At 73.3% G+C, this 88,656-nt stretch carries 64 protein-coding genes and 1 rRNA gene (1 of these 65 only partly in view); 49 read left to right on the top strand and 16 right to left on the bottom strand.

All coding sequences use genetic code 11. The features are described 5' to 3' along the window. Together rrf and ACZ52R_RS29235 are read left to right on the top strand one after the other, a co-directional pair. Positions 1-87, top strand: a 5S ribosomal RNA gene (gene rrf / locus ACZ52R_RS29240); the annotation flags it as partial. Positions 88-148: 61 nt separating this feature from the next. Next, positions 149-994, top strand: coding sequence for a phosphatase PAP2 family protein (locus ACZ52R_RS29235; RefSeq protein ID WP_465623236.1), 846 nt, complete (start codon positions 149-151; stop codon positions 992-994). Between the two features lie 12 nt (positions 995-1,006). Here the strand turns inward: ACZ52R_RS29235 and ACZ52R_RS29230 are convergent, their stop codons facing one another. Both ACZ52R_RS29230 and ACZ52R_RS29225 read right to left on the bottom strand, forming a co-directional pair. Next, positions 1,007-1,570, bottom strand: coding sequence for a GPR1/FUN34/YaaH family transporter (locus ACZ52R_RS29230; protein ID WP_360505145.1), 564 nt, complete (start codon positions 1,568-1,570; stop codon positions 1,007-1,009). A 256-nt stretch (positions 1,571-1,826) separates the two neighbouring features. Continuing rightward, positions 1,827-4,388, bottom strand: a complete 2,562-nt coding sequence (locus tag ACZ52R_RS29225) for a SpoIIE family protein phosphatase (RefSeq protein WP_465623233.1) — start codon at positions 4,386-4,388, stop codon at positions 1,827-1,829. A gap of 510 nt (positions 4,389-4,898) precedes the next feature. On the opposite strand from ACZ52R_RS29225, the gene ACZ52R_RS29220 reads away from it, so the two are divergent. From ACZ52R_RS29220 to ACZ52R_RS29185, 8 genes are all read left to right on the top strand, one after another. After that, positions 4,899-9,482: a HAMP domain-containing protein gene (locus tag ACZ52R_RS29220; RefSeq protein ID WP_465623254.1), complete on the top strand. Its 4,584-nt coding sequence runs from the start codon at positions 4,899-4,901 to the stop codon at positions 9,480-9,482. A 320-nt stretch (positions 9,483-9,802) separates the two neighbouring features. Further along, positions 9,803-10,441, top strand: coding sequence for a response regulator (locus ACZ52R_RS29215; RefSeq protein WP_360505238.1), 639 nt, complete (start codon positions 9,803-9,805; stop codon positions 10,439-10,441). A gap of 147 nt (positions 10,442-10,588) precedes the next feature. Then, entirely contained in the window at positions 10,589-13,264 is a 2,676-nt protein-coding gene (locus ACZ52R_RS29210; protein ID WP_465623232.1) for an FtsK/SpoIIIE family DNA translocase, read from the top strand. 358 nt (positions 13,265-13,622) lie between these two features. Beyond that, complete coding sequence (locus ACZ52R_RS29205) at positions 13,623-14,486, top strand: helix-turn-helix domain-containing protein (protein WP_360505151.1); 864 nt, start codon at positions 13,623-13,625, stop codon at positions 14,484-14,486. A gap of 97 nt (positions 14,487-14,583) precedes the next feature. Beyond that, a complete protein-coding gene (rimO, locus tag ACZ52R_RS29200) occupies positions 14,584-16,074 on the top strand; it encodes a 30S ribosomal protein S12 methylthiotransferase RimO (protein ID WP_360505153.1) in 1,491 nt (496 codons plus the stop codon). Further along, positions 15,978-16,709: a CDP-diacylglycerol--glycerol-3-phosphate 3-phosphatidyltransferase gene (gene pgsA / locus ACZ52R_RS29195; protein ID WP_396289673.1), complete on the top strand. Its 732-nt coding sequence runs from the start codon at positions 15,978-15,980 to the stop codon at positions 16,707-16,709. Before rimO ends, pgsA begins: the two co-directional genes overlap by 97 nt. Positions 16,710-16,725: 16 nt before the next feature. Further along, positions 16,726-17,208, top strand: coding sequence for a CinA family protein (locus tag ACZ52R_RS29190; protein ID WP_465623228.1), 483 nt, complete (start codon positions 16,726-16,728; stop codon positions 17,206-17,208). A 318-nt stretch (positions 17,209-17,526) separates the two neighbouring features. Then, positions 17,527-17,895: a helix-turn-helix domain-containing protein gene (locus tag ACZ52R_RS29185; protein WP_049660741.1), complete on the top strand. Its 369-nt coding sequence runs from the start codon at positions 17,527-17,529 to the stop codon at positions 17,893-17,895. A 441-nt stretch (positions 17,896-18,336) separates the two neighbouring features. Here the strand turns inward: ACZ52R_RS29185 and ACZ52R_RS29180 are convergent, their stop codons facing one another. Next, entirely contained in the window at positions 18,337-23,046 is a 4,710-nt protein-coding gene (locus ACZ52R_RS29180; RefSeq protein ID WP_465623226.1) for an ATP-dependent helicase, read from the bottom strand. A 234-nt stretch (positions 23,047-23,280) separates the two neighbouring features. Between ACZ52R_RS29180 and ACZ52R_RS29175 the strand changes: the two genes are divergently transcribed. The 6 genes from ACZ52R_RS29175 (at position 23,281) to rny (ending at position 30,407) form a co-directional block, all read left to right on the top strand. After that, positions 23,281-24,852: a S8 family serine peptidase gene (locus ACZ52R_RS29175; RefSeq protein WP_465623224.1), complete on the top strand. Its 1,572-nt coding sequence runs from the start codon at positions 23,281-23,283 to the stop codon at positions 24,850-24,852. Between the two features lie 73 nt (positions 24,853-24,925). Continuing rightward, entirely contained in the window at positions 24,926-25,120 is a 195-nt protein-coding gene (locus ACZ52R_RS29170) for a DUF3046 domain-containing protein (protein WP_360505164.1), read from the top strand. Between the two features lie 37 nt (positions 25,121-25,157). Then, positions 25,158-26,420 (top strand): AI-2E family transporter, encoded by a 1,263-nt coding sequence (locus ACZ52R_RS29165; protein ID WP_396289634.1) that lies wholly within the window; start codon positions 25,158-25,160, stop codon positions 26,418-26,420. Between the two features lie 197 nt (positions 26,421-26,617). Then, positions 26,618-27,745, top strand: a complete 1,128-nt coding sequence (gene recA / locus ACZ52R_RS29160) for a recombinase RecA (protein WP_465623222.1) — start codon at positions 26,618-26,620, stop codon at positions 27,743-27,745. A 4-nt stretch (positions 27,746-27,749) separates the two neighbouring features. After that, the gene (gene recX / locus ACZ52R_RS29155; protein ID WP_465623220.1) at positions 27,750-28,805 is read left to right on the top strand and encodes a recombination regulator RecX; all 1,056 of its coding nucleotides are present in this window, start codon (positions 27,750-27,752) and stop codon (positions 28,803-28,805) included. Positions 28,806-28,937: 132 nt separating this feature from the next. After that, positions 28,938-30,407: a ribonuclease Y gene (gene rny / locus ACZ52R_RS29150; RefSeq protein WP_465754434.1), complete on the top strand. Its 1,470-nt coding sequence runs from the start codon at positions 28,938-28,940 to the stop codon at positions 30,405-30,407. 44 nt (positions 30,408-30,451) lie between these two features. Here rny and ACZ52R_RS29145 read toward each other — a convergent pair whose 3' ends face one another. The 5 genes from ACZ52R_RS29145 to ACZ52R_RS29125 form a co-directional block, all read right to left on the bottom strand. Beyond that, positions 30,452-32,209 (bottom strand): FAD-dependent monooxygenase, encoded by a 1,758-nt coding sequence (locus ACZ52R_RS29145; RefSeq protein WP_465754433.1) that lies wholly within the window; start codon positions 32,207-32,209, stop codon positions 30,452-30,454. 122 nt (positions 32,210-32,331) lie between these two features. Then, the gene (locus ACZ52R_RS29140; RefSeq protein WP_360505172.1) at positions 32,332-33,180 is read right to left on the bottom strand and encodes an amino acid ABC transporter permease; all 849 of its coding nucleotides are present in this window, start codon (positions 33,178-33,180) and stop codon (positions 32,332-32,334) included. Then, entirely contained in the window at positions 33,177-33,827 is a 651-nt protein-coding gene (locus ACZ52R_RS29135; RefSeq protein ID WP_360505174.1) for an amino acid ABC transporter permease, read from the bottom strand. The genes ACZ52R_RS29140 and ACZ52R_RS29135 overlap by 4 nt, the downstream gene beginning before the upstream one ends. 47 nt (positions 33,828-33,874) lie before the next feature. After that, positions 33,875-34,774: a glutamate ABC transporter substrate-binding protein gene (locus ACZ52R_RS29130; protein ID WP_465623215.1), complete on the bottom strand. Its 900-nt coding sequence runs from the start codon at positions 34,772-34,774 to the stop codon at positions 33,875-33,877. A 130-nt stretch (positions 34,775-34,904) separates the two neighbouring features. Continuing rightward, positions 34,905-35,633 carry an amino acid ABC transporter ATP-binding protein gene (locus ACZ52R_RS29125; RefSeq protein WP_465623252.1) on the bottom strand — a complete coding sequence of 243 codons (729 nt, stop codon included), beginning with the start codon at positions 35,631-35,633 and terminating at the stop codon, positions 34,905-34,907. 436 nt (positions 35,634-36,069) lie between these two features. Here ACZ52R_RS29125 and ACZ52R_RS29120 point away from each other — a divergent pair, with 436 nt between their 5' ends. After that, on the top strand, positions 36,070-36,828 hold the full coding sequence (locus ACZ52R_RS29120) for a response regulator transcription factor (protein ID WP_360505180.1): 759 nt from the start codon (positions 36,070-36,072) through the stop codon (positions 36,826-36,828). Positions 36,829-36,834: 6 nt separating this feature from the next. After that, entirely contained in the window at positions 36,835-38,271 is a 1,437-nt protein-coding gene (locus tag ACZ52R_RS29115; protein ID WP_465623212.1) for a sensor histidine kinase, read from the top strand. An 86-nt stretch (positions 38,272-38,357) separates the two neighbouring features. Here the strand turns inward: ACZ52R_RS29115 and ACZ52R_RS29110 are convergent, their stop codons facing one another. After that, positions 38,358-39,377 (bottom strand): TAXI family TRAP transporter solute-binding subunit, encoded by a 1,020-nt coding sequence (locus ACZ52R_RS29110; protein ID WP_465623211.1) that lies wholly within the window; start codon positions 39,375-39,377, stop codon positions 38,358-38,360. Between the two features lie 95 nt (positions 39,378-39,472). Between ACZ52R_RS29110 and miaB the strand changes: the two genes are divergently transcribed. Further along, positions 39,473-40,972 (top strand): tRNA (N6-isopentenyl adenosine(37)-C2)-methylthiotransferase MiaB, encoded by a 1,500-nt coding sequence (gene miaB / locus ACZ52R_RS29105; protein ID WP_465623209.1) that lies wholly within the window; start codon positions 39,473-39,475, stop codon positions 40,970-40,972. An 87-nt stretch (positions 40,973-41,059) separates the two neighbouring features. Then, complete coding sequence (locus ACZ52R_RS29100; protein WP_465623207.1) at positions 41,060-41,758, top strand: class III extradiol dioxygenase subunit B-like domain-containing protein; 699 nt, start codon at positions 41,060-41,062, stop codon at positions 41,756-41,758. A 16-nt stretch (positions 41,759-41,774) separates the two neighbouring features. Here ACZ52R_RS29100 and ACZ52R_RS29095 read toward each other — a convergent pair whose 3' ends face one another. Further along, positions 41,775-42,083, bottom strand: a complete 309-nt coding sequence (locus tag ACZ52R_RS29095) for an antitoxin (protein WP_465754432.1) — start codon at positions 42,081-42,083, stop codon at positions 41,775-41,777. A gap of 210 nt (positions 42,084-42,293) precedes the next feature. Here ACZ52R_RS29095 and miaA point away from each other — a divergent pair, with 210 nt between their 5' ends. The 5 genes from miaA (at position 42,294) to hflX (ending at position 49,111) form a co-directional block, all read left to right on the top strand. Continuing rightward, positions 42,294-43,238, top strand: a complete 945-nt coding sequence (gene miaA / locus ACZ52R_RS29090; RefSeq protein WP_465623204.1) for a tRNA (adenosine(37)-N6)-dimethylallyltransferase MiaA — start codon at positions 42,294-42,296, stop codon at positions 43,236-43,238. A gap of 228 nt (positions 43,239-43,466) precedes the next feature. Then, positions 43,467-43,979, top strand: a complete 513-nt coding sequence (locus tag ACZ52R_RS29085; protein ID WP_360505194.1) for a hypothetical protein — start codon at positions 43,467-43,469, stop codon at positions 43,977-43,979. A 76-nt stretch (positions 43,980-44,055) separates the two neighbouring features. Beyond that, positions 44,056-44,967, top strand: coding sequence for a diaminopimelate epimerase (dapF, locus tag ACZ52R_RS29080; protein ID WP_465623202.1), 912 nt, complete (start codon positions 44,056-44,058; stop codon positions 44,965-44,967). 192 nt (positions 44,968-45,159) lie between these two features. Continuing rightward, entirely contained in the window at positions 45,160-47,340 is a 2,181-nt protein-coding gene (locus ACZ52R_RS29075) for a RelA/SpoT family protein (RefSeq protein WP_465754431.1), read from the top strand. Positions 47,341-47,608: 268 nt separating this feature from the next. Next, positions 47,609-49,111 (top strand): GTPase HflX, encoded by a 1,503-nt coding sequence (gene hflX, locus ACZ52R_RS29070; protein WP_360505198.1) that lies wholly within the window; start codon positions 47,609-47,611, stop codon positions 49,109-49,111. Between the two features lie 117 nt (positions 49,112-49,228). Here hflX and ACZ52R_RS29065 read toward each other — a convergent pair whose 3' ends face one another. Beyond that, positions 49,229-50,347 carry a trypsin-like serine peptidase gene (locus ACZ52R_RS29065; RefSeq protein ID WP_465623199.1) on the bottom strand — a complete coding sequence of 373 codons (1,119 nt, stop codon included), beginning with the start codon at positions 50,345-50,347 and terminating at the stop codon, positions 49,229-49,231. A 54-nt stretch (positions 50,348-50,401) separates the two neighbouring features. Then, entirely contained in the window at positions 50,402-51,604 is a 1,203-nt protein-coding gene (locus ACZ52R_RS29060) for a trypsin-like serine peptidase (protein WP_465623197.1), read from the bottom strand. A gap of 665 nt (positions 51,605-52,269) precedes the next feature. Here ACZ52R_RS29060 and ACZ52R_RS29055 point away from each other — a divergent pair. The 5 genes from ACZ52R_RS29055 (at position 52,270) to ACZ52R_RS29035 (ending at position 60,072) form a co-directional block, all read left to right on the top strand. Next, a complete protein-coding gene (locus ACZ52R_RS29055; RefSeq protein WP_465754430.1) occupies positions 52,270-54,066 on the top strand; it encodes an IucA/IucC family protein in 1,797 nt (598 codons plus the stop codon). Beyond that, positions 53,958-54,647, top strand: coding sequence for a GNAT family N-acetyltransferase (locus ACZ52R_RS29050; protein ID WP_396289675.1), 690 nt, complete (start codon positions 53,958-53,960; stop codon positions 54,645-54,647). The genes ACZ52R_RS29055 and ACZ52R_RS29050 overlap by 109 nt, the downstream gene beginning before the upstream one ends. A 75-nt stretch (positions 54,648-54,722) precedes the next feature. Next, positions 54,723-56,144: a lysine N(6)-hydroxylase/L-ornithine N(5)-oxygenase family protein gene (locus tag ACZ52R_RS29045; RefSeq protein WP_465754429.1), complete on the top strand. Its 1,422-nt coding sequence runs from the start codon at positions 54,723-54,725 to the stop codon at positions 56,142-56,144. Continuing rightward, positions 56,122-57,945, top strand: a complete 1,824-nt coding sequence (locus ACZ52R_RS29040) for an IucA/IucC family protein (protein ID WP_465754428.1) — start codon at positions 56,122-56,124, stop codon at positions 57,943-57,945. Before ACZ52R_RS29045 ends, ACZ52R_RS29040 begins: the two co-directional genes overlap by 23 nt. A gap of 12 nt (positions 57,946-57,957) precedes the next feature. Further along, entirely contained in the window at positions 57,958-60,072 is a 2,115-nt protein-coding gene (locus ACZ52R_RS29035) for an ATP-dependent DNA helicase (RefSeq protein ID WP_465754427.1), read from the top strand. A 162-nt stretch (positions 60,073-60,234) separates the two neighbouring features. Here ACZ52R_RS29035 and lexA read toward each other — a convergent pair whose 3' ends face one another. Continuing rightward, the gene (gene lexA, locus ACZ52R_RS29030) at positions 60,235-61,020 is read right to left on the bottom strand and encodes a transcriptional repressor LexA (RefSeq protein WP_465623249.1); all 786 of its coding nucleotides are present in this window, start codon (positions 61,018-61,020) and stop codon (positions 60,235-60,237) included. A 439-nt stretch (positions 61,021-61,459) separates the two neighbouring features. On the opposite strand from lexA, the gene nrdR reads away from it, so the two are divergent. The 15 genes from nrdR (at position 61,460) to ACZ52R_RS28955 (ending at position 79,106) form a co-directional block, all read left to right on the top strand. Then, positions 61,460-61,960: a transcriptional regulator NrdR gene (nrdR, locus tag ACZ52R_RS29025; protein ID WP_360505213.1), complete on the top strand. Its 501-nt coding sequence runs from the start codon at positions 61,460-61,462 to the stop codon at positions 61,958-61,960. A 210-nt stretch (positions 61,961-62,170) separates the two neighbouring features. After that, positions 62,171-65,041, top strand: coding sequence for a vitamin B12-dependent ribonucleotide reductase (locus tag ACZ52R_RS29020; protein WP_465623188.1), 2,871 nt, complete (start codon positions 62,171-62,173; stop codon positions 65,039-65,041). 206 nt (positions 65,042-65,247) lie between these two features. After that, on the top strand, positions 65,248-66,015 hold the full coding sequence (locus ACZ52R_RS29015) for an SDR family oxidoreductase (protein WP_465623186.1): 768 nt from the start codon (positions 65,248-65,250) through the stop codon (positions 66,013-66,015). A 58-nt stretch (positions 66,016-66,073) separates the two neighbouring features. After that, the gene (locus ACZ52R_RS29010; RefSeq protein ID WP_465623185.1) at positions 66,074-66,322 is read left to right on the top strand and encodes an RNA polymerase subunit sigma-70; all 249 of its coding nucleotides are present in this window, start codon (positions 66,074-66,076) and stop codon (positions 66,320-66,322) included. Between the two features lie 3 nt (positions 66,323-66,325). Continuing rightward, positions 66,326-66,901, top strand: a complete 576-nt coding sequence (locus tag ACZ52R_RS29005) for a Clp protease N-terminal domain-containing protein (RefSeq protein WP_465664768.1) — start codon at positions 66,326-66,328, stop codon at positions 66,899-66,901. Between the two features lie 346 nt (positions 66,902-67,247). Beyond that, on the top strand, positions 67,248-69,017 hold the full coding sequence (locus ACZ52R_RS29000) for a sensor histidine kinase (RefSeq protein WP_465754426.1): 1,770 nt from the start codon (positions 67,248-67,250) through the stop codon (positions 69,015-69,017). Further along, complete coding sequence (locus ACZ52R_RS28995) at positions 69,017-69,469, top strand: roadblock/LC7 domain-containing protein (RefSeq protein ID WP_360505225.1); 453 nt, start codon at positions 69,017-69,019, stop codon at positions 69,467-69,469. The genes ACZ52R_RS29000 and ACZ52R_RS28995 overlap by 1 nt, the downstream gene beginning before the upstream one ends. Beyond that, complete coding sequence (locus tag ACZ52R_RS28990; RefSeq protein ID WP_360505226.1) at positions 69,466-69,834, top strand: DUF742 domain-containing protein; 369 nt, start codon at positions 69,466-69,468, stop codon at positions 69,832-69,834. Before ACZ52R_RS28995 ends, ACZ52R_RS28990 begins: the two co-directional genes overlap by 4 nt. After that, positions 69,815-70,582 (top strand): GTP-binding protein, encoded by a 768-nt coding sequence (locus ACZ52R_RS28985; protein ID WP_465754425.1) that lies wholly within the window; start codon positions 69,815-69,817, stop codon positions 70,580-70,582. The genes ACZ52R_RS28990 and ACZ52R_RS28985 overlap by 20 nt, the downstream gene beginning before the upstream one ends. Further along, entirely contained in the window at positions 70,579-71,823 is a 1,245-nt protein-coding gene (locus ACZ52R_RS28980; RefSeq protein ID WP_465664765.1) for a cytochrome P450, read from the top strand. Before ACZ52R_RS28985 ends, ACZ52R_RS28980 begins: the two co-directional genes overlap by 4 nt. 129 nt (positions 71,824-71,952) lie before the next feature. Then, positions 71,953-73,167 (top strand): cytochrome P450 family protein, encoded by a 1,215-nt coding sequence (locus tag ACZ52R_RS28975; RefSeq protein ID WP_360505232.1) that lies wholly within the window; start codon positions 71,953-71,955, stop codon positions 73,165-73,167. Between the two features lie 268 nt (positions 73,168-73,435). Next, positions 73,436-74,827, top strand: a complete 1,392-nt coding sequence (locus ACZ52R_RS28970; protein ID WP_465664763.1) for an ABC transporter substrate-binding protein — start codon at positions 73,436-73,438, stop codon at positions 74,825-74,827. Between the two features lie 195 nt (positions 74,828-75,022). Continuing rightward, positions 75,023-76,084, top strand: a complete 1,062-nt coding sequence (locus ACZ52R_RS28965) for a carbohydrate ABC transporter permease (RefSeq protein WP_465754424.1) — start codon at positions 75,023-75,025, stop codon at positions 76,082-76,084. Between the two features lie 5 nt (positions 76,085-76,089). After that, positions 76,090-77,097 carry a carbohydrate ABC transporter permease gene (locus ACZ52R_RS28960; RefSeq protein ID WP_465623247.1) on the top strand — a complete coding sequence of 336 codons (1,008 nt, stop codon included), beginning with the start codon at positions 76,090-76,092 and terminating at the stop codon, positions 77,095-77,097. A gap of 245 nt (positions 77,098-77,342) precedes the next feature. Further along, positions 77,343-79,106: a DUF4153 domain-containing protein gene (locus ACZ52R_RS28955; RefSeq protein ID WP_465754423.1), complete on the top strand. Its 1,764-nt coding sequence runs from the start codon at positions 77,343-77,345 to the stop codon at positions 79,104-79,106. 168 nt (positions 79,107-79,274) lie between these two features. Here the strand turns inward: ACZ52R_RS28955 and ACZ52R_RS28950 are convergent, their stop codons facing one another. Then, a complete protein-coding gene (locus tag ACZ52R_RS28950) occupies positions 79,275-80,825 on the bottom strand; it encodes an MFS transporter (protein WP_360505953.1) in 1,551 nt (516 codons plus the stop codon). A 171-nt stretch (positions 80,826-80,996) separates the two neighbouring features. Here ACZ52R_RS28950 and ACZ52R_RS28945 point away from each other — a divergent pair, with 171 nt between their 5' ends. The 3 genes from ACZ52R_RS28945 (at position 80,997) to ACZ52R_RS28935 (ending at position 83,432) form a co-directional block, all read left to right on the top strand. Next, a complete protein-coding gene (locus tag ACZ52R_RS28945; RefSeq protein ID WP_465754422.1) occupies positions 80,997-81,812 on the top strand; it encodes a TetR/AcrR family transcriptional regulator in 816 nt (271 codons plus the stop codon). 140 nt (positions 81,813-81,952) lie between these two features. Continuing rightward, a complete protein-coding gene (locus ACZ52R_RS28940; RefSeq protein ID WP_465623170.1) occupies positions 81,953-82,651 on the top strand; it encodes a ribonuclease HII in 699 nt (232 codons plus the stop codon). A gap of 100 nt (positions 82,652-82,751) precedes the next feature. Beyond that, positions 82,752-83,432 carry a hypothetical protein gene (locus ACZ52R_RS28935; protein ID WP_465664878.1) on the top strand — a complete coding sequence of 227 codons (681 nt, stop codon included), beginning with the start codon at positions 82,752-82,754 and terminating at the stop codon, positions 83,430-83,432. A 254-nt stretch (positions 83,433-83,686) separates the two neighbouring features. On the opposite strand, the gene ACZ52R_RS28930 is transcribed toward ACZ52R_RS28935, so the two are convergent. Together ACZ52R_RS28930 and ACZ52R_RS28925 are read right to left on the bottom strand one after the other, a co-directional pair. Further along, positions 83,687-84,391 carry a hypothetical protein gene (locus ACZ52R_RS28930; protein ID WP_465754436.1) on the bottom strand — a complete coding sequence of 235 codons (705 nt, stop codon included), beginning with the start codon at positions 84,389-84,391 and terminating at the stop codon, positions 83,687-83,689. Positions 84,392-84,769: 378 nt separating this feature from the next. Further along, positions 84,770-86,965, bottom strand: a complete 2,196-nt coding sequence (locus ACZ52R_RS28925) for a RecQ family ATP-dependent DNA helicase (RefSeq protein ID WP_465754421.1) — start codon at positions 86,963-86,965, stop codon at positions 84,770-84,772. A gap of 227 nt (positions 86,966-87,192) precedes the next feature. Between ACZ52R_RS28925 and ACZ52R_RS28920 the strand changes: the two genes are divergently transcribed. Continuing rightward, positions 87,193-88,656: the 5' portion of a DUF4192 domain-containing protein gene (locus ACZ52R_RS28920; RefSeq protein WP_465754420.1), read on the top strand. It continues 60 nt past the right edge of the window; 1,464 of the gene's 1,524 nt are visible here — the first part of the coding sequence; the start codon lies at positions 87,193-87,195; its stop codon lies beyond the right edge, outside the window.

Here is an 88,656-nt window from a genome sequence, read left to right as displayed (position 1 = left end):
GGTTACATTCCGAACCCGGAAGCTAAGCCTTACAGCGCCGATGGTACTGCAGGGGGGACCCTGTGGGAGAGTAGGACGCCGCCGAACAATCATTCCAAAAAGCCCCCTTCCCATCCGGGAGGGGGGCTTTTTGCGTTACCCTCTGCCAATGCAGAACCTGACCCTGACCTGGCAGTCCGCCGGGGGCGCCGCCGCCGGTCTCTACGCCGGCGCGTACGTCGCGTCGAGGGTTCGGAAGCCGTCCCTGTCGGCGTTGCTGCGGGAGGCCGGCACGCTGCTGGCGTTGTTCGCGCTCTGGCAGTTGGTCGGGCACCTGTCGGTGATGAGCGCGGACCATGCGGTGGACCGGGCGAGCTGGATCCACCACACCGAGCAGGTGATCGGGTTGCCCGACGAGGCCTCCTGGCAGTCGGCGGTCACGCCGTACCCGGTGCTGGTGCGGCTGGCGAACTACTACTACGCGGTCATGCACTTCGCGGTGATGCTGGGTGTCCTGCTCTGGGTGTTCGTGCGGCACCGCGAGTGGTACGCGTGGGTGCGGAACACGGTGGTGATCACGACCGCGGTCTGTCTGCTGGTGCAGTTCATCCCGGTGGCGCCGCCGCGGATGCTGCCGGGGAGCGGTTTCGTCGACGTGGCCGCGGAGTACGGGCAGTCGGTGTACGGGGGCGCGGTCGGCGGGGTGGTGGTGGCCGACCAACTGTCGGCGATGCCCTCGGTGCACGTCGCCTGGTGTGTGCTGGCCGCGGTCGCGGTGGTCCGGGTGTCGCGCAGTTCGCTGCGGTGGGTCATGGTGCTGCACCCGGTGCTGACGATCGCGGTGGTCGTCGTGACGGCCAATCACTTCTGGGCGGACGGGATCGTCGCCGTCGTGATCCTCCTCCTCGCGTACGCCGTGCTGGCGTTGGCGGCACGCCGACGGGGTCGGGTCTCCGTCTCGACGGAGACCCGACCCCGCAGTACCGCCGAGGAGCGGTGGGAACAGGTCGGTTGAGCCGTCAGCGGCTCACTTGACCGGCAGGGCGAGCTTTCCCCAGGATCCGTTGCTCAGCGCCGAGGTGGCCCAGTACCAGGCGGCGAGCCCGGAGGCGGCCGCGATCCAGCCGGCGAGCTTGGCCAGGCCGCTGTGGCCACCGAAGGTGGCGATGGCGGTGAGCAGCAGGGAGAGCGTCATCAGGCCGTAGACGGTGCGGCTGAGCAGGCCCGCGCCCCAACTGGCCGCGGTGAGGGTGAGGGCGAGCAGGGCCCACAGGAGCAGGAAGAGACCGGCGGCGTTTTTGCCGGCCCCGCCGGCCGCCGACCAGGTCGCCCAGAAGGCGCCGAGGCTGGTGAACGCGGTGCCGGTGAAGCCCTCGCCGCCGCGGAGCTGCCAGAGGCCCGCGATGAAGAGGGTGACGCCGCCGAGCAGGTGGGCGAGGTGGGCGGCGTCCCCGATGCCGGCGCCGTGCAGGATGCCGGTGGAGAGCAGACCGTAGGCGAGTAGTGTCAGGCCGAGGGCGAGGTAGCCGAGGTTACCCGCGTCGGCTCCGGTGGAGCGGGCGTTCGTTGCCCCGGTAGCGTCGTTGCTCACCGGAGGCTCCTTTCACTCTGGGCGCGCGCAGGGCGCAGTGACGCTGTGGTGTCGTTCGATGGGTGGATGCGCGCGACCGCGCCGAGGGCGCACGGCTGTGAGCGTGCGCGGGCTGCGGTCAGAAGTGATGGGCCAGCGGAGAGCCCGCTGGTCACGTCCCCGCCGGGTGGATTCCCGGTGAGATCGGTTTACCCGACCTTGGACGCTTGTACCCTTGTGAATATAACAATTTGTGACTGCGTCAGCTGTGGAACGCTCACGGCTGGCGCTGGTTGGGCACCCGCAGGGTCAGGATCGCCATGTCGTCGGACGGCGGCTCGGGGGCGAAGCGTTCGACCGCGCGCTGGACGCGGGCCGCGACGGCGCCGGCGGTCAGACCGGTGCAGCCGGTGAGCACCTCGGCGAGGCCGTCGTCGCCCAGCATCCGCCGGCCCTCGCGGCGTTCGGTGACGCCGTCGGTGACGCACAGCAGGACCTCGCCGGGGGCGAGCACCAGGTGCTCGGCGGTCAGGTCGAGGTCGTCCATGACGCCGAGTAGCGGCTGCGGAGTGGCGGCGCGGTCGACCCGGCCGTCGGTGCGCAGCCGTAGCGGCAGCGGGTGGCCGGCGCAGACCAGGGAGAGCTCGGTGCTGCCGTCCGGGCGGGGCGTCAGCTCGCCGTAGAGCAGGGTGAGGAAGCGGCTGCGCGAACCCTCGTCCAGGATGGCCGCGTTGAGGCGGCGGAGCACCTGCGGGGCGTCCAGGCCCTCGCGGGCGAGCAGCCGCAGCGAGTGCCGGGCCAGGCCGGTGACCGAGGCGGCTTCGGGGCCGGTGCCGCAGACGTCGCCGATGGCGAAGCCGTAGGTGCCCTCGCGGATGGTGAACAGGTCGTAGAAGTCCCCGCCGACCTCGTTGCCCTCGCCGGCGGCCTGGTAGTAGACGTCCACCTCGACGCCCGGGATCTCGGGCAGGTCGGGCGGGAGGAGGCTGCGCTGCAGGGCCTGGCTGGTGGCGGTGCGCTCGGAGTAGAGCCGGGAGTTGTCGAGGGCGAGGGCGGCGCGGCGGGAGAGGTCCTCGGCGAGTTCGAGGATCTCCTGGCGGAACCGGACACCGGCCGGGACGCCGAGGGCCAGCAGGCCGATGACGCGGTTGCGGGCGGTCAGCGCGATGACGACGGTCTCGCCGAGCAGGCCGGCGAGTTCGGGGCTGTCGGTGAGGCCGCCGGCCTCGGCGGTCTTGGCGGGCGCCGTCCAGAAGCGGACGCCGTGGCTGGGGCCGGCCTCGGGGACGGGGGTCTTGTCGAGCAGGTCGCGCAGTGGGTCGATGCGGTCCTCGTCCTCGTGCAGGACGAAGGCGAGCCGGGCCGGGGAGGTGTGGTCGGCGGTGGTGTAGAGGGCGCACCAGGAGGCCAGGGTGGGGACGGCCATCTGGGCCATCAGCGCGAGGGTCTGTTCGTGTTCGAGGGTTCCGGCCAGCAGGTCGGAGGCCTCGACCAGGAAGGAGAGCGAACCGCGGCGCAGCCGTTCGAGCTCGGTCAGCCGGGTGCTCTCGACGGCCAGGGCGACCCGGTCGGCGGCGAACTGCAGGCGCAGCGCGTCCTCGTTGTCGTAGCGGCCGGGTGCGGTGGCGGCGATGCCGAGCGAGCCGATCAGGCGGCCCTCGACCTTGAGCGGGACGGTGAGCAGGGAGCGCATGCCGCTGTCGGAGAGCAGGGGCAGGCCGGTGGGACGGGCGGTGAGGTCCTCGTGGACGGAGGGCAGCCGGGCGGAGTCGTAGCGGTTGCCGGTCTCGATCGGGAAACGGTTGTGCCGGCGGTGTCCGGAGGTGAGGCCGGTGGCGGCGCGGACCTCGAACTCGGTCTCGTCGTCGGTGGTGAGCAGCAGGTACGCGGCGTCGCCGTCGAGCAGGTCGCGGGCGCGTTCGACGGTGCGCTGCAGCAGGGTGTCGAGGTCGTCGGTGGCGACCGGGCCTGCCATCAGGTCGAGGCGGGGGCCGGCCGGGTCGGGGCGCTCGCCGGGCAGGGCGCGGGCGGGGGAGCGCAGGACGGCGCGGTCGGGGTCGAGGACGAGCAGACAGAGGGTGGACGGGACGCCCTCGGTGTCGCGCACGCGCACCTGGACGCCGTACACCTCGACCTCGTGGCCGTCCTGGCGGCGGATCCCGTAGCCGCCCTCCCAGCGGGCCAGCCGCAGGGTGTCGGTCAGGGCGAGGCCGCGGCCGGGGGACTGCGGCCAGACGGCGAGGTCGGCCCAGGGGCGGCCGAGAGCGGTGGCGGCGGGGTACTGGAAGAGGGCTTCGGCGTCCGGGTTCCAGGCCAGGACGCGGCCGTCCTCGTCGAGCTGGACGACGGCGACGTGCACCGGGCCGGCACTGCTCGGCAGGTCGCTGCCGGGGGTGGCGGGAACGGCGTAGCGGGTGCCGAGCACGTGTGCGGGCAGCTGGAGGCGGAACCAGACGGTCTTCCGGCCGGCCGCGTACTCGACGCCCCACCGTTCGGCGAGGGCGGAGCACATCAGCAGACCGCGGCCGCCCTCGCCGTCGGGGTCGGCGTAGCGGTCGGAAGCGGTCACGGGCCCGTCGCCGAGGGAGGGCAGGCCGCGTTCCGGGTGGTGGTCGGTGACCTCGATCCGGACGGTCTCCTCCTCGCGCAGGCAGCAGACCTCGGCGGCGGTGCCGGCGTGCACGACGGCGTTCGTGACCAGTTCGCTGACCAGCACGATCGCGTCGTCGACGACCTCCGGCAGGCCCCAGCCGAGCAGCGCATCGCGGACGAAGCCCCGGGCGGCGGCCGCGGACCGGCCGTCGGGGTCGAAGGTGGCGGCTGCGCGCGCGGTGACCACGTTGCCACTTCTCCTCTGCTGCTCTTGCCCTGGCGCTGTCCGGGGTGCGGCGCCGACTTCCCCGCGCGCGCCGTCGGGGTGAGCGGCGTCGCTGGGTCGGGTCGTGGCCCGGTGCAGCGCTCCACCCTACTTTCCGCTTGGTTCCCCGTGGGGGCGGGGAGTCGAAACAGGCACCTGAGGGTGATTCTGCCCACCTGTTTCGGACGGTGCGGTACCAACCGTGCGCAACCGGCCGTACACCGGGCGCCAGTGCTGCCAGACTGGGGGGTCCGCGATGACCGGTACGAGCAGTACGGTCGTGTGGGTGCCGGTGCGCGCAGGCCGCCGGTACACAGCCCAGCCGGGCCGGTGCCCGGGCACGTGCCGCACCGGCACGGGCGGCCACCGGACAGTTCACGATGTGGGAGGGGCCCGTTGAGTTCGGCCACCAAGGACGCAACCGGTACGACGCCGCCCGCCCAGCGCGGCGGCCGCTCCGGGACCGCGCCGCGGAACGCGGCCGGCCGGCGAGTGAGTCACAACCGCGGCGCGGAACCCGCCGAGCTGCGCAAGCTGCTGTCCGCGCTGACGGCGATGCGGGACGGCAACTTCCGCCGCCGACTGACGGTTCCGGGTGACGGGCCGCTGGCGGAGATCGCCGCGGTGTTCAACGAGGTCGCCGAGCGCAACCAGCACCTGACCGGTGAACTGGCCCGGGTGCGGCGGGCGGTGGGCCGGGAGGGCCGGCTGAACGAGCGGCTGGAGACCGGCGCCGGCGAGGGCGCCTGGATGGCGGCGGTCGACAACTGCAACGCGCTGATCGACGACCTGGCCCGTCCGATGTCCGAGGTGGGCCGGGTGCTGACCTCGATCGCCGAGGGTGACCTGGACCAGAAGATGGAGCTGCGCTCGCTGCACAGCAACGGGGTGAGCCACCCGCTGCGCGGCGAGTACCTGAAGATCGGGCGGACCGTCAACGGACTGGTGGACCAGCTCTCGGAGTTCACCGACGAGGTGACCCGGGTGGCCCGCGAGGTCGGCACCGAGGGCAAGCTCGGCGGCCAGGCCAAGGTCCGTAGCGTGTCGGGCAGTTGGAAGGACCTGGCGGACTCGGTCAACACCATGGCCGGGCGGCTCACCGCGCAGGTGCGCAACATCGCCCAGGTGACCACGGCGGTGGCCAAGGGCGACCTGTCCCGCAAGGTCACCGTCGAGGTGGCCGGCGAGATGCTGGAGCTGAAGAACACCGTCAACACGATGGTGGACCAGCTGAACGGCTTCGCCGCGCAGGTCACCGGGGTGGCCCGGGACGTCGGCACCGAGGGGCGCCTCGGCGGTCAGGCGCAGGTGCCGGGGGTGGCCGGGGTCTGGCGGGACCTCACCGACTCGGTGAACTTCATGGCCGACAACCTGACCGGCCAGGTCCGCAACATCGCCCAGGTGACCACGGCGGTGGCGCGCGGCGACCTCTCGCAGAAGATCGAGGTGGACGCGCGCGGCGAGATGCTGGAGCTGAAGAACACCATCAACACGATGGTGGACCAGCTTTCCGGCTTCGCCGAGCAGGTGACCAGGGTGGCCCGCCAGGTGGGCACCGAGGGCCGGCTGGGCGGTCAGGCGCAGGTGCCCGGGGCGGCCGGGGTGTGGCGGGACCTGACCGACAACGTCAACTTCATGGCGAACAACCTCACCGATCAGGTGCGCAACATCGCCCAGGTCACGACCGCGGTGGCCAAGGGCGACCTGTCGCAGAAGATCCAGGTGGACGCGCGCGGGGAGATCCTGGAGCTGAAGAACACCATCAACACGATGGTGGACCAGCTGTCGTCCTTCGCGGACGAGGTGACCCGGGTGGCCCGGGACGTCGGCACCGAGGGCATCCTCGGCGGCCAGGCGAGCGTGCCCGGGGTGTCCGGGACGTGGAAGGACCTGACCAACTCCGTCAACCTGATGGCCAACAACCTGACCAGTCAGGTCCGCAACATCGCCGAGGTGACCACCGCGGTGGCGCGCGGCGACGTGTCGAAGAAGATCACCGTCGACGCCCGGGGCGAGATCCTGGAGCTGGTGACCACCGTCAACACCATGGTCGACCAGCTGTCGGCGTTCGCCGACGAGGTGACCCGGGTGGCCCGCGAGGTGGGCACCGAGGGGATCCTGGGCGGCCAGGCGCGGGTGCGCGGGGTGTCGGGCATCTGGAAGGACCTGACCGACAACGTCAACTTCATGGCGTCCAACCTGACCGGCCAGGTGCGCAACATCGCCGAGGTCGCCGGTGCGGTGGCCCGCGGCGACCTCTCCAAGAAGATCTCCATCGACGCGCAGGGCGAGGTGGCGGCGCTCGCCGCGACGCTCAACACCATGGTCGACCAGCTGTCCTCCTTCGCGGTGGAGGTCACCCGGGTGGCCCGCGAGGTGGGCACCGACGGCACTCTGGGCGGTCAGGCGAGCGTGCCGGGGGTGGCCGGCATCTGGAAGGACCTGACCGACAACGTCAACCTGATGGCCAACAACCTGACCGGCCAGGTGCGCAACATCGCGCTGGTGATCACCGCGGTCGCCCGCGGCGACCTCTCGCAGAAGATCGACGTCGACGCGCGCGGCGAGATCCTCCAGCTCAAGACCAGCATCAACACCATGGTCGACCAGCTCTCCGCGTTCGCCGACGAGGTGACCCGGGTCGCCCGCGAGGTGGGCACCGACGGACGGCTCGGCGGTCAGGCCCGGGTGCCCGGCGTGGACGGCACCTGGCAGGACCTGACCGAGTCGGTGAACGAACTGGCCAACAACCTGACCCGGCAGGTGCGCGCGATCGCCCAGGTCGCCACCGCGGTGACCAGGGGCGACCTGAGCCTGCGGATCGACGTGGACGCCGCGGGCGAGCTCGACGAGCTCAAGGACAACATCAACCAGATGATCGCCAACCTGCGCGAGACCACCCGCACCAACCAGGAGCAGGACTGGCTCAAGACCAACCTCGCCCGGATCTCCGGCCTGCTCCAGGGCCGCCGGGACCTGGAGGCGGTCGCCTCGCTGATCATGACCGAGCTGACCCCGGTGGTCTCCGCCCAGCACGGCGCCTTCTTCCTCGCCCAGCCGGCCGGCCGCACCGCCGAGCTGATCACCGAGGACGACGACGAGAACGACACCGTGCTGCGCCTGATCGGCAGCTACGGCTACCAGCGGCGGGCGATGCCGACCACCTTCCGCCCCGGCGAGTCGCTGATCGGCCAGGCCGCGGTGGAGAAGCGGGCGATCATCCTCAAGGAGGCGCCCCCCGGCTACCTCAAGATCGCCTCCGGCCTCGGCGAGGCCTCCCCGGCGCACATCGTGGTGCTGCCGGTGCTGTTCGAGGGCCGGCTGCTGGGCGTGATCGAGCTGGCCACCTTCAGCTCCTTCACCACCGTCGCACTGGACTTCCTGAACCAGATCGCCGACCTGATCGGCGTCACCGTCAACACCATCAGCGTCAACACCAAGACCGAGGGCCTGCTGTTGGAGTCCCAGCGCCTCACCGCCGAACTCTCCATGCGATCGGCCGAGTTGGAGGCGCGCCAGGAGGAACTGGAACGCACCAACGAGGAGTTGCAGGAGAAGGCCGAGCAACTCGCCCAGCAGAACCGCGACATCGAGATCAAGAACAGCGAGATCGAGGAGGCGCGGCAGGTCCTGGAGGAGCGCGCCGAACAGCTCGCCCTGGCCTCCCGGTACAAGAGCGAGTTCCTCGCCAACATGTCGCACGAGCTGCGCACCCCGCTCAACTCGCTGCTGATCCTGGCCAAGCTGCTCTCCGACAACAACGAGGGCAACCTCTCGCCCAAGCAGGTCGAGTTCGCCGACACCATCCACGGCGCCGGCTCCGACCTGCTCCAGCTGATCAACGACATCCTCGACCTGTCCAAGGTCGAGGCGGGCAAGATGGACGTCCGCCCGGCCCGGATCGCCCTGGTCCAGCTGGTCGACTACGTGGAGGCCACCTTCCAGCCGGTCGCGCTGGACAAGAACCTGGACTTCGCCGTCCGGGTCTCGTCCGCCCTGCCCGTCACCCTGCACACCGACGAGCAGCGGCTCCAGCAGGTGCTGCGCAACCTGATCTCCAACGCGGTGAAGTTCACCGACGCCGGGGCCGTGGACTTCTCGATCCGCCCGGCCGGCGCGGAGGTGCCGCAGCACGTGCGCGAGCGGCTGCTGGAGTCCGGCTCGATCCAGGGCCCGGACGACGAGCTGATCGCCTTCTCGGTCTCCGACACCGGCATCGGCATCCCCGACAACAAGCTGCGGGAGATCTTCGAGGCGTTCAAGCAGGCCGACGGCACCACCAGCCGCAAGTACGGCGGCACCGGCCTCGGCCTGTCGATCAGCCGCGAGATCGCCCGGCTGCTCGGCGGCGAGATCCACGCCGAGAGCGAGCTGGGCAAGGGCTCCACGTTCACGCTCTACCTGCCGCTGCGCACCGAGGCCCCGGACACCGCCGGGGAGCCGCGCCCGGGCGAGCGCCCGTCCGCGTCGAACACCCAGACACCGCGCGCCTCGGTCGGCGTGACCCCAGTGGGCCTGCCGGTGCCGGTCGGTGAGAACCCGGCCGACCACTGGGCCCAGGAGGTCCGCGAGCTGGCCGAGGAGCGCCGCCGGGGCGCCGTGGAGCGCCGACGCAGCGCAGCCCTGGAGAGCGCCGCCGGGCCGCGGGCGGTGGAGCCCGTGCAGCCCCGCCCGGTCAACGGCGACCGGCGCTTCGACGGCCAGCAGGTGCTGATCGTGGACGACGACGTCCGCAACGTGTTCGCCCTCACCAGCGTGCTGGAGCAGCACGGCCTGACCGTCCTGTACGCCGAGAACGGCCGCGAGGGCATCGAGATGCTGGAGCAGCACGAGAGCGTGGCGCTGGTCCTGATGGACATCATGATGCCGGAGATGGACGGCTACGCGACCACCGAGGCGATCCGCCGGATGCCCCAGTTCGCCGGCCTGCCGATCATCGCGCTGACCGCCAAGGCGATGATGGGCGACCGGGAGAAGTCGCTGGAGGCGGGTGCCACCGACCACATCACCAAGCCGGTGGAGACCGATCACCTGCTGTCGGTGATGCACGACTGGCTGAGCGGGGACCGTGCGTGAGCGAGCGAAACGAGCCGGGCGCAGGGCGGGCGGGGGAGGCGCGAACCCCGTCGCGGGCCCCGGGGTCCGCGCCTCCCGGGCGGCCGGTTTGCTGGCGGACGGGCCCGGGAACCCGGTAGGGTCACCGATCGTTGCGAACAGTGACCGGATGGCGACGCCCTGCTGAGCGTGCGCCGGGGTACTGGCTGCGCGCCGCTCCGGATCGGATCACGACGGAGCGATGTGCCGGGCGAGGGGGTGCGGCTAGCATGACCGGGGTAGCGGTGGGCAGTACGCGGGTGCCGGCACCGGGCGGCAGGCAGGCGACAGGAGGGCGGGCCCTGATGCAGAAGGCGAAGATCCTCCTGGTCGACGACCGACCGGAGAACCTTCTGGCACTGGAGGCGATCCTCTCGGCGCTGGACCAGACACTGGTGCGCGCCGCCTCCGGCGAGGAGGCGCTCAAGGCGCTGCTCACCGACGACTTCGCGGTGATCCTGCTGGACGTCCAGATGCCCGGGATGGACGGTTTCGAGACCGCCGCCCACATCAAACGCCGCGAGCGCACCCGGGACATCCCGATCATCTTCCTGACCGCGCTCAACCACGGCCCGCACCACACCTTCCGAGGCTACGCGGCCGGGGCCGTGGACTACATCTCCAAGCCCTTCGACCCGTGGGTGCTGCGCGCCAAGGTCTCCGTCTTCGTCGACCTGTACGTGAAGAACTGCCAGCTGAAGGAGCAGGCCGCGCTGTTGCGGCTGCAACTCGAGGCGGGCGGCGGCGAGCCGGCCCTCGGCGGGGCGCTGCTGGGCGAGCTGTCCGCGCGGCTGGCGGCGGTCGAGGAGCAGGCGGAGGCGCTCGGCAAGCAGCTGGACGAGGTCGAGGACGCCGGGGTGGCGGCGACCGCCGCGCACCTGGAGCGCAAGCTCGTGGCGCTGCGCCGGGCACTGGACGCGATGCGCCCCGGAAGCTCCTGATCCGCTGCCGTACGTTCACCCGTCCGGGTGGTTCCGTGCGGCGGTCGGGTGAATCCCGGTCAGTGTGACGGTGTGTCTGCGACACGTCCGGGCGGCCCGGCTCGGGCGCATGTGCACCGGTGGTCCACCCCGGTAGGCTGCTGAGCCATGGCCACTCGCACGCCCGGAAACGCAGCACGTAAGACGAGTCCGGGACCGTCCAAGAAGGCCGCGGCGAAAGCCCCGGGCAAGCCACCCGTGAAGAAGGCGGCGGCGAAGAAGGCGGCTCCCGCGAAGAAGGCGGCGGCCAAGTCGGCCCCGCCGCCACCCAAGCCGTCCCGGTCGGTGCTGATGGGCGCCCTGAACGCCCTGGCGAGTCCGATCGCCGCGATCTTCCGGGGCTTCGGCGACGGTGCCAAGAACCTCGACCCGGCCCACCGCAAGGACGGGGTGGGCCTGCTGCTGTTCGCGCTCGCGCTGGTGACCGCCGCCGGCACCTGGTTCAGCCCGCAGGGCTGGCTGGGCGAAGCGGCCACCGCCGTGGTGTCCGGAATGTTCGGCCGGCTCGACGTGCTGGTGCCGTTCCTGCTGGCCGCGATCGCGATCCGGCTCTGGCGCCACCCGGAGCTGCCCGAGGCCAACGGCCGGATCATGATCGGGCTGAGCACCCTGCTGATCGGCGTCCTCGGCCTGGTCCACATCGGCTGCGGCGCGCCCATGATGGGCAGCGGCGCCTCCCGGATAAGGGCGGCCGGCGGCATCATCGGCTGGGCCGCGTCCACCCCGATGATGGCCGCCGCCGGGCCGGCGCTCGCCGTGCCGCTGCTCCTGCTGCTGGCCTTCTTCGGCCTGCTGGTGGTCACCGCCACACCCGTCAACCGCATCGGCGAGCGGGTCCGGTGGGTCGGCATACGGCTCGGCGTGGTCGAGCCCGGGCCCGAGGACGAGCTGCGCAGGGGGCGTGCGCCGGAGCGCGAACTGTCCACCGAACCGCCGGAGGACGCCGACCCCGACGCGCTGCCGTTCACCGTGGACACCGATGGTGACGACCCGACGGACGAGGTGGGCGCCCGGCGGCGCCGCCGCGGGCGCAGGCGGAGCGATCCGGACGACCCGGCGGCCGTCCGGGTCTCCCTGGACAAGGAGCCGCTGGACCCGTACGCCACCCGCGACCTCGCCGCCGGCGCGGCCGCCGACCTGGACGGTGCGCTGGTCTACGGCGTGCCGGCCTCCTCCGCGGTGGCGGACATGATGCACCAGGTGCAGGACCACACCGCACCGCCGGAGGAGCCCGCCGTCCCGGCCGCCCGCAGTGGCCCGGACGCGCCCGAGGAGCACGGCCCGGCGCCGGTGCGGATGGAGCAGCTCCGGCTCGGCGAGGGCATCGGTTACGCGCTGCCCTCCCTCGACCTGCTGGAGCGCGGCGGCCCCGCGAAGGCCCGCAGCGCCCTCAACGACGAGGTGGTCGCCCAGCTCACCAGCACCTTCACCGAGTTCAAGGTGGACGCCCGGGTCACCGGTTTCACCCGCGGCCCGACGGTCACCCGCTACGAGGTCGAGCTCGGCCCGGCCGTCAAGGTGGAGCGGATCACCGCGCTCGCCAAGAACATCGCGTACGCGGTCGCCAGCCCGGACGTGCGGATCATCAGCCCGATCCCGGGCAAGTCCGCGGTCGGCATCGAGATCCCCAACCGGGACCGCGAGATGGTCAACCTCGGCGACCTGCTGCGCTCGCGCACGGCCGCCGAGGACACGCACCCGATGGTCGTCGGCATGGGCAAGGACGTCGAGGGCCACACCGTGATGGCCAACCTCGCCAAGATGCCGCACATCCTGGTGGCCGGCGCGACCGGCGCGGGCAAGTCGTCCTGCATCAACTGCCTGATCACCTCGATCCTCGCCCGGGCCACCCCGGACGAGGTGCGGATGGTGCTGGTCGACCCCAAGCGGGTCGAGCTGACCGCGTACGAGGGCATCCCGCACCTGATCACGCCGATCATCACCAACCCCAAGAAGGCCGCCGAGGCCCTCCAGTGGGTCGTCCGCGAGATGGACACGCGCTACGACGACCTCGCGGCGTTCGGCTTCCGGCACGTGGACGACTTCAACGCGGCGGTGCGGGCCGGCAAGGTCACCCCGCCGCTGGGCAGCGAGCGGGAGCTGCGGCCGTACCCGTACCTGCTGGTGATCGTCGACGAGCTGGCCGACCTGATGATGGTCGCGCCGCGCGACGTCGAGGACTCGGTGGTCCGGATCACCCAGCTGGCCCGCGCGGCCGGCATCCACCTGGTGCTCGCCACCCAGCGGCCCTCGGTGGACGTGGTCACCGGTCTGATCAAGGCCAACGTGCCCTCCCGACTGGCCTTCGCGACCTCCGCGATGGCCGACTCCCGGGTCATCCTGGACCAGCCCGGCGCGGAGAAGCTGATCGGCAAGGGCGACGCGCTCTTCCTGCCGATGGGCGCGAGCAAGCCGATCCGCATGCAGGGCGCATTCGTCACCGAGGCGGAGATCGCCAGGGTGGTGCAGCACTGCAAGGACCAGCTGGGCGCCGTCTACCGGGACGACGTGACGGTCGGCGGCGGGCCGAAGAAGGAGATCGACGAGGAGATCGGCGACGACCTGGACCTGCTCATCCAGGCGGCCGAGCTGGTGGTCTCCACCCAGTTCGGCTCGACCTCGATGCTCCAGCGCAAGCTCCGGGTCGGCTTCGCCAAGGCGGGCCGGCTGATGGACCTGATGGAGTCGCGCGGGATCGTCGGCCCCAGCGAGGGCTCCAAGGCCCGCGACGTCCTGGTGCAGCCGGACGAGCTGGACGGGGTGCTGGTGACCCTGCGGGGCTGACGCGCAGGGCCGTCCGCCGCCGTGCCGTCCGTCGCCCTCGGGCCGTCCGCTGCCGCCGTGCCGTCCGTCGCCCGGTGCGCCGGACGGCCCCGTGTCCCGGACGAGGTATCACTCGTTCGGAGGAGGGTAGGCGCGGTTCGGGGAGCCCCGCGGAACCGAACGTCCACACACCGCGTCACAGGCCGGAAAGCGATCCCGGGGTTCCCCGCGTGCGGCTCCGCTGACGGCCGGTCAACGGGGTGCCGGACCCCGGTCGGAGCGGGCGCGCACGTTCGGTCCTGCTCCGCTTGAGAAACGATCCGCCCACGCCCCTAGACTGTTCCCCAGCAGGTGGCCATCCGCTCGAAAGGCGTGCCCCGTGACCATCGGCAAGTCTCCCGACCGCGAGAACACTCCGTCGTCCGTCGAACCGACCGACGACGCGGTGCAGTCGGCCGATGCCCCGAGCATCGGCCGGGTGCTGTCCGCCGCCCGGATCGACGCGGGACTCACGGTGGACCAGGTGAGTACCGCCACCCGCGTCCGGGTGCCGATCGTCCATGCCATCGAGGAGGACGACTTCGGTCGCTGCGGAGGCGACTTCTACGCCCGCGGACACATCCGCCTGATCGCCCGTGCCGTCGGCGTGGACGGCGACGAGCTGGTCGCCCGCTACGACGCCGCGCACGGCGGCCCGCCCGCCGCCAAGCGCCCGGCGAGCGGGCTGATCGACAGCGGCCCGATCAAGGTGCCCAGCCGCGGCCGGCCGAACTGGGCGGCCGCCATGGTCGCCGCGATCGTCGCGGTGGTCGCCCTGATCGGCTTCAACCTGGTCAGCGGCAAGGGCGGGCACGGCACCACCGGCTCCGCCAGCGCGCCGCTGCCCAGCGGCTCCGGCACCGGCTCGGTCGCCCCCGCCGCGACGCCCGCCGTCCAGCCGCCGGCGCCCGCGCCGAGCGCCGCCGCGATCGCCGCCGTCCCGGCCGACAAGGTCACCGTGAAGCTGGTCGCCGAGGGCACCAGCTGGGTCTCGGCGATGAACAGCAGCGGCAAGTCGCTGTTCCAGAACAACATCAGCGACGGCCAGGACCAGACCTTCACCGACCCCAAGCAGATCCGGCTGGTGCTCGGCAACGGCGGGGCCGTGCACGCGTACGTCAACGGCAAGGACCTCGGCCTCCTCGGCAAGGACGGGCAGGTGGTGCACGTCACGTACACCCCCGGAGACCCGCAGGCGGGCTGACCACAGGGGCCGGCGAGGCCCCGTGATGATCAGCTGATTCGAGGCGCGCGGCCTCCGGGGCGAACGGCACCGGAGGCCGCGCGTTAATCTTGGCCCTATGCCTGAACGCCGTACTGTCGCCCTTGTCACGCTCGGATGCGCCCGCAACGAGGTGGACTCCGAGGAACTCGCCGGGCGACTGGAAGCCGACGGCTGGTTGCTCGTCGACGACGCCGCCGAAGCGGACGTCGCCGTCGTCAACACCTGCGGCTTCGTCGAGGCCGCCAAGAAGGACTCCGTGGACGCCCTGCTGGAGGCCAACGACCTCAAGGGGCACGGCCGCACCCAGGCCGTCGTCGCGGTCGGCTGCATGGCCGAGCGGTACGGCAAGGAGCTCGCCGACGCGCTGCCCGAGGCGGACGGCGTGCTCGGCTTCGACGACTACTCCGACATCTCCGACCGCCTGCAGACCATCCTCTCCGGCGGCCACCACGCCCCGCACATCCCGCGCGACCGCCGCAAGCTGCTGCCGATCAGCCCCGCCGAGCGGCAGTCCGCCGCCGAGGCCGTCGCACTGCCCGGCCACGGCGCCGAGGCCGCCGCCGAGCCGATCACCGACCTGCCCGAGGGCCTCGCCCCGGCCTCCGGCCCGCGCACCCTGCGCAAGCGGCTGGACGACAACCCGGTCGCCTCGGTCAAGCTCGCCTCCGGCTGCGACCGGCGCTGTTCCTTCTGCGCCATCCCGGCCTTCCGCGGGTCCTTCATCTCCCGCCGCCCCTCCGACGTGCTGCACGAGGCCCAGTGGCTGGCCGGGCAGGGCGTCCGCGAGATCGTCCTGGTCAGCGAGAACAACACCTCGTACGGCAAGGACCTCGGCGACATCCGGCTGCTGGAGACGCTGCTCGGCGAGATCGCCGCGATCGAGGGCGTCGAGCGGGTGCGGGTCTCCTACCTGCAGCCGGCCGAGATGCGCCCGGGCCTGATCGACGCGATGACCGGGACCGCCGACGTGGTGCCCTACTTCGACCTGTCCTTCCAGCACTCGGCGCCCGCCGTGCTGCGCCGGATGCGCCGCTTCGGCTCCACCGACCAGTTCCTGGAGCTGCTGGGGACCATCCGCGACAAGGCCCCGCAGGCCGGCGCCCGGTCCAACTTCATCGTCGGCTTCCCCGGTGAGACCGAGGAGGACTTCGCCGAGCTGGAGCGCTTCGTCACGCACGCCGGGCTGGACGCGATCGGCGTCTTCGGCTACTCGGACGAGGACGGCACCGAGGCCGCGACCTACGACGGCAAGCTCCCCGAGGACGTGATCGCCGAGCGGCTGGACCGGCTGAGCCGGCTGGCCGAGGAGATGACCGCCCAGCGGGCCGAGCAGCGGATCGGCACCGAGGTCGAGGTGCTGATCGAGTCGGTCGAGGACGGCGTGGTCGAGGGCCGGGCCCTCCACCAGGCACCGGAGACCGACGGCCTGACCACCCTCGAGGGCGTCGAGGCCCCCGAGGTCGGGCAGTTCTGGCGGGCCAAGGTCGTCGCCAGCGAGGGCGTCGACCTGATCGCCGAGGCGCTGGAGCAGGTGCGGGTCCGCTTGGTCCCGGGAGCCGGGGCATGACCAAGGGGCCCGGCGCCCCGGCCGCGGCCCACCCGGGGAGACCGGCGGCCGCGGTGCCGTCGACCCCGAGGATCTGGAACATCGCCAACGTGCTCACGATGGTCCGGGTGCTGCTGGTGCCGGTCTTCGTGCTGCTGCTGTTCGCCGACGGCGGGCACAACCCCAAGTGGCGCTCGGTCGCCTGGGCCTCCTTCGCCGTCGCGATGATCACCGACCTGTTCGACGGTGAACTGGCCCGCCGCAAGGGCCTGGTCACCGACTTCGGGAAGATCGCCGACCCGATCGCGGACAAGGCGATCATGGGCTCGGCGCTGATCGGCCTCTCGCTGCTCGGCGACCTGCCCTGGTGGGTCACCGTGGTGATCCTGGCCCGCGAGCTGGGCATCACGCTGATGCGGTTCTGGGTGATCCGCTACGGGGTCATCCCGGCCAGCCGCGGCGGCAAGCTCAAGACGCTGACCCAGGGCACCGCGGTCGGCATGTACGTGCTGGCCCTGACCGGGTGGCTGGCCACCGGGCGGGCCGTGCTGATGGGGCTGGCGGTGCTGCTGACCGTCGGCACCGCGCTGGACTACGTCGGCCAGGCGCTGCGACTGCGCCGCGAGGGACAGGCCGCGGAACGCGCGGGCCGTTGAGCGACGGGGGAGACGAGTGGCGGAGCACGACTACCGGCTGGCCGAGCGGGCGCACGCCGCGCTGCGGGCCGAGGGCGGCACGCTGGCCGTCGCCGAGTCGCTGACCGGCGGCCTGCTGGCCGCCGCCCTGGTGGACGTCCCCGGGGCGTCCGCGACCTTCCGGGGCTCGGTCACCGTGTACGCGACCGGGCTGAAGGCCTCCGTGCTCGGGGTGGACGAGGGCCTGCTGGACGTGTACGGGCCGGTCCACCCGGTGGTGGCCCGGCAGATGGCCGAGGGGGTGCGCGGGCTGCTGGGGGCGACGTACGGGCTCGCGACCACCGGGGTGGCCGGTCCCGACCCGCAGGACGGACAGCCGGTGGGCACCGTACACCTGGCGGTCGCCGGCCCGGGGGGAACTCTGGTCAGTTCGCCCCTGCTGTCGGGCGGGCGTGCCACAATCCGTCACGAGGCAGTGACTGCCGCACTGGAGCTGCTCGTCGGTCGGCTCGCACGGTAGGGCACCCGCTCCGGCGGATCTCCACCGAACCGAGATCCGCCGATCCGGTGCCCGGGTATGTCACAGCTGGAGGATCGTGTTACATCCAACGGCCTGGTTGGGCAGAAACCAGGTGGCGAACGAATTGCGTGACGGTGGCCGGGTGGCCCGCATCGGGTACCACGAGGGGCCCGCGAACCCCGGTACGACACCGGAACGAGGAGGGGGACAGCCTTGCAGCCCAGAGTGAACACGACCAGGGTCCCCGCACGCGATGCGGGCAAGGCGGTACGGTGGGGGCGTGACATCTCGATCCGCAGTCCGAGGAGGGAGGCACCGATGATCCTGCTCCGTCGCCTACTGGGCGATGTACTGCGTCGGCAGCGCCAGCGCCAGGGCCGCACACTCCGCGAGGTGTCGGCGGCAGCCAGGGTTTCGCTCGGATACCTCTCCGAGGTCGAGCGGGGACAGAAGGAGGCCTCCTCGGAGCTGCTCTCCGCCATCTGCGACGCACTCGACGTCCGGATGTCCGAGGTCATGCGCGAGGTCAGCGACGAACTGTCGCTCGCCGAACTTGCGGCGATGGCCACCCTCTCCGAAGGTGATCTGCTGAGGCCGGTACTCGAACCGGTTCCGCTGCCCGCCCCCGGCACCGACCGGGCGAACATGTCGCCCAAGGCCGCCGCGATGGACGTGGTCGCCGCCTGATCCCGGCCTCGACTCCCGGGCGTACCCGCCCGGGGCGAGCGAAGGGAGGGCGGTCGTGCGGAGAGACACGATGGTGCGCCCGATGGCCCGAATACGGGCACGGGCGCGGCTGTTGCTCCGGCTGTTGTTCCGGGTGCGGCGTCCGGTGCGGTGGGTCCTGGCGGCGGTGGCGGCCGGGCTCGCCTGGTGGCTCCTGGTCGTCCGGGGGCAGTCGGCCGACGGCGCGGTGCTCGGGCTACTCGCGGCCGGAGGCTGGGGCCTCGGTCTCATACCGGTCCATGCCGACCGGAACGCGACCGGACCCGCCCCCCGCCGACGCGGGGAACCGGTACGGCCGGTGGAGGCGCAGCCGCCACCGATCGGGTGATCAGACGTGGCCGGAGGCCGCGGGGTCCTGGACCCTGCGGCCTCCGGTGTGTTCGGGGCGCCCGCGGCGTTGGCCTACGGGCGCAGGCGCAGGCCGCGCGGGGTGGCGTGGAAACCGGCCTCCTCCAGGGCGCGGCCGAGGTCCGAGCCGAGGGCGGGCTCGCCGTTGGCCCGCTCCACCGTGACGCTGCCGAGGGCGCCCTCGCGGACGGCGGCGGCCAGCGCTCCCGCCGCGAGCGCCCGGGTGGCCCCGTCCTCCGGCCAGGCCAGCAGGGACTTGCCGCCGCGCTCCACGTACAGCGCCAGATCGCCGTCCACCAGGACCACCAGCGCGCCCGCCTTGCGGCCCGGGCGGTGGGCCGTGGACTCCTTGCCGCCGGGGGCGGTCGGCGGCTCCGGCCACGGCAGGGCGGCGCCGTAGGCGTTCGCCGGGTCGGCGGCGGCCAGCACCAGCGTCTGCGGCGGCTCGGTGGCCGGGGCGGCCGGCCACTCGGCGGCCCGGGCCCGCTCCAGCCGGCCGCTGACCGAGCGCAGCCGGTCGGCCGCGCCCTCCATGGCGAACTGGGCGCCGCCGAGGCCCTCGACGAAGTAGCCCCGGCGGGCCCGGCCGCGCTCCTCCATCGCGGCCAGCACCCGGTAGACCCCGGCGAAGCCACCGGGCACCCGTTCGGCCGCCACCGTGCCGCGGGTGAGCAGGCCGTGCCGGTCCAGCAGGTTCTGCGCCCGGGCGGTGGCCCGGACCGTCGGGTCGGCGGCGAAGGCGGGCAGCAGCGACCAGCGCCCGGCCACCGTCGGCGGGCCGCTGCGCAGGGCGCCGCCGGCCCGGCCGAAGGCGCGGCCCGCGCCGCCGTAGCGGCCGCGCGGGGTGGCCCGGGGCGCGCGGTGGGCGGTCGCGCCCGCCGTCCGCCCGGAGCCCAGCAGGGCGCGCAGCGGGGCGAGGGTGTCATTGGTGACGTAGCCGGCCCAGACCAGGTCCCAGAGGGCCGCGACGGCCTCGGGCTCCGGGGTCTCCTCCGGGAGCTGCTGGACGAGCTGGCGGAAGAACAGGCCGTAGCCGCCCGCCAGTGCGGACATCAGCGCGCTGTGCAGCGGAGTGAGCGCGGGCGGGACGGGCTCCGGGCGCAGCAGATGGGCGTTCTCGGCGAGGTGGAGGCTCAGCCAGCCGTCCTTGCCGGGCAGCGCGCCGGCCCCGCACCAGCCGATCTCGCCGGCCGCCGTCAACTCGTCCAGCAGGCCGGGGGAGTAGTCGGCGAGCCGGGCCGGGAGGACCAGCTTCTCCAGGGCGGAGGCGGGCAGCGCGGTGCCCTGGAGCTGCTCGACCACCCGGAGCAGGCCGTCCGGGCCGCGCAGCCGGTGGCCGGCCAGGTGCTGCCACTGCGGGAGGAAGGCGGCCAGGGCGCGCGGCGGCACCGGCTCGACCTCCTGGCGCAGCGCGGCCAGCGAGCGGCGGCGCAGCCGGCGCAGCACCTCGGCGTCGCACCACTCGGGGGCGATGTGGCTCTCCGCGGGCCGGAACTGGCCCTGGACCAGGCGGCCGGCGGCGGTGAGGCGGTGCAGAGTGCCGGTGACGACGGCGGTGCCGAGGCCGAAGCGGTCGGCGGCCTCGGCGGCGGTGAACGGGCCGTGGGTACGGGCGTGGCGGGCGATCAGATCGCCCAGCGGGTCCTTGACCGGCTCGGTGAAGGCCTCGGGGACGCCGACCGGCAGCGGGGTGCCGAGCGCGTCGCGCAGCCGTCCGGCGTCCTCGATCGCGGCCCAGCGCCGCTCGCCGGCGATCCGGACCTGGATCACCCGGCGGGCGGCCTCCAACTCCAGGGCCCAGAGCGGCTCGGCGCCGCGGACGGTCAACTCGGCCTCGGCGAGCGGGCCGAGCAGGCGCAGGGCGTCGGCGACGCCCTCGGCGTCCTTGATCCGGCGCTCGGGAGTGAGGCGCTGGAGTTCGGCCTCCAACTCGGCGAGCACTTCGGGGTCGAGCAGCTCGCTCAGCTCGGCCTGGCCGAGGAGTTCGGACAGCAGCCGGGAGTCGAGCGACAGGGCGGCGGCCCGGCGCTCGGCGAGCGGGGAGTCGCCCTCGTAGAGGAACTGGGCGACGTAGCCGAAGAGCAGCGAGCGGGCGAACGGCGAGGGTTCGGCGGTGGTGACCTCGACCAGGCGGACGGCACGGGACTCGAGGTCGCCCATCAGCTCGACCAGGCCGGGGACGTCGAAGACGTCCTGCAGGCACTCCCGGACGGCCTCCAGCACGATCGGGAACGAACCGTACTCGGAGGCGACCTCGAGGAGTTGGGCGGCGCGCTGGCGCTGCTGCCAGAGCGGGGTGCGGCGGCCGGGGTTGCGGCGCGGGAGCAGCAGGGCGCGGCCGGCGCACTCGCGGAAGCGGGAGGCGAACAGGGCGGAGCCGCCGACCTGGTCGGTGACCAGCTGCTCGATCTCGCCGGGGTCGAACAGGGCGGCGTCGGCGCCGACCGGGGCGTCGTCCGGGGCCGAACCCGCGGGTTCGGAAGGGCTGCTGAAATCGAAGTCGGGGGCCAGCAGATCGGCGTCCGGGAGGCGGAGCACGATGCCGTCGTCGGCGTGCATGACCTGGGGGTCCAGGCCGTGCTTCTCGCGCAGCCGGGCACCGAGGGCGAGGGCCCAGGGGGCGTGCACCTGCGCGCCGAAGGGGGAGTGGACGACGATCCGCCAGTCGCCGAGCTCGTCCCGGAAGCGCTCGACCACGATGGTGCGGTCGTCCGGGAGGTGGCCGCAGGCCTTGCGCTGTTCGGCGAGGTAGTCGAGCAGGTTGGCGGCGGCCCAGTCGTCCAGGCCGGCCCGCTTGAGGCGCTCGGTGGCGGCCTCGGGCTGCAGCGCGCCCAGCTCACGGGTGAACGCGCCGAGGGCGCGGCCGAGTTCGAGCGGGCGGCCGAGGGTGTCGCCCTTCCAGAAGGGGAGCCGGCCGGGGATCCCGGGGGCGGGGGTGACGAGCACCTTGTCGTGGGTGATCTCCTCGATCCGCCAGGAGGTGGTGCCCAGGGTGAACACGTCGCCGACGCGGGACTCGTAGACCATCTCCTCGTCGAGCTCTCCGACCCGGCCACCGCCCTTCTTGGGGTCGGTGCCCGCGATGAAGACGCCGAACAGGCCGCGGTCGGGGATGGTGCCGCCGGAGGTGACGGCCAGGCGCTGGGCGCCGGGGCGGCCGGTCACGGTGCCGGCCACCCGGTCCCACACCACGCGGGGGCGCAGCTCGGCGAAGGCGTCCGAGGGGTAACGGCCGGCCAGCATGTCGAGCACCGCGTCGAAGGCGGACTGCGGGAGGGTGGCGAAGGGCGCGGCGCGGCGGACCACGGCGAGCAGCTCGTCCACCGGCCAGGCGTCCAGGGCCGTCATCGCGACCAGCTGCTGGGCGAGCACGTCCAGCGGGTTGCGCGGGATGCGCAGCGCCTCGATCCGGCCGGCCCGCATCCGCTCGGTGACCACGGCGGACTGCACCAGGTCGCCCCGGTACTTGGGGAAGAAGACGCCGGTGGAGACGGCGCCGACCTGGTGGCCGGCCCGGCCGACCCGCTGCAGGCCGGAGGCGACCGAGGGCGGGGACTCGACCTGGACGACCAGGTCGACGGCGCCCATGTCGATGCCCAGCTCCAGGCTGGAGGTGGCGACCACGGCGGGCAGCCGGCCGGCCTTCAGCTCCTCCTCGACCAGTGAGCGCTGCTCCTTGGAGACGGAGCCGTGGTGGGCCCGGGCGATGACCGCGGGAGCGCCCTTGGCCGCGCCCGAGCCGCCCATCAGCTGGGCCGGGGCGTGCGCCTCGGGGACGACGGCGCCGGTGGCGCGCTCGTGGGCGATCTCGTTCAGCCGGTTGCACAGGCGCTCGGCCAGGCGGCGGGAGTTGGCGAAGACGATGGTCGAGCGGTGCGCCTCGACCAGGTCGACGATCCGCTCCTCGACGTGCGGCCAGATCGAGGCCTGCCGCTGCGGGTCGCTGTCGGCGGCGCCGCCGGTGGCGGGCGCGGCGGGCAGGTCGTCCAGGTCGGGGACGGGGACGACCACCGACAGGTCGAAGTCCTTGTCGGCGGGGGGCTGGACGACGACGGCGCCGCGCTGCGGGCTCAGGTAGCGGGCCACCTCCTCGACCGGGCGGACCGTCGCGGACAGGCCGATCCGGCGGGCCGGGCGCTCCAGCAGTTCGTCCAGCCGCTCCAGGGTGAGCGCGAGGTGGGCGCCGCGCTTGGTGCCGGCGACCGCGTGCACCTCGTCCAGGATCACCGTGTCCACGCCGCGCAGGGCCTCCCGGGCGGCCGAGGTGAGCAGCAGGAACAGCGACTCGGGGGTGGTGATCAGGATGTCGGGCGGGTGCGTCGCGAAGCGGCGGCGGTCGGCCGCCGGGGTGTCGCCGGAGCGGATGGCGACCTGGACCTCCGGCTCGGGCAGGCCGAGCCGGACGGCGGCCTGGCGCAGGCCGGTGAGCGGGGCGCGCAGGTTCCGTTCGACGTCCACCGCGAGGGCCTTGAGCGGTGAGACGTAGAGGACCCGGCAGCGGTGCTTGGGCTCGGCCGGGGGCGGGGTGCTGCTGAGCCGGTCGAGGGCGGAGAGGAAGGCGGCGAGCGTCTTGCCGGAGCCGGTGGGGGCGACCACCAGGACGTCCGTCTCCCGCCGGATGGCGCGCCAGGCCTCGGCCTGGGCGGTGGTGGGGGCGGAGAAGGCACCGGTGAACCAGGCCCGGGTGGCCGGGGCGAAGCCGGCCAGGGAGTCGTCGGCCGGCGGGGAGTCATCGCCGGGCGGGGTCGGGTGCTGGGGCGCCATGCCCCCATGGTGCCGGGTGGGACCGACAACCGTGCGCGTGGCGAGCTGGGCCCGGTGGGGCGACCGGGCGCGGGGCGAGGGCGGGGGCAGGCGAGGCGGCCGTGCGAGGGGTGCGGGCTGGAGGGGCCAGGGGGGTGCAAGCCGGGGAGCAGAAACGACAATCCGCTCATATGGTGATGATTTGGAAGCATGATCCATCCGTGACCCACCGGACCGACGAGCGGAGACCGTGCGATGGCGCAGGCGCACCCGTCGGACAGGCCCGCCCGCGCCGGCCGGCGCCGCCGGGTCCGCGGACCCGCCCGGGCCCTGCTCGCGATGCTCCTCACGGCGCTCGTGGTGGGCGGGGCCGTCCCGTACGTCTCCGGGCCGGGGCGCCCCTACCTCAGCTACCTGGTGCTGGCCGCGCGGGAGGACGCGTCCGGGGCGGCCCGGGCCGGGGCGGAGAGCCGGGCGGCGGGCGGACAGGTGGTGCAGGAGTACCCGCAGATCGGGGCCGTCCTGGCGTACGCGACCGGAGGGTTCGCGGACAAGGTGCGCACCCGGCCCGGGATCGCCGCCGTCGGTGCGACCCGGACCGCGCCGGTGGTGGCGCCGCCCCGGGCGGTGGACGGGGCCGGGGACTTCACGGCGGGCGCGGGCCGCGGCGAACGCGGGACCGCCGGTGCGGACCGCGCCGGCGCCGACCGGGCGGACAGCGGGACCGCCACCGTGCCCGACCCGGCCGAAGGCGGCGCCTGGAACCTCGCCCTGCTCGGCGCGACCGCGACGCGGGCCGGCGACGCGTCCCCGGCGCCGAACGCCTCCCCGGCGCCGAACGGCGCCCCCGCGAGCGGCGTGCCGGACCCCGGGACGCTGCACCGGGTGCTGGTCGCCGTCCTGGACTCCGGCGTGGACGACACCCACCCGGACCTGCGCGCCGCGGTCGACCCGAAGGCCTCCGCCTCCTGCGCCGACGGCCGGCCCGACGCCCGCACCGGCGCCTGGCGGCCCGACCCCGGGGTGGGCGAGAGCGGCCACGGCACGCACGTCGCCGGGATCGTCGGCGCCGCCCGGGACGGCCGCGGCGTCACCGGGGTCGCGCCCGGCGTGCGGATCGCCGCCGTCCGGCTGCTCGGACCGCTCGGGCAGTACTACGCCGAGAACATCGTCTGCGGGCTGCTCTGGGCCGCCGACCACGGCGCCAAGGCGATCAACAACAGCTACTTCGCCGACCCGTGGAAGTACAACTGCCCCGAGGACCGGGACCAGGCCGCGCTGATCGCCGCCGTCGACCGGGCCGCCGGGTACGCCCGGAGCAAGGGCGCGGTCGTGGTCGCCTCGGCGGGCAACGACGCGCAGGACCTCGGCGCCCCCCGGACCGACGAGCGCAGCCCCAACGACCGGGTCACCGGTCCGGCGCAGACCCGCTACCTGGGCACCGAGTGCGTCCGGCTGCCCGGCGAACTGCCCGGCGTCGTCACCGTCGCCGCCGTGAACCGGGACGGCCACCCGTCCGCCTACTCCAACTACGGGCGCGGCCGGATCTCGCTGGCCGCCCCCGGCGGCGACCCGGACGGTGGACCGCAGAACGCGATCGTCTCCGACTGGCCCGGCGGGCAGTACACGGCGCTGGCCGGCACCTCGATGGCGGCCGCGCACGTGACCGGCGCGATCGCGGTGGCGGCGGCGCTGCACCCCGACCTCGGCTCCGACGCGCTGGCGGCACTGCTCGCGAGCACGGCGGCGGCCGGCTGCCCGCCGGGGCCGTACGCCTGCGGCGATCGACAGTACTTCGGGGCGGGGCTGCTGGCGCTGCCGCGGTGACCCGTGCGGCGAGGCCGGGTCCGCGCCGGCGGCGGGCCCGGGTCGCCCGCCGCCGGGCAGGGATACTTGAGCCATGAGGCTGACGGAGTTCTGGCGACGGATGTACGCGCACTTCGGGGAGGCGTACGCGGAGTCGTTCGCGACCGACCACGTGATGACCGAGCTGGGCGGGCGGTCGGTGCGCCAGGCACTGGAGGCGGGCTGGGAGGCCAAGGACGTCTGGCGCGTGGTCTGCGAGACCCAGGGGGTCTCGACGCTGCTGCGCTGAGCGCGGCCCGCCGCCCGGTATGGGACAGACTGTCCGGGTGACAAGCAGCGCAGAGCAGAGGAAATCGGACAGTTCGGTGCGGCCGGCCGACGAGGTACGACCGGCTGACGAGGTACGGGCCGACGGTGAGCGTGCGGGTGGGGGCGGCGGTCTGTGGGGCGGCGGGATGCCGCGCTGGCTGCCCCGGGCGATGGTGCTGTTCCTCGTGCTGGTCGGGCTGTTCCAGCTCGCCGACTGGGCCTTCCGGCAGCTGATCGACCTCTTCGTGATGCTGCTGGTGGCCTTCTTCCTCTCGCTCGCGCTGGAGCCGGCCGTCGACCGGATGGCGGCGCGCGGGGTGCGCCGAGGGGTCGGCACCTTCCTGGTGTTCGTCACGGTCGGGGTCGCGGTGCTCGGCTTCCTCGCGGCGCTCGGCACGCTGCTGGTCGACCAGGTGGCGAAGATCGCCGGGGACCTGCCGCACCTGGTCGACAACCTGATCAACTGGATCAACCGGACCTTCCATCAGGACCTGTCCCTGGGCGAGTTGCAGAAGAAGCTGCTCAAGGACTCCGGCACCATCGAGAACTACGCCCAGCAGGCCGCCGACAACGTCTGGGGCGTCTCCTCCACCGTGATCGGCGGGCTCTTCCAGGCCTTCACGGTCGGGCTGTTCACCTTCTACTTCACCGCCGAGGGCCCACGGGTGCGCCGGACGGTCTGCTCGCTGCTGCCGCCCGCCAAGCAGGGCGAGGTGCTACGGGCCTGGGAGATCGCGCTCGCCAAGACCGGCGGCTACCTCTACTCCCGGGCGCTGCTCGCGGTGGTCTCGGCCGCCGGGCACTGGGTGATGTTCGCGCTGCTCGACCTGCCCTACTCGGCGGCGCTGGCGGTCTGGGTGGGCGTCATGTCGCAGTTCGTGCCGACCATCGGGACGTACCTGGCCGGGGCGCTGCCGGTGCTGGTGGCGCTGACCGTGGAGCCGGTGGACGCGCTCTGGGTGCTGGTCTTCGTGGTGGTCTACCAGCAGGTCGAGAACTACCTGCTGCACCCGAGGATCACCGCGCGGACCGTGGACGTGCACCCGGCGGTGGCCTTCGGCGCGGTGATCGCGGGCGCGGCGCTGCTCGGCGCGGTGGGCGCGCTGATCGCGATCCCGGCGGCGGCGACCCTGCAGGGCTTCGTCGGGACGTACGTGCGGCGGTACGAGGTGGCCACCGATCCCCGGATCGACCGGGGCGAGCAGCGGCGGGCCCGGCGGGAGCTGCGCCGGGAGGCGGCGCGGCGGCTGCGGCGGATGGTCGGCGGGGACGGGAAGTGACGCCGGGGGCGGCGCTCCGGGGGTGACGCCCGGGGCGCCACGGCGCGGACGTGCGAAGCTTGAATCGAACAGATGTTCTTTGTACTCTCCGGCGAAGAGTTTTCCACAGGGCGAGCCGGGTCGGTCTCGTTTGTCAGTGGGACGCGCTAGCGTCGATGACGATGAAGCGCACAGCACAGAACCCGAGGGAAAAAGCCATGGCAGGTACGGACCGCGAGAAGGCCCTTGAGACCGCGCTCGCCCAGATCGAGCGGCAGTTCGGCAAGGGCTCGGTGATGCGTCTCGGTGAGAAGGCCAACGAGCCCATCGAGGTGATCTCCACCGGGTCCACCGCCCTGGACGTCGCCCTCGGGGTCGGCGGCATCCCGCGCGGCCGGGTGGTCGAGATCTACGGCCCCGAGTCCTCCGGCAAGACCACCCTGACGCTGCACCTGGCGGCCAACGCCCAGAAGGCCGGCGGCACGGTCGCCTTCGTCGACGCGGAGCACGCGCTCGACCCGGAGTACGCCAAGAAGCTCGGCGTGGACACCGACGCCCTGCTGGTCAGCCAGCCGGACACCGGTGAGCAGGCCCTGGAGATCACCGACATGCTGATCCGCTCCGGCGCGATCGACCTGGTGATCATCGACTCGGTCGCGGCGCTCGTCCCGCGCGCCGAGATCGAGGGTGAGATGGGTGACTCGCACGTCGGTCTGCAGGCCCGGCTGATGAGCCAGGCGCTGCGCAAGATCGCCGGTGCGCTGAACCAGTCGAACACCACCGCGGTCTTCATCAACCAGCTGCGCGAGAAGATCGGTGTGATGTTCGGCTCGCCGGAGACCACGACCGGTGGCCGGGCGCTGAAGTTCTACGCCTCGGTCCGTCTGGACATCCGCCGGATCGAGACCCTGAAGGACGGCACCGAGGCGGTCGGCAACCGCACCCGCGTCAAGGTGGTCAAGAACAAGGTCGCCGCGCCGTTCAAGCAGGCCGAGTTCGACATCCTCTACGGCGTCGGCATCAGCCGCGAGGGCGGCCTGATCGACATGGGCGTCGAGCACGGCTTCATCCGCAAGTCGGGCGCCTGGTACACCTACGAGGGCGACCAGCTCGGCCAGGGCAAGGAGAACGCCCGCAACTTCCTGCGGGACAACCCGCAGCTCGCGGACGAGATCGAGCGGAAGATCAAGGGCAAGCTCGGCATCGGCCCGAAGAGCGAGGAGCCGGCCGAGGGCGAGGCGGACGCTGCTGCTGCCGTCACCGCCGCCGACGGCGCGGCGAAGCCGATCACCGCGACCGTCGCCAAGACGGCCGCGGCGAAGAAGACCGCGGCGGCCAAGGCCTGAGCCGTTGACGCAGTACGACACGGTGGGCGGCGGCCCGGCGGACCAGGAGGACGACGACTACGGGCCGCCGGACTGGTTCGCCGCGGTCGCGGAGGAGTCGGCGCCCGCGCCGTCGCGTTCCAGCCGGCGGCGGGAGCGTCCGTCCACCGGGCAGTGGACATCCGGCCGGGAGCCGGAGTTCGACCGGGCCCCGGTCCGGGCGGTGCGCGGCGCGGCGCCCGGCCCGGGTCCGGCGGAGGGCCCGGTCGAGGCGCTGGGGCTGGTCTCCGCCTCCGAGCTGCCCACCGGCCGCCGTCGCCGGCGCTCGGCCCTGGCGGCCGAGGAGCCGGGAGCGGGCCTGCCCGCCTCCGCACCGGCGGCCGTGGAGCACGGTCGGGGCGAGGCCGAGGCGGCCGGTCACGGGGGTGTGGCCGCCTCGACCTCCCGTTCCGTCGCCCGTCGGGGCCGGGCCCGGCGCGGGCGTTCCGGCGAGGAGCAGTTCCTCGAGGAGCAGTCCGGCGAGGGGCTGCCAGGCGAGGACGAGGGCGCCGGCCGCACCTCCCGGAAGAAGCAGGCCGAGGAGTCGGCCGATCCGGAGAGCCGCGCCCGGGACATCTGCCTGCGGCTGCTGACCGGTGCCGCCAAGACCCGCAAACAGCTCGCCGACGCCCTGCGCAAGCGGGAGATCCCGGACGAGGTCGCCGACGAGGTGCTCACCCGGCTCGAGGAGGTCGGGCTGATCGACGACGCGGCCTTCGCCGCGGCCTGGGTGGAGTCCCGGCACGCCGTCCGCGGCCTGTCCCGGCGGGCGCTGGCCCAGGAGCTGCGCACCAAGGGGGTGGCCGCCGACCTGGTCGAGCAGGCCGTCGCCCAGCTCGACCACGACGACGAGGCGGAGGCGGCCCGGGCGCTGGTCGAGCGCAAGCTGCGGTCCACCCGGGGGCTGGACCGACAGGTCCGCACCCGGCGGCTGGTCGGGATGCTGGCCCGGCGCGGCTACTCCGAGGGGCTGGCGTTCCGGGTGGTGCGTGCCGCGCTGGACGAGGAGCCGAGTGAACTGTCGGAAACCGCGTGGGAGTAGTGGCAGTTTCGTAGGCTTCTTGGTGCGGACCAGGTCAAGTCTTGACCGTTTCGTGACCCGCGCCTAGCCTCGCCTTCAGTGCCCGGGGCGCCTGCGGACGGCGGCCCGCGCAGGGGACGGGGAGTGGGCGGCATGACGATCTCGGCGGGCGCCGGACCGAGCGGCTCGCTCCTGCTGATCGCCGGTTCGGCCGCCGCCCTCCTGCTGGTGCTCGCGGTGCTCGCCGGGCTGGTCATCGGACGGCTCCGGACGGCCCGGCGCAGCGCGTCGGCCGAGGTCGAGCGGGCCCGGCGGTCGGCCGAGGAGCAGACCGCCCGGCAGCGGGCCGAACTCACCCGCCGCGAGGAGCAGCTGGCCGAGGAGCTGCGTAGACTCCGCCGACGGGAGGACGAACTGGCCGAGCGCTCGGCCGAGTTGGAGCGATCCCTGGGCGAGGCCGAGGCGCTGGTGACCCGCCGGGCGGCAGCCCTGGAACGGGCCGCCGGGCTCTCCGCCGGACAGGCCCGCGCCGAACTCCTGCGCGAGGCCGAGGCCTCGGCCCGGCTGGAGGCCGCGGTCACCGTCCGGGAGATCGAACGCGAGGCCAAGGAGGAGGGCGAGCGCCGGGCCCGGTCCATCCTCGCCGGGGCCATCCAGCGGCTGGCGACGGAGCAGACCGCGGAAACCGCCGTCACCGTCTTCCGGCTGCCGAACGAGGACATGAAGGGCCGGATCATCGGCCGTGAGGGCCGCAACATCCGCGCCTTCGAGGCGGTCACCGGGGTGAACCTGATCGTCGACGACACCCCGGAGTCGGTGCAGCTGTCCTGCTTCGACCCGGTCCGCCGGGAGACCGCCCGGCTCACCCTGGAGCAGCTGGTCGAGGACGGCCGGATCCACCCGGCCCGGATCGAGCAGCTCCACGAGCGCAGCCGCGCGGAGGTCGAGCAGTGCTGCGTCCGGGCCGGCGAGGACGCTCTGCTGGACGCCCGGGTCGGCGTGATGCACCCCGAACTCGTCCGTACCCTGGGCTCGTTGCGCTACCGGGCCTCGTACGGGCAGAACGTGCTCGGGCACCTGCTGGAGTCCGCGCACCTGGCCGGGATGATGGCCGTCGAACTCGGCGTCGACCCGGAGCCGGTGCGGCGCGCCGCGCTGCTGCACGACATCGGCAAGGCGCTCACGCACGAGGCCGAGGGCAGCCACGCGGCGGTCGGCGCCGAACTCGCCCGGCGGTACGGCGAGTCGCCGGAGGTGGTGCACGCGATCGCCGCCCATCACAACGAGGTGGAGCCCGACACCGTGACGGCCGTGCTGACCCAGGCCGCGGATGCCTGCTCGGGCGGCCGGCCCGGGGCGCGCAAGGAGTCGCTGGAGCTGTACGTCCGCCGGCTGGCGCGGCTGGAGGAGATCGCGCGCTCGCACGCGGGGGTCGCCGAGGTCTACGCGATGCAGGCCGGCCGCGAGGTGCGGGTGATGGTCCGCCCGGACGCGGTGGACGACCTCGGCGCGGAGCAGCTTGCCCGCGAGGTCGCCCGGCAGGTCTCGGCCGAGCTGACCTACCCGGGGCAGATCCGGGTGACCGTGGTCCGCGAGAGCCGCGCGACGGCGGTGGCGAGCTAGCCCGGACGGGCCGTCCCCGCCCGCGGGGCCGAGTCGGAGGCGCTCTAGCTCGGGGAGTCGACCTGGTGCGGTGCGTGCCGTCCGGCGGGCTCGGGCTCGGGCTCGGGCTCGTGCTCGGGTTCCGGCGCGGGATCCGGGGCCGAGGTGAGCGCGTCCGGGCCGCCGCGGGCGTGGTCGGCGAGGGCGAGGAGGTCCTCGGCGACGGCGCCCTGGGTGACGCCGACCAGGTGGCCGTCGGGGCGGATCAGCAGGACGGTGTGCGGGCCGGCGCCCGGGTAGTCCTCGGCGACCAGGACCTCGGCGGGGACCGGCAGGGCGGCGGCGACCTCGGCGAGCCGGGGCATCAGCCCGGCGCCGAGCCAGTGCTGGGACGACCAGACCGCGGTGCCGGGCGCGACCAGCAGCAGCAGGAAGGTGGCGCCGAGGCGGGCGTGCAGGTGGTCGGGGGTGCCGTCGGCAGTGAGCACCGGCAGGTCCGGGACGAGCACGCCCGGGGCGGTGGCGGGCAGCAGTTCGCTGAGCGAGGTGGAGCCGCGCGAGCCGCGCTGCACCGGGACCCGGGCGGGGACGCCGGAGGGCGCCGCCGGGTAGGCGGGCGCGCCGCCGAAGCGGCCGGTGCCGAGCTGGCCGTCGGCGAGCAGCGGGGCGTGCTTGCGGAAACCGCCGACCAGCAGCGAGCGCCGGGTCTGCTGCCAGCCGCGCAGCGGGCGCAGCAGCGGCATGGACTGGTCGACCGCGCGCAGCCGGGCGCCGACCGCGCCGCGCCGTTCGGCCTCGTAGCCGTCCAGCAGGGAGCCGCCGGGCTGCGGGCCGCCGGAGTGGAGGTGCCAGGCGAGGGCGAGCCGCCAGGCGAGGTTGTCGGCGTCGCGCAGCCCGTCCGCGAGGTTCTGCATGCCGAGCGCGCCGTGCAGGTGGGCGGCGTCGCCGGCGAGGAAGCAGCGGCCGACCCGGAACCGGGCGGCGAGGCGCTGCTGGGCGGTGTGGTCGGCGGCGGCGAGCAACTCGAAGCGGGGCAGTTCGCCGCACCAGCCGGTGAGGGTGGCGGTGACCCGGGTGAGCAGGGTGTCGCCGGTGACGATGCCCGGCCAGGTGGCGTGCGGGTCGACCGTCTCGGTGGGGGCGGGGCGGCCGGGGGGCAGCCGCCAGTCGAGCCGCCAGACGCCGTCCGGCAGTGGACGGGCGGAGGCCTCGCGGTCGCCGCGCCACGGAGGCTCGCGGTGCAGCCGGGCGCCGTCGAAGGGCAGGTCGACCCGGACGGTGGCGATGGCGTTGCGGTCGACTGCCGGGCGGCCGGGGAAGCGGATCTTCAGGAACCTGCGGACGGCGGATCTCGCGCCGTCGCAGCCGACCAGGTGGCTGCCGCGCCACCAGGTGGTGGCACCGCTCTGGGTGCCCACGGTGCGGATGCTGACGCCGTCCCGGTCCTGTTCGAGTTCGACGACCCGGTGGAGCGGGACCAGCTTGATCAGCGGGGTGCCGGTCAGGGCGTCGCGCAGGCCGCGCTGGAGGCGGTGCTGGGGGAGGTGGAAGGTGGGCGAGTCGGTGAGGTCGATCCGCAGCACCTCCTGGCGGCGCCGCCAGATGCCGAAGGAGTCCCACAGGGCGGAGTCGGAGACCGCCCGCGGGTAGCCGATCCGGGTCAGGAAGGCGGCGGTGTCGGCGCCGATGACGAGGCTGCGCGGGCCTTCGGGGCAGAGCCCGGAACCCTCGTCCAGGACGATGGTCGGCACCTCGTGCCGGGCCAGGGCGAGGGCCAGGGCCAGACCGACCGGTCCGGCCCCGACCACGATCACCGGGTCCATGAGCGGACCTCCGGGCACGAACCGGCCGATCGGCCGGCGTCAGTTACCGCTGCCGCATATGCCGCGTGGATGCTCCCGGGAGGTGTCACGAAGAGCAATGCAACAGTTCACCTGCGTGTCCGTCAAGCAGCAGCTGAAGTGCGCCGGTTCGCGCCGCGACGGCCGCGTGCTTCGATCCAGCGCGCGAGCGCGGTCAGCAGCAGGCACAGGGCGATGTAGATCGGGCCGATCACGAGCACCACGGGGATGTAGGGGAACCCGGCGGCGTTCAGCGGCTGGCTGGCGATCGCCTTACCGACGAACAGCAGCTCGTTGTAGGTGATGATGAAGCCGAGCGAGGTGTCCTTGAGGGTGACGACCAGCTGGCCGATCATCGAGGGCAGCATCGAGCGGACGGCCTGCGGCACCAGGATGGACATCATCACCTGGGTCTTGCGCATGCCGAGCCCGTACGCCGCCTCGGCCTGGCCGCGCGGGACGGCGTTGACGCCACTGCGGATGATCTCGGCCTGGACCGCCCCGTTGTAGAGGGTGAGACCGAGCACCAGGGCCCACATCGGCTGCTGGGCGAAGAAGGCGTAGTAGAGCGCGACGATCAGGATCAGCAGCGGCATCGCCCGGAAGAACTGGACGATGCCGGCACAGAGCCAGCGGACCGGCTTGCGGTCGGAGAGCTGACCGGCCGCCAGCAGGGCACCGAGGATGAGCGAGAACGCCGCCGCCAGGCCGAAGGCCTTCAGGGTGGAGAGCAGGCCGTCCAGGATGCGCTGCTGGACGGTGTTGTACTGGAACGCGTCCCACAGGTCCGCGTCGAACTGGCCGTTGTCGGCGAGCGTGGTGACGACGTACCAGAGGAGGGCGGCGACGCCGATCAGGGAGAGGACGCCGAACAGCCGGTAGCGGGCGCGGGCCTTGGGCCCGGGGGTGTCGTAGAGGACGCTCGCCGTCACCGGGCGCTGGAAGATGCTCATCGGGCCACCGCCAGTCGGGTTTCCAGGAAGCGGAAGAGCGTGGCGATCGTCGCGCTGATCAGCAGGTAGGCGCAGGCCACCCAGAAGAAGATCGAGAAGATCGAGTAGCCGCGCTCGGAGAAGGTCTGCTGGACGCTGTACAGCTCGCTGACGCTGAACGCGCCGGCGATCGCCGAGTTCCTCGGCAGCGCGATGAACACGCTGCTCATCGGGCCCAGGACGGTGCGGGCGGCCTGCGGCAGGATGACCAGGGTGAGGGTCTGGCCGAAGGTCATGCCGAGGCTGCGGGCGGCCTCCGCCTGGCCGAGCGGCACGGTGTTGATGCCGGAGCGGATCACCTCGCAGACGAACGAGGCGGTGTACCCGCCGAGCGCCAGCACCGCGAACGCCAGGTGGCTGAAGTGCACGCCGAGCGGCGGCAGGCCGAAGGTGACGGCGAAGAACAGCAGGGTCAGCGGGGTGTTGCGGAAGAGCGTCACCCAGGTGGTGCCGAAGGCGCGCAGGACCGGCACCGGGGAGACCCGGAAGGCCGCCAGCAGGGTGCCCAGCAGCAGGGCGAGCAGGGCGCTGAGGGCGCTCAGCTCGATCGTCTGCAGGAAGCCGTCGCGGAACAACGCGAAGTTGTCGTCGTCGAACAGGAACCCCATCCGGCGGCCCTCCTCTCAATAACGGTCAGGGATGTGCGGTGGGCGGGTCAGTAGCGCTCGAGGGCCGGGACGTCGGGCGCCGGGGAGCCGGAGGCGCCCAGGGTCGCGTCGTAGGCCTTCTTCCAGTCGCCGTTGTCCTCGTGGGCCTTCAGGGCGTCGCTGATCGCGTCCCGCAGCGTCTTGTCGTCCTTGTTGAGCCCGACGCCGTAGTTCTCCTTGGTGAAGGGCTTGCCGACGACCTTGAGCTTGCCGGTGTACTTGGAGGCGTAGCCCTTGAGGATGGCGTCGTCGGTGGTGACGGCGTCGACCTCGCCGGAGAGGAGCTTCTCGACGCAGGCCGAGTAGGTGTCGAACTGGGTGATCTTCGGGTTGTACTGCTGGATGTTCTTGATCGAGGTCGAGCCGGTGGCGGTGCAGACGTTCTTGCCGCCCACGCTCTCCGGACCGGTGATCGAGGTGTTGTCCTGCTTCACCAGCAGGTCCTGGCCGGCGATGTAGTACGGGCCGGCGAAGGAGACGGTCTTCTTGCGCTCGTCGTTGATGCTGTACGTGCCGACGTAGAAGTCGATCTGGCCCTTGGCGATGGCCGGCTCGCGCTGCGAGGAGACCAGGGTCTGCCACTTGATCTGCTGCGGGGTGAAGCCGAGGTCGGCGGCGATCATCTTGGCGACCTCGATGTCGAAGCCGCTGCGGTCGCCGCTGGAGACGTCCTCCCAGCCGAGGTTCGGCTGGTCGGCCTTGGCGCCGATGATCAGCTGGCCGCGCTTCTTGGCCTCGGCGATGATCGGGGAGTCGATCTTGGCGTCGGTCTTGACCGTGTAGGTCGGCAGCTTCGGGGCGTCGCTCGCGGTGGCGGCGGCGCCGGGGGTGCCGTCCTTGCCGCAGGCGGCGGTGGCGGTGAGCGCGACGGCAACGAGCGCGACGGCGAGGGTGCGGGAAGTCCTCATGAGGGTTGGTCTCCTGGGGCTGGGCCGCGGTGTCAACCGGGCTCTGGCGTCTGGAAGTCGTGCACGGGCAGGGCCGATCGGCTCCGTTGCCGGAGGCTGCCCCGCGTGGGCTCGAAGCGTCGGTGAAGCGTCAGTGGTGCAGGATCTTCGAGAGGAAGTCCTTGGCGCGGTCGGAGCGCGGGGCGGTGAAGAAGGCGTCCGGGGTGTTCTGCTCGACGATCTTGCCGTCGGCCATGAACAGCACGCGGTTGGCGGCGGAGCGGGCGAAGCCCATCTCGTGGGTGACCACGACCATCGTCATGCCGTCCGCGGCCAGCTGGCGCATGACCTCCAGCACCTCGTTGACCATCTCCGGGTCGAGCGCCGACGTGGGCTCGTCGAAGAGCATCACCTTGGGCTTCATGGCCAGCGCCCGGGCGATCGCCACGCGCTGCTGCTGGCCGCCGGAGAGCTGGGCCGGGAACTTGTCGGCCTGCGCGCCGACGCCGACGCGCTCCAGCAGCTCCCGGGCGGTCTTCTCGGCCTCCGGGCGGGGCACCTTGCGCACCTTGACCTGGCCGATGACCACGTTCTCCAGCACGGTCTTGTGCGCGAACAGGTTGAAGCTCTGGAACACCATGCCGACCTCGGCGCGCAGCCGGGCCAGCTCCTTGCCCTCGGCGGGCAGCGGCCGGCCGTCGATGGTGATCGTGCCGGAGTCGATGGCCTCCAGCCGGTTGATCGTCCGGCAGAGCGTGGACTTGCCCGAACCGGACGGGCCGATCAGCACGACCACCTCGCCCTGGGCGATCGTGAGGTCGATGTCCTGCAGGACGTGCAGCGCGCCGTAGTGCTTGTTGACGCCGCTCAGCGCGACCAGCGGGGCGGCTGCGGGGGTGGAGTCCTGGACCGGGCTCTCGGTCATCGCGCCTGCTCCCTCTGTATCGAATAGTGCCAACCCGAGAAGTCTCAACTCCCTTGGGGGGCAATGGTGGTGCAAATCCGGGAGCCGCGACCGGCGGAGCCGCAGCCCCCGGTGGGCCGACCATAGGAGGCGTGACCACGCGCCGTCAGCCGATCTGAGCGGAACTTGAGGATCACGAAAAGGACACACGGTGGGTACGAGCTGTTCGCGAGGGCGCCGACGGGGCATGTCACAGCGGGAATCCGCACCGGCGCTGCCCGTCCCCCACGAGCCCGGTGTGCGGTCGAACCTGGCGCCGGGCCGCCCGCTGGCCCATACTGCGCAGGACCGGGACCTGACCGATCGGTCCGGCGATCACCGGTGATCACGTGGGGGAAGGAGGAGAAACAGGATGCGACTGCTGCTCGTCGAGGACGACGAACGCGTGGCCGCCGCGCTGGTCGCGGTGCTGGGCCGGCACGGCTTCCAGGTCCGGCACGCCCGCAGCGGGCACGAGGCGCTGGACGCCCTGGTGCCGGACGGCAACGAGCCGTACCGGGTGGTGCTGCTCGACCTCGGGCTGCCCGACCGCGACGGCTTCGAGGTGTGCAGCCGGATCAGGGCCGGCAGCGGCGTGCCGGTGATCATGGTCACCGCCCGCGCCGACGTCCGCTCCCGGATCCACGGCCTCAACCTCGGCGCCGACGACTACGTCACCAAGCCGTACGACATGGGCGAGCTGCTCGCCCGCATCCACGCGGTGGCCCGCCGCGGCGCAGCCCCCTCCTCGGTGTCGGTGCCCGCGCCCGACACCGTGCCGCAGCAGCGCGGCCCGCTGGAGTCCCGCGGCATCCTGATCGACCGGGAACGCCGCCGGGTCAGCGTGGACGGCCGCGACGTGCCGCTCACCCGCAAGGAGTTCGACCTGCTCGCCCTGCTCGCGCAGAGCCCGGGCGTGGTCTACCGGCGCGAGCAGATATTCAGCGAGGTCTGGCGCAGCGGCTGGGAGGGCAACGGGCGCACCCTGGAGGTGCACATCGGCTCGCTGCGCAACAAGCTCGCACTGCCCGGGCTGGTCGAGGCCGTCCGCGGCGTCGGCTACCGCCTGATCCCCGAGTCCCCGGCGCCCGCCGCGGCGGACCCGGCCCCGAACACCCCCGCGGAGCACTGACCGCACGTGCGCACCCGCCTGCTCGGCATCCTGATCGCCCTCATGCTCTGCGTCCTGGCCGCCCTGGGGCTGCCGCTCGCGGCGGCGGTCGCGGCGGCCGAGCAGACCACGGTCGTCGTCGACCGGCTCGACGACGCCGCCCGCTTCGCCCAGGACCTGCCCACCTCCGGCGCCGCCGACTCCGCGCGCAAGGGCGACCCGGAACCCGCCCCCGGGGACCTCAGCCGGCAGCACTCGATCGACGCCGAGGTCCGCCGCTACTACGACCTGTACGGCGTGCGCCTGGGCATCTTCCAGCGCGACGGCCTGCCGATCGCCGCCGCCCCCGAGACCTGGCGGGTGCCCTCGGCCGGCTGGGGCGCCCAGGCCTTCCAGGAGGCGCTGGACGGGCGGCGCAGCCACAATCCGCCGCAGGTCTGGCCGTGGACGCCGGACCGGACGATCACCGTGGCCGCCCCGGTGGTGCGCGACGGCGACGTGGTCGCGGTGGTGCTGAGCGAGTCCCCCACCGGCGGGCTGCGCACCCGGGTGCTGCACAAGTGGCTGGTGCTGGTCGCGGGCGAGGCCGCCGCGATGATCGTCGCCGTGCTGCTGGCCGTCCGGCTCACCGAGTGGGTGCTGCGCCCGGTGCGCACCCTGGACCGGGCCACCCACGACATCGCCACCGGCCGGATGGCCGCCCGGGTCGCCCCCGGCGGCGGACCGCCCGAACTGCAGCGGCTGGCGCGCTCGTTCAACGAGATGGCCGACCACGTGGTGCTCGCGATGGACCAGCAGAAGGCCTTCGTCGCGGACGCCTCGCACCAGCTGCGCAACCCGCTCTCGGCACTGCTCCTGCGGGTCGAGGTGCTCGGCCTGGAACTGCCCGAGGGCCACGAGGAGGAGCTCAGCGGCGTACGGGAGGAGGGCACCCGGCTGGCCCGGGTGCTGGACGACCTGCTGGGGCTGGCCACCGCCGAGCACGCCCGCCCGGAGCCGGAGCGCACCGACCTCGCCCAGCTCACCCTGGCCCGGGTGGACGCCTGGCGGCCGGTCGCCGAGCAGCGCGGGATCGGGCTGCGCTGGGACGGCCCGGCGCTGGCGGTCGGCATGGCGGACCCGATCGGCTTCGGTTCGGCCCTGGACGCCGTGGTGGACAACGCGCTGAAGTTCGGCCCGGCCGGCAGCGAGGTGCGGCTGCGGGTCGCGGTCCGCCGGGACGAGGTCGCGGTCACCGTCACCGATGCCGGGCCCGGCCTCGCCGCGGACGAGCTGTCCCGGGCCGGGGACCGGTTCTGGCGCAGCCCGCGGCACCAGAACGTGGACGGCTCCGGGCTGGGCCTGTCCATCGCCCGCACCCTGCTGGCGGCCGGCGGCGGCTCGCTGGGCTTCGCACCGGTCAAGCCGACCGGGCTCGCGGTGACGCTGGCGGTGCCGCGGCCGGAGAATCCGGAGAAGAAGTAGCCGGGCCCCGACGGCGGCCCGGTGCTGTCCGGGCTGGGGCGCAGGGTTTCACGGAGCGATGGCTCAGGGCTTCACCGAGCGGTGGGTCAGGGCTTCACGGAGCGGTAGTAGCGCGCCGCGCCCGTGTGCAGCGGGAGCGGGTCGGTGTAGACGGCGGTGCGCAGGTCGACCAGTTGGGCGGCGTGCACCTGGGCGCCGATCCGGTCGCGGCTGTCGATCACCGCGCGGGTCATGCCCTCGACCAGGTCCGCGTCCACGTCGTCCCGGGTGATCAGCAGGTTGGGCACAGCCACCGTGGCGACCGCGTCCTTGGGCTCGGCGTTCGGGTAGGTGTTCTTTGGCATGGTGGCCGCCCGGTAGGCGTCGGTGCCGCCGCCCTCGGCCTTGTGCAGGGCCTCGGACAGGTCGCCCAGCGGCACGACCCGGATCGGGACGTGGTCGGAAAGGTCGGTGAGCGCGCTGGTGGGCAGGCCGCCGGACCAGAAGAAGGCATCCAACCGGCCCGCGCGCAGGTCGTCGGCGGCCTCGCCGACCCCGGCCGGCACCGGCACGATGTCGCGCTCCGGGTCCAGCCCGGCCGCGGCCAGCAGCCGCTTGGTCACCAGGTTCACCCCGGACTGCGGCAGGCCGACGCCGACCCGCAGGCCCTTGAGGTCGGCGGTGCGGCGCACCGGGGAGGAGGCCGGGACGATCAGCTGCAGGTAGTCGTCGTAGAGCCGGGCGATCGCCCGCAGCCGGTCCTTGCCGGGGCCCTGGTAGTCGGCGACCGCGTCGGCGGTGGCGATCGCGAAGGTGTCCCGGCCGGTGATCACCCGGGTGAGGTTGTCTATCGAGCCCTCGGTGTTGTCCAGGGCCAGCCGCACCCCCGGCATCGTCCGGGAGACGTGCTCCTGCAGCAGCTGCCCGTACCGGTCGTAGACGCCGCGCTGCACGCCAGTGGCGAAGCGGACCTCCCCGCGCGGGTACCCGGGCGAGCGGCCCGCCGACAGCCACCAGCCGCCGAAGCCGGCGACGAGCAGCACCAGCACCAGCACCGTCCGCCACAGTGGGCTGCGGGCCGCGGTGCGGACGGCGGCGCCGAGACGGGACGGGGTGGTGGGGGTCATGCAGGGATACTGCCAGGCGCTCCGGCGGAACGGGAGTGGAACGGAACGGGGAAGCGTCGGGAAAAGCGCTTCGCGGCTGCCCGTACCCTGGTCTGGTGAGCGGTGAGAGCGGATTGAAGAGCTACAAGGTCGTCACGCACGGCTGTCAGATGAACGTCCACGACTCCGAGCGGCTGTCCGGGCTGCTGGAGGAGGCGGGCTACGTCAAGGCCGGGGCCGAGGGCGACCCGGACCTGGTGGTGTTCAACACCTGCGCGGTGCGCGAGAACGCCGACAACAAGCTGTACGGCAACCTCGGCCAGCTGGCGCCGGTCAAGAGCCGCCACAAGGGCATGCAGATCGCCGTCGGCGGCTGCCTGGCCCAGAAGGACCGCGACACCATCGTCCAGCGCGCCCCCTGGGTCGACGTGGTGTTCGGCACCCACAACATCGGGCACCTCCCGGCGCTCCTGGAGCGGGCCGCGATCGAGCGGAAGGCCCAGGTCGAGATCCTGGAGTCGCTGGAGACCTTCCCCTCCACCCTGCCGACCCGCCGCGACTCCGCGTACGCCGCCTGGGTCTCGATCTCGGTCGGCTGCAACAACACCTGCACCTTCTGCATCGTCCCCGCGCTGCGCGGCAAGGAGGAGGACCGCCGCCCCGGCGACGTCCTCGCCGAGATCGAGGCGCTGGTGGACGAGGGCGTCATCGAGGTGACCCTGCTCGGCCAGAACGTCAACGCCTACGGCTCCGACCTGGGCGACCGCGAGGCCTTCTCCAAGCTGCTGCGCGCCGCCGGCCAGATCGAGGGCCTGGAGCGGATCCGCTTCACCTCGCCGCACCCGCGCGACTTCACCGACGACGTGATCGCCGCGATGGCCGAGACCCCGACCGTGATGCACCAGCTGCACATGCCGCTGCAGTCCGGCTCGGACCGCGTGCTCAAGGCGATGCGCCGCTCCTACCGGCAGGAGCGCTTCCTCGGGATCATCGAGAAGGTCCGCGCGGCGATGCCCGACGCGGCGATCTCCACCGACATCATCGTGGGCTTCCCCGGCGAGACCGAGGAGGACTTCGAGGAGACGATGCACACCGTCCGCGAGGCCCGCTTCACCAACGCCTTCACCTTCCAGTACTCCAAGCGCCCCGGGACCCCGGCCGCCGAGATGGCGGACCAGGTGCCGAAGGAGGTCGTGCAGGCCCGCTACGACCGGCTGATCGCCCTCCAGGAGGAGATCTCCTGGGAGGAGAACAAGAAGCAGGTCGGCCGTGTCCTGGAGATCCTGGTCGCCGAGGGCGAGGGCAAGAAGGACGACCGGACCCGGCGGCTCTCCGGCCGCGCCCCCGACAACCGGCTCGTGCACTTCTCCAAGCCCGAGGAGCCGGTGCGCCCGGGTGACATGGTGACCGTCGAGATCACCTACGCCGCCCCGCACCACCTGCTCGCCGAGGGCCCGGCGCTCGCGGTGCGCCGCACCCGGGCCGGCGACGCCTGGGAGAAGCGCCAGGCCAAGCCCGCCGCGCCGGCCGGCGTGATGCTCGGCCTGCCGTCCATCGGCGCCCCGGCCGCGCTGCCCCTGGCCGCGCCGGCGGGCGGGGCCTGCTGCGGCGACTGACCCGCGCGCATTCCGGACGGCCCGGTGGGAGCTTCGGCTCCCGCCGGGCCGTCCGGCTTCCGGGCGACAGGCTCTAAAGTGATCCACATGCTGGTTGCCGCCGCCGTGTGCCCCTGTCCGCCGCTGCTCGTCCCGGAGGTCGCCGCCGGGGCGGCCGCCGAGCTGGACGCGCTGCGCGTCGCCTGCGACGAGGCGCTGGCGGCGCTGGTCGCGGCCGGTCCGCAGCTGGTCGTGGTGGTCGGCACCGGGCCGAAGGCCGAGGTGTGGACCGAGGGCGGGGCCGGCTCCTTCCACCGCTACGGGGTGCCGCTGATCGCCAAGCTGCCCGGCGACCGGGTCGAGGGGCCGGAGCTGGCGCCCTCGCTGACCGTCGGCGCCTGGCTACTGGAGCGCGCCGGGGTGACCCTGCCCACGCACGCGTGCGCGGTGCCCGCCGACGCCCCGGCCGACCGGATGCTCGGCCTCGGCCAGGGCCTGGCCGGGCTCGCCGACCGGGTCGCCCTGCTGGTGCTCGGCGACGGCAGCGCCTGCCGGTCGGTGAAGGCGCCCGGCTACCTGGACGAGCGGGCCGAGGGCTTCGACGCGGCGCTGGCCGCCGCCCTGGGCTCGGCCGACCTGCCGGCCCTGGCCGCGCTGGACACCGGCGTGGCCGCGGAACTCAAGGCCGAGGGCCGGGCGCCCTGGCAGGTGCTGGCCGGCGCCGCTGAGGGCGCCGGCCTCACCGGGCGACTGGACTACCAGGACGCGCCGTACGGGGTCGGGTACTTCGTGGCGTCCTGGTCCTAGGACAGGACCCGGCGGGTCAGGACTGCGGGGGCTGTGGCGACTGCGGGGGCTGCGGCGACGGCGGCGACTGCAGGGACTGCGGCGACGGCGGGGGCCGGCCCTCGTCGCCCGGCTTCGGCTTGTGGGCGAAGTCGCCGACCGCGTCCTTGGCCTTGTCGGCGCCGTGCTCGATCTTGTCGCTGTACTTGCCCTTGGTCGCCTTGTCGATCGCGCCGCCGGCCTTGTCCACGATGTGATCGATCTGGTCGCTGTGCTTGCCGGCCAGTTCGCTGGCCTTCTCCTTGAGCTCCTCGGCCTTGCCCTTGAGGTTGTCCATCAGACCCATGGCGGTCTCACCCTTCCCTGTCGTCCGTCCATCCCCGTCCCCTGCACAACGTCCGTACCCGGGGAAGCGTTCGCAAACCGGGCGCCAACTGGGGAAACGGTCGGAAACGGACTCGGAGACAGTCATATCGTCGCGCAGCGGCGGGCGAGCGGCAGCCCGGTGCGCGGGTGAGGCGGTCTCGCGAAAACGGAGCAGTGCGAAACTGGAACGGTGAGCAGCCTCCGTACCCCGCGCGTCATCTCGATCGTCGGCGCGACCGCCGCCGGCAAGTCCGACCTGGCCGTCGCCATCGCCCGCAGCCTCGACGGCGAGGTGATCAACACCGACTCGATGCAGCTGTACCGGGGCATGGACATCGGCACCGCCAAGCTCACCATGGCCGAGCGCGGGGGAGTACCGCACCACCTGATGGACGTCTGGGACGTCACCGAGGCCGCCAGCGTGGCCGAGTACCAGCGGCTGGCCCGCGCCGAGATCGACCGGCTGCTCGCCGCCGGGCGCACCCCCGTCCTGGTCGGCGGCTCCGGGCTGTACGTCCGGGCCGCGATCGACGAGATGGAGTTCCCCGGCACCGACCCGGCGGTCCGGGCCCGGCTGGAGGCCGAGCTGGAGGCGGCCGGCCCGGACGCGCTGCACCGCCGGCTGGCCGAGCTGGACCCGGCCGCCGCCGAGGCGATCCTCACCGGCAACGGGCGGCGGATCGTCCGGGCGCTGGAGGTCATCGAGATCACCGGGCAGCCGTTCACCGCCAACCTGCCGAGCAACACCGCCGTGTACGAGGCGGTGCAGATCGGCGTCGCCGTGCCGCGCCCCGAGCTGGACGAGCGGATCGCGCTGCGGGTCGACCGGATGTGGGCGGCCGGACTGCCGGACGAGGTGCGGGCGCTGGAGAAGGTCGGGCTGCGGGAGGGGAAGACCGCCTCCCGGGCGCTCGGCTACCAGCAGGTGCTCGACCACTTCGCCGGCGAGTGCACCGAGGACGAGGCGCGGGCCGAGACCGTCCGGGCGACCAAACGATTCGCCCGCCGCCAGGAGTCCTGGTTCCGCCGGGACGACCGGATCAACTGGCTCTCCCGACCGGCCGGCACCGACCCCGTCGAGCTGCTGGAACACTCCCTCGAACTGATCGACCGTCAGGGGGTTCCGGCCGCGTAGGACGGGTTCCGGCCAATTCGGCGGTGCACCTGCGCGCGCAGGCGACCGTGCAGGACGAACCGGCGGTCACGGCCCGATCACGTGATGGCCACGGATCACCCGTCGACCCCGGTCAGGCCCCGGAACGCCTCCCTGGACATGCCATCATCGAAGCCATAGGAGTCGGCCGAACGGGCCGACCGTGCCCGACCGCGAGTCCGCTCGTGTCGAACTGTCAGGGGAGGCCGTGTGTCGACGGGTACCGGCCCCGAACCCGGCCAGAGCGGAAGCGTCACCGCGCCGGCCGAGGAGTTCGACGAGTCGACGATGGGTGACCTCCCCGTGCTGACCGGACTGGAGACGCCGACCTCGTACGCGGTCGCGCTGCCCGCCCTGGACACCCGTACCCCGCCCGGCGGTGCGGTGCACGAGCGGGAGATCCGCCCGCGGCGCCGGCTGCGCTGGTGGCAGACGCTGCCGATCGCCCTGCTGGGCACCCTCGGCTCGCTGATGTTCGCCTTCCCGCTCGCCTTCGGCTCGGCCGGGGCGCGCGCCACCATGGTCGGGATGCTCGGGCTGCTGCTCACCGCCGCCTCGGTCGGCTGGGGCGCGATGGCCGCCCGGCACGCGGGCTACAAGTGGCCGGGACTGCCGCGCCGGGGCTCCGGGCAGCGGGCCGGCTGGAAGGCGATCGTGCTGTACACCGTGATCGCGCTGGCCGCCTGCGCGCTCGCGGTCTGGCGGGTCGCCTACCTGCGCTGAGGCCGGGCTCACGGCCTCCGCCCCCCGCTCTCCCCGCCCCGGAGGCGAGCCGGCGAGTATCAGTACCATCGGAGGGGTGAGCGCATCCTCTCCTCAGCAGGGCGGCATCCCCTTCTTCAAGGGGCACGGCACCCAGAACGACTTCGTCATCGTCCCGGACCCGGACGGCGCGCTGGAGATCGGCCCCGAGGCCGTCGCCGCGCTGTGCGACCGGCGGGCCGGCATCGGCGGGGACGGGCTGCTGCGCGTGGTGCGCTCGGCCGCCGACCCGGCATCGGCGGGGATGGCCGACCGGGCCGAGTGGTTCATGGACTACCGCAACTCCGACGGCAGCATCGCCGAGATGTGCGGCAACGGCCTGCGGGTCTTCGCCCGCTTCCTGGTCGAGGCGGGTCTGGCCAAGCCCGGCGAGCTGGCCGTCGCCACCCGCTCCGGGGTGCTCACCGCGACGGTCGCCGAGGACGCCGAGGACGGCACGCCCGGCGACGTCACCATCGACATGGGCCGCGCCCGGCTGCCCGGGCCGGACGGCATCGAGGTCACGGTCGGCGAGCGGCGCTGGCCGGCGCTGAACGTCAACATGGGCAACCCGCACGCGGTGGCCTTCGTGGAGAGCCTGGACCATGCCGGCGAGCTGTTCGCCGCGCCGCTCACCAGCCCCGAGGGTGCCTACCCCGAGGGCGTCAACGTCGAGTTCGTGGTGGACCGCGGGCCGCGGCACGTCGCGATGCGGGTGCACGAGCGCGGCTCGGGCGAGACCCGCTCCTGCGGCACCGGCGCCTGCGCCGTCGCGGTGGCCGCCATCCGCCGGGACGGCGCCGACCCGGCGGTCACCGGCGAGGCCGTCGCGTACACCGTGGACGTGCTGGGCGGCCGGCTGGTCATCACCGAGCACCCGGACGGCCGGGTGGAGATGACCGGGCCGGCGGTGATCGTGGCCGAGGGGCGGCTGGACGCGCGCTGGTGGGAGTCCGCCCGCCGGAGCTGACGGCCCGGTTTGCCCAATTCGTGCGGTGACGAATCCCCCCGATCGGGTGATACCGGTCGCGGACGGGAATCACGGCGTCGCGGAACGTGCTCTGCTCGGTAGCATGGACCACCGGGTCGATCACCCCTGGGAGGGGCAGCAAGATCACCGTCCCCAGCGGGGCCGCGCCCGGCGACGTTGCCGGAGGTGCCGATGACCATCGAAGCCGGGCAGTCCCTGACGGGGCAGCCGACGACCGTACGGCAGGCCGGGGCCAGGAGGCCCCTCGGAGAGCTCGGCCGGGCCGCCCTCGGCCGAGCCGGCCGGGCCGCGTTACTGGCCACCGGCCGGCCGCCCGTGCCGGACGCCCTGGAACCGCTCGTCCGGGTCCACCGGCAGCACCACCCGCAGGCCGACCTCGGCCTGCTCGCCCGGGCGTACCGGCTCGCCGAGGCCAGCCATCGCGGCCAGAAGCGCAAGAGCGGTGAGCCGTACATCACCCACCCGCTGGCCGTCACCATGATCCTGGCCCAACTCGGCGCCGGGACGACCACCTTGGTCGCCTCGCTGCTCCACGACACGGTCGAGGACACCGAGTTGACGCTGGACCAGGTGGGTGCCGGATTCGGACCCGAAGTCGCCTACCTGGTCGACGGGGTGACGAAACTGGAGAAGGTCGACTTCGGCGCCGCCGCCGAGGCCGAGACCTTCCGCAAGATGCTGGTCGCCACCGGGGACGACGTCCGGGTGATGGTGATCAAGCTGGCCGACCGGCTGCACAACATGCGCACCATCCGGCACATGAAGCCGGCCAGTCAGGTGCGGATCGCCAAGGTCACCCGGGACGTGCTGATCCCGCTGGCCGAGCGGCTCGGCATCCAGGTGCTCAAGGCGGAGCTCGAGGACATCGTCTTCGCCACCCTGCACCCCGAGGAGCACGCCCGCACCCGCGCCCTGACGGCCGACCACGAGGCCGAGCCGGACACCGTGCTGGAACCCTTCGCCCGGCAGCTGGCCCGGCACCTGGCCGAGGCCGGGGTGGCCGCCGAGGTGACCGTGCGGCCCCGGCACTGCGTCTCGCTGCACCGGGTGCTGCTCAAGCGGTCCGGCGCGCCCGGGCCGGACGGCCTGCCGCAGGCGCCGCGGCCGGCCGACTTCGGGCGACTGCTGGTGGTCGTCGAGGAGAACGCGGACTGCTACGCCGTGCTCGGCGAACTGCACACCTGCTGGACGCCACTGCCCGGGGAGTTCAAGGACTTCGTCGCCGCGCCCAAGTTCAACCTCTACCAGTCGCTGCACACCGCCGTGGCACTGAGCGGCGGCGCGGTGGTCGAGGTGCTGGTCCGCACCCGCCGGATGCACGAGGTCGCCGAGACCGGGGTGGTCGCGCTCGGCGACCCGTCCCCGGCCGCCGCCGCCCAGGACACCGACGAGCTGGACCGCACCGACCCGGCCCGGCCGGGCTGGCTCAGCCGACTGCTGGAGTGGCAGCAGGACACGCCCGACCCGGACGCCTTCTGGTCCGCGCTCACCGCCGACCTGGCCGGCGACCGCGAGATCACCGTCGTGACGGAGAGCGGCGAAACGCTTCAGCTGAGGGCCGGAGCCACCTGTGTGGACGCGGCCTACCTGCTCGGCGAGGACACCGGCCACCGATGTATCGGCGTCCGGGTCAACGGGCGGCTCAGCGCGCTCTCCACCGTGCTCGAGGACGGCGACCTGATCGCGGTGCTCACCGAGACCCTCCCGGCCGGCGGCGGGCAGCCCTCCGGCCCCTCCCCGGAATGGCTGGCGCACGCCCGCACCCCCGCCGCCCGGCTGGCCATCGAGCGCTGGCTGGCCGACCCGCCCGCCCGGCTGCCGGCGGTCCGTACCGGCCCGGCCGGAGCCCAGCCCGCCCCGCCCGGCCGACGCACCGCCGAGAAACGGGCCGCCCCGGTCGCGGTGACCGGCCGGCCCGGGGCGGCCGTACGGCTGGCGCGCTGCTGCACGCCCGTCCCGCCGGACGAGGTGGCCGGCTACCCGATCCGCGGCGGCGCCGTGGCCGTCCACCGCACCGGCTGCCCGGCGGGAGAGCGGATGCGGGCGGACGGGCGGGCCCCGCTGGAGGTCCACTGGCAGCCGCAGGGCGCCCCGGCGGCCGGTCACCGGGCCACCCTGCGGGCCGAGGCGCTGAACCGGCCCCGGCTGCTGGCCGACCTCACCGCGGCGATCTCCGCCGCGGGCGTCGGCATCGTCTCGGCCGAGGTCGAGCCGCCCCAGGAGTCGCGGGTCCGGCACACCTACACCGTCGAACTGCCCGAGCCGGGCGCGCTGCCCGGGCTGATGCGGGCGATGCTGCGGGTCTCCGGGGTGTACGACGTCAGCCGCCCGCACGCCCCGGAGGTCGGTTAGGCGTTCCGTGCCACCGGGCGGGACCGGTCGCTTCCGGCGCCGCCGCACCGGAAATGGGATGACCGGCCCGCGCCGGGCGTGCGACCATCATGGGGAATTCACGGCCGGTCCGCGGCGTTCACAGGGCACAGGAGCCCCGGTGGCAGCCGAGGACCCGAGGGGTAGCTCACCCCGCCCGGACGGTAGCCGGGGCGGCAGCTGGGCACACTCCTTAAGGGACCGCGCGGCGGTCCCCGAAGGCCACCCGTACCAGCAGCCAAAGGACAGAATGACCTCCACGTTCGACACCCGCGACCACGCCGACGCTCCGCGCCGCCTTGACGGTCTGCGGGCGGAAGCCCTCATGGACGAGGACCTCGCGGCCATCGACGAGGACCTCGACCACCACTACGACGGCGACCAGTACGACCGCAGCGAGCGCGCCGCCCTGCGCCGGGTCGCCGGCCTCTCCACCGAACTCGAAGACGTCACCGAGGTCGAGTACCGCCAGCTCCGCCTGGAGCGCGTGGTGCTCGTCGGCGTCTGGACCGACGGCACGCTGGAGGAGGCGGAGAACTCCATGGCGGAGCTCGCCGCGCTCGCCGAGACCGCCGGTTCCGAGGTGCTGGACGGCGTCATCCAGCGCCGCGACAAGCCCGACGCGGCCACCTACATCGGCTCCGGCAAGGCGCAGGAGCTGCGCGACATCGTCTCCTCCACCGGCGCCGACACCGTGGTCTGCGACGGTGAGCTCACCCCCGGCCAGCTGATCCACCTGGAGGACGTGGTCAAGGTCAAGGTCGTCGACCGGACGGCCCTGATCCTGGACATCTTCGCCCAGCACGCCAAGTCCCGGGAGGGCAAGGCGCAGGTCGCGCTCGCGCAGATGCAGTACATGCTGCCGCGGCTGCGAGGCTGGGGTCAGTCGCTGTCCCGGCAGATGGGTGGTGGCGGCTCCGGCTCGTCCGGCGGCGGCATGGCCACCCGCGGTCCCGGTGAGACCAAGATCGAGACCGACCGGCGCCGGATCCGCGAGAAGATGGCGAAGCTCCGCAAGGAGATCGCCGACATGAAGAAGGGCCGCGACACCAAGCGCCAGGAGCGCCGGCGCCACCAGGTGCCGTCGGTGGCCATCGCCGGGTACACCAACGCCGGCAAGTCCTCCCTGCTCAACCGGCTCACCGGCGCGGGCGTCCTGGTGGAGAACTCGCTGTTCGCCACCCTGGACCCGACCGTGCGCCGGGCCCAGACCCCGAGCGGGCGGGTCTACACCCTGGCCGACACCGTCGGCTTCGTCCGGCACCTGCCGCACCACCTGGTCGAGGCCTTCCGCTCGACCATGGAGGAGGTCGCCGACGCGGACCTCATCCTGCACGTGGTGGACGGCTCGCACCCCGAGCCGGAGACCCAGCTGGCCGCCGTCCGCGAGGTCATCGTCTCGGTCGACGCGCAGGCCGTGCCGGAGATCGTGGTGATCAACAAGGCGGACGCCGCCGACCCGCACGTGCTGCAGCGCCTGCTGCGCCGCGAGCCGCACGCCATCGTGGTGTCGGCCCGCAGTGGCGCGGGCATCGAGGAGCTGCTCAAGCTCATCGACGACGAGCTGCCGCGACCGGCCGTCGAGGTGCGGGTCCTGGTGCCCTACACCCAGGGCGCGCTGGTCTCCCGGGTGCACGCGGAGGGCGAGCTGCTTTCCACCGAGCACACCGGCGAGGGCACGCTGCTGCACGCCAAGGTGCCGGCCGAGCTGGCCGCCGAGCTGGAGTACTTCACGGTGGCCCTGCGGGGCTGAGGCCGAAGCGCAGGCGAAAGCGCGGGGAAGGGCCCCCGGGACCGGCGACGGTCCCGGGGGCCCTTCCGCGTTCCGCCGGGTCACGCTCCACGGGGGTCGGCCGGTCTCCGCCGGGGGTCATCTGACGTTCTTGGCGAAGTAGTCGAAGGCCTGCTTCGCCTGGTCCTGCAGCGAGGGTCCGGCCTGGTACCCGGCGGGGTTGCGGTTGCCGATCGCGCCGACGCTGATCAGGTTGGGCTTGCCGTCCCTGGTGATGAACCAGCCGCCGCCGCTCGAGCCGGCGGTCATGGTGCAGCCGATCACGTACATCGGCGGGCGGGCCGGGTCGAAGGAGATCCGGGCGGGCGGGACCGGGGAGTCGCAGTGGTCCAGCTCCATGCCGTCGAAGGGCCGCTCGGCCGGGTAGCCGTAGGCGGCGGCCGCGGTGATCTGGTCGGCCGGGGCGTTGAACCAGATCGGGACCGAGCCGCCGACCGTCTCCTCCAGGGACGTGCCGGAGTCGCTCTCGGCGCGCACCCGGAGGATCCCGTAGTCGAACTGGTTGTGGGCGCCGACGCCGCTCTCCTGGAGCCAGGTCGGCGACACCATCGCGCGCACCGCCGTCCACCGGCCGTACGGGGCGGCCTGCGCGTCGGAGTACGGCTTGCCGTGGCTCGCCTGGCCGTCCCGGTTGAAGCCGGGCACGAAGACCAGGTTCCTCAGCCAGCCGCCGCCCCTGCCGTCGTGCAGGCAGTGCGCGGCGGTGTAGACGAGGTTGCTGCGGCCGGGGTTGGCGGGGTCGGAGACCACGGTGGCGGAGCAGGTGGCGTCGCCCTGAGGCGTCGTCATGAAGAGCCGGCCGACCACGGCGGTGGCCTGGCCGTACGGGTGCGGCTGCGGCTTGGCGGGGACGGCGGCGGGCGGGGCGTCCCGTTCGACGCCGGGGGCGGCGGGGGCGGTCAGTGAGTACTCCGGGGTGGGCCGGGGCTTGGCGGCGTCCATCCGGGCGGCCGACCAGAAGCCCGGGGCCGTCTCGTTGGCGAACCGGCTGTCGGCGACGTACTTCGTCCAGTCCTCCAGCTTCCAGCCCGTCAGGTCGCCCAGACTGGTGGGCGCGGACGTGGGAAGGGCGGGGGGCGGGGCGGCCGGCCTGGCGGGACCGTCCGGACCGCAGGCGGCCGCCGCCAGGGCGGTCACGGCGAGCAGCGCGGCGCCGGCCGTCCTGGCCCGGCGCCCGCGGCTGGTGGTTCTCGGCATGCTGCATCGTCCCCCGTGCTGTGCTGGTGTTTCCGTACCGCCCCCCGGTGGCGGCTACTGCTTCCTGGAGATCCAGTCCAGGGCCTGCTTGGCGACCGTCTCCAGGTACGGGCCGCTGAGCGAGGTGTGGCCCTCGGTGCCGATCGAGGTGTTGCTGACCAGGGCGGTCCTCCCGTCGGGCATGGTGGCGAACCAGCCGCCGCCGCTGGAGCCCTGGGTCATGTTGCAGCCGATGGTGAGCATCGTGGGGCGCTTGGCGTCGAAGGAGAGCCGGGTCGGCTTGCCGCCGTCGCACCTGTACAGCTCCTGGCCGTCGAACGGCTTGAGCAGCGGGTAGCCGACGGCCGACACGCTGACCTTGTCGCGCGGGGCGTCGAACCACACCGGGACGGCCGAACCGACCGTCTCCTCCAGGGACTTGCCGGTGTCGTTCTGGTTGTGCACGCGCATGACGGCGAAGTCGTACTGGTTGGCGGCGTCGCCGGTGCCGCCGCCCTCGACCATCCACTGCGGCGAGGTGGTGACCTGGTCGGCCCACCAGGTGCCGAGCGGGGCCAGTTCGGACAGCGGGGCGCGCTTGCCGCCGCTGGAGGCACCCGAGTTGTTGTAGGCGGGCACGAACACCAGGTCCTTGTAGAAGCTCCCGCCCTTGCCCTCGTGCACGCAGTGGCCGGCCGTCCAGACCAGGTTGCTCCTGCCGGGGTGCTGCGGGTCGGCGATCACCGTCGCCGAGCAGTTGCCGCGGCCGCCCTTGGCGGAGAAGAACACCTTGCCGGAGGGCTGCTTGGTGTACGGGCGGGGCATCGCGACGGCGTTGACCGTCGGCGGCTCGGGGTCGGTCACGCCGTCGTCGGTGGCGGGCTTCGGGGTGGCCGGGGAGGGCTTGGCGGCGGGCGGGGCCGGCTCGGCGGGCTTGGAGTCGCCCATCTTGTCCGGGTCCCAGAAGTCCTTCACCACCGGGTTGTTGAAGACGTGCTTGGACGCCCAGGTGTCCCAGTCCTCGAACTTCCACTTCTTCAGGTCGTCCCAGGTCCTCGGCAGGCCCTCCAGCAGGCTGGTCGGCAGACCGGACGGGAGGGTGATCCCGCCGATCACACCGCCTCCGCCGGTGCCGCCGTTCGCCGCGGCCGAGGAGGGCGGCGGCGCGGCGCTGCCTCCCCCGTCGCCCGCCGGGCCGTCCGGCCCGCAGGCGCTCACGGCGAGCAGGGTTCCCGCGACCGCGGCGGCGGCCAGGGCTGACCGGTGGATCGTAGGCATCTGTGCGCTTCCCCCTGTGCTCGGTCGGTCGGTGCCGGCTCGGTCGGTGCCGGGTCGGTGTGCGGCGGCTCGGTGTGTGCCGGGTCGGTCGGTGCTCGGTCGGTCGGTGCTGGGTCGGGCGGTCGGCGTGGGGCCGGTCGGTGCCGGGCCGACCGTGCGCGGCCGGACCGTGGTGCGGCGGCCCGCCGCCCTGGAGTCTTCCACCGCAGACGAGGACGGCCGTGCCCACCCCCCGGGTTGCGGCGCCGGCCGGAGGTCACCGATCCGTGATGCGGCCCGGTCGGCTCGTTGGCGCAGCAGGCCTTTTCGCCCCGGTGGTGGACAATCCCCGATCTTCACCCGGACGAGTGAGCCGTCCTTGTGATCACCCCTCAGGGATAGGTAACCCTTACCTGACGCGAACGGTGCGAGCGCCCGCCGACCCCTCCCACCACAGTGCGCGTCCGCACCCCCACGCGCCCCAAGGAGCAGCCTTGAGCACCGCCCTCACCGGAGCCCCGCCCGAACCGCCGCAGCCGACGGAGCCCTCTCGGGAGCCGAAGGGCGCGCCGACGCCGAAAGCGACGAGCGACCAGCGGGCGGTGGGGACACCCCCGGCCGACGGCGGGGGGAGAACACCGGAGAGCAGGGGCACCTCCCAACCGTCAGGCCGGGGCAGGGAGTCGGTGCCGGACCCCGAGCGCCCCGAGGCGAGCGCGCAGGGCCGGCCCGAACCCGACCCGCTGCTGCACCCCGATCCCGTCGTCGCCGCCGAACAGGCCGCCGTGGAAGCCCTGTTGCGCTGCTGGACGCGGGAGACCGGGGCCCGGCCCGGGCCGGACGGCCGGCTGCGGATCGCCGTCCTCGGCGGGGCCGCCCGGCTCACCGCCCCGGTCCGCTACTGGTCGCCCGGCGGCTGGCACCGCTTCGGCCCGGCCACCCTCGCGGTCGGCGAGGGCAGTGTCGCGGGGGAGGGCGCCGACGCTCCGGTGGACGCCGTCACCGCCGCCGCGCTGCTCGCCGCCGCGGCCGCCGAGCGGCCCGACCCCGGACAGGTCGCCGACCTCGCCGGCCGGGTCGCCGACTCGGTCGTCCGCACCGCCGAGATCCTCGCCCACCGCCGCACCACCGCCGCGCCCGGCGGACCGGAGCGCTCGCACTTCCTCGCCGCCGAGCAGTCCCTGCTGCTCGGCCACCCGCTGCACCCCACCCCGAAGAGCCGCGACGGCCTCGGCCCGGCGCAGAGCGCCGCCTACTCGCCCGAACTGCACGGCTCCTTCCGACTCCACTGGTACGCCGTGGACCGCGAACTGCTCGCCGCGGGATCCGCCGTCACCGAGAGCGCAGAACAGCTCACCGCCGGCCTGCTCGACGGCCGCCTCGCGCTGCCGCCCGGCACCGCCGCCCTCCCGCTGCACCCCTGGCAGGCCCGCGAACTCACCCACCGCCCGGCCGTCGCCGCCCTGCTCGCGGACGGGCTGCTGCACGACCTCGGCCCGGCCGGCGAGCCCTGGTACCCCACCTCCTCGGTCCGCACCGTCTACCGGCCCGGAACCCCGTGGATGCTCAAGCTCTCGCTGGGCCTGCGGATCACCAACTCCCGCCGGGAGAACCTGCGCAAGGAACTGCACCGCGGCCTGGAGATGCACCGGCTGCTGGAGAGCGGGCTGGCCGCCGAGTGGCGGGCCGCCCACCCCGGCTTCGACATCGTCCGCGACCCGGCCTGGATCGGCGTCGACCACCCTGCGCTCGGCGACCCGGGCGGCCTGGACACCGTGCTGCGCGCCCAGCCCTTCGCGCCCGCCGAGCGCGCGCTGTGCGTCGCCGGACTGGTCGCCGAACAGCCGCTCGGCACCGGCGACACCGTGCCCTCCCGGCTGGGCGACACCCTGCGGACGCTCGCCGCGCGCTGCGGCCGCCCGCTGCCGACCGTGGCCGCCGAATGGTTCCTGCGCTACCTGGACGCCGTCGTCCTGCCCATCCTGTGGCTGGACGGCCGGGGCGGCATCGCCCTGGAGGCGCACCAGCAGAACAGCCTCGTCCTGCTGGACGGCGACGGCTGGCCCAGCGGCGGCCGCTACCGCGACAACCAGGGCTACTACTACCGGGAGAGCGCCGCCGAGCGGCTCACCGCCCGGCTGCCCGGGCTCGGCGCCGACAGCGACACCTTCCTGCCGGACCCGGTGATCGACCACCACTTCGCCTACTACCTCGGCATCAACCACGTCCTCGGCCTGATCGGCGCCCTCGGCTCCCAGCAACTCGCCGACGAAACGGTGCTGCTGGCCGCGCTGCGCCGGTTCCTGGCCGGGCCGCAGGTCGCCGCCACCGGCTCGGCCCTGCCCGGGCTGCTGCTGGACGCGCCCACGCTGCCCTGCAAGGCCAACCTGCTCACCCGGATCAACGGCATGGACGAGCTGGTCGGCCCGGTCGCCAGCCAGTCCGTCTACGTGGACATCCCCAACCCGGTGGCGGGTGGCTGATGTTGGACGACCTGCCCGGATGGGGCGCGATCCCCACCCCGGCCGGCGAGTTCCGGCTCAGCCCGGTCCGGCTGCCCGCCGACCTGGAACTGCTCACCGGGTGGATGAACGACCCCGAGGTCGCCGCCTTCTGGGAGCTCGCCGGGCCGCCGGAGACCACCGGCCGGCACGTCCGGGCCCAGCTGGACGGCGACGGCCGCAGCGTCCCCTGCCTCGGCCTGCTCGACGGCGAGCCGATGAGCTACTGGGAGGTCTACCGCGCCGACCTCGACCCGCTGGCCGCGCACTACCCGGCCCGGCCGCACGACACCGGCGTCCACCTGCTGCTCGGCCCCGCCGCCAGTCGCGGCCGGGGGCTGGGCGCCGTCCTGCTGGCCGCCCTCGCCGAACGGATCCTGCGCCGCCGCCCGTCCTGCGAACGGGTCGTCGCCGAACCGGACATCCGCAACCGGCGCTCGGTCCGGGCCTTCGAACGGGCCGGGTTCCGGGCGGCCGCCGAACTCGACCTGCCCGACAAGCGTGCCGCCCTGATGGTGCGCGTCCGGGCGCCCCGGCCCGCCCAGCCCCCGTCCGGCCCCTGACCTGCCCAGCGCCGCCGCCCAGCCCCGCCGCCCCAACCCCGACCTGCCTGGCCCCGACCCCGCCTAGGACACCCCGTGGACACCCCAGCATCGCCGCCGCCGTACGACCTGCTCGGCGTCGGCATCGGTCCGTTCAACCTCTCGCTCGCCGCGCTCGCCGAGCCCGTCCCCGGACTGCGCACGCTCTTCTGCGACCAGCGCCCGGAGTTCCGCTGGCACCACGGGATGCTGGTGGACGGAGCCCGGATGCAGGTGCCGTTCCTCGCCGACCTGGTCTCGCTGGTGGACCCGACCAACCCGTGGTCCTTCCTCAACTACCTGCGCGCACAGGACCGGCTGTTCCCGTTCTACTTTGCCGAGCGATTCCAGCTGCCGCGCCGCGAGTACGACCACTACTGCCGCTGGGCCGCCGAGCGGCTGGCCAACTGCCGCTTCGGCACCGAAGTCACCGCCCTGCACTGGGACGCCCCGTTCTACCGGGTCGAGTTGACCGACACCGCGACCGGGCGACGGTCCTCCGTACGGGCCCGCAGCCTCGCCCTCGGCGTCGGCACCCGCCCGGTGCTGCCCGAAGCCTTCGCCGGCCTCGCCGGCCATCCGCGGGCCTTCCACTCCGCCGACTACCTGGACCGCCGCGCCGACCTGGCCGACGCCCGGGACATCACCGTGGTCGGCAGCGGACAGTCCGGCGCCGAGGTCTTCCTCGACCTGCTCCGCCGCCACGAGGGCGACGGCGTCCGGCTGCGCTGGCTCACCCGCACCCGGGCGCTCGCGCCCATGGAGTACTCCAAGCTCGGCCTGGAGCACTTCACCCCCGACTACACCCGCTACTTCCACGGCCTGCCCGGCCCCGTCCGGGACGCCCTGGTCACCGCCCAGTGGCAGCTCCACAAGGCCGCCAGCGCCGAGACCCTCGCCGAGATCCACGACCACCTCTACGAGCGCACCATCGGCCGCCCGATCGACACCGCCCCGGTCGAGATCACCCCCGGCACCGCCGTCACCGACGCCCGCCCCGGCCCCTGCGGCGGCCTCGAACTGCACTGCCGGCACACCGACTCCGGCGCCGAGCACGTCCTGCGCACCGACGCCCTGGTCCTCGCCACCGGCTACCGGGCCGCCCGCCCGGCCGCCCTCGAACCGCTCGCCGACCTGATCGACTGGGACGAGGCCGGACGCTACCGGGTCGACCTCGACCACCGCGTCGCCACCCGGCCCGGGCTCACCGGCGGCCTCTACGTCCAGAACGCCGAACTGCACACCCACGGCGTCGGCACCCCCGACCTCGGGCTCGGCGCCCACCGGGCCGCCGTGATCCTCAACGCCGTCACCGGGCGGACCGTCCACCGGCTGCCCGACCGCACCGCGTGGACCGGCTTCGCACCGCCCGTCCCGGCACCGCCCGTCCCGGCACCGCCCGTCCCCGCCCCCTTCGACCTGACCCCCGTCCTCCCTCGCCCCCAGGAGCTGACCCGTGCCGCAACCGTCGGCCGCTGAACCGCCGCTCTACCTGCCCCCGCACCTCACCGCCGGGCACTGGCAGCGGGCCGGCCGCGCCCTGCTGGCCAAGATGCTCGGCGAGTTCGCCTACGAGGAACTGCTCAAACCCGTCCCCGGGGCCCTCGACGGCGAGTACCTGCTGAAACTGCCCGAGGCCGAGTACCGGTTCACCGCCCGGCGCGGCGCCTACGACGGCTGGCAGGTCGACCCGGAATCCGTCCGCTGCTCCCGCCCCGACGGCCTGGACCCGCTGCGCTTCCTCCCGTACGCCCGGCAGACCCTCGGGATGCGCGGCGAGACCACCGCCCACCTGATCCGCGAGCTCTCCGCCACCCTGACCGCCGACGCCCGCCAGCTCGCCACCGCGCTCACCGCCGCCGAACTCGCCGAGCTCGACCACCCCGCACTGGAGGGCCGGCAGGGCGGCCACCCCTGGATCGTCCCCAACAAGGGCCGGATCGGCTTCTCCGCCGCCGACGCCGCCCGCTGGAGCCCGGAGGCCCGCAGCCCGCGCCCGCTGCCCTGGATCGCCGTCCACCGCCGGCTCGCCGAGTACCGGGGCGTGCCCGGCCTGGAGCGGCCCGAGCAGCTGTACGCCCGCGAGCTGGACGACGTGGACGCGCTGCGCGCCGCGCTCGGCCCGGACGCCGACGACTACCTGCTGCTGCCCGTCCACCCCTGGCAGTGGGACGAGACGATCCTGCCGCTGTTCGCGCCCTGGATCGCCTCCGGTGAGATCGTCCCGCTGCCCTCGGACGGCGCCCCACGGCTGCCCCAGCAGTCCATCCGCTCCTTCTTCAACACCGCCCGCCCCGAGCGCTGCACCGTCAAACTGCCGCTGTCCATCCTCAACACCCTGGTCTGGCGCGGCCTGCCCACCGAACGCACCCTGGCCGCGCCCGCCGTCACCGCCTGGCTGCACGGCCTGCGCGACGCCGACCCGTTCCTGCGCGACGAGTGCCGGGTGATCCTGCTCGGCGAGATCGCCTCCGTCACCGTCGACCACCCGCTGTACCGGGAGATGCCCGAGGCGCCGTACCAGTACAAGGAACTGCTCGGCGCGATCTGGCGCGAACCGCTCGGCCCCTGCCTGGACGGCGGCGAGCGGGCCCGCACCCTCGCCGCCCTGCTGCAGACCGGCTCCGACGGGCGGGCGCTCGCCGCCGAACTGATCGCCCGCTCCGGCCTCACCCCGGCCGAGTGGACCGGCCGGCTGTTCGCCGCGATGCTGCCGCCGCTGCTGCACTTCCTCTACCGGTACGGGCTGGTCTTCTCCCCGCACGGCGAGAACGCCATCGTGGTCTTCGACGAACGGGACACCCCGACCCGGCTCGCGGTCAAGGACTTCGTGGACGACGTCAACCTCAGCTCGCAGGACCTGCCCGAGCTGCGCGACCTGCCCGCCGAGGTCGCCGACGTACTGCTGCGGGAGCGCCCGCAGGGGCTCTGCCAGTTCCTCCACTCCGGGCTGTTCATCGGCGTCTTCCGCTACCTTGCCCCGCTGCTGGAGGCGCAGACCGGACTGCCCGAGACCGAGTTCTGGGCCCTGCTGCGCGCCGAGATCCGCCGCCACCAGGACCGCTTCCCCGAGCTGCGCGAGCGCTTCGAGCTGTTCGACCTGTTCCTGCCCCGGATCGAGCGGCTCTGCCTCAACCGCAACCGGCTGATCCTCGACGGCTACCAGGACCGCCCGCACCGCCCGCACGCCGCCCGGTTCGGGACCGTGCCGAACGCACTGGTGGAGGTGGACGTCCGGCTGCCCGCGAGACGGGACCGGATTGTCACCCCCGCCCCGTAGGCTGGGAGGGTCATGACGAACGACTCCGAATCCCAGCTCGCGGCGGACCTCGGCGAAGACGCCGGCGAGCCCGTCACCGTCCCGCGCTCGCGGATCCCCGACCTGCTGCACGCCGCCGTGGCGGCCGTCGGCGGCGTCGAGCGCCCCGGCCAGGTCCGGATGGCCGAGGCCGTCGCCGACGCCGTCGACCACGGCGAGCACCTGCTCGTCCAGGCCGGCACCGGCACCGGGAAATCCCTCGCCTACCTGGTGCCCGCGCTCGCCCACGGGGACCGCGTGGTGGTCGCCACCGCCACCCTCGCCCTGCAACGCCAGCTGGTGGAGCGGGACTTGCCGCGCACCGTCGAGGCGCTGCATCCGGTGCTGCGCCGCCGCCCGCTGTTCGCGATGCTCAAGGGCCGCTCCAACTACCTGTGCCTGCACCGGGCCAACGAGGGCACCCCGAGCGAGGAGGGCGAGGGCCTCTTCGACCCGGTGGACGCGCTCGGCGGGCCCACCGGCAAGCTCGGCCAGGACGTGCTGCGGCTGCGCGACTGGGCCGAGGAGACCGACACCGGGGACCGCGACGACATGAGCCCCGGCGTCTCCGACAAGGCCTGGGCCCAGCTGGCGGTCACCTCCAAGGAGTGCCTGGGCGCCACCCGCTGCGCGTACGGGCAGGAGTGCTTCGCCGAGAAGGCGCGGGAGCGGGCCAAGCTGGCGGACGTCGTCGTCACCAACCACGCGATGCTCGCGATCGACGCGATCGAGGGCGCGCCGGTGCTGCCCGAGCACGGGCTGCTGATCGTGGACGAGGCGCACGAGCTGGTCAACCGGGTCACCGGCGCGGCCACCGCCGAGCTGACCGTCGGCGCGGTCAACCGGGCCGTGAAGCGGGCCGCCCGGCTTGCCAACGAGAAGGCCGTCGACGCCCTGCAGGCCGCCGCCGAGAACTACCACGGCCTGATGGAGACCGCCCAGCCCGGCCGGGTCGAGGAACTGCCCGAGTACCTGGCGTACGCGGTCACCGCGATCCGGGACGCCGCCCGCCAGGTGATCAGCTCGCTGGGGGAGACCAGGGACAAGGCGCTCAGCGACGAGGACGCCGTCCGCAAGCAGGCGATGGCCTCCGCCGAGACGGTGCACGAGACCGCCGAGCGGCTGCTGGAGGATTCCGAGTACGACGTGGTCTGGATCGAGCGCAGCGACCGCTACGGGCTGGGCACCGCCTCGCTGCGGGTCGCCCCGCTGAGCGTCTCCGGGCTGCTGCGCGAGGGCCTGTACAAGGAGCGCTCGGTCGTCCTCACCTCGGCCACCCTCAAGCTCGGCGGGGACTTCAACGGCGTCGCCGCCTCCGTCGGCCTGCCCTCCGAGACGCGGCTGCCGGACGTCCGGACAGCCGGGGACAACCCGGAGCCCGGCCCCGACTTCGGCGAGGACGCGGTGCCGCACTGGCGCGGGATCGACGTCGGCTCGCCGTTCAAGTACCCCAAGCAGGGCATCCTGTACGTCGCCAAGCACCTGGCCGATCCCGGGCGCGATCCCGAACGGCCCGACATGCTCGACGAGTTGGCCGAGCTGATCGGCGCGGCCGGCGGGCGGACGCTGGGCCTGTTCTCCTCGATGCGCGGCGCCCAGACGGCCGCCGAGGCGATGCGGGAGCGGCTCGACCAGCGGATCCTGCTCCAAGGGGAGGACACCCTGGGCGAGTTGATCCGCGAGTTCGCCTCGGACGCCTCCACCTGCCTGTTCGGCACGCTCTCGCTCTGGCAGGGCGTGGACGTGCCCGGCTCGGCCTGCCAGCTGGTCGTGATGGACCGGATCCCGTTCCCGCGACCGGACGACCCGCTGATGAGCGCCCGGCAGAAGGACGTCGAACAGCGCGGCGGCAACGGCTTCATGGCGGTCGCGGCCACGCACGCGGCGCTGCTGATGGCGCAGGGCGCCGGCCGGCTGGTCCGCGCGGCGGACGACCGGGGCGTGGTGGCGGTGCTCGACCCGCGGGTGGAGACCAAGCGGTACGGGAGCTTCTTCCGCTCCTCGATGCCCGAGTTCTGGTACACCACGGACCGCAACCAGGTGCGCCGCTCGCTGGCGGCGATCGACGCCTCGGCGGCACCGGTGCGGCCGGTGACGAAGCGGGGCTGAGGCCGCGGGCTCAGGTCGCGGGGCTCAGGTCGCGGGCCGAAGACGGGCGCGAAGAGGCCTTCGTAGAGGCCTTCGAAGACGCCGGAGGGGCTCCCCGCACGTGCGGTGGAGCCCCTTCCCGGTGTCGTGGGCCCGTCGTGCGTGCGGCGGGCCGCCGGATGCTCAGAGGCGGCGCAGGACCGCGACGACCTTGCCCAGGATGGTCGCGTTGTCGCCGTTGATCGGCTCGTACGCCGGGTTGTGCGGCATCAGCCAGATCCGGCCGTCCTCGCGCTTGAGCCGCTTGACGGTGGCCTCGCCGTCGATCATCGCGGCCACGATGTCGCCGTTCTCGGCGACCGGCTGGCGGCGCACGGTGACCCAGTCGCCGTCGCAGATGGCCGCCTCGATCATCGAGTCGCCGCGCACGGTGAGCGCGAACAGCTCGCCCTCGCCGACCAGTTGGCGGGGCAGCGGGAAGACGTCCTCGACCGTCTGCTCGGCCAGGATCGGCCCGCCGGCGGCGATCCGGCCCACCAGCGGCACGTAGGAGGTGGACGGGCGGCCGGCCGTCTCGGCGGTGTTCGGGCGGGCCACCTCGACGCCGCGGACCTCGTAGGCGCGCGGACGGTGCGGGTCCCGGCGCAGGAAGCCCTTGCGCTCCAGGGCCATCAGCTGGTGGGCCACCGAGGAGGTGCTGGACAGGCCGACGGCCTGGCCGATCTCACGCATGGACGGCGGGTACCCCCGGCGCTGGACGGAATCCCGGATGACCTCGATCACCCGGCGCTGGCGCTCGGTGAGGCCGGCCTCGTCGGTGCGGATCCCGGGGGGGCGGCCCGGCATCGCGCGGGCGGGCGAGGCGTGGGCGTCGTCCATGGCGGATGAGTGTTCGATCGGCTGGTCGGGCACGCGGTTGGGGCCGGAAAGGGCCGTGCCGGACAGGCGGTGGTCTTCGCTGCGGTCCATGCTGATGTCCACGCTCTGCTGATTCGTGGTGCGCTGCCCCACCTTGAACTGGGAGTGTTCCTGCACCGGGATGGTGTTGCTTTCGATCGTGTTCACGGCGGCCCCTCTCGTCGGCTGTCCTCTCCCCTTTTCCAGCCCAACGCACCTCCTATCGAAAGGTTGCGCCAAACACACGTTCGAGTGAATTATTCGGGACTTGGCTGACTCGATCAAGGCTTTGTTGTACATCGAGTAAATGTTCGAGCGAAACTCGACTCCGGCAGTCTAATCGGCGCCGACACGCCAGGGGTGTCGCTTCCCCTGGAGACCTACATCTAGTGGTTACAGTCCTCTCCGTGCCCAGTACTAGTGGTTACGGCGCATGATCAGCTTGCCGAGGCCGGGGTCGTATCGCATAGACTCAACAGGTCCGCCCGTTTCGCCATGGAGGGATCCACAGGTGCACTGCCCCTTCTGCCGGCACTCCGACAGCCGCGTTGTCGACAGCCGGACCACCGAAGACGGCAGCTCCATCCGCAGGCGTCGGCAGTGCCCGGACTGCAGCCGCCGCTTCACCACGGTGGAGACGGCCGCGCTGATGGTCATCAAGCGCAGCGGCGTCACCGAGCCGTTCTCCCGGCAGAAGGTCATCACCGGCGTCCGCAAGGCCTGCCAGGGCCGACCGGTCACCGAGGACGCCCTCGCCCAGCTCGGCCAGCGGGTCGAGGAGTGCGTACGCGCCAGCGGCAACGCCGAGCTGACCACCCACGACGTGGGGCTGGCCATACTCGGCCCGCTCAAGGAACTCGACGTGGTCGCCTTCCTGCGATTCGCCAGCGTGTACCAGGCGTACGACGGACTGGAAGACTTCGAGGCCGCCATCGCGGAACTCCGCGCAGAACGGCCCCGCACCCCGGAGACGGACGACACCCGTGTGTCCGTCTCCGCCGCCGCGCCCTAGGAGGCGCCGGCGCACCGGCCCCCAGTCGGGGCCCAGCCGCACCACATCGGCCCCACGGGGCCCCGGCGTGCCCGGAAACGGGGCGCAGAACACTACAAACCGTGCGAATACAGGCAGGGTCTCCGCCTGTCCGCACACCGGAAGAACGAACCAGCGGTGCCCGGACTTTTCAGGGCACTACGGGCGTTTGCCCAGGAGGAGGAGCGAGAAGTGACAGACACCACGAGCGGTTCCGCACGCGGGTCGAAGTCCGAGAAGGCCGCGGCCAAGGGCGGCAAGGCCCCCAAGGGCGGTCTGCGGATGGAGCGCATCCACACCACTCCTGGCGTGCACCCGTACGACGCGGTCCGCTGGGAGCGGCGTGACGTCGTCATGACCAACTGGCGTGACGGATCGATCAACTTCGAGCAGCGCGGCGTCGAGTTCCCCGACTTCTGGTCGGTCAACGCCGTCAACATCGTCACGTCCAAGTACTTCCGCGGCGCCGTCGGCACCCCCCAGCGGGAGTGGAGCCTCAAGCAGATCATCGACCGCGTGGTGCTCACCTACCGCGCCGCCGGCGAGAAGCACGGCTACTTCGCCACCACGGACGACGCCGAGATCTTCGAGCACGAGCTGACCCACGCCCTCCTCCACCAGGTGTTCAGCTTCAACTCGCCGGTCTGGTTCAACGTCGGCACCAAGCAGCCCCAGCAGGTCAGCGCCTGCTTCATCCTGTCCGTCGACGACTCCATGGAGTCGATCCTCGACTGGTACAAGGAAGAGGGCATGATCTTCAAGGGCGGCTCCGGCGCCGGCCTCAACCTCTCCCGGATCCGCTCCTCCAAGGAGCTGCTCTCCTCCGGCGGCAACGCCTCCGGCCCGGTCTCCTTCATGCGCGGCGCCGACGCCTCCGCCGGCACCATCAAGTCCGGCGGCGCCACCCGCCGCGCGGCCAAGATGGTCGTGCTGGACGTCGACCACCCGGACGTCGAAGCCTTCATCGAGACCAAGGTGAAGGAAGAGGAGAAGATCCGCGCCCTGCGCGACGCGGGCTTCGACATGGACCTCGGCGGGGACGACATCGCCTCCGTCCAGTACCAGAACGCCAACAACTCGGTCCGCGTCTCCGACGAATTCATGACCGCCGTCGAGAACGGCACCGAATTCGGCCTGCGCGCCCGGATGACCGGCGAGGTCATCGAGACCGTCGACGCGAAGAAGCTGTTCCGCAAGATGGCCGAGGCCGCCTGGGCCTGCGCCGACCCCGGCATCCAGTACGACTCCACCATCAACCACTGGCACACCTGCCCGGAGTCCGGCCGCATCAACGCGTCCAACCCCTGCTCCGAGTACATGCACCTGGACAACTCCAGCTGCAACCTCGCCTCGCTCAACCTGATGAAGTTCCTGCGCGACGACGACACGTTCGACGCCGAGCGCTTCGCCAAGGTCGTCGAGCTGGTCATCACCGCGATGGACATCTCCATCTGCTTCGCCGACTTCCCGACCGAGAAGATCGGCGAGACCACCCGCGCCTACCGCCAGCTCGGCATCGGCTACGCCAACCTCGGCGCCCTGCTGATGGCCACCGGCCACGCCTACGACAGCGAGGGCGGCCGCGCCCTGGCCGGCGCCATCACCTCGCTGATGACCGGCACCGCCTACCGCCGCGGCGCCGAACTCGCCGGTGTCGTCGGCCCGTACGACGGCTACGCCCGTAACGCGACCGCCCACCAGCAGGTCATGAAGCAGCACGCGGACGCCTCGCTCGACGCCGTCTCGCTGGACGAGCTGGACGCCCCGGTCTGGCTGGCGGCCAACAAGACCTGGCAGGACGTCGTGCGCCTCGGCGCGCAGAACGGCTTCCGCAACGCCCAGGCCTCCGTGCTGGCCCCGACCGGCACCATCGGCCTGATGATGGACTGCGACACCACCGGCGTCGAACCCGACCTGGCCCTGGTCAAGTTCAAGAAGCTCGTCGGCGGCGGCTCGATGCAGATCGTCAACGGCACCGTCCCGCGCGCCCTCACCCGCCTCGGCTACCAGGACGAGCAGATCGAGGCGATCGTCGCCCACATCGCCGAGCACGGCAACGTGGTGGACGCGCCGGGCCTGCGGTCCGAGCACTACGAGGTGTTCGACTGCGCGATGGGCGAGCGCTCCATCTCGCCGATGGGGCACGTGCGGATGATGGCGGCGATCCAGCCGTGGATCTCCGGCGCCATCTCCAAGACGGTCAACATGCCGGCCGCCGCGACCGTCGAGGACGTCGAGGAGATCTACTTCGAGGCGTGGAAGATGGGCGTCAAGGCGCTCGCCATCTACCGCGAAAACTCGAAGGTCGGCCAGCCGCTCTCGGCCAAGAAGAAGGAATCCGAGGCCAAGGCCGAGGAGACCCCGGCCGCCGCGGTCGAGAAGATCGTCGAGTACCGCCCGGTCCGCAAGCGCCTGCCCAAGGGCCGTCCCGGCATCACCACCTCCTTCACGGTCGGTGGCGCCGAGGGTTACATGACCGCCAACTCCTACCCGGACGACGGCCTCGGCGAGGTCTTCCTGAAGATGTCCAAGCAGGGCTCGACCCTCGCGGGCATGATGGACGCCTTCTCCATCGCCGTCTCGGTCGGCCTGCAGTACGGCGTGCCGCTGGAGACCTATGTCTCCAAGTTCACCAACATGCGCTTCGAGCCGGCCGGTCTGACCGACGACCCGGACGTGCGGATGGCGCAGTCGATCGTCGACTACATCTTCCGCCGCCTGGCGCTGGACTTCCTGCCGTTCGAGACCCGCTCGGCGCTCGGCATCCACTCCGTCGAGGAGCGCCAGCGCCACCTGGAGACGGGCTCCTACGAGCCGCTGGAGGCCGAGGAGCTCGACACCGAGTCGCTCGCCCAGTCGGCCCCGGTGGTCGCCAAGCCGGCCCCGGCCGTCGAGGCGCCCAAGGCGGCCCCGAAGCAGGCCCACAACTCCACGGAGCTGATGGAGATCCAGCTCGGCCTCAACGCCGACGCCCCGCTCTGCTTCTCCTGCGGCACCAAGATGCGCCGCGCCGGCAGCTGCTACCTCTGCGAGGGCTGCGGCTCCACCAGCGGCTGCAGCTGATCATCGGATGACCGTCGGCGGCCGCCGGCTCTGACCGCCGGCTCCGGTCGTCGGTGCTGACCCCGCGTGGGTGAGCCACCGCTGAGGCGGGGCGAGGACTTCATGTCCTCGCCCCGCCTTTTTCGTTTCCCGAACCGCCGATGTCACGGATCGGGGCCGTGGCCGGTCCGTAGGGGTGAAGGCGTTCCGGCGGAAGGAGTGGTGTGGTGAACGGGACGGTGCTGGTGACCGGGGCGACGGGGACGTTGGGGCGGGAGGTGGTGCGGCTGCTGGCGGCGCGCGGGGTGGCGGTGCGGGGGTTGAGCCGGCGGGCGCGGGGCGGGGGTGACGGGGTCGAGTGGGTGGTCGGGGACCTGGTGAGCGGGGTCGGGATCGCGGAGGCGATGGCCGGGGTCGAGGTGGTGGTGGACTGCGCGACCACGCAGAAGAAGACGGACGTGGCGGCGGTCCGGACGCTGGTGGCGCGGGCGCGCGAGGCGGGGGTGCGGCACCTGGTGTACGTGTCGATCGTGGGGATCGACCGGGTGCCGCTCGCGTACTACAGGACGAAGCTGGCCTGTGAGCGGCTGGTGCGGGAGTCGGGGCTGGGGTGGACGGTGCTGCGGGCGACGCAGTTCCACGACCTGGTGCTGAGGTTCTTCGACGCCTCGGTGAAGCTGCCGGTGTTCCCGGTGGTGAGCGGGGCGCGGGTCCAGCCGGTGGACGTCCGGGAGGTGGCGGCGGCGGTCGTCGGGCTGGTGGGGGAGGAGCCCGCCGGGTTCGCGCCGGAGGTGGGCGGGCCGCGGGTGCGGTCGTACCGGGACCTGGCCGAGGCGTACCTGCGGGCGGCGGGCAAGCGGCGGGTGCTGCTGCCGCTGCGGATGCCGGGGGCGGTGGGCCGGGGGTTGCGCGAGGGCGGGAACCTGACGCCGGAGCGCGCGGTGGGCGTGGGGACCTTCGAGGAGGCGCTGGAGCAGCGGTTCGGCAGCCGGTGAGGCCGGCGACTGTCAACCGGGGTTGACATCGGCGCGGGTGTCAACCAAAGTTGACAGCATGAGCGAGAGCGGAGAACTCGCGGCCGCGGCGAGCAGCCGTGACCCGGCCGTGGGGCTCCGGGCGGTCCGCGCCCTGCGCGATCTGGCGGACCGCCTGGAGACCCTGCAGGTGGGCAACGCCCGGTCGCAGGGCTGGTCCTGGCAGGACATCGCGGTCTGTCTCGGGGTGACCCGGCAGGCCGTGCACAAGAAGTACGCCCGGCGCGGAACCGGTACGGGAGCCGGCAAGGACGAGGACGGAGGCTGAGGGATGTTCGAGCGATTCACCGAGCCGGCGCGACAGGCGGTGGTCGGGGCCCAGCTGGAGGCACGCGCGCTGCGGCACGGCCACATCGGCACCGAGCACCTGCTCCTGGCGATCCTGGCGCAGCCGGAGGAGCCGTCGGCGGCCGTGCTGGTCGAGTCCGGGCTGGACCACGACACCGTGCTGCGAGCCGTGCGGCGGCTGTCCGTCGAGAAGGACGACGCCGCGGTGCTGGCCTCCATCGGGGTCGACCTGGACGCCGTCCGGGAGGCCGTCGAGTCGGTGTTCGGCGAAGGGGCGCTGGATGCCCCGTCCGAGGAGGAGGGGAAGCGCCGCGGCTGGTTCCGGTCCGCCGCGGCCTCCGCGCCCGGGCCGGGGAGGCTGCCGTTCAGCCCCCGGGCGAAGAAGGCCCTGGAGCTTTCGCTGCGGGAGGCGCTGCGGCTGAAGTCGGGAGAGATCGGGGTCGGGCACCTGCTGCTGGGCGTGCTCCGCGAGGGGGAGGGGCCGGCGGTGCGGGTGATCGTCGACCACGGACTGGACCCGAAGGCCGTCCGGGAGGCGATCGAGCGGACGTCGGGTTGAGCCCCGGGCTGTGAACCTCCGGCTGCGAACCCCCGGAGGTGGCCCCCCGGCTGCGGACCCCGGCCGTGAAGTCCAGGGTGTGAACCTGGCCGCTCGGTCGTGCGGGGGTTGCGTCGCCAATCGGTGTAAGGGACGTGGATGAAGGAGACTGCCCGTCAACTGGCCACTTGAGGGCAATGTCTGAATCGATATGATCGGCCGAAAGCGTGAACCGATCAGCCGCCCGGAGACGTTTGATGACGTCGCCGGGCGGTCTGGTATGCGCCCCACCCAGCTGTCGGCGGTCGCGACCGTCGCCGATTCGCCGCCGTGCCGCCGCCCGCCGACGTTGCCGAGGACCGCCCCGATGAGAGAAGCCACCAGCCCCGACGGCCGGCCGCGCCGACGACCCGCGCCGCGCACCGTCGCCCTGACCGCGGCCGCCGTCCTGCTGGCGCTGGTCGCCGCACCGGTCGGCGTCACCCGGGCCCTGAGCGCGCACCAGCCGCTCACCGCCCTCGCCGTGGGCGCCGTCGCCGTCCTCTGGCTGATCGCCGTCGGCCTCGCGGCGACCGGCGCCGAGCGCTCCCGCAGGCTCGCCGAGGACGTGGCGGAGCAGCACCGGGAGACGATGACGGCGCTGGTCGTGGCCGGCTCCGCCCGGCAGGCCGAGACGGCGGCCAAGGGGCGGGCCACCGCCGCCGAGGCCGAGCGGGACGCCGCCCGTGCCGGGCAGGCCCGCGCCGAGGGGGACGTCGCCGCCGCGCACGCCGAGCTGGACCGGGTGCGCGCCGAGCTCGACGCCGAGCGGGCCGGCCTGGAGGCGGAGCGGGCGCGGGCCGAGTCCGAGCGCGCCGAGCTGGACCTGATCGCCGAGGGCGTCGTGCCCGAGGTGGTGAAGAAGCTGCGCGGGGGCGCGGCCGTGGACAGCGCGCTGGCCGCCCACCGCAAGCACCCGCAGTACGCGCTGCTGCGCGCCGTGGGTGAGGAGATCGGCCGGGGCGAGCGGCTGCGGGCCGCCGCGCTCGCGGTCTGCGCGACCGCCGCCGGGCGGGTCCAGGCGCTGGCCACGAGCATGCACGCCGAGCTGCGCGAGATGCAGCACCGGCACGACGAGGAGGTCCTCGGCGACCTGCTGAGCCTGGATCACTCGACCGCCCAGGCGGGTCGGATGGCCGACAGCATCGCGGTGCTGACCGGTGCCCGCTCGGGCCGCCGCTGGGCCAAGCCGATCGCGGTGGAGTCGGTGCTGCGCGGCGCGCTCGGCCGGATCGGTGCCTACCAGCGGGTACGGCTGCACAACGCCAGCACCGCCGCGGTGGTCGGGTACGCCGCCGAGGGTGTCATGCACGCGCTGGCCGAGCTGCTGGACAACGCCACCAACTTCTCCGCCCCGCCGGCCGAGGTGCACGTCTACGTCGAGGAGGTGCCCGCCGGACTGGTGGTCACCGTCGAGGACAGCGGCCTCGGCCTGGGCGACGGCTGGCTGCGCCGGGCCGAACGGGCCGTCTCCGCCGAGCCGCTGGACCTCACCACGCTCTCCGCCGGTACCCGGCTGGGGCTCGCGGTGGTCGGCGTGCTGGCGCGCAAGCACGGGCTGCAGGTCTCCTTCCGGCCGTCCGCGCGCGGCGGTACGGGCGTGGTGATGCTGATCCCGCAGCAGCTGGTGTCGCACCCGGCCCCGGCGCCCGCCCCGGCCGCCGTCCCGACGCAGGCGCCGACCGTGGAGTCCGCGCGCCCCGCGCTCACTCCGGCACGCCCGGCGCCCGCACGTCCGGCCCCCACGCCCCTGCCGCCGGCGCCCGCCGCGCCGACCGCGCTCACCGCCCCGGCCGCACCCGCCCCGCTCACCGCCGCCCCCCTGCCGCCCGCGCCCGCCCGGATGACCGACAGCGGCCTGCCGCAGCGCCGGCGCGGGCAGACGCTGACCACCGCCCCGGCGTCGGACCGGACCGCGAAGCCCGTCCGCGCCGACGCGGTGAGCGCGGCCGCCCGGTTCGGCGCGTTCCGCCGGGCCGCCGCCCGTCCGATGGAGGGCGAGCAGCGCTCCACCGCGACGCCGACCACGGACACCGGCACCGTCACCGGTACCGACACCCCGCCCGACGCTTCCCCCGTCACCGAGAAGGACACCTGATGAGCAGCGCCCCCGACCGCGACCTCGACTGGCTGTTGGAAAACCTGCTGGCGGCAACCCCCGGCACCCGGCACGCCCTGGTTCTCTCCGCCGACGGCCTCAAGCTCTGCCACACCGCCGGGCTGAGCACCGACCAGGCCGACCAACTGGCCGCGATCGCGTCCGGTCTGCAGAGCCTGGCGCACGGCGCCTCGATCGAGTTCGGTGACGGCAGCGGCGGCGTCCGGCAGTCGATGACCGAGTTCCACGGCGGCATCCTGTGCATCGTGGCCGCCGGTGAGGGAGCGCACCTCGCAGTGGTCACGGACGACGACGCGGACGTCGGCGTGGTCGGCCACAACATGCACGGCCTGATCGAGCAGATCGGCGTCCACCTCAGCGCACCGGCCCGCAGCGCGGAGGACGGGGCGACGGGCGGGAGCGCCGCCACACCGGAGGGCGCGGGGATATGACCGACGGGCCGGTGCTGCCGGGCCGTGACGACGACCCGGACCGCCTCTACACCATCACCAAGGGCCGCAGCCGCGCCCCGGAGAACGCCTTCGACCTGGTCACCCTGATCGTCGCCGAGCGGCAGCCGACGCCCGGGATGCAGTCGGAGCACGTCCGGATCCTGCGGATGTGCGAGGCCCCGACCGCCGTCGTGGAGGTGGCGGCGGAGCTGGCGCTGCCCGTCTCGGTGGTGAAGATCCTGCTCGGCGACCTGCTGGAGTCCGGGGGGATCACCGCCCGCCACCCCCGGTTCGCGCCGAACAAGGCCCGGCTGCCCGACCTCGACACGCTGAAGCAGGTGCTGCATGGCCTCCAACGGCTCTGACGTCCGGCCCGCCGCCGAGCGCACCCCGCTGCGGGCGACCGCCGACAACGCGCTGAAGATCGTCGTGGTCGGCGGCTTCGGCGTGGGCAAGACCACGCTGGTCGGCTCGGTCAGCGAGATCCGCCCGCTGAACACCGAGGAGGTGATGACCCGGGCGGGGGAGGGCATCGACCCGGCCGGCGCCTGGGGCAAGCGCTCCACCACGGTCGCCTTCGACTTCGGCCGGATCACCCTCTCCGCGCGGCAGGTGCTGTACCTGTTCGGCGCGCCAGGGCAGGAGCGCTTCTGGTTCCTCTGGGACCGGCTGTTCAGCGGCGCGCTGGGCGCGGTCGTCCTGGTGGACACCCGGCGGCTGGAGGAGTCCTGGCACGCGATCGACCGGCTGGAGCACCACGGCACCCCGTTCATCGTGGCCCGCAACAACTTCGGCGAGCCGACCCACACTCTGGAGCAGGTCCGCGAGGCGCTGGACCTGCCGGCCGAGGTGCCGCTGGTGGACTGCGACGCGCGCGACCGCGAGTCCGGCAAGCGGGTGCTGATCGAACTGGTCCACCACCTGGCGGCCCTGGCCGGGGCCGACCGGGCCGACCTGGCCGGAGCCGACGGAGCCGATGGAGCCGACGGGGTGGACCCGGCCAGGGACGCCGCGGCTGTGACTGTGGCTGCGGCCGCCCCGGCCCCCGGCTCCGAAGAGGCTGCCGCCCCGGCAGCGGCCCCCACCGCGATGTACGAGGAGAGCACCCCGTGACCGAGCCCGCCGCCACCCCGCCCCCGGGCTGCCCGGCGCACGCCGGCGCCACGCCGCTGTACGGGCCGCGCTTCCAGACCGACCCGGCCCAGCTCTACCGCGAGCTGCGCGCCGCGCACGGTCCGGTCGCCCCGGTCGAGCTGGCCGGCGGCGTGCCCGCCTGGCTGGTCATCGGCTACCGCGAGCTGCAGCTGGTGACCGGTCAGCCGCAGGTGTTCGGCCGGGACTCCAGCCGCTGGCACGCCTGGGAGACGCTGCCCGCCGACTGGCCGCTGAAGCCGATGATGGCGCCCGTCCCCTCGATCCTGTACGCCGAGGGCGAGGAGCACGTGCGGCGTTCGAGCGCGGTCACCGACGCGCTGGCCGGGATCGACCCGTACGAGCTGCGCAAGCACTCCGAGGAGGTCGCCGACCGGCTGATCGACGAGTTCGCCGGCCGCGGCGAGGCGGACCTGGTCGCCGAGTACGCGCACCGGATGCCGCTGCTGGTGCTGTGCCGGGTGTTCGGCCTGGACGAGGAGCAGGCGCCGCAGCTGATCGCGGCGCTGCTGGCGATGCTGGACGGCGGCCCGGACGCGCCGGCCGGTGCCCAGCGGCTGCTGGAGCTGATGCTCGCCCTGGTCGAGGAGAAGGCCGAGTTCCCGGGCGCCGACGTGGCCTCGCGGATGCTGGCGCACGAGGCCGGGCTGAGCCACGACGAGGTGATGCGCGACCTGCGGGTGCTGCTGATCGCCGGCCACCAGCCGTCCTCGTACTGGATCTCCAACGCGCTGCGGCTGATGCTCACCGACGAGCGGTTCGCCGCCTCGCTGGCGGGCGGTCGGCGCAGCATCAGCCAGGCGCTGAACGAGGCGCTCTGGGAGGACACCCCGACGCAGATCTTCGCCGGGCGCTGGGCGGTCCGGGACACCCAGCTGGGCGGCCAGCGGATCGGCGCGGGCGACATGGTGCTGCTGGGCTTCGCCGGGGCGAACGCGGACCCGTCGGTGCGGCAGGCCGACGGCCGTCCGGCCGAGGGCAACCGGGCGCACATGAGCTACTCGTACGGCGAGCACGGCTGCCCGTTCCCGGCCCAGGAAGCGGCGGAGGTGATCGCGACCACCGCGATCGAGGTGCTGCTGGACCGGCTGCCGGACCTGCGGCTGGCGGTGGCCGAGCACGCGCTGGTGTGGCGGCCGTCGGCGTGGGTGCGCGGGCTGGTGGCGCTGCCGGTCTCGTTCACCCCGGGCCACCCGGCCTGAACCGTGCCCGGCCTGACCCGTGCCCGGCCTGACCCGTTGCCCGTCTAGCCCCGTCGCCGTCGAGAACCGGCGAAACCCGTCGACACGCACCGATACCGTCGATGCCCGTCCTCCGAAGGAGAGTTGCCGATGACCGCTGCCCAGGCCCCGATCGTCCTCGACCCGCTGGCCCGTGACAGCGCGGCCGAGGGCGCGCTGCTGCGCGCCGCCGGCCCGGTGGTGCCGGTCGAGCTGCCGGGCGGCGTGGCCGCCTGGGCGGTGACCCGGCACGCGGCGGCGCGCGAGCTGCTGACGGACGCCCGGCTGGTGAAGGACGCCGCGCACTGGGGGGCCTACCAGCGCGGTGAGGTGTCGAGGACCTGGCCGCTGATCGGCCTGGCGGTGCCCGGTCCGAGCATGGTGACCACGGACGGCGCCGAGCACCGCCGGCTGCGCGCGCTGGTCGCGCAGGCCTTCACCCCGCGCCGGGTGGAGCTGATGCGCCCGCGCGTCGAGGAGATCACCCGCGCGCTGCTGGACGGCCTGGCGGCGGGTGAGCCGGAGGTCGACCTGAAGGCGGCCTTCGCCTTCCCGCTGCCGATGACGGTGATCTGCTCGCTGCTGGGCGTGCCGGAGTCGGACCACGGCGTGCTGCGCGACCTGTACGAGCGGTTCTTCGGCATCAAGCCGGACCCGGCGGGCATCCAGGCGACCATCGCCGGGCTGAACGCCTTCGTCAACGACCTGGTGGCGCAGCGTCGTTCGGCCCCGGGTGAGGACCTGGCGAGCGTGCTGCTGGCGGCCGACACCGAGGGCGGGGCGCTGACCGACGCGGAGGCGGCGGCCACCCTGCGGGTGATCATCGCGGCCGGCCACGAGACCACGGTGAACCTGATCGGCAATGCGGTGCGGGCGCTGCTGGCGCACCCGGACCAGCTGGAGCTGGTGCGTTCGGGGCAGGTGTCCTGGGACGCGGCGGTGGAGGAGTCGCTCCGCTGGACGCCGCCGACCAGCAACTTCCTGTTCCGCTTCACCGCCGCGGACATCCCGGTGGGCGACGCGGTGATCCCGGCGGGCGAGCCGGTGCTGGTCTCGTACAACGCGATCGGCCGGGACCCGTTGCAGCACGGGGTGACGGCGGAGCTGTTCGACATCACCCGGGACCCGAGCCGGCACCTGTCCTTCGGTCACGGCCCGCACGTGTGCCCGGGCTCGCCGTTGGCCCGGCTGGAGGCGGGGGTCGCGCTGCCGGCGCTGTTCGCGCGGTTCCCGAAGCTGTCGCTCGCGGTGTCGGACGCCGAGCTGCGACCGAGCCCGTCACTGGTGGTGAACAGTCTGCTGGAGCTGCCGATCCGGCTGTTCTGACGTAGCGTCACGACATGGGCCCCGTCCGGGTTTCCGGGCGGGGTCTTCGACTTCTGGTGGGGGCGGTCCGGGAAACGCCTGGTTGTGGGTCACAGTCGGGACACCGGCTTGTGAAGGTCGAACGTGGACCTTGGCGGAGGGCGGCTGCTGCGTTAACGTCTTCGATCAGTCCGGCCGCCGTCCGCCCGTGATCCCCTCAGACCCATCTCCGGTACAGCGCAATGTCGTTCAGCCACCGTCGGCAGCACGCCCTGGCGAGGAGACCGCATTGACCACCACCGACCCGACCGCGCCGCAACCGCGTCACCGCCGCCGTCTGGCAGCCGTACCCGTCCTGGCGGCGGCACTGGCGCTGACCGCGGCCTGCTCCAACAGCTCCGGCGGTTCGGGTGACGGCGGAGGCGGCGCGACCCAGTCGCTGTCCGGCGACTGCGCCAAGTACCAGCAGTACGCCGGGCATTCGGGCACGACCGTGACGATGTTCGCCTCCATCCTGAGCCCGGAGTCGGACAACCTGGAGAAGTCCTGGTCCGAGTTCAGCAAGTGCACCGGGATCAAGATCAGCTACGAGGGGTCGAACGACTTCGAGTCGCAACTCCCCGTCCGGGTGGCCGGCGGCAACGCCCCGGACTTCGCGATCGTCCCGCAGCCGGGCCTGCTGGCGCAGATGGTCAAGAGCGGCAAGGTGGTGAAGCCGCCCGCCCAGACCGTCGCCAACCAGGACAAGTGGAGCCCGATCTGGAAGACCTACGGCTCGGTCAACGGCACCTTCTACGCGGCCCCGATGAGCGCCAACATGAAGTCGCTGGTCTGGTACTCGCCGAAGGCCTTCACGGCGGCCGGCTACGAGGCGCCGAAGACCTGGGCGGACCTGATGGCGCTCAGTGACAAGATCGCCAAGGCGGGCGGCCCCAAGCCGTGGTGCGGCGGCATCGCCTCCGGCACGGCCACCGGCTGGCCGGCCACCGACTGGCTGGAGGAGGTGGTGCTGGGCAGCTACGGCGGCGAGGTGTACGACCAGTGGGTCGGCCACCAGGTGAAGTTCTCCGACGAGAAGATCACCACGGCGATGAAGACGGTCGCCGACTGGATGCAGAACCCGGCCTGGACCAACGCGGGCTTCGGCGACGTGAAGTCGATCGCCACCACCACCTTCCAGGACGCGGGCACGCCGGTCCTGAGCGGCAAGTGCATGATGCTGCAGCAGGCCTCGTTCTACGAGGCGCAGTGGCCCAAGGGCACCAAGGTGGGCCCGGACGGGGACGTCTTCGCCTTCCACCTGCCCGCGGTCAACCCGTCCGTCGCCAACCCGGTCGAGGGCGGCGGCGAGTTCCTGGCCGCCTTCGCGAGCCGGCCCGAGGTGCAGGCGGTGCAGAACTACCTGTCCAGCTCGGACTGGGCGAGCAGCCGGGTGAAGACCGCGACCGGCTGGGTCTCGGCCAACCAGGGCGTGGACAAGAGCCTGTACACCGACCCGATCGACAAGCTGTCGGCCGAGGCGCTGACCGACCCGGCGGCCACCTTCCGCTTCGACGGCTCCGACCTGATGCCGGCCGCGGTCGGCGCCGGGCAGGAGTGGAAGTCGCTGACCGCCTGGTTCGCCGAGGGACAGTCGATCCAGAAGACCGCCGCCGACATCGACGCCGCCTGGCCGCAGTAGCCGGGCCGCCCCGGCCCCACGCAAGTTCGGGCACACCAGGACCACCTGTCGAGGGCGGTGCGGGGCCACCCACCCGCACCGCCCGCCCCTCCTCCCGCCTGACCCTCCTCCCGCCGGCACCCCCCTTTCCACCGGCACTCCCCTTCCCACCGCACCGCACTCCCCTTCCCACCGCACCCGAAGGGACGCGCAGCCATGTCCGTATCCGGATCCCCGTCACCCGCCGCCGCGGTGGCCACCGAGTTGGCCACCAAGCTGGCCACCGAGAGACTGGCGGTCGGCTCCTGGGGCGACGCGGCGGTCAAGTTCGGCAACACCTTCGGCGCCGTCGCGGGATTCCTCGGCATCCTGCTGGTGGTCTTCCTGGCCGCCGGCCGGGCCCGCGGCCGACTGGCCCGTCCGTTGGCCGTCGCGGTGTTCCTCGGCCCGGCGGTGCTGCTGCTGGCGGTCGGCCTGGTGGTGCCGCTGATCCGCACGGTCTACCTGAGCCTGCAGAACGACGACGGCACCCGCTTCGTCGGCGGCGAGAACTTCGGATGGGCCCTCACCACCGACTCGGTGCAGACGGTCCTGCTCAACACCCTGCTGTGGCTGGTGGTCGCACCGCTGGCGGCGACCGGGCTGGGGCTGGTGCTGGCGCTGCTGGTGGACCGGATGCGCGGCCAGTCGGTGTACAAGTCGCTGATCTTCATGCCGATGGCGATCTCGCTGGTCGGCGCCTCGATCATCTTCAAGTTCGTCTACGAGTCGCGTGGGCCCGGGCAGGCGCAGATCGGTCTGCTCAGCCGACTCGCCGTCGCGGTGGGCTGGGACGACCCGCCGAACTGGATGCTCTCGCAGCCGCTGAACACCTTCCTGCTGATGGCGGTGCTGGTCTGGGTGCAGACCGGCTTCGCGATGGTGGTGCTGTCGGCGGCGATCAAGGCGATCCCGGACGAGGTGGTGGAGGCGGCCCGGCTGGACGGCGCGAGCGGGGTAAGCCTGTTCTGGTACGTCACCGTGCCGATGATCCGCACCACGGTGATGGTGGTGCTGACCACCGTCATGATCATCACCCTGAAGGCCTTCGACATCGTCCGCACCATGACCGGCGGCAACTTCGGCACCCAGGTGCTCGCCAACGAGATGTACTCGCAGTCCTTCGTGCAGTTCAACGCGGGGCGGGGCAGTGCCCTCGCGGTGATCCTCTTCCTCGCGGTGCTGCCGTTGGTGGCTTACAACATCGTCCAGCTGCGGAAGGAACGTGAGGTGCGGTGACCCCGATGCGGAAGATCTCGCTGCGGAAGACCTCCGTCCCGAACGGGGCCCCGAAGGTGGCGGGCGGGTCCCCCAAGGTGGCCGGTGGGTCCCCGAAGGTGGCGGGCGGTCCCGGTAATCCGGTCCGCAAGGCCTTCGGCAGCCCGCTGGCCTCGGTGTTCGTGATCGCGATGACGGTGCTCTGGACGATCCCGACGCTGGGCCTGCTGGTGACCTCGCTGCGGCCCAAGCAGGACGTGACCTCCAGCGGCTGGTGGACCGCCCTCCTCCACCCGGACTTCGGCCTCGGCAACTACCACTCGGTGCTGTTCGAGGGCGGTTCCGGCGCCTCCACGGGCCTGGTGCCGTTCATGGTGAACTCGCTGGCGATCAGCGTCCCGGCGACCGTCTTCCCGCTGGTGCTCGCGGCGATGGCGGCCTACGCGCTGGCCTGGGTGCGGTTCCGGGGGAGCGATGCGGTGTTCTTCACCGTGTTCGCGCTCCAGGTGGTGCCGCTCCAGATGGCGCTGATCCCGCTGTTGCGGCTGTTCTCGAGCGGCGCGCACCTGGGCTCACTGACGCTGATCCCGGCGGTGGACCTGAAGGGCAGTTACGCGCCGGTCTGGCTGGCGCACACCATGTTCGCGATGCCGCTCGCGGTGTTCCTGCTGCACAACTTCATCGCCCAGCTGCCGCGCGACCTGATGGAGGCGGCGGTGGTGGACGGCGCGTCGCACTTCAAGATCTTCCGCTCGATCGTGCTGCCGCTGAGCGCCCCGGCGCTGGCCTCGTTCGCGATCTTCCAGTTCCTGTGGGTCTGGAACGACCTGCTGGTCGCACTGACCTTCGCGGGCGGCACGCCGGAGGTGGCGCCGATGACGGTGCGGCTGGCCCAGCTGTCGGGCTCCCTCGGCGGGCGCTGGGAGCTGCTGACGGCCGGGGCGTTCCTGTCGATCATCGTGCCGCTGATCGTGTTCTTCAGCTTGCAGCGGTACTTCGTCCGGGGGCTGCTGGCCGGGTCGGTGAAGGGGTAGCCCACGGGGTGTCACCGATGGGGCATCGACGGGGCATCGACGGGCTCTCCATGGGCTCTCGATGGGCGGCGAGGGAGTGTCGAGGGAGCAACCGGTGGCGAGCAGGTTCTGAACACGTTCAGAACCAACTTTTGAACTCGTTCAGAATGGTCTACAGTCGGCAGCGACGGCGGCGCTGAGCGCACCCGCCGGCGGACTGTCCCGAGGGCGGCTTCCGCATGCCCACCGACCACTGAGGGGGACCCATGTCCGGTCTGTCCACGCCCGCCTCGGCCGATCCGCCACCCGCGCCGGGGCCGCAGAACCCGGACGGGCCGCACGAAGCCTCGGGTCCGCAGGAACCGGCCGGACCGGACAGCTCCTGGGACCCGTACCGCCCGGCTGGTCCCTACGGCGCGGGTGGTCCGCACCACGAGGATGGTCGGTACGGCGCGGGTGGTCCGTACGGCGCGGGTGGTTCCCGCCGGTCGCCCGGCGCGCCCGGGCCGACGGGGGCGGGCTGGCTGCGCCGCAGTGACCCCGAGCGCCGGGCGGGGGCCACGCCCCGGGTCGTCCTGGCCGCCCTGCTCAGCGGCCTGCTCACGGCCTGGCTGCTGTACGACGGTCTGGGAGTCAACCTGTTGATCTGCGGCGCCGCCACCGCCGTCGGGGCCGGCTTCGCCGCCCGGGCGGCAGGCCGTCGGATCCGGCCCTGGACGGCAGCCTGGAGCCTGCTCGCCCTCGCCCTGCTCTCCGTCCCAGCCTGGTGGGTCGCCGACTGGCCCACCCTGCTGGCCGTCGGGGGCGCGTTCGGCCTGGCCTCGCTGGCCCTGCACGGCGGGCGCCGGTGGCCGGGCGTCCTGCTCGCCCTGCCCGGTCTGCTCTGGCAGCTGCTGCCCGCCGTGGGGTGGGCCTGGATCAGCATGGAGGGCCGCCCGCTGCCCGGCCGCGGCCGGGTCGTCCCGGTGCTCAAGGCGCTCGGGGTCGCCGCCGTCCTGCTGACCGTCTTCGGCCTGCTGTTCGCCAGCGCCGACGCCGCCATGGCGGACCTGCTGGGCAACCTCAGCCCGGACCTCGACCTCGGCCGACTCCCGGCGCGTGGGGTGCTGTTCGTGCTCGGGACGCTCACCGCGCTGGGCTTCGCACGGATCGCGGCCGGCCCGCGCCGCTGGGACCGGACGGTGATCCGGCCGGGCCGCGAACGGCGACGGCTTGAGTGGGCGCTGCCGCTGGTCGCGCTCAACCTGATGTTCGGCGTCTTCGCGGTGGTCCAGGCCGTGGTGGTGCTCGGCGGAGCGGACGCCGTACTGAGCAACACCGGGATGAGCCGCTCCGAGTACGCCCGGCAAGGCTTCTGGCAGCTGAGCGTGATCACCGTGCTGACCCTGGTCGTGGTGGCGGTCGCCAAGCGCTGGGCGCCGCGCACCACCGCCGCCGACCGCCGGGTGGCACGGATCCTGCTCGGGCTGCTCTGCGTGCTCGCGCTGGCCGTGGTCGCCTCCGCACTCGGCCGGATGTGGTTCTACGTGGACGCCTCCGGGCTGACCCAGCTGCGGCTCTGGGTGCTCGTGGTCGAGGTCTGGCTGGGCGTCGTCTTCCTACTGCTGATCACCGCCGGGCTGACCCGCGGCACCGGCTGGCTGCCGCGCGTCGTCGTCCTCAGCGGGATGCTCACCGTCGCGGTGTACGGCCTGATGGGCCCGGACGCGATCGTCGCGGACCAGAACGTCGCCCGGTACGAGCGGGCGCTGCGGGCCGACCCGCACACCGCGGCCATCGACCTGCGCAACGTCCGCCAGCTGTCGGCGGACGCGGTGCCCGCCCTGGACCGGCTGCCCGAACCGCAGCGGAGCTGTGCGCTGGAGCTGATCGGGCAGGATCTGGGCCGGGAGGCGCAGCCCTGGTACGCGACCAGCGTGTCGGTCGCCCGGGCCCGGCAGATCCTGGCTCAGCGGCCGCCGGTGGACTCGCCGATGGTCGGCCGCGGGGCCTGCGACCGGGCGGGGTTGGCGTACGAGGCGGCCTGGTAGTCGGGGACGGCTCGGGAGAGCGGCAAGGGCCGGTCGAGAGCAGCCCGCTCCCGACCGGCCCTCGCTGTGGTGCCGGCGTCGTCCCGGGGTCTGCGCCTTGCGGCGTCAGTGCATCCCCAGGTCATTGCATCCCGGGGTCATTGCATCCCGGGGTCAGTGCATCTCGGGTCAGTGCATCGCGACGGGGGCTGAGTCGCCGCTCGGCAGGTCACTGGCCTTGGCCTTGATCACGAAGACCGCGACCACCAGGGCGACCGCCGCGAGCGCCGCGCCCACGATGAAGCCGTGCGAAATGCCATGGGCGAGGACGGTGTTGGCGGCGTCCGTGCGCGGCGGGAACTCGTGGTGCTGCTGCAGGTAGGCCAGCTGATCCGGGCTCGCGCTCTGCATGAACTTCGGCAGCTGCGTGGCGGCCTCGGCCGTGGCGTAGTGCGCGAAGACCGTGGTCAGGATCGACAGGCCGAGCGAACCGCCGATCTGCTGCATCGAGTTGAGCAGGCCGGAGGCGGCGCCGGTCTCCTCGCCCGGCACGCCCGCGACGGCGAGCAGCATCACCGGGACGAAGATCAGGCCCATGCCGAAGCCGAATATCACCGTGGGGCCGAGCACCCCGTCCAGGTAGCCGCTGTCCTTGCCCATCTGGGTCAGCCAGCTGAGGCCGATGGTGACCAGCAGCGCGCCGCCCGCCATGAACGGCTTCGGGCCGTACTTGGCCTGGAAGTTGGACGCGATCTGCGCGGCGATGATGATCGAGACGCTGATCGGGAGGAAGGACACGCCTGCCATCAGCGGGCTGTAGCCGAGCGGGCCCTGCACGAACAGCACCACGTAGAAGAAGATGCCGAACATGGCCGCGGCCAGGCAGAGCATCATCACCAGGCCGCCGGTGCGGTTGCGGTTGGCGAACAGGTGCATCGGGGTGATCGGCTGGTCGGTGCGGCGCTCGACCACGAGGAAGGCGGCCAGCAGGATCGCGCCGGCCGCGAAGGAGCCGAGCGTGACACTGTCCGACCAGCCGTCCGAGGCGGCCCGGATGAACCCGTAGACCAGGCCGACCAGGCCCAGCGTCGAGGTGAACGCGCCGGGCAGGTCGAAGCGGCCCGGGTGGCGCTCGGACTCGGCGATGTAGCGCGGCGCGGCGATCGCGATCAGGATCGCGATCGGCACGTTGACGAAGAACACCCAGCGCCAGTTCAGGTACTCGGTGAGCAGACCGCCGGCCAGCAGGCCGATCGCGGCGCCCGAGCCGGCCACCGCCGAGAACACGCCGAACGCCTTGTTGCGTTCCGGCCCTTCCTCGAAGTTGGTGGCGATCAGAGCGAAGGCCGTCGGTGAACAGATCGCGCCACCGATGCCCTGGAGCGCGCGGGCGGCCAGCAGCAGGCCGCTGTCCTGCGCGAAACCGCCGAGCAGCGAGGCCAGGCCGAACAGCAGGGTGCCGAAGATGAACACCCGGCGGCGGCCGAGGATGTCACCCGCGCGACCGCCCAGCAGCAGCAGCCCGCCGAAGGTCAGGGTGTAGGCGTTGATGACCCACGACAGGTCGGTGGTCGAGAAGTTCAGGGCGTCCTTGATCTGCGGAAGCGCGATGTTCACGATGGTCGCGTCGAGCACCACCATGAGCTGGGTGGCCGCGATGACGGCCAGGGTGATGCCCTTGCCGTGCCCCTTCGCGCCGGGCGGTGGTGAGGTCTTGCTGAGCGTGTCGGTGACAGCCACGAATGTGCCCCCTGCTGGCTATGTGCGTGGTGCTCTGGACTCGGCGGGCCGCCGGTGTCCGGATGCGGCGCTGCGCCCTTGCGCAGACCGGGAAGGAACGGGATCGTTCACTAATCCGGACGATATCCTGGGCTGGATTGTGAACGCAAGCGTTCCTTAAGGATGGTGGCGATGGAACGGTTGGTGCGGCGACTGGTGGCGGACCGGTCCGGTCGGTCGCCGGGGCGGTCCACGGGCGCCTCGGGCGGCGGCTCCGGTGCCCCGGGCGGCGGCCCCGGCGACCCGGGCGGCGTCTCCGGCGTCTCGGGTGCCTCGGGTGCCTCGGGCATCGAGGCGGGTGCGGTTGCTCCGGGCCGGGGTGCGGAGCCGGCCCTCTGCCGGGTGCGGGCCGCCCAGCAGGCCCTGGCGCGGCCCGGGAGGCGGCGGGGGAAAGAGCTGGAGAACGCGATCTTCGAGGCCGCGCTCGACCAGCTCACCTCCGGCGGATACGCGCGGCTGACGATGGAAGGGGTCGCCGGCGCGGCGCGGACCGGGAAGGCCGCGCTCTACCGGCGCTGGGCGTCCAAGGACGAACTCGTCATCGACGCCCTGGACGCCACTCTTCCACGCCCTTACGACACCCCCGACCTCGGGTCCGCCCGCGACGAACTCCTGCAGCTCATCGAGGCGTTCACGGCCGCGTTGACCTCCCGGGCGGGCGCCGCCCTCCATGCGCTGATGGCCGAGATCGACCAGGAGCGGGCCGAGGTCTTCAAGGGCTTCATCAACGACCGGGTCATCGAGCCGACCACGCAGACCATCCTGGAGATCCTTCGCCGCGGCGCCGAGCGCGGGGACGTGCGGCCCGGCGCGGCAACCCCGCTCGTGGCCGACGTCATCCCGGCGATGCTGCTCTACCAGGCCAAGATCCGCGGATTCCGGGACCTGGGGCCGGACTTCGCCGTCAGGCTGGTGGACGAGGTGCTGCAGCCGATGATCCGCGTCTGAGGGCGGGCCCGGGCGTGCTCGGTCATGCTCGGTCATGTGCGGGCGTGGCTGCCGGGGGCCTTCCCGCAGCGAGGGCGGCGGATCCGGCGGCCGTAGGGCGGGCTTAGGCTGGAGGCTGCCCCAGTTGAACGGAAGCCGCCATGCCCATCGTCCCGCCGACGCACTCCGTCGAACGCTCGCTCCGCCGGGCCGGCGCCAGGATCGTCGTCGGCCTGGACGAGGTCGGGCGCGGCGCCTGGGCCGGACCGGTCACGGTGGGCGCGGCCGTCACCGGCCTGCGCAAGGCGCCGGACGGGCTGACCGACTCCAAGCTGCTCACCGAACTGCGTCGCCGTGCCCTCGCCCCGGTCCTCGCCGACTGGGTCACCGCGTACGCCCTCGGGCAGGCCTCACCGCAGGAGTGTGACGAGCTCGGCATGACGGCGGCGCTGCGACTGGCCGCCGTCCGCGCGCTGGAGGCGCTGCCGGTCGAGCCCGACGCGGTGATCCTCGACGGCAAGCACGACTACCTCGGCGGCCCCTGGCGGGTACGCACGGTGATCAAGGGCGACCAGTCCTGCGTCTGCGTCGCCGCCGCCTCGGTGCTCGCCAAGGTCCACCGCGACGGCCTGATGGGCGAACTGGGCGAGGGGTGCCCGGACTACGGCTTCGCCGACAACGCCGGCTACCCGTCCCCGGTGCACCGTGCCGCGCTGGAGGAACTCGGCCCCACCGAGCACCACCGGCTCTCCTGGGCGTACATGGACGGACTGTCGAAGTGGCGTCACCTCAAGCGCGTTCGGGAAGGCACGGGCGAGGCTCGGGGATCCGCCGACGAACAGTTGACGCTCGGTTTCTGACAGTCCGTCTGGAATTGCCCGGGGCGGGGCCGTGGGTGTTCGGTGCCCAAAGGGTGGGGCGCCCGTGCGCGTTCGACCGGCATTTGATAGATATCCGGGTATGCCTGTCTTCCCCGAGGAGCCGGAGATTCACGAGAGCCTCCCGGGCCCCGGCGTTCCCTTCCCCCGCGAGTCGGACGCACAAGCCCTCCACGCGCCTGCCACCGGCGGCGCACCCGCCACCGCACCCACCACCGTCGCCACCCCGGCTGCGGTGCCCGGCCCCCGCTCGGCGCCTCCGCGCCCGGCCCCGCCGCGCGCCGCCCGGCCCGGTCCGCCGGGGCTGATCCCCAAGCCCGGTCCGGCGCCGCGCCGCCCGGCCGCCACCGCGCCGCAGGTGGAGGTCCGGCGGATCGCCGCCACCCCGGCCCAGGCCGTGGAGCGCGCCGACGACGCGATCGACCAGCTGCTGGACTCCGGCCGCGACCCGGGTGACATCCTGGTGCTGACGGTCGGCGAGGCACACCCCTGGCAGCGGCACGAGCTGTCCTTCGGCGAGGAGCGCTACTGGGCGCAGCTCGCCGACGGCGGGGACGTGTTCTACGCGGACGCCGCGCTGACCCGTCCGGTCCACCGCGAGGTGGTCGTCCTGGTGGTCAACGGCGGAACGCCCGCCCTGGCCGCCGAGGCGTACACCGAGGCGCTCGGCCGCGCCAGTGCCCTGCTGGTGGTCTGCGGCGAGGCCGGCCCGACGACCGCCGGGGCTGCCGCAGCCGCGCCCGGGCACCCCGTCCACGTCTGACCGCAGCCCTTCCGTTCCGGGCCCGGTGCCGTACGGTGCCGGGCCCGAAATCCGTCCCGGGACGGGCGGGCGGGCGGGCGCGGCTCCGGAGCCCGTCCGGAGCCCCTCCGGCGGCAGGCGATGCCGGGGCATCGGACCTGCCCGCTCGGTGCCCGGCGGGGCCTGCACGCTCGGTGCCCGTCGGACCCGGGCGCCGGTGGTCCCGTCGGATCGATCCGTGCTCGGTGACCGTACGTCCGGCGGGTTCGGCGGGGTCAGCGGGTTCCGGTACGGCGGGTCGGCTCGGCCGTCGCGGCCCGCGCCGGGATCCACGGGGGCTCGGACTGCGGGGAGCGCTGAGCGTCGCCTCCGTGTTCGGCTTCTTCCACCGCCGGCCGGCGGGTGCGCTGGCCGTGCGGGGCGTCGAGCACCGAGCGGGGCGGCAGCTCCGTCACGGTGTGCACCGGCCTGTCCGTCCACGAACCCGCATGCGGATTTCGTCCGCTCCGCCCGTCCTCGAGGACCTGCCAGCCCGCCGGGGTGAGCCCGAGGTACGCGCCGCAGCGCAGCCCGTGCAGCCCGGCCGCGTCCCGCAGCGCCCACATCCAGGCGCCGTCCTGCTCCGTCCAGCCGGGCGCGCCGTCGCGGCAGCGCAGCAGCACGGCGGTGCGGGTCGGCTCGGGCAGCCGCAGGTCGTGCGGGAGGATCCGGCGCAGGTGCGTCAGCAGGGCGTTCCGGTGCTGCCAGCCGTCGGTGTCGCGCGGCCAGGGGATGAAGGAGGCCGAGGCGGCCAGGTGGTGGAGCGCGTCCAGGACGCCGACCACGACCGTGCCCGGCTGGGGCAGGTGGCGCTGGTGCAGCTCCAGGACGAACTCGCGGGGGTCGCGCAGCAACGGGATCCCCGAGGCGGCCCAGGTCTCCAGGTCCAGCACCCGTCTGGGCACCGAACTCCGGGAGAGGGGATGTGGACCTCGGTCGATACCGTTGATCACGATCCTCCTTCCTGACCCGTGGGCAGACGGGTGCCTGGGTACGCCGAAGCGTGGGTCCGGCGGACCGAGTTTCGGGTACCTCCCAATTCTCGGGGCATCGGGGGTGGAGCGGCAACGATGAAATGATGAACGCCATCCGATAGCCCATGGTCTGCCGGATATGTTCCACTGTCGCCCGGGCGCGGTCGGGATGCCGCAGCGTCTTGATCCGTGACGCTCGAAGTGCGAGGTGAGCCGTCGTCGGCATGGTGACCACTCCTTTCCCGCGTCCGTCGACCGGTGTGATCGAAATCGCTTGGCTTGATCCTTTTCGTTAGGCCATTCGAGTGAAGGCCGTTGTTCCCTCGACGGCCTTCTGCCGCCCCGTCACCCCTGCACGGCCAGTACCAGCGGCAGCACCGCGCCCGCCCCGGCCCGGCGCAGCAGCCGGGCGGCCACGGTGACCGTCCAGCCCGAGTCGACGAGGTCGTCCACCAGCAGCACCGGCCCGGCGGCCGCCGCCACCGCCTGCTCCACCTCCGGCGGCAGGACCAGCGCCCCGGCCAGCGAGTGCAGCCGTTGGGCGCTGTTGCTGCGGGCCCCGTGCGGCGGCAGCCCGCCGGCGTACTCGATCCGGCCGAGCAGCGGCAGCCGTCCGATCTCGGCGATCCGCGCGCCGAGGCTGCCGACCAGCTGGGGGCGGGTCGAGGAGGCCATGGTCACCACGCCGACCGGCCGCTCCAGCCGTGCGCCCTCCGCCGTCGCCGGCCCGGCCCAGCCGCCCGGACCGCGGGCCCAGTCGGCGAGGACCGCCACCAGCGCGTCCACCGCCTCGCCGGGCACCGGCACGTCCGGCGCCTGCTCGGCGAGCAGGGTGCGCAGCCGGTTGCCCCAGCCGATGTCGGACAGCCGGCCAAGCGCCCGGCCGGTCTCGGCCTGCTCGCCCGCCGGGATCCGCCCCTTGAGCGGCACCCCGAGCGCGTCCATCCCGGTCGGCCAGAGTCGGCGCGGCTCGAAGCTCACGCCCGGGCGGCCGAGCGCGGCCCGGGCGGCGGCCAGCGTCTCGGCGGAGACGTCCGGGGTGTGCAGCGGCCCCGCGCAGTTGTCGCACCGCCCGCACGGCACGGCCTGCTCGTCGTCCAGCTGCCGGCGCAGGAACTCCATCCGGCAGCCGGTGCCCGCCGCATACTCGCGCATCGCCCGCTGTTCCGCCTCCCGGGAGGCGGCGACCTTGGCGTAGCGGGCGGTGTCGTACGCCCAGCTCTGCCCGGTGGCCGTCCAGCCGCCCTTGACCCGGCGGACGGCGCCGTCCACGTCGAGCACCTTGAGCATGGTCTCCAGCCGGGCCCGGCGCAGGTCCACCCGGGGCTCCAGGGCGGCCGTGGAGAGCGGGCGGCCGGCCTCGGCCAGCGCGTCGATGGTGCGCCGCACCTGCTCCTCCGGCGGGAAGGCCAGCGAGGCGAAGTAGCGCCAGATCGCCTCGTCCTCGCGCCCGGGCAGCAGCAGCACCTCGGCCCGGTCCACGCCGCGCCCGGCCCGGCCGACCTGCTGGTAGTAGGCGATCGGCGAGCCGGGCGAGCCGAGGTGCACGACGAAACCGAGGTCGGGCTTGTCGAAGCCCATGCCGAGAGCGGAGGTGGCGACCAGCGCCTTGACCCGGTTGGCCAGCAGGTCGGCCTCGGCGGTGCGGCGCTCGGCGTCCTCGGTGCGGCCGGAGTAGGAGGCCACCGGGAAGCCGCGCTCGCGCAGGAAGGCCGTGACCTCCTCGGCCGCGGCCACCGTCAGGGTGTAGACGATGCCCGAGCCGGGCAGCCGGTCGAGGTGGTCGGCCAGCCAGGCGAGCCGGTGCGCCGGGTCGGGCAGGGCCAGCACGCCCAGGGTGAGGCTCTCCCGGTCGAGCGGCCCGCGCAGCACCAGGGCGTGCTCGTCGGTGGTGCCGGTGCCGAGCTGCTCGGCGACGTCCGCGGTGACCCGGGCGTTGGCGGTGGCGGTGGTGGCCAGCACCGGGACACCGGGCGGCAGCTCCGCGAGCATGGTGCGCAGCCGGCGGTAGTCGGGGCGGAAGTCGTGCCCCCAGTCCGAGATGCAGTGGGCCTCGTCGACCACCAGCAGGCCGGTGGAGGCGGCGAGCTTGGGCAGCACCTGGTCGCGGAAGTCCGGGTTGTTCAGCCGCTCGGGGCTGACCAGCAGGACATCGACCTTCCCGGCAGCGACCTCGGCCTGGACCTCGTCCCACTCGTCGGTGTTGGCCGAGTTGATGGTGCGGGCGTGGATTCCGGCCCGGGCCGCCGACTCGACCTGGTTGCGCATCAGGGCGAGCAGCGGCGAGACGATCACCGTCGGCCCGGCACCGCGGGCCCGGAGCAGGGCGGTGGCGATGAAGTAGACCGCGGACTTCCCCCAGCCGGTGCGCTGGACGACCAGGGCGCGGCGGTGGTCGACCACGAGGGCCTCGATGGCCGTCCACTGGTCCTCGCGCAGGGCGGCGCCGGGGCCGGCGAGCTCGCGCAGGACGGCTTCGGCCCGCGCCCGGACCTCGGCGCGGTCGGCGGTGGCGGTGATGTGGGTCTCGGGCTGCTGCATGGCGTCCATGTAACCCCGTACCGCCGACAAGCGGCGAATGCCGGGGTGGGCGGGAGGGGGAGGCGGGATGTATTTCATCCGCTGATCCGCTGAACGGCGGACAAAATCCACCCTGCGGAGGGAGTGTCGCTTGCTCCGAATGAGTTAAGGGAAATTCGGAGGCGGAGTTATCCACAGAAAAAAGACGGTTTCGGCGTCGTCCGCGGATTGCGTCCACTCTTGCGGCCATGAACGCGATGAACAACGAACACGTCATTCTGTCCCTCGGCCCGGCCTCCGAGCACCGGCCGGTCGTCATGCGCGGTCCGGCCGACATGGCCGAGCTGCTGCCCTACTTCCTGGGGTTCTACCCCGACGACAGCATCGTCGCGGTCGGTCTCCAGGGCCCCGACCTGCACCAGGCCGGGGTGATCCGGGCGGATCTGCCGGACTCGCCCGCGCAGTGGCCGGCCGCCGCGGAGGAGGCGGCCGCCCTGCTGGTCGCCCTCTCCGAGCGGCACGGCACCCGGCCGCTCCAGGTGCTCCTCTACCTCTGCCAGGATCCCGGCGCGCCGCACGCCCCGCCGGTGGTGGACGGCCTGCGGCCGCTGGCGGACGACCTCCGGGCGGCCTTCGGGCGTCGGGGCGTCGTGGTCAAGGAGTCGCTGTGCGTCTCGGACGGCCGCTGGTGGTCCTTCCTCTGCCGCGGCACCGAGTGCTGCGATCAGGCGGGCAACCCGGTGCGGCGCGGTCCCGGTCCTGGCCCGGCGGCCGCCGCCGCGACGGTCGCCGGCCTGGTGCCGCGCGGCAGCCGGAAGGCGATCATCGGCGGGCTGGTCCCGATCGGCCCGCCGGAGGACGACGTCCACCGCGAGGCGCTCGTCCGGGCCGAGGCGGCCGTCGGCTCGTTCTCCCGTGAGCAGGGCATCGGGCTGCTCGACCAGGCCGTCGCCGAGTTCGCGGCCGGGGCCCGGGAGCTCGACCCGGACCGGACGGCCCGCCTGCTGTTCGCCCTGCGCGACCGGATCGTCCGGGACCGAGGCGTCGAGTACGCCCGGCCCGCCGAGCTGGCCCCCGCCGAGCGGCTCTGGCGCTTCCTCGCCCGGCGCGCCGTGCCGCCGTACGAGAGCTGCGCGGTGGCTCCGCTGACCCTGCTGGCCTGGGCTTCCTGGGTCGCCGGGGACACGGCGACGGCCCGGGTCGTACTCGGGCACGTCCTGCGGCTCGCCCCGGACTACCTGCTGGCCGAGCTGCTCTACGAGTCGCTCAACGACGGCATGACGCCCGGGGCACTGCTGGCCGCCGTCGAGGCCCAGCGGCGGCGGCGCGAGCAGCACGCGCCCGCGTCGGCCCCGGCTGACGACCGGCCGCCGCCCGCCGACGGCACGGGACCGGCACCCGAGGCCTCGGCACCCGAGGCTCCGGCGGGCGAGGCCCCCGGTGAGCGGCCCGGCCCGGCCTCCCGCGCCCGCCGACGTCGCCGGGGCGGCCGCCGGAAGGGCGCGTCCACGGCACCGGCACCGGCACCGGCACCAGCACCAGCACCGGCACCGGCGCCGGACGGGAGCACCCCCGGGCCGGTGGGCCTGCTGTCCGCGCCCGGACGGGCTGCGGCGCCCGGGTGCGCCCGGCCGGCCGGGGAGCGGCCCGTCCGGCGCCTGCGGCTCGGCCGTGCGGCGGAGTGCGCGCCCGCCGGCACCCGCGCCGGGAGC

The organism is Kitasatospora sp. NPDC034023, assembly GCF_055575795.1.
The sequence above is the reverse complement of the archived record's forward strand: the minus strand, read 5'-3'. Positions and strand labels throughout refer to the sequence as shown.

What these genes read in the sequence shown, in the direction of transcription:
- ACZ52R_RS29235 (WP_465623236.1), top strand. Translation starts at nt 149, where the DNA reads ATGCAGAACCTGACCCTGACCTGGCAGTCCGCCGGGGGCGCCGCCGCC.
- ACZ52R_RS29210 (WP_465623232.1), top strand. Translation starts at nt 10,589, where the DNA reads ATGGCCACTCGCACGCCCGGAAACGCAGCACGTAAGACGAGTCCGGGA.
- rimO (WP_360505153.1), top strand. Translation starts at nt 14,584, where the DNA reads ATGCCTGAACGCCGTACTGTCGCCCTTGTCACGCTCGGATGCGCCCGC.
- ACZ52R_RS29185 (WP_049660741.1), top strand. Translation starts at nt 17,527, where the DNA reads ATGATCCTGCTCCGTCGCCTACTGGGCGATGTACTGCGTCGGCAGCGC.
- ACZ52R_RS29180 (WP_465623226.1), bottom strand. Translation starts at nt 23,046, where the DNA reads ATGGCGCCCCAGCACCCGACCCCGCCCGGCGATGACTCCCCGCCGGCC.
- ACZ52R_RS29175 (WP_465623224.1), top strand. Translation starts at nt 23,281, where the DNA reads ATGGCGCAGGCGCACCCGTCGGACAGGCCCGCCCGCGCCGGCCGGCGC.
- ACZ52R_RS29170 (WP_360505164.1), top strand. Translation starts at nt 24,926, where the DNA reads ATGAGGCTGACGGAGTTCTGGCGACGGATGTACGCGCACTTCGGGGAG.
- recA (WP_465623222.1), top strand. Translation starts at nt 26,618, where the DNA reads ATGGCAGGTACGGACCGCGAGAAGGCCCTTGAGACCGCGCTCGCCCAG.
- rny (WP_465754434.1), top strand. Translation starts at nt 28,938, where the DNA reads ATGACGATCTCGGCGGGCGCCGGACCGAGCGGCTCGCTCCTGCTGATC.
- ACZ52R_RS29145 (WP_465754433.1), bottom strand. Translation starts at nt 32,209, where the DNA reads ATGGACCCGGTGATCGTGGTCGGGGCCGGACCGGTCGGTCTGGCCCTG.
- ACZ52R_RS29140 (WP_360505172.1), bottom strand. Translation starts at nt 33,180, where the DNA reads ATGAGCATCTTCCAGCGCCCGGTGACGGCGAGCGTCCTCTACGACACC.
- ACZ52R_RS29135 (WP_360505174.1), bottom strand. Translation starts at nt 33,827, where the DNA reads ATGGGGTTCCTGTTCGACGACGACAACTTCGCGTTGTTCCGCGACGGC.
- ACZ52R_RS29130 (WP_465623215.1), bottom strand. Translation starts at nt 34,774, where the DNA reads ATGAGGACTTCCCGCACCCTCGCCGTCGCGCTCGTTGCCGTCGCGCTC.
- ACZ52R_RS29120 (WP_360505180.1), top strand. Translation starts at nt 36,070, where the DNA reads ATGCGACTGCTGCTCGTCGAGGACGACGAACGCGTGGCCGCCGCGCTG.
- ACZ52R_RS29110 (WP_465623211.1), bottom strand. Translation starts at nt 39,377, where the DNA reads ATGACCCCCACCACCCCGTCCCGTCTCGGCGCCGCCGTCCGCACCGCG.
- ACZ52R_RS29100 (WP_465623207.1), top strand. Translation starts at nt 41,060, where the DNA reads ATGCTGGTTGCCGCCGCCGTGTGCCCCTGTCCGCCGCTGCTCGTCCCG.
- ACZ52R_RS29095 (WP_465754432.1), bottom strand. Translation starts at nt 42,083, where the DNA reads ATGGGTCTGATGGACAACCTCAAGGGCAAGGCCGAGGAGCTCAAGGAG.
- ACZ52R_RS29075 (WP_465754431.1), top strand. Translation starts at nt 45,160, where the DNA reads ATGACCATCGAAGCCGGGCAGTCCCTGACGGGGCAGCCGACGACCGTA.
- hflX (WP_360505198.1), top strand. Translation starts at nt 47,609, where the DNA reads ATGACCTCCACGTTCGACACCCGCGACCACGCCGACGCTCCGCGCCGC.
- ACZ52R_RS29065 (WP_465623199.1), bottom strand. Translation starts at nt 50,347, where the DNA reads ATGCCGAGAACCACCAGCCGCGGGCGCCGGGCCAGGACGGCCGGCGCC.
- ACZ52R_RS29060 (WP_465623197.1), bottom strand. Translation starts at nt 51,604, where the DNA reads ATGCCTACGATCCACCGGTCAGCCCTGGCCGCCGCCGCGGTCGCGGGA.
- ACZ52R_RS29035 (WP_465754427.1), top strand. Translation starts at nt 57,958, where the DNA reads ATGACGAACGACTCCGAATCCCAGCTCGCGGCGGACCTCGGCGAAGAC.
- lexA (WP_465623249.1), bottom strand. Translation starts at nt 61,020, where the DNA reads ATGGACCGCAGCGAAGACCACCGCCTGTCCGGCACGGCCCTTTCCGGC.
- ACZ52R_RS29010 (WP_465623185.1), top strand. Translation starts at nt 66,074, where the DNA reads ATGAGCGAGAGCGGAGAACTCGCGGCCGCGGCGAGCAGCCGTGACCCG.
- ACZ52R_RS29005 (WP_465664768.1), top strand. Translation starts at nt 66,326, where the DNA reads ATGTTCGAGCGATTCACCGAGCCGGCGCGACAGGCGGTGGTCGGGGCC.
- ACZ52R_RS29000 (WP_465754426.1), top strand. Translation starts at nt 67,248, where the DNA reads ATGAGAGAAGCCACCAGCCCCGACGGCCGGCCGCGCCGACGACCCGCG.
- ACZ52R_RS28995 (WP_360505225.1), top strand. Translation starts at nt 69,017, where the DNA reads ATGAGCAGCGCCCCCGACCGCGACCTCGACTGGCTGTTGGAAAACCTG.
- ACZ52R_RS28990 (WP_360505226.1), top strand. Translation starts at nt 69,466, where the DNA reads ATGACCGACGGGCCGGTGCTGCCGGGCCGTGACGACGACCCGGACCGC.
- ACZ52R_RS28985 (WP_465754425.1), top strand. Translation starts at nt 69,815, where the DNA reads ATGGCCTCCAACGGCTCTGACGTCCGGCCCGCCGCCGAGCGCACCCCG.
- ACZ52R_RS28975 (WP_360505232.1), top strand. Translation starts at nt 71,953, where the DNA reads ATGACCGCTGCCCAGGCCCCGATCGTCCTCGACCCGCTGGCCCGTGAC.
- ACZ52R_RS28965 (WP_465754424.1), top strand. Translation starts at nt 75,023, where the DNA reads ATGTCCGTATCCGGATCCCCGTCACCCGCCGCCGCGGTGGCCACCGAG.
- ACZ52R_RS28960 (WP_465623247.1), top strand. Translation starts at nt 76,090, where the DNA reads ATGCGGAAGATCTCGCTGCGGAAGACCTCCGTCCCGAACGGGGCCCCG.
- ACZ52R_RS28955 (WP_465754423.1), top strand. Translation starts at nt 77,343, where the DNA reads ATGTCCGGTCTGTCCACGCCCGCCTCGGCCGATCCGCCACCCGCGCCG.
- ACZ52R_RS28945 (WP_465754422.1), top strand. Translation starts at nt 80,997, where the DNA reads ATGGAACGGTTGGTGCGGCGACTGGTGGCGGACCGGTCCGGTCGGTCG.
- ACZ52R_RS28940 (WP_465623170.1), top strand. Translation starts at nt 81,953, where the DNA reads ATGCCCATCGTCCCGCCGACGCACTCCGTCGAACGCTCGCTCCGCCGG.
- ACZ52R_RS28935 (WP_465664878.1), top strand. Translation starts at nt 82,752, where the DNA reads ATGCCTGTCTTCCCCGAGGAGCCGGAGATTCACGAGAGCCTCCCGGGC.
- ACZ52R_RS28925 (WP_465754421.1), bottom strand. Translation starts at nt 86,965, where the DNA reads ATGCAGCAGCCCGAGACCCACATCACCGCCACCGCCGACCGCGCCGAG.